We start from the raw sequence: 115,343 nt of genomic DNA on the forward strand, positions 1-115,343 counted from the left end.
AATCATTGTCCAGGCTTTTTTCAATGTATGTAGCAATTTCAGAATGGTCGCCACGGTCTAAAATTCCATGTTGCCTTGTTTTTGTTAACTGGTCTGCAACAAATACACAGCGATAACAAAGAATGCAGCGCGTCATGTGCAGTTGAATATGCGGGCCTAAAGTATGTTTATCAAAAACCCTTTTCTCAAAATCAAAACGGGAGCCCTCTTTACCATGGTTGAAGCTCAGGTCCTGGAGGTCGCATTCACCCGCCTGGTCGCATATAGGACAATCCAACGGATGATTGATTAATAACATTTCCACCACGCCGTTCCTTGCATCAATCACACGCTGTGAAGTAATATTTTTTACTTCCATGCCATCCATTACCGTTGTTCTGCAACTGGCCACAAGTTTCGGCATTGGCCGCGGGTCTTTTTCTGAACCTTTGCTTACTTCAACCAAACAGGTTCTGCATTTACCGCCGCTATTTTGCAGTTTGGAATAATAGCACATTGCCGGTGGCGCCACATCGCCCCCTATCTGGCGGGCAGCATTTAATATGGTTGTACCTGCAGGAACTTCTACAGTTATGTTATCTATTGTTACTTTAAATAATTGTTGTTCTGCCATAAGTAAAAAGTCAAAATTAAAAATTCAAAAACCAAAACATCAGCCTTGTTTAACAGAAATAATTATCGATGCAATGATCTTTGACAATTCATCTGCTTCCTGTAACAGATAGGCAACTTTATTTTTATCTTATTGAATTGAATCCCTGATTAAACACAACCAATACTTTGTTTCATTCGCGGATTTCAAAGCAATAACATAAAAATTCAAAAATCTTTTTTTGAAGCGCCCGCTTTTGCTTCAACAAGATTAACTCCAATTGAAGTTGCGCTTCGTATTAACTGATCAAAAATCGAATAAAATATTTTTTCAAATTTTGTTTCGGAAACGAATGATAGAATATCCTTTGAAAACTGAAAAGCACGATGCTTTATATTATAAGTTTTCTGAGGGTCTTCTATTAAATAATCGTTCTCCAATTTTTTGATTTTTGACTTTTTATTTTTGAATTGATTATGCTGTTACTGCCAATTCATCTGCATAATGTGCCAAACCATAATTGTGCTGCTGGGCCTCATCGGGGTTTAACACATGCCATTCAAATTCATCCCTGAAATGTCTTATGGCTGCTGCAACCGGCCATGCGGCTGCATCACCCAGCGGGCAAATGGTATTGCCTTCTATCTTGCTCTGGATATCCCATAACAAATCAATATCGCTCATTTTACCCTTGCCGTATTCTATATTCTTTAATATCTTTTCCATCCAGCCGGTGCCTTCACGACAGGGTGAACATTGCCCGCAACTTTCATGGCGGTAAAATCTTGCCAGTGTTAATGTGTGGCGCACTACGCACTGGTCTTCGTCAAGCACAATAAAACCACCGCTGCCCATCATAGTGCCCGTTGCAAAACCACCGTCAGATAAACTTTCATAGTTCATCATGCGGGTTTCACCTTTGGCGGTTTTCAGTAAAAGATTGGCAGGGAGAATTGGCACAGACGACCCGCCCGGGATACATGCTTTTAATCTTTTTCCGTTGGGGATACCGCCACAATATTCATCACTATAAATAAATTCTTCAACAGAAATAGTCATGTCAATTTCATACACGCCGGGCTTATTAATGTTACCGCATGCTGAAATTAATTTAGTACCTGTTGAACGGCCAACGCCAATCTTTGCATATTCTTCGCCGCCCACATTAATGATAGGTACGACGGCTGCCAATGTTTCAACATTATTAACAACAGTCGGTCTTTCCCAAACACCTTTAATGGCAGGAAATGGCGGCTTAATTCTTGGATTGCCGCGTTTGCCCTCAAGGCTTTCTATTAATGCCGTTTCTTCGCCGCAGATATAGGCGCCGGCGCCACGCTGTACATATATTTCACAATCAAAACCGCTGCCCAAAATATTTTTACCGAGCCAGCCATTGTTTTTTGCTTCTGCAATGGCTTGTTCAAGAATATCAACGATCCAAGCATATTCGCCGCGGATATAAATATAGGTGGTGTTTGAGCCGAGTGCGTAAGAAGAAACAATCAGTCCTTCAATCAACAAATGCGGAATAAACTCCATCAGGTACCTGTCTTTAAAAGTGCCCGGCTCGCTTTCATCTGCATTGCAAACAAGGTGGCGCGGCACACCTTCGGGTTTTGCAATAAAACTCCATTTCAAACCCGTTGGAAAGCCTGCGCCGCCACGACCGCGCAGACCGCTTTTTTTCACTTCTTCCACAATGTCGGCAGGCGACATTTTAAACGCTTTCTCCACACTTCTGTAACCGCCTTCCCTCCGGTATGTTTCATAATACCGGATGCCTTCAACGTGATCTTTTTCTAATAAAACTTTTTTTATAGCCATTCCTTTTTTGGAATTTTTTTATGTTATCAGCTTCAGTACTTCGTGGCGTCACGGTTGTGTCACTCACTTGTACGCTATCAATTTATTCAGCTTTTTTTCCTTCGTAATTAAACATCCAATTCACACCGAATTTGTCCTGCAACATTCCAAAAGTTGCTCCCCAGAATTGTTTTGCCAGCGGCATGGTAACTTTTCCGCCTTCAGCCATTTTATTAAATACTTCCTCTATTTTTTTATCGTCATCCACTTCAACAGACAACTGGATATTTCCATCTGTGTTGACAAGCTGCCCGTTAAAAGAATCGGAAATCATAATAATATTATTGCCAAACTTTAAACGTGAGTGAATGATTTTATCATTTAAACTTTCATCACCTTTCATCGGGCTGTCACCGTAACGGTTAATGACTAATATTTCACCGTCAAAAACATCTTTATAAAAATTCAGCACTTCTTCAGCATTGCCGTTAAAATGCAAGTATGGAACCAGATGATACATAATTTATTTTTTATGTAGAATAAACTTGCTGGCCAATGGCCCGCTTATCCTGTTACCATTGCCATCCAGCTGAATCAAAGCTGTATCTGTTTTTATATATTTAACGGAGTTGCTGCCGTGCAATAAATACAACGTGTCAACACCATGTATATTCCATGTTCCCGTGTCTTTAAACGTATTATTACTGCTGTCAACCCTGCTGCCTTTATATACTGAAGTCATTATATAACTGCTGTCATGTTTATTAAGCTGAAGCGATACATCAATGCCTTCACAGTCTGCACAGGGTAACGAACCTGTATATTCTTCCGCATTTATTACAAACGCTTTAGGTACTTCGGTTTTAAAAGCGCTGTCGTTTGCAGCAATCTGGTCTGAACCGGGGCCACAGGCTGCCAGCATGCTTACTGATAATATGAAATAAAGTTTTTTCACTAATTAAGACTGGTTGCATTTGTTCTGCACTCTTCAATTAACTGGTCAATTTTCTCTTTGGTTAAATGTTCACGATAATGTTTTCCTAACTGCATCATGGGGGCATAACCACAGGCGCCCAAACATTCAACCGTTTTTAAAGTAAACATACCATCCGCTGTAGTTTCGCCTGGCTTAATGCCAAGTTTCTCCCCAATGTAGGCAATAATATCATCGCTGCCCCTCAGCATACATGGCCCTGTCTGGCAAACCTCAAACATATATTTACCAACAGGTTTTAAATTATACATGCTGTAAAAGGTTGCCACTTCATACACTTCAATCGGTTCAATACTTAAAAGCTCAGCAACATAATCCATTACAGGCACATCCAGCCAGTTGCCAAATTCCTCCTGTGCAATATGCAGTAAAGGCAGCAAGGCGCTTTTCTGTTTGCCTTCAGGATAATGACTGATCAGCTCATTAACTTCTTTTATTTTTTCTTCTGAAAATTTGACCATTTATGTTCAATTCAAAATATTAACTATCCATTTCGCCTGCAATTAAATTGAGGCTGCTCATTGTTATAACTGCATCGCTCAGCATGGCCCCTTTCACCAATTCTTCATAGGCCTGGTAATAAATAAAGCAGGGCCTGCGGAAATGCAAACGGTAAGGCGTTCTGCCGCCATCGCTTATTAAATAAAAACCAAGTTCGCCATTGCCGCCTTCCACACAATGATATACTTCGCCAACCGGCATATCAATCTCACCCATAATAATTTTAAAATGCCATATCAACTGCTCCATCTTCGTATATACATCTTCTTTTTTGGGAAGATAATATTCAGGAACATCTGCATGATATACCTCTGCTTCTTCTCCTTTAAAATCCTGTATTTTCTGATAAGCCTGTTCTATGATCTTCATCGACTGCCACATCTCCTGGTCGCGTACCAAAAAACGGTCATAACAATCACCGGTGCTGCCAACCGGAACTTTAAAATCAAAATCCTGGTAACTGCAGTAAGGTGAATGTACACGCACATCATAATCAACGCCGGCAGCACGCAAATTAGGGCCTGTAAAGCCATAATTCAACGCACGTTCTGCGCTTATGGGGCCTGCGCCAATCGTGCGTTCCATGAAGATGCGGTTACGCAGTAAAAGGTCGTCAAGTTCTTTTAATGCTCTTGGGTATTCTTTTAAAAACCTTTCCAGTTTTTCCCAGGTTACATTATTAAAATTTCTTTCGAAACCGCCAATGCGGCCAATATTGGTAGTTAGGCGGGAACCACAAACAGATTCATAGATTTCATAAATCAGCTCACGGTATTGCATTACATACAAGAAACCGGTAAAAGCGCCGGCATCCACGCCCACCACTGAATTACAGATAAGATGATCTGAAATTCTTGCCAGTTCCATTATGATTACGCGGAGATAATCAACACGCTTAGGCGTCTGAATCTTTAACAGTTTTTCGCAGGTTGTATGCCAGCCTATGTTATTGATGGGGCTGCTGCAATAATTCATGCGGTCGGTAAGCGGCGTGATTTGATAAAGCGGCCTGCGTTCTGCAATTTTTTCAAATGCGCGGTGAATATAACCGATGGTTTGTTTGGCAGAAACAATACGCTCGCCATCCATTTCCAGTATATTCTGAAAAACGCCATGCGTGGCCGGATGTGTTGGCCCGAGATTAAGCGTGGTAGTTTGTTTTTCTATGGAACCATCCGGAAGAACAATATGATTATCTTTTATTGATACTACGTCTTGCATTTATGTAGAATAAATCTTATCGTTTAAATCAGTTTATCGCCAACATTACCTTTTTCAGATTCTGCTATGGTTGTATCCGCATCTGTTTTTACAGTTCCATAACCCACAGAACCACCGCGGCCAAACATTTCATCGTCTTTATCTTTTCTTGTCTGGTCTTCGAGAGGATATTCTTTGCGCATAGGGAAATAATCCATTTCATCCACATTTAATATGCGCACAAGGTTTGGATGCCCAATGAAATTTACACCGTAAAAATCATATGTTTCGCGTTCAAGCCAGTTGGCTGCTTCAAACAATCTTGTCGCCGTAAATACATCGGGCTTTGTTATATCAACATAAATTTTAAAGCGCAAACGCACATTGTCAACCATATTGTGCAAATGATATACAATGGCTAACTCACGGCCTTTATTATCCGGATAATGAATGGCATTTAATGTGGTAAGAAACCTGAAACGAAGTTCATCATCATCATACAGAAACTGCATTACTTTCAGGTTCATATCTTTTGGCACTTCAAAGCAAAGCATGCCGTAAGGCTCTTCAAAATTGCTAACCTCGCCGCCAAATTTTTCAGTAAGCTTTTCTTTAATTCTATCGTAAGTTAAACCCATTGCCCGGTCCGCCGCGGCGGATGTTATTTAAAGTTTATAATTTATTCTGTTAAGCACCTGATTAATTCCCCTTTAGGGGATCGGGGCTTATTGTATGCCATAACTGTTAAGCAACGCTTTATAATGTTCACTGTTTCTTCTGCGCAAACTTTCGTTATGCACCAGGTCCTGTATTTTCAAAACACCATCAATCACGGCTTCCGGCCTTGGCGGGCAACCGGGAATATACACATCAACCGGGATAATCTGGTCAATGCCCTGTAAAACAGAATACGTATCAAATACGCCGCCCGATGCAGCGCAGGCGCCCATTGCCAAAACCCAGCGTGGCTCTGCCATCTGAAGGTAAACCTGTTTTAAAACAGGGCCCATTTTTTTGGCTATAGTACCCATTACCATCAGTAAATCGCACTGGCGCGGTGTAAAACCCAAACGTTCGGAACCAAAGCGTGCAAGGTCGTACGTTGCCGCCATGGTAGCCATAAATTCAATGCCGCAACAACTTGTGGCAAAAGGTAAAGGCCATATAGAATTTTTTCTTGCCAGGCCAATCACCTTTTCAAGGTTTGTTGCAAAATAGCCTTCGCCCATTGAGCCTTCCGGCATATCGGCCAATGCTATATTATCGTGAATAGATGTTCCTTTTGGGTGTATATTAAATCTAACCGGTCTTGCCATTATCTTAATTTTGAAAATTTAAAAATTTGAAAATTCAGCCTCAGTTCATTAGCACGTACTTCCTATCTGCCAAAGGCAGGAAATCTTCAAATTAAATATTTAATCTTCCCACTTTAAAGCGCCTTTCTTTATTATATAGATAAATCCTGTTAAAAAGAAACCCACAAACAACAACACTTCAATAAACCCATTCCAGCCCAGCGATTTAAAATTTACTGCATAAGGATAAAAGAATATCACTTCCACATCAAACAGTACAAATAAAATAGCCACCAGGAAATACTTGATGGCTAAGGGCTGTCGTGCATTTCCATGACTTTCTATACCGCTTGCAAAGTTTTCGAGTTTTTCCGCTGTTTTCCTTTTTGGGCCCAGCAGGTGTGTTGCAATCATCACAGTGGCAACAAAGCCTGCGGCAAAAATTATTTGTATGCCGATCGGCACATAGTCTGCTGAATTTCCTGTAACAACTGTATCAAGTAAATAAACTAATGAGTTCATGAATGAAGGGCGCTTTGAATACGGCAAAAGTAAGTGTGATTTATTACAATAAAAAACAAGTTATTAACTGAAATAATATTTTATCGCTATTAAAACAAAAGCCTGCTTTAGCGCAGGCTTTATGTAATTTTTTATCAAATACTAAGTTGTTGCTTCTTCAGGTGCATTAAGATTATACTTTTTTGCAAAATCATCGCGGTGCACCTGCAAATCTTCTATGAGTTTGGAAACTGTTTCAAGCGTATCATCTGCGTGGCCATGCACATCGGGCAGTGATTTATCAAGAAGGCTCACACCTGCATTAATATTTTCCGCCTCTAATTGCGCAATCTTTTTTAATAAAGATGTTTGCGAATTTTTAACGTCATCCAATTCACGAAGCATTTTGTCAATTGCCTCAAGTTTAGCACGTTTTTCCATAGTTATTTATTTTGTTATGGAAATAGTGCAAACATCATGCAGGTATGCACAGGCTGGAAACATTTGCAAAACATAAACAACCGGGCGGCTATTTCAATTTAGCTACCTGCTCATCAAAATACTGCTTTGTAAATATTACATCGGGCAGGTTATGTTCCCAGTTTGATTCATGTTCAATAGACATCATTCCATTAAAATTCTGTCTTTTTAATTCAGTGAATATGGCCGGGAAATCAAGCACTCCTTTTGAAACTACGGTGTCTGCGGCCTCTGTATCATCAAATTTCACAATGTCTTTTAAATGCACACCAATAATGTGGCCATCCAGTTTCTTCAATGCTTCAACGGGGTCAATGCCATTGCGTGCCCAGTGGCCAATATCAGCGCAAGAACCAATGTTGGAATGATTAGCTATGGCAGCTAAAACAGAATCCGGGCTCCAGTATGCATTTGGTTTTGGATGATCGTGAATAGCGATTTTTATACCATAAACGCCGGCAAGGCTGTCAATCATGTCCCACTGTGTTTTTATTGGCTCGGACGTAATATAGCTCAGGCCAAATTCTTTTGCCAGCTCAAAAGCCTTTATCCATTCCTCTTTATCTTTTGGTGTGATAACGCCCATGGCAACGATTTGTATGCCCTTATCCTGCAAATGTTTTTTAAGCTTTGTGCGTGTATCAGCATCCATGCCTGCACCAAATTCGCCTTTCATATCGCCGCCAAGTTTTTGACCCCAGAAAGCTTCAATGTTTTTTATACCGGCGCTGTCAACCTTATCAAGCGCTTCGGTGAATGTAAACAGCCTGAATGTCCACATTTGCACACCAAGTTTAAACCCATCTGTGCTGCCCGCAGCTACAGTAGAATCTGCAGCAGTAGAATCGGTATTGGAAGAGGCAGAACCGCCGCTATTGCAAGCTGCGAGGCCAATCATGCAGCCAAGTAAAGCTATTGCAAGCAATTTCATAAGTAAATAAATTTTAGGTGATAGATTTTAAAAACGGCAAAATAGTTATAGCGCTTTAACATATCTCAATAAATAAAATAAAACGATAGTATTTAAGACTTCTTTCACAAAAGGTCTTAAATAAATAATCATTCTTTTTGTTTCGTATCAAACCATATTGTTACAGGCCCGTCGTTCAGTAATCTCACTTTCATATCGGCGCCAAAAACACCGGTTCCAATTTTTTTGCCGAGGTCTTTTTCAAGTTGCACAATCATGTTTTCATACAACGGGATGGCAATTTCAGGTTTACTTGCCTTTATATAAGAAGGGCGGTTTCCTTTTTTGGTGGAGGCCTGCAAGGTAAACTGGCTAACCAGCAAAATACCGCCATCAATATCTTTAATATTAATATTCATTACACCATTATTATCATTAAAAATCCTGAGGTTAACTATTTTACCACTCAGCCATTCAATATCTTCCATGGTATCAGCATCTTCAATTCCTATAAAAACAAGCAGGCCATTTTTAATACTGCCTGTAATATTTCCATCAACTGTTACAGAAGCTTCTGAAACACGTTGTATAACTGCACGCATGTTATGTAATTTTGTTTAAGCGTTTAAAATTAAGATCATGAAGATTGATATAAGCAGCGAAATTATTTTTAAAACCGCCCGCAGCGGTGGTAAAGGCGGGCAAAATGTAAATAAAGTGGAAACAATGGTGGAAGGCCGCTGGCTTGTTGATGCTTCGGATCTGGTAACGGAACAACAAAAGCAATTGCTTGCAGAAAAGCTTTCCAACCGCATAACAACTGATGGCTTTTTCCTGGTGAAATCCCAAACCGAAAGAACGCAGATGGGCAATAAAGAATCTGTAATTGAAAAGATGAATGCGCTTGTGAACCATGCATTGCAGCCAAAGAAAATAAGGATCGCTACTAAAATTCCAAAAGGCGTAAAAGAAAGAAGGCTTGAAAATAAAAAGCTGCAATCATCGCTTAAAGAAGGAAGAAAAAAATTAAAACGGGAAGATTATTAAATACCTGGTCAGACGCATTAAAGCGTCAGACCAATAGTCTGGATTGAATAAGGTTATCAAAATAATCTGCTGCATATATTAACCTGCTGCCATACCAGCTAAACATTTCTCCATCAACCAACATAATTTTTACTGAAGGAAAAAGGGATTGTATTTCATCTGCCTGTTTTTGTTTGAAAGGAAAAGGTTCTGAAGAAAGCAGCAATACTTCACAGTTCAGCGATTGCAGTTCTTTAATTGTTGTTTCGGGATAGCGCAATTTATCTGCAAACACATTTTGAAGGCCGCAATACTGCATCATGTCATGTATAAATGTATCACTGCCGGCAGCCATGAATGGATTTTGCCAGATAAGATAAGCAGCCCTTCTCTCCTGCTTAATCATTTTTAGTGACGAAAATTTATTTCTGATCAATGCTGTTATGTTATCGGCAGCTTCATCTTTATGCAAAAGTTTGCCCACCTGCAAAATCATATCCAGTGCATCATTAAGATTGAAAATATCACTTACATAAACGTTCGTAAAATCTTGCAAAGCTTCAACCTGCTCTTTTACATTTTCTTCTTTATTGGCAATTATAAGATCGGGGTTTAATGATTTTATTTTTTCAATATTTATATTTTTCGTGCCGCCAATCCTTGTTTTTGTTTTGAACCATTCATCTGGATGCACACAAAATTTTGTAATGCCAATTACTTCTGCGTTTAACCCCAGATCATATAAAAGTTCTGTTTGGGAAGGAACAAGTGAAATAATTCTTTGCGGTTTTTGCTTCATACCTGCCGAAGATAAAAATTCAATGCAAGGATGTATTGTTATTATGATTTTTCTTTGCAGCTACAATATTTTACCATGCAGATAAACAGGTATATCGATCACACAATATTAAAGCCAACAACTTTAATTACAGATATAGAACGCGTATGCAGCGAAGCAAAACAATACAATTTTGCCGCCGTGTGTGTGCCGCCACCTTTTATTAAAACGGCAAAACAACAACTGGCAAATACTGCTGTAAAAACAGCTACGGTTATTGGCTTTCCGTTTGGTTATTCGGCTATTGAAGCCAAACTGGCTGAAACTTTGCTCGCAATTGTTGATGGCGCCGACGAGCTGGATATGGTGATCAATCTTATTGCGCTAAAAAATAACGACTGGCAATATCTTGCCAATGAAATCAATCATATTATTCCTGCGGTTAAACAAAACAGTAAAGTAATTAAACTGATTATAGAATCAGGTGTTTTAACCGATGAAGAAATTATCCGTTGCTGCGAATTATATGCACCTGCTGAAATTGATTTCTTAAAAACTTCAACCGGCTATGCAGAAAAAGGCGCTAGCGTTCATGCCGTTGAATTAATGCGTAAACATTTACCGGAACATATTCAGATAAAAGCCTCAGGCGGCATTAAAACGTATGCGTTCGCCCAAGAATTAATTGATGCCGGCGCAACACGTATCGGCTGCAGCAGCAGTGTACAGATAGTATCGGAGCAGAATGAACCTGGGGCGTAATTCCTAAGTTTCACTTTATATAAAACTTATTTTGCCTTACTTTGCCAGCAGAGTGTTTGATTTATGAAAATAGCAATGAAACATTTATTTTTTTTCCTGGTTGCATGTTTTGTATTTGCTGCCGCAAAAGCAAATGATACCATTATTGTGCATAAAGACGCAAGGATTGACCTGCTGGCTGAAAAGCAGGCTGCCATTAATAAAGTAACATCTAAAATGACCGCCGATGGTTTGTTCAGGGGTTACCGGCTGCAGGTTTTAAACACACGAAGCCGCGATGATGCTTTTAAATTAAAAGCTACCTTACTTGAAAATTTTCCAGATCAGAAAGTATATGTTTTATACCAGTCGCCTTATTTTAAAGTGCGTATAGGTAATTTTGTGCAACGAACAGATGCTGAAGATTTCCGCAAACAATTAAGCACCTATATATCCAACCCTGCTTATGTTGTTAACGATGTAATTGAATACATTCCACAGGCCGGCCAGTTTCAATAAAGCTGATTTATGCTTCCTCAAAAAATAAAAGATTTAACCAAACAATATGCGCCGCAGATGCTCGACATAAGGCGCCACCTGCATGCGCATCCGGAACTGAGTTTCCAGGAATTTAAAACCAGTGAATATATCGGTGAGCAGTTAAAACAATGGAATATTCCTTTTGAAAAAATAGCAGGCACTGGTATTGTTGCGTTGCTTGAAGGTAAAAATCCTTCTTCAAGAATAATTGCATTAAGGGCTGATATTGATGCATTGCCGATTACAGAAGAAAATGATGTGCCTTATAAATCGAAGAACAATGGCGTAATGCATGCCTGCGGTCATGATGTGCACACCACCTGTTTGCTTGGCGCCACAAAAATTCTGAATGATTTGCGCGATGAATGGCAGGGCACCGTTAAACTTATTTTTCAGCCGGGCGAAGAAAAAAATCCCGGCGGCGCCAGCATTATGATTAAAGAAGGCGTACTGGAAAATCCGAAGCCACAGGCCATTCTTGCCATGCATGTGCATCCGGGTTTGCCTATTGGCAAACTAAGTTTCCGGGGTGGTTTAATTATGGCAAGCGCCGATGAAATTTATATAACCATCAAAGGAAAAGGAGGGCACGCCGCATCACCGCATTTAACTGCCGATACTATTTTAATTGCATCACAGGTGGTGGTGAGTTTGCAGCAGATCGTAAGCCGTAATGCCAATCCGTTCACGCCATCCGTTTTATCAATCTGCAGTTTTAACGGTGGTTTTACCACCAATGTTATTCCTTCGGAAGTAAAGCTGATGGGCACTTTCAGAACTATGGATGAAACATGGCGTTATAAAGCGCATGAACTTATAAAAAAGCAGGTAAAAGAAATTGCAGCAGCTATGGGCGCTGAAGCAGATGTGTTGGTTGATGTAGGCTACCCCGCTGTTTACAGCAATGAGGTTATTACAGAAAAAGCAAGCAATCTTGCCAGAGAATATTTTGGTGCTGATAATATTGAAGAAACAGAAATACGCATGGGCGCTGAGGATTTTGGCTTTTATGCGCAAAAAATCCCTGCCTGTTTTTACAGGGTTGGCGTGCGCAATGAAGCCGAAGGCATTGTGCACAATGTGCACACACCAAAGTTTAATGTAGATGAAGAAGCATTGCAAAACGGCGCCGGTATAATGGCGTGGTTTGGCATGAATTTGCAGCCTTAATTCAATTAGCTTTGTTTTAGGGTACAATTTTTATATGAATTATCTTAACTGGTAATATATGATAGGACGTCTTCTCAGCCACGTAGGGAAATATCTTTTAATGTTACGGGGCATGTTTACCCGGCCCGAAAACTTTAAAATGTACTGGAAGGAATTCATGCACCAGTCTGCTGAAATAGGCATAGGTTCTTTACCCATCGTGGCCATTATTTCGGTATTTCTTGGTGCTGTAACCACGGTGCAAACAGCCTACCAGCTGGTAAGCCCGTTAATTCCAAAAGCCACTATTTCCCAGATTACCCGCGATACAATTATACTTGAACTTTCACCCACATTGGTTTGTATTGTATTAGCCGGTGTTGTGGGTAGCAAGATTGCAAGCGAACTGGGTAACATGCGCGTAAGCGAGCAAATAGATGCACTGGAAATTATGGGTATTAATACACGCAATTACCTGGTTTTTCCAAAAGTGCTGGGAGCATTATTGGTTATCCCGGCATTAATTATTATTTCTATGACGCTGGCTATTTGGGGTGGCCGTGTTGGCGGCAGCCTCTCCGGTATTCTTTCGCCGGAAACCTATGATATAGGATTAAGGCAAAGCCTTAATCTTAAAAATATTCCTTTCGCTATGGCTAAGGCTTACACATTTGCCTTCATTATAAGTACCATTGGCGCTTATTATGGTTACTATGTAAAAGGCGGTTCTTTTGAAATTGGCCGGGCCAGTACCACCGCAGTAATTGTAAGCTGTATTTTAATTTTGCTTGCAGATTACCTGCTGGCTGCCCTGCTTCTTTAAGGCAGCATTATTTTTCTGGTAAAAAGAATTATGTGGTAATCAATAACCTGTTTACAGTGTTTCAATTGCCCTCATCAAAAAAATTAATTTTGGAATTTTAATAATCAATCGTTTTATATTTGCAGCCAATGAAAAATCTTTCTTCAATGTGTTGTTGTATGTGTAACATATCTTTTCGGAGAAGGATTATGCTATTGTAATAACAAACAAACAGATTGATAATATAAAAGCCTTCTCTCAACAGGGAAGGCTTTTTCTTTTTGCAACAATTAATCAAAATGGAAAAACATAGTTATGACAGAAGAACAAATAGCCGACAGAATTAAGATTTATAAACAGCTTGGCCTAAAGCTGTTTACCACTTCCTCTTTCCAAACACACAGCACCGTATTGCTGCATATATTAAGTAAAATTGATAATACCATACCGGTTTACTTTATTCATACGGGCTATCATTTCCCGGAAACTTTAAGTTATCGCGACGAGATTGCAAAGTTGTTTGGATTAAACCTCATTAATGTTTATTCTGCCACCGCCAAGATCAACCAGCGCGATGCCAATAACAGGCTTTTATTTGCCAGTGATCCTGATTTATGCTGCCACTTAAATAAAGTGGTTCCGCTTGAACCCGTTTTGGCGCAATACGATATTTGGATAAACGGCGTGCGTGCAGACCAGGGAGAAGTACGCAAGAATTTTAAAGTGGAGGAAAAAGCTAAACTTGGAACTATACGTTTTCATCCTATGCTCGACTGGACAAGCAAGATGATTTACGATTATTTGCGTGAACATAAAATACCCCATCACCCGCTTGAAGATAAAGGTTACTTCAGTATTGGCTGTGAACCGTGCACACGCAAGTGGGACCTTGACAGTATGGACGGAAGAAACGGCCGGTGGTTTGGACTTAAGAAAACCGAATGCGGCCTGAACACCGAACTCGTTGAAAAATAACTATCCTTAATTTTTTAAAGCCATCAACAACTATATTAAATGAATGTACTTATTACAGGCGGCGCCGGATATATAGGCACCGAACTGGTTTATACACTTGGAGAATTGCCTGAAGTTGACAGCATAACTGTATATGATAATTTAAGCCGCGGCAATTATAATCTGTTCATCGGCCACAGGGCCACATCTCCGAAAGTCAAATTTATACATGGTGAAATACTTGATTCGCGCAAGCTGCGCAGCACACTAAAAGGTATTGACGTTGTATTTCATCTTGCTGCAAAAGTAACAACGCCGTTTGCCAATACTGATGGTCATATTTATGAACAAACCAATCATTGGGGCACCGCAGAACTTACTTATGCATTGGAAGAAAGTAATGTAAAAAAATTAATATTTTTAAGCAGCACCGGCGTTTATGGCAATACCACAGATCCTGTTTCAGAAGATTCTTTGCCACAGCCTGATAATTTTTATTCTATCTCAAAGCTTCGCGCAGAACGGCATATAAAACGTTTGGAAGGTAAAATAAAAACTATCATCATACGGCTTGGTAATGTTTACGGATACAGCAAGAGCATGCGCTTTGATGCTGTTATAAACCGGTTTATGTTTGACGCCCATTTTATAAAACGCATTACCATAAACGGTGTGGGCAGCCAGCACCGTTCCTTTATTCATATCAATAAAACAACCGATGTACTTGCCAAGTTGTTAAACACCGATATTCCGGCGGGCACTTATAATCTTTCAGATAAAACTTTAAGCATTCTTGATATTGTTGATGTGATGAGGAATGTGTATGAAGAGCTGGAATCTTTCTTTATTAACCAGAATTACACCGGTCCTAATCTCGAAGTGGAAAGACAATCGAAACTGCTTGAATATATTCCTTTGCCGGAGACGAACCTTGAAGATGAGCTGAAAGAATTCAGGACAAAATTTACGTTTTATCCCGGATAGATTTAGTTAGCTGAAGCAATAAATAATTTATTGTAAGGCGTGCGCTAAAAAGTGTAAAAACTTTAAGCTGTTATAATTTGATTGATAAATAACCAATATTCAAACAGCTTACCGTATTTTTCAATCGTCAAAAAATTCTGCAACGGGAAAATAGGGTTTTTAAGCTTGCTTATGACGGTGTGCCGGTAATGCATATTGATGTGACTGGAGCAGAGTACAAAAGAGCCCGTTATAAATTGATGGATAAAGATATAAGGCAATAATGCTGGCCTTATAACAGTTAACAGCCGCTGTTACTCCGCCATTATTTTAACTGTTTTCAGGTTATCGCTTTCAATATTGCCATCGCGCAAACGCACAACACGTTTTGCATATTCAGCAATATCTTCTTCATGTGTAACCAATACAACCGTATTGCCCGCAGCCTGTATCTGGCCAAAGATTTCCATTACTTCTTTTGAAGTCTTGGAATCCAGGTTACCGGTGGGTTCATCAGCCAGTAATAATGAAGGATTGTTTACCAGCGCTCTTGCAATGGCAACACGCTGAATCTGGCCGCCGCTCATTTCATTAGGTTTGTGATGGCTCCTGTCTGCCAGGCCAACTTTTTGTAAGGCCACCATAGCGCGTTCGGTTCTGTCTTTTTTACTTATGCCTGCGTATATTAAAGGCAATGCAACATTCTCCGCAGCAGTTAAACGCGGCAATAAATTAAACTGCTGAAACACGAAGCCTATTTCGGTATTGCGTACTTCGGCCAAATCATCATCCGGCATTTTGCTTACATCTTTTCCATTGAGGATATACTGGCCTCCACTTGGCGTATCAAGACAGCCGAGAATATTCATCAGCGTACTTTTGCCGCTGCCGCTCGGGCCCATCAGTGCAACATATTCATTGCGCTGAATGGAAAGCGTAATGCCTTTAAGCACTTCAAGCGAGTTATGGCCCATAAAATAAGTTTTCCTGATGTCGTTTAACTCAATAACCGGCTGCATAATTTTTATTGTATAAGGATGAATTTATTCGGTTTCTTTCTTAATTACTTTAGGAACTTTAATAAAGCTTCCGTCGGTTAACGGTGCATTCAGCAAAGCTTCCTGCCTGGTGATTGTTTGCTTCACTTCATCTTCGCGTAACACATTTACGGCATCTGTTATGTGCAGTAATGGCTCTATGCCGGTTGTATCTACTTCTTTAAGCTTCTCCACAAATTCAATCATCCGTTCAAGATCGGCGTTCAATTCCTTTTTTTCTTCTTCAGAAAATTTTAGCTTTGCCAGTACCGCAAGACGGTCAATCATTTCAGACGTAACTTCCATTCAACAAAAATATAGTTTGTGCTTGAGCTAAATAGTAAAAAGGTAGAAACGGTTAAAATTAGGTTTGGATTAAATTGTAAAAAGAAGGGCAAATATTTATATTGCAAACTTAAAATCCTTTTATGCTAAGGGAAGCCGTTCGCATATTTGTGGTTGACGATGATGAGATTTATGCTGCCAAATTAGCTTATTATTTATCACTTAATCCTGAGTTCGAGGTTAAGAAATTTTACTCTGCTAAATCATTAAACGCGTCACTTCACGAAAAACCCGATATTATCACGCTGGATTATTTTATGCCTGATATAAAGGGCGATTCTTTGCTTACCCAAATTAAAGATGTATCGCCGGAAACAGAGGTCATCATTATTTCGGGACAGGAAGATATACAGGTGGCCATTGATCTTTTTAAAAAAGGTGTTCACGATTATATAGTAAAAGATGCAGGCACAGAGCAAAGGCTCTGGATGGCCATTCAAAACCTGAAACAAAATTTTGCCCTTAAAAAAGAAGTGGAAAATTTAAAGCAGCAGGTTGAACGCAAATACAATTTTCAAAACGCCATTATTGGTAACAGCAGCGCCATTAAAAAGGTTTTTGGCCTTATGGAAAAAGCTGCTGCTACGAATATTACCGTTTCCATTACCGGCGAAACAGGAACGGGTAAGGAACTGGTGGCAAAAGCCATTCATTTTAATTCTGAAAGAAAAAAATACCCGTTTGTTCCTGTAAATGTTGCAGCCATTCCGAAAGATTTGTTGGAAAGCGAATTGTTTGGTCATGAGAAAGGATCGTTTACCGGCGCAGCTAACCGGCGCATCGGTAAATTTGAGGAAGCGCACAACGGCACTTTATTTCTTGATGAAATTGGAGAAATGGACATAAATTTGCAGGCGAAACTATTACGTGCCCTGCAGGAAAAAGAAATTACCCGTATAGGCAGTAATGAAATTGTGAAAACTAATGTCCGTATCATAGTGGCCACACACCGTAACTTAAAAGAAGAAATAACCAGAGGAAACTTCAGGGAAGATCTATATTATCGCCTGCTGGGTTTGCCTATTGTGTTGCCGCCGTTACGGGAACGTGATAATGATATTTTACTGATAGCAAAATATTTTATTGACCAGTTTTGTAAGGAGAACGGCCTCGGCAAAAAACATTTGTCGCTCGATGCCAAGCAAAAGCTCTTAACCTATACCTTTCCCGGGAACATAAGAGAAATAAAATCCATTATAGAACTGGCCTGCGTTATGGCCGATGGAGAGCAAATTGAAGAAAACGATTTGCAGATACATTTCACGCCTCTTAAAGTAAATCATACAAAGAATGGTAACTATACTTTAAAAGAATATACTATTAAATTAATTCAACAGTACCTTGATGAATACGATTATGATGTATTAAAAGTTGCCGGCAAATTAGACGTTGGCAAATCAACCATATACAGAATGATCAACAATTACGGGCTGAAAACTGAAAAACGCAAAACCAATGCCTGAAGTAGCAAAACTATACGACACGGCGCTTTTAATTCGTACCCACAATGCCGACCAGGAGTTTGTAAAATTTATGGCCTCACTTTTTGTGCAGCACATGCCTGAAAGCAATGCCGGTCTCGAAAAAGCATGTGCAGAAAGCAATTGGGAAAAAGTTTACTTTTTCGCGCATAAAATGAAGGCCAGTATCGACCTCTTTAACCTGGAGCCAATTAAAGATATTATCCGGAAGGTGGAGCAGCGGGCGCTGAAGTTTACGCAAACAGATCTTATACCCAAAGATGTTATGTTTATAACAGACTATATACAGCAATGTATATCGGCCATGAAAATGGAATTTGAACTGAAGTAAATTCAGGCAATAGTTCTCTCGGTTTTACGCAGCTCTCTTTTAATGCCCTCTGTTATACTTTTTTGCCTTATATAATCATCGTTTGCGGCAATTGTTTTAAGCATTGCATAGTGCATTACATTTAATATGCCTGCACCGGTAAGTTCATATTTATTCGCAAGATCAGCCAGTTCTACCTGCGGGTCAATTTTCAAATTACCGGGCATTGACTTTTCCCAAAGCAAAAGCCTTTCCCTGTTATCAGGCATAGGAAAATAAACGGTTGTATGAAAGCGGCGCACAAAAGCGCTGTCAATATTATTTTTAAAATTACTGGCCAGTATGAGTAAGCCTGAATAATCTTCAATGCGCTGTAACAAATAACTTACTTCCTGGTTAGCATAACGGTCGTGGGAATTTTGCACACTCGTTCTTTTGCCAAACAAAGCATCCGCTTCATCAAAGAATAATATCCAGTTTTTATACTCTGCCTTTGAAAAAACCTTTTCAAGGTTCTTTTCCGTTTCACCAATATATTTCGACACTACCTGCGAAAGATCGATCCGGTAAACATCCCTGTTAAAATGATTGCCCAATAAAGTGGCTGTAAGTGTTTTGCCGGTACCGGACGGGCCATAAAATAAAACGCGGTAACCCGGCTTTATCTTTCTTTTCATCACCTCATCTTCCAGCAGCTTTGCGTTATGCTGCATCCAGATCATTATATCATTAATCTGGCTGGAAGTTGTATTGTTTAATACAGCATCTTCCCATTGCATTTGCGTGGTAATTTTTTTTGCCGGGAAATCGGGGCCGAATTTTATTTCCGCATCACCGCCATTAATGAATGCAGTGATGTATTCTTCACTCAGTATAATTTTACCACTCATTAAAGGATCTCCGTCTTTTACTTTTTCCAATTGAATGATTCCCTCTTTTATAAGATAGCTTTTATGCAAAAGCAATTGTTGAATCTCCAGTCTTTTCTCTATGCTGTTTCCCGCTAAAATAAATTGCGCTGTTTCTCCTGTGGGCAGCATACTGCGTTGTGATGTGCCCTTCACCCCTCCTATCTCGGCAAAATCGCCACCCTGTGGTAAATATTGCTGAATAATATTGTCATAAAAATTGGGCTGGATATGCGGCACCAGCGTAATTAAAAAAATTACTTTCTCCTCAGCCGTAACGTCTTTGCGTTCAAACAATTGACACAATAAAGAATTATCATTATTCAAGGATAGTGATGGAAAATTTATCGCTGCCGATTCTGTTTTGCCAAAGAAAATATCCAGCCGCTGCTGCAGCAGGTTTGCAAGAAAATTTACAGAAGCAATGATATTGGAGTAATTCGTTTTCAAAATTTTATCTGTTTAAAACAAAAATTAAAACTTATAAACTGCCTGATGTAAACGGAGAAGCTGTTGCCGGGCTCATCTTTCCCCACAACTGTACATATTCAAACAATTCAAAACTGGGCTGGTCAAAAAACAGCATGCGGTCAATAACAGAAGTATCTGCCGTTAAATCAAATAAATGATTACCGCTAACCGTAAGTTCCGGCTCATACAGTTTGATGTGACTATCTGCTGCATCTTTAAATATCAGCATTTGGTGGCCATGCTTCCTGTCCCTGTTCAAATCAATAGCAGAAGCATTTGGCTTTCCGGTGGTGGTATCAATTCTGCGGATGGAAACAGTTCGCAACGGACGATCCCGTTCATCAGTTTGCGTATATCTTAAACGCTGCTGTGTTGTTGGCACACCGGCTTCATCAAATACAGAATTAAATGATACATTCCATGAGTTAAGCATAAACTGTTCTCCGGGTTGTAAGGAAGCGGCCTGGCTTAGCAACTCTGCGCCGGTAGCGCACCACACATCCATATTTGTCATAGTTTGTGCAGTGTCGAGCATGGGTGTGATCTGTTCACGGACTGTGCCTGCGTTTGTTGCAGGCGTGCCTTTATCATCGGCATAAAACAAATCGTGCACGGCTTCCATAGCCCAATACATATCGCCGTAGGTTGCGTGCCGCGTTTCAATCTGTCTTTTCACATAATCAATCACACGCAGGGCTGTACGTACTCTTGCGGTCATGCCGCCTGCACTTAACATTCCCTGCAGTGAAATAGAATTTAGATAACCAATAGCAGCAGCAGGCCCCATTAATATATGGCTCATTAAAGCCACCGCCTGCACACATCTTACAGCATCGCTGTCTGTGCCGGGAATACGGTCGTATTGACCTAATTTATTGGCAATATCATTGCCGTTCCAGCCGCCGGTTGTAAAAGGTAAAACAGTAGTTGGTAACTGGCTGTTGAGTTCAATATGTGCCGTGTCAACAGCCATTGTCATACTGCCGGGTGGCGGCGGTGTGCTGAGTGAACTGAGGTCTGAAGGCATGCCGGAATGTATGGTTGTTGCAGGCATCTCAATCACTTCCTGCCGCTGCACCATAGCGTTTCCTTTTTGCTGTACTACATGCGTTAATTCGTGCGCCAGCAATTTTTTACCAGCATCTGTATCGGGTTGATATTGCCCTTCGCCAAACACAATATTACTGCCATGCGTGTAAGCAAGTGCATTAATGTTTTTTGCTGATTGACGGGCCTCGCTGTTGGTATGAATTTTTACATCAGAAAAATCATATCCTATACCGGATTCGAAAAAACTTTTTTGCTCTGTACTTAATGAAGCGCCGCCCGAAAGATTGCTGATATAATTTTCAGCTTGTTCATTTACGGCCGTTGGCTGGCCACTGTTGCTTTCTTTACGTTGTGCCTTCTCTTCTTCTTCACACTGGGCGCATTTGCGCTGAATATTAACCGGCGGCCTGAAAAAAGATTGTTGTGGAAAAGCGCTATCGTTCATCCGCATTACTTTATCTGCCACAGCATCGGCTTCCTGCTCATACACATCATCCGGCTGGTTGATTGAAAGTTTTGGCTGGAAGAATATCCCGTTGTTAGTTCTTGCGTTCTCAGTTCCGGTTTCGTGTTTCTGTTTTGTGGTTAGCATAATTATTTACTAAAATTAATTGTAACGGTTAATGAATTTAAGCAGTTTATTGAAACCGTTAATCAAAGCTGTGATTATATTGTGTCGCAATTTTCATCTTAGTTTTCCATTAGCCATATTTATAAGTTTATCTGTTAAGCCTGAAAGTGTGTCATCGGCATCAGCATCCCGTTCATTCCTGTCGAACTTTTCAGAAAAATCACGAATGGCATCTTCAAACAAATCTCCCGGAAGCCATATTGTTCCTGAATTTTCAACGGCAACCTTCGCATACCACAAATTAGCAAAGCTTATCGATTCACTATAGATGTAAGACTTTAAATCTTTGGATGGCTTTGCAACTTTTTCAAGATATGATTCGTACGTCGTTTTCACAGACGACTTATCAACAAGATACATATCCCTTATAATATTCGAAGCCTTTATTTCTGAACCGGTGGGGCTGTTACCGGCTGCCCTTATATCTGCAGCAACCTGCGCTGCAATATATCCATGAATATCACCCAACAGTTCTTCTGGTTTTGCATATTCATTTACATATTGCCACAGGCGGGCGTCTTTATCATTTTTATCATACCGGTCATATAAATACAAAGCAAAAGCCTGCCCTAAATCTCCGGCGAACGTTGCAAATGCGGTGGGGTCGCCATTATCAAATTCTTTCAGCTTTTCATATTTAAATTCAGCGCCCATGCCGGCTTTGCTTAAATGATCTTTTGGAAATTTAGCGGGTGCACCACTTAAACGTGCATCAATTCCGGCCAGTACATGCCCGATATTTACATCGCCCATCGGTGTGGAGAGTATTCTTCCTTCGGCAGCGGGCGCAAGATCTTTCATATCAAACATCAAAGCAATTGGATTGGGCGCAGTTTCAATGTCAATCTGTACATTGTTATCCCTTATACCTTCACTGTCAACCAGCACCGACCAGTTTTCATCGGAAAACCATAGCTGCCTTATTTCGCTGATAACTTCTTTAGGCGATGCTGCCGGGTATTGTTTTTCAACAGCTTCAACAAACAATACAAAATCCTGGATAGTTGTTACTTTGATTTTATTGCCACCTGCCGCAGCAAATGCAATTTCGTAAGTCGTTTCATTCACCTGGTATTTTGGTTCGCCCTTTACCGTAGCAATGGCTGCATCAATTTTTTCTTTTTCCTTATCGTCAGGTTTATAGGCTTTATCAGTTTTCCTTTTTGTTTCAGCTCTTTTTAAAACCACAAACGCCTCCCGCATGGTAAGTCCTGTTTTTATTGCTTCGGGCTCCATATCCCAGCGGTTAAAATCAACCAGTTCCCTTGAAACATAACCTGTAACTTCTTTTTCATTTACAGTGGCCTGAACTTTAAGCCATCCATGTTCGTAACCCGTAACATCTACAAAATCTTCATAAGGCAAATCGGCAATGGTGTTTTTATGCGGGTCATCTGCATCTTTAGCCGGCGAACTTCTTAAAGCCGCTGAATACTTTGCATTGATACGCCCAATCCACGGAAAACGCTCATACTTTATATCCTTTGCCGGTTTTCTCTGAATTGAATTGTTTTGTTGCTGCACCACATGCGTTAATTCGTGTGCAAGCAATCTTTTGCCACCTTCACTGCCTGGTTTATATTGATCTGCACCAAACACAATATTATTACCATGCGTATAAGCTAATGCGTTTATGCTTTTTGCAGAGCGGTTGGCAGCGTCATCTGTATGCAATCGCACCCCTGAAAAATCGTAGCCGATCCTTGGCTCAAAGAAACTTTTTTCCTCTTTATTTAACGGCCTGCCTGGTGAAAGCGACCTTAAGTAATTTTCTGTCTGTAACGTTGCTTCAGCCGGTGCATTATTACTTTCTTTACGCTGTACTTTCTTTTCTTCTTCCTCACAATGAGCGCATTTACGCTGAACGTTTGTTACAGGCGGCCTGAAAAAAGCTGGCTGAAAAGCATCATTATCGGTCATCCGCATTACATGATCTGCCATAGCATCTGCTTCCTGCTCATACATATCATCAGGCTGGTTAATCTCGAGCTTGGGTTGAATAATTGGAGTAGATGATGATGCAGGCGGTTTGGCATCTTTATCTAAAATTTTATCTTTATCAGTATAGCCTGAAAGGTCTCTTGCTTCTTCAGGATGATAACCCACAAACAAGTTACTTTCACTTATCATGCTGCTTAAAGAACGTTCTCTTAACGTTAAGCCTTTAATGGCTGTTCCGCCAAAGCTTCCCGATGTATCGAATGTCACCACTTTATTTTCATCGGGTATTACAAAGGCAACGGTTGCCTGGTGCCTCCAGGTAAGCCATTGTTTTATCAGTTTTGGATCTGGCTTATCATCAAAATTTAAAGGGCAGCTTTTTTCGCCATCAGGGCAAACACCCGCATTTGGGTTTGGCTTTACGCGCATCACGCTTCCAAACGACAGTTGCTTAGCCTTGTCTCCTTTACCAACAGTGCGTGTAATTCTTGTATCATTAATTGAATAAGTCCAGCCATTGCGTTTTAACCCGTCTGTTATTTCAAATGAATTCTCTTTGTAAGTGGCAATATCCTGGCCGCCTGCATTCGTTTCATCATAAACTATTTCGCTGTCAAACAACTGCAATTCTTTTTCAGGAAAAGCGGAAACGATGTTTGATAAATCCGGGATAAAACCTTTTGTTGTTTGTTCCTGAAATACTGCCATGCCCGCTCTTTCAGCAAGCATTTTTTTTCTTTCTGTATTGATATCTGCAAGTTCTTTTTCAATCTTTGGCAGTTCTTTTTTAGCATCACCTTTATCAAGCAGTTTTTTTCTTTCATCTGCAAGCCTTCTTATCTTATCAAGCACAGGCTTTTCTTTTTCCTTATAAAATTTTCCGTAATCTTTTGTGATGCCAACGTCAGACCATGTTGTCCAGAATATACTAGCGCCGCACGGAAAGTCTTCTATTTTTTTAGGCCTTTTAAAGAAAGGCTGGCCGGGGTCTGTGGGGCAAAGCGATTTCTTATCTGCCGGCATTGAGGTGGCAGGCGCATCTTTTCCTTTTGATATTTCATAATAAAACATGGCATTATTGCGCAAACCACCAGGGCCGCCATAAGGGTTTACTTTGCCGAAATCTATACCCCGGCTATGTTGTGCAACACTGCCTATCTGGTCGCACACCAGTGATGTCATTACAGCTTCTGAAAGTGTTTCCTGGTTTTGTGCCCGCCATGCCGTGCCTGAACTGTGCCATGCTTTTAAAATACGTTTCCATTTGGATAGCGTTGCAATGGCCTCAGCATCCGCATCCACCGTAACATTCTTTAATCCACGCTGGTCTTTTTCCACCAGGTCAGCCGGGTCTTTTATTTCAAATTTCAACTCTGTAAAACTGGTTATTTCTTTCCAGGCATAATCAGGAATTTGTCCATCGCTATGCATTTTTTTCAACATGGCAAGCGCTTTAGGGTTGCTTATTTCCATAAGCTTTGCTTTTGCATTTTTCCTGTAAATCTCTATCAGCATTGCTGTCTCGTCTTTCTGTTTAGATACAAGCAATGACCAGCCTTTTGAAGAAAATTCTGTTTGCAAAGCCGCTATACTATTTTCTGTTGAGCCAATGCTTTTTATTATATCCTCATAAACATCTGTACCTTTTTCTGCGCCTGCAAGTTTTATATAGTCCTGTATTAATAATTCATGCAGCGGCTCAAATTTTTCAAATACAGGTATATCTGCTTTTGATAATCTTTTCTTGACGCCCGGCCACAGGCCTTTCACAGCTTTGGTTTCTTTAGCAGAAAGCTCCTGCATTGCTTCACCCTGGAAGGCTTTGCGGGTATCATCATCAGCTGTATTTATTTCTTCATCTTTCAATTCGGCAAGCAGGCTTTGCGGGCTTTTATCCCATGTGCCATGCGCGCTTGCATAACGCATTCCTGAGAACTGCACCACTACATACAATAACCATGAAGGAAAATAACCGCTGGAAGCATGCCGCTCAAATGCAGCTACCACATCTGTCAAAAGCTGGTCATGATCCATCGAACTTATCGTTTCCCGGTATTTTTTTAACCGCCAGTCTGTTAATGATTGCTTATCGCCGGGTTTTACTTTACCTGATTGCACTTTTGAAATCATTTGCGCTATCTTCTTACTATCATCTGAAGCATCACTTATTAATTTTGTAAGCGCTTTTATACGGGCTTTTGCTTCCTTTATTTCTTTTTCCTTTTCCGGGATGTCTTTTTTAAAGGCTTCTACGTGCTGTTCCTGGGGTGCAATTAATTGTTCATATTGTTCATTCACCGGCGCCAGTTCAGTTTCAATATTTTGTCTTGCTGTTATAGCCGCGTCGCGTTTGTCTTCATAATATTTTTTCTTCTTTTCATAATCTGACTGGCTTAATTTATTCTTTTTAAGTTCAAGGTAATCGAGGTTCTCCTGCGCAGAATCTGCGTTTTTAATCTGCTGCTGAATATCTTTTTGTTTTTTTGTTCTTGCAGCATATAGATCACCAGTTTCGGTTCCTTTTTTTATTAATGATGAGAAATCTTTTTGGGCCTGCGTTCTTTGCTTCTTCAGATCAGCCAGCTCTATTTCGTCAACCGGCACGGATGCCTGTAAATTGCTTTTTTCATCTGCATACTGTTTTGAACTTTCTTCAAGCGCTTTCTTATCCGCTTCAAGCATTGCAATCATATCATCGTTTGAAGTGGTGTCGGGGTTCGTTAAGTAACCTTTCAGTTCAAACTTCTTTACAAGCTCCAGGAAGACCCGCAGGCTTTGCTCCCTTTCAGGATAAATTATTTTACGCAGGGCTTCATTCTTCCACTGAAATTCAACATCTGCAGGAGGCTTCCAGTCCTCTACAGTTTCGGGAACAGGCACCTGAATGCTGGCGGGTTTTCGCTGTATTGTTTTAGGTTGAATTGAATTGTTTTTTTGCTGCACCACATGTGTTAATTCATGCGCCATTAATCTTTTGCCTTCACCTGTTGCAGGCTGGTACCGGCCCGAACCGAAAACAATATTATTGCCATGTGTATAGGCGAGTGCATTAATATTTTTTGCAGATTGATGAGCGCTGTTGTCGTTATGAATGCGCACGTCTGAAAAATCATAACCCATTCTTGATTCAAAAAAATCTTTTTGTTCTCCATTTAAAGGCGTTCCTCCCTTTAAATTATGGATGTATGCTTCGGCATGCGCATGTGCGCCTAAAGAGTCGCTGCTGTCTTCTTTCCGCTGCAGCTTTTTTCTTTCCTCTTCTTCACAATGTGCACATTTACGCTGAAAAAGTGGTGGTGAAAAGAATTTTTTTTCAGGAGAAGCATCTTGCATGCGCATTACTTTATCGGCTACTTCATCTGCTTCCTGTTCATACACATCGTTGGGTTGGTTAATAGAAAGTTTTGGCTGAAAGAAAGCAGGATTATTCTTCTGAGAATGCAATGATATATTACCAGCCTGCAGGATATTCTTTTGCATCATTATTTACATTTTGTTTTAAGCGGATCGAGCGCCTAAATCACTTTAATATTTTTGTCTTCTGCAAAGAGCAGTTTTACCACTGATTTGCGTATAGCTTCATAATGCCTGGGCGAAGGATTTTCAGCAGGATTATTCATAACACCGCCGCCTTTTGCACGCCACCCCTGCTTTTTTCCGCCTTCAGTATAATCCACGTTATTCGTAGTAAAATATTCCTCGGTGTTGCCAAGCATGTGCCCGAATTCATGCGTTATATCAACCGTATCTTTTTCGCCCCAGTCGGTCATGGAAGAAGTGCCACCAAGACCCGCTCTGCCATCTGTGGTATTGCCTGCTTTGGCAGGAGTAATAGTATAATGTGCGTCTTCCGGTTTAGCAACCCACTGCACATCTATTATAATATCTTTCTTACTTATTTCTTTGCCCTCTGCATTCAACTCCTGTATCTTATATTTTTTACTCCACTTGTCTTCAATTGCTTTTTCCCAGGCTGCTTTTGTCGCAGCGTTTGCAGTAGTATATAACTTAACATTTGCTGTTACTGTATTTGTATTCAAGTCGTACGACACGCTGAATTTGGAATACCACCAGGTAGTAAGATTCCATTCCTTGTGTTCATCAGGGGCATTGGAAATAGTTTCATCCACCCTTTCATTAGTATATCCTGTAATTGGATCGCCGTAAGGCTTGCCAGAAGCGCTTCTCGCCCATCCTACATCTCTTTGAACAGTTGCAGTTGAATTATGTGCGCCCTGCTGCACCACGTGGGTTAACTCATGTGCCAACAATCGTTTACCGGCATCTGTATCAGGTTGATATTGCCCCTCACCAAATACAATATTATTGCCATGCGTGTAAGCGAGTGCATTTATATTTTTTGCAGACTGATTGGCTTCGGTGTTCGTGTGCAGTTTAACACCGGAAAAATCGTATCCTATTTTCGATTCAAAAAAACTTCTTTCTTTATTGCTTAAAACTTCCCCGCCTGAAAGTGTATTAATATAATTTTCTGTTTTGCCTGTTTCTTTTCGCTGCACTTTTTTCTCTTCCTCTTCGCAATGGGTGCATTTGCGCTGAACGTTTGTTATAGATGGCTTGAAAAAAGATTGTTGAACAGCATTATCAGGTATTACATGATCCGCTATGGCATTAGCTTCCTGTTCGTAGATATCATTTGGCTGATTGATCGTAAGTTTTGGCTGAAAGAAAAACTGTTCATTCCGTTTATGCGGATGGCCAATGGTATTTTCCGGTGTTTTTATGATAGCCTGTTGTTTCAATAGTTATTGCATTAATATTTTGCACCGCTGGGCGGATGCTTAAATGTTTTTTCATATTCAGCCCTGTCTTTTGCCGCCTGTTCTTCCGCCTTCATTTTTGGTTCTATTTCAGCAATGGATTCATCAAAAGGAACTTCCATTTCTACCACGGTGATAAATGGTTTATAACCCCTGTCGTGCTGTAATATAAACCATGCCCTGAAGCCCTGGAGATAACCATATTTCTTTTCCACATCCGGTTTATCCAGCCCAAAATCATCATACAACGTTACTTTTAATTTACCCTTGAAATCTTTGTCATTCTTATAATCCAGATAAGTTATTTCAGATTGATAGGCCCATGTATCATTAATCGCAAAGGTTAAACCGCCTGCAAACGTATCGCCGGTAGAATTAAATACAGGGCGGTATTTTTCCAATGCACCTTTTGTAACTGCAGTTTGTTTTATACCTTCTTTTTCGGCCAATACCTTTTTACTCAGCTCCATCTTTACATACATAATAAATCTTTTCGTGGCTTCGTGTTCTTCCACTGCTTTGGTAAGTGCAGGGCTGGAGTAATCAGCGCCCGTATTGTCTTTAAAATGATCTATCATAGCCAATGCATTAGTTTCAAGTTCGCCAACAGAAAAGAGCGTTGAAGCCATATCTTTTAAAAACGTAAACAATTGATCATCGCTATAAGAAACCAGGTAATCAAGCTTAAATGACAGGCCGATGTCCTTGACCTGGTCAGGCGTAAAATCTCCATGTTTCATATCATCGGCAACAGTGCCATCTGCGTTTTTACCTTTATCTTTTTCAGATTCAACAACCGATACAGGCTTTAAAATACTTTCTTTGGATGCGCCATTTTCAGGAGATGTTGCATAGGCAAAAATGGTAATCTTCTCTGCTTTTTTCCCAGCCGGAATAAAAACATTTAATGTTGCCATGTTATCATCAACTGACAATCCTTTGCTGGTATCAAAATTATTAACGGCTTCATTGTTGTATTGAAATGCCCATTTAACGCCTGAAAAATTTACAGGCGTTTGCAACGGCGCCATAGCATGCGCTGTATATTCAAACTGGCCGCCGGGATAAATGATTTCAGGGCCCTCGATAAAAGAAATGGTTTCCGATACTGGTTTTGCAGGCTCAGGCAGAGAGGGTTCAGGAGCTGTTTTATTCTTTAAATATTTGGTTTCAATAAAACCATGCAGTACAGGATAATTTTTATCGGTTGAGTGTTTACCCGGCACTTCAACCCAGGCCCAGGTACAGTTTTTTATGTTGTTGTAAGTAAGTGCCCCGCCTTCATTTTTTACAGTTACAATATCTCCGTCAATTATAGCTTCGCCGGGAAAATTACTGGCTTCTGCATCCGGCGTTGCCTTCAGATATTTTAACGCTGCACCAACACCCGTTATTTCATGTTCAAATTTTTCATAGCTGCAATCGGTCTTTCTTTGAATTGTACCTGTTTGCTGCAGCGTATGTGTAAGTTCATGCGCCAATAAATGCCTGCCTTTATTTGAAGCAGGATCATACTCATTTTTATTAAAATAAATATCGTTGCCTGTAGTAAATGCTTTTGCGTTAATACTGCGGCTTATTTCAGCGGCAGTATTATTGGCATGAATACGCACCCCGCTAAAATCAGCGTTGAAACGGGTTTCCATAAATTGGCGGGTTTGACGGTCTAATGCCATGCCGCCGCCTTTAGTTTCCTGCAACTGGCTGCTTGCTTTTTCCGGAACTGTATTTAGTGTATCCGTCTCTTTTCGCTGCACTTTTTTCTCTTCCTCTTCGCAATGCGCACATTTACGCTGAACGTTTGTTATAGATGGCCTGAAAAAAGATGGTTGCTCAACAGGATTATCATGTATTACACGATCCGCCATGGCATCAGCTTCCTGTTCATAGATATCATTTGGCTGGTTGATCGTAAGTTTTGGCTGAAAGAAAAACTGTTTATTATTGTTAACAGACGGTGTATCTCGTTTATTATTGATCAGGCTGGTAAGCATAAATTTATTCAGCTAAACAAAGACCAATTGAAAAAAGGTTAGCACAATAAATGTAAATGTTTTATTGAAAATAGCTGATGTGTTTTTATTAAATTGTCGCACATATTAGACGAAATATAACATGCTGCATGAGCTTTTTTAATCACACAAATAAAAATCAATACAAATATTTGCTTATAAAAACTTAAGTACTAACTTAGATAGTGAAAAGCATCGCCTCTCAATTCCCCATAAAATGTTTTTATTTTTTTGATCATCATTTAAAATGACAGGTCATGCATGCTGACTTATTGAAAAACACAAACACACTGCCGCTGGTTTCCTGTATAATGCCCACTTATAACAGGCGAAAGTTTATACCTCATGCTATTGAATATTTTTTAAGGCAGGATTACTCTAATAAGGAATTAATCATTATCGATGATGGCAGCGATATTGTTGAAGACCTGGTTCCCGCAGATACTTCAATCAGGTATTTTAAACTGAGCAAGAAATTAACATTGGGTGCTAAACTAAACATGGCCTGCACTTATGCCAAAGGCGATGTAATTGCTAATTGGGATGACGACGACTGGTATGCCTCATCGCGCCTGCAATACCAGGTTGAAGCATTGAATAATCCAAAGGTTGATGTATGCGGTATTAACAACCTGCTTTATTATGATATGCATAATAATCTTGGCTATCGTTATATCTATCCTGCCAGTCAGCGTATGTGGTTATTGGGAAGCTCTTTATGCTATAAAAAAAAGTTATGGTGCAATAATCGCTTTGCGGATATTAATGTGGGCATGGATGGCTTGTTCGTGTGGGGTGCAGCCCCGGGCCGGGTTAAAGCTTTGAGTAATCCGGGCATGGCCGTGCATATAATTCATGAAAATAATGTAAGTCCTAAAAAAACAACAGGCGCATGGTGGCATAATTATCCTGTTGAAGAACTGCAAAAAATAATGAAGCATGACTGGATGTTATATACAAACGGCAGCAATAAGGAGAAGCATATTTTTGTTCAAAAGAATAATGATGAGAACCCTCCTCTTCAAACCGGCACTTTTAAAAATATATTTGCCTGCCTTGTACATAACAGCAAAGAATGCATAGTTGATCTTGTAAAAAACCTGCACTATAACGATCCTTCATCAACCATAATTTTATACAATGGCGGCAGCGATAGAAACCTTTTTGAGGGGAGCGTTAATTTTGAAAAATATAATGCCGTTATTCACCCTGAGCCAGCTTTAACGCAGCATGGCTACCTGCACAATTTTGCGCTGCATTGCATGGAATATGCTTTAAATAATTTTAGGTTTGATTCGATTACCATGGTTGATTCTGATCAACTGATGCTGAAGAAAAATTATTCAAACTATCTTAAAACATCATCTGTATTTGAGGAAAATGTTGGAATGCTTTCAAACAAGCCTCAACGTATAACGAGCAATGAGCTGAACACGGAAGTTTGGCCGGCCATACAAGCGTTTAAAGAACAGGACTTATGGAAGCCGCTTCTAAAAAAATTTAAAGATGGTGAAAACAAATTTGTTCACTGGACATTCTGGCCATCATGCGTTTTTTCAACTTCAGCTTCCCGCGATCTTATTCAGTTATTTAAAAAAGATAAAACGCTGCAATCTGTCATGCGTCAAACAAAATTATGGGCGACTGAAGAAGTCGTATTGCCAACATTAACAGCGCTTTTGGGATATAAGATTGCACGTAATCCCTGCAACTATGAATATGTTAAATACCAGAAAGCTTTCTCAATAAAAGATGTTGACTGTGCTTTAAATAAAAAAGATACTTTCTGGATGCACCCTGTTAAAAGAGAATACAATGACATACTGCGCAAAAGAATAAGACATTATTTAAATGATTATGCAATTGAAGCAAAAGGTGAACAACCTGCAACAAAAGAAATGCTGCCCGTATTACCCTTATTAAATAAAATAAGAAAGATAGAAGGATGGCTTACAGATGAGGAGGCAGATTTATTAATTGCCACAACTATTAAAGCCTGCACGCAATTTAAACAGCCGGTAACTATTACAGAAGTTGGTTGTTTTCATGGAAAATCAACAGTGCTTTTTGGAAGTGTGCTGAAACATTATTCACCTGCAGGAAAGATATTTTCTATTGATCCGCATGATGGAAAGCAAGGAGCAGAAGACTATACAATTTTCACATACCCATCTTCTTATAACAGCTTTAAGAAAAATATTAAGGATGCGGGCATAATGGACTTAGTTGAGATAATCAGGGATTGCTCATTAAATATAAATTGGGGTAAGCCTGTTTCATTATTATTCATTGACGGTTTGCACGATTACAAAAATGTATCAAACGATTTTAACCGGTTTGCCGCCTGCTTAGTGAAAGAAGCATATATAATTTTTCATGATTACGCGGATTATTTCCCCGGTGTAAAATTGTTTGTAAATGAATTGATGCAAAGTGATAAATATGTAAAGGTGGATTGTGTAAACAGTTTGATCGTTATAAAAAAAATTAAAGATTAAAGTATAAACCGCCAGAGGGTTTCAAACTTTCAGGGTTTTGGCTGCCATGAAAAACAAGAGCACAAGGGAGTGACACAACCGTGATGCCATATATTCATTTGCTGATAACAAAAACAATTAAAGAATTTTAATTCATCATTTAAATCAAAATCTATGCATGCAGGCGCTTATTATTTTATTGAGTGGGCGGTGAAAAGATTACCACCCAGGAAAAAAGTTTGTGAACTGGGGAGCAGAACAGTTATCTGGGATAACAATGCCCATGCACACAATGGACTTGTAAGGCCTTTGTTTAAAAATGCTGACAGGTATATTGGCGTTGATGTGCGGGAAGGCATTAATGTGGATGTTGTTGGAAATGCAGCAACATGGCGGCCAAAACCTAAAGAGCAATTTGATACGGTTGTTTGCTGCGAAACGCTGGAACATACTAATGAAGGACAGGATATTTGCAAAACGGCATTTGATATATTGGATCGTGGCGGTATATTTCTAATTACTGCGGCCGGAAAAGGCAGGGCAACGCATTCCTGTGTGGATGGCGGGCCGAATTTATATGAGGGCGAATATTATCATAATGTTCATTACGATATGCTGGCTGACTGGCTTTCCATATTTGAATTTTTTATGATTGACACCATTACAAACCCCACCGACATTTATGCAATCGCCGTTAAAAGAAAATGAGTTGGGTGTTAGTATTATCCTGATTCCACACAACAATGCTGAAAGGTTTAACACACGCATGCAACGTGATGTGCTGCCTACCTTAAAAGCACATCCATCATGGCAGTTCCAACTAATATTGATTGATAACAGTGATGAAGATAAAAAGCAGCAACACGATTTTTTAAAAGAACACAATATTGAATACAGTTATGCATGGCCCGGCAATAATATTATGTATGGGCCTGCTATGAATGTTGCCGTTTCAATGTGCAAGCATCCTTATTTTATTTACATCTGTTCCAATCATGGGCGTATGTATGATGCTACATGGATAGACGATCTTATCAATCCCATCATTCAAAATAATAAAATTGCGATGACAGGTTCTTTATATCCAAGTTGTAATCCAGCAGACATGGGCTTTGCACATCATTTGCCACGCGTTCATATCCAGGGTGGTGTTTTTGGCGCAAGAACTGAAGCCATTGCTGTTCATCCTTACACGCATGATGAACGCTGGAAACACTGGGGCTCCGATATTTTTCAATCATATAAATTAATGACGGCCGGTTATACACTTCATCCTGTAAAAACAATTAACTCCGTCTGGCGTGAATGTTTGCCTTCGCCTGAAAGATGGAAATATGTGCATGATTATTCGGAGTGAGTTTGAATGATAAAAAACGATGCGGCTATAACAATTTTAAAGAATGTAAAACCGCTTCCATTTCATCAGGACGGTGTGTGCCTATCAGAACTTTTGTACCATCGTTTAAAATAAGCTGCAACCCCGTATCTCCGGAATGTATGTAAGCCCAGCCCATTGGCCCAAGCTTTATTCCCCAGCCTAAATATTCACGCGCCGCATCATATTTACGCATGTATAAAGTTTGCACATCATTCCATAAATAACCGGTAAACCAGGGCTGAAGGGGCAAATAATTTATATAAATGCCGTCGGTGCGTATTTGCGTTACCATTTTAAAGGAAGTAAAAAAAGCAATGATGATACAAACAATCAATGCCCAGAAAAATATGGTAGCCAATAAACCGGGCTCGCCTTTATCAATGAGCAAAATAATACCAAGCGCAACAACCAACACGCCTATTGAAATTTTACAAAATAACTGAACAGGTTTTTTGTTGAAACTTTGAATTTCTTCAAATAGAACTTCCGCTTTCATTATTGGAAATTTACGGAAATAATATAAAAACCAATTCTGATTTGGTGGAGTTTTGTTATTAGCCACATATTTATTCGTGCTCTGTGCTATTCTAACTTTCACGAGCCTTCTGATGAAAATCTTATCCAGGATTCTTCACAAGTTCAGCCTTCCATTTTTCATAGCTTTTCCCGTAAAGCTTTTTGCCGTTGGGCTCAACAAGCTTTACACATTTCATATTGCTAAAAGCATCTTTAGGGCTTTCAAATATTTTAGCGCCTATGCCTGCGCCTAAAGCAGCGCCCACACTGCCATCGTTATTATACAATTCAACGGGCACATTTGTAATGTTTACAAAAGCATCTACAAACACATCACTTAAAAACATATTGGCTTTACCGGCGCGTATTACTTTCGGTTCAATATTATTTTCACGCATTATATCAAGCCCGTAACGGAATGCATAGGCAATGCCTTCCTGCGCGGCGCGGTAAACATGCGCCGGTGTATGTTTATTCAAATCAATATTTAATATGGAAGAACCGGGCAGTTTATTATTAAGCATCCGCTCGGCGCCGTTGCCAAAAGGAAAAACCAGCAGGCCTTCGCTGCCTTCAGGAATGGCTGCAGCTTCTTCATTTAATTGAGCATAAGTTTTATTATTGCCCATAAATTTCTTTATCCAGCTATTCATAATACCGGTGCCATTTATGCAAAGCAACACGCCGATCCGCTTACTATCTTTTGTATAATTAAGATGCGCAAAACTGTTTACGCGGCTTTGTTTATCATACACCAGGTCTCCGGCAACAGCATAAATAACGCCCGAAGTGCCTGCAGTAGCTGCCACTTCGCCGGGTTCCATCACATTCAATGAAAGCGCATTGTTGAGCTGGTCGCCGGCCTTATAACTTACAGGAATGCCATGTTTTAAGCCAAGCTTATCTGCAACGTCTTCTTTTAAAAAACCATGCGTGCTGAAAACAGCCTTAAGATCAGGGATGATATCATTATTAAAATCAAAAAACTGCATTACATCCTTTGATATTTCCTCATGTTTAAAATCCCAGAATATACCTTCGGAAAGCGCAGAGGGTGTGGTGGTAATATCGCCTGTTAAGCGCATCGCAATAAAATCGCCGGGCAACATTATTTTATATACCTGCTTAAATATTTCAGGTTCGTTTTCTTTTAACCAGGCCAGTTTTGCGGCAGTAAAATTGCCCGGTGAATTCAACAGGCAGCTTAAGCATTTTTCTTCGCCAATATTTTCAAACGCTTTTTCGCCGTAAGGCACAGCCCGGCTATCGCACCATATTATACTGTCGCGCAAAGGAAGCTGCGCTTCATTCACTACAACAAGCCCGTGCATCTGGTAGCCAATGCCAATGGCCGCAATATCTTTCGGATCATATTTTCCGGAAACATTCGCCTGTATTAAAGCCTGCTGAAAATAGGCCCACCATGAATCCGGGTTTTGTTCGGCCCAGCCATTTTGGAGGCTTATGATCGGCGCCTCCGTTTCGGGATATTGCGCAGATACAATGGCCTGCTGCGTTGCCGCATCTACCACAGAAATTTTAACCGACGATGTTCCGATATCTATACCAAGCAAGAGCATTTTTAAAATTTTAGCAGGCGAAAATAATGATAGATAATGATTAATGCAACCGATTTAAATTACCATTCTTCAGAGATATTGTAAGTTTGGGAACCCGCTGCAATTGAAACAGTTAATAATATAAAGCTATTACACCGCATAATAAGATATCATGAACCAGCAGCAGCAGCACATGATTATGCAATGTAAATAATCAATATAAAATAGTTTAGTTATGCCTATTAAAAGAAACGAAAACCTTGTTCAGCTTTCAAGAGACCATCATGCCACTTTATTGTTTTGCTGGAAGATAAGAACAGGTTTAAAGCTGAATATTGACACGGAGCGTATAAAAACTTATGTGCAATATTTCTGGCAGGTTCATATGCAACCGCATTTTGTTGAAGAAGAAACAATTTTATTTGCGCCGGTACAAGATGCGGCTGTACAAAAAGCATTGGATGAACATGCTGATATAAATAAACAGGTTGAATCAATTATGGCCTCGTCAATTGTTCAGCCGCAGCAGTTGGCAACGCTTGCAGACGTGGTTGATAACCATGTTCGCTATGAAGAACGCGAACTGTTTCCCCATCTTGAAAATATATTAACCGGGGAACAATTAAAAGAGATAGGTAGCCGGCTGCAGGCAGCAGCCGGCACTGTTTGTAATGATGATTTTACAGATGAATTCTGGAAAGCCGGCCACAGCAATAATTAATGCTGCCGGCCTGTTACATTCCTTATTTTATTTCTTTAATCTTAATATTTTTAAAAGACACTTTCATAATGTGCCCTGCATGCATTTGCAGCCCTATTAACCCGGATGCTTTGCGGTTGGTAGTATCATCGTCAGTAATATCGCACATTAATACATCATTAATATAATGCTGCAAATGATTGCCTTTGGCTACAATGCGGCAGGTATTCCAGCCAGCATTTATTTTAGCTTTTAAAGAATCGCGGTTGCCCAAAGAATTGTTGATTACCGCAACAGACCATACATTATTTTTTGCCAGTTTACTGATTGAATCGGTTACCGGCGGCAACGTTACTTTCTGGCCACGGAAAGCCACAATACAGCGTGCCCTTTCTTCATAGTTTTGACCAGTGTAGGTATTGGCGCCATCAATATCCATTTGATAACCTCTTAACCCAAACGGAACGCCTTCCACTTTTTCACTCCTGTATTGAATACCGCTGTTGCCTTCAGCAGAAATTTCATATTCGGCCGTAAGTTCAAAATCTGCCGGCGTGCCGTCTTTCCATATTAAAAACGTGTTAGTTTTTAAAGGTGTGGATTCAGGCGTTACCTGTCCTACAATAGCTCCGTCTTCCACATGCCATACAGCCGTATCACTCTCCCAGCCGTTTAAAGTGGTGCCATCAAATATGCTTACAAAACCTGCGGAATCAGATGAAATTTGTTCTGTAGTTGCTGTATTGCCATCAGCAGAATTGCAACTGCTAAAAACAAAAGCCCCCGTTAAAATCGCAAAACCAAAAAGGCCTGCGAGCTGTTTTATTTTTTTAATCATGATAAAAATTATTGTTTAGATATTATGTATTATTTCAACCAATGAATGCATTTTTTATTAGTTCAAAAGCTCACGGGATCACTTGTTTACAAGCTTTCCTAATTCCAAATTCCCTTTCCTCCCTTTCAACTTATCAACCTAATGAACCAATCAACTACCCACCAATCTCTTTCCAGTTGCCCGAAGCTGCAGATTCAAGCACCGCTTCACAAACCTGCTGCGTTTCGAACGCGTCGCGGAAAGTAGGAGAACAAGGTTCGCCTGTTTCCAAACTTTTAAGAAAATCTGCCGCCTGGTGTATAAACGAATGTTCATAGCCGATGCCAAGACCGGGCACCCACCAGTGGTCCATATAGGGCTGATCGCCATCGGTAACATGAACAGAACGCCAGCCACGAACGGTTGATTCGTCTGAGTGATCAAAATATTCGAGGCGGTTCAAATCGTGCAAATCCCATTTGATGGATGCATGTTCTCCGTTAATTTCAAATGTGTAAAGCGCTTTATGCCCGCGTGCATAACGGGTGGACTCAAACAATCCCAAAGAACCATTTGTAAAATGGCAATGAAAAATACAGGCATCATCAATACCTACTTTCTCCACTTTGCCCGTAAGCTGGTGCATGCGTTCTTTTACGAAGGTTTCTGTAACAGCATTCACATCTTTAATACTGCCGTTAAGCCATATTGCGGTATCAATACAATGCGCCAGCAAATCACCTGTAACGCCTGAGCCGGCTACATTCGCATCCATGCGCCACAGGCCTTCACCACCCTGCGGCAAATCGGCGCTAATGGTCCAATCCTGCAGGAAATTAGCACGGTAATGAAATATCTTTCCGAGCTTCCCTGAATCTATAATTTGTTTGGCCAGGCTAACTGCCGGAATACGGCGGTAATTATACCATACCGTATTGGCTACCTTTGCTTTCTCAACGGCTTCAACCATTCTGCGGGCTTCCTCTACGTTTCGGGCAAGCGGCTTTTCGGTAAGCACCATTTTGCCTGCCTTCGCTGCGGCAATGGCTATTTCGGCATGTGTATCGTTTGGCGTGCATATATCTACCGCATCAATATCATCCCGTTCAATAAGTTTTTTCCAATCGGTTTCATACGATTCGTAATTCCATTGTGCAGCAAAGGCCTTTACTTTGTCTTCATTGCGGGCGCACGCTGCTTTTAAAACCGGCACATAAGCCAGTTCAGGAAAAAAGTTACGGATGCGGTTGTAAGCATTGGAATGGGTGCGGCCCATAAAGCCGCAGCCAATTAAACCAATACGTAATTCTTTTTTTTCTGCCATATTTTATTAAGATTAAAATGTCAAGAAATCAGTTTATAGTGATCAATAATTTTCTATTCAGATAACAGTTTTATCATAAAATTTTTATACTCCACTTTCATCGGCGGGCCTACGTGCACCTGTACGCCCAACAACCCGCTGAAGGAACGGTTAGCCGTATCATTATCGATTACTTCACTCATTAATACCCCATTTATATAATGCCGGAGATGATTTCCTTTGGCTATGATATGGCATTCATTCCATCCATCATGAATATACCGGGTGAGCGAATCTTTATTGCCCAAAGATGATGTTTGCGAAGCTGTCCAGATATTGTTCACGGCCAAAGAAGAGATAGGTTTGTTAACAACAGGTAAGGTTGCTTTCTGACCTCTGAAAGCAATAATGCACCGGCCGCGCTCTTCATAGTTTTGACCGGTATATTGATTAGCGCCATCTATATCTTCCTGATAACCTCTTAAAGCGTAAGCCAGGCCAGCCACTGCTGCACTGCGGTAATTAATACCGCTGTTACCACCTTTGGTGATGCGGTAATCTACTTTTAATTCAAAGTTCTTAGTTATGCCGCCGCGCCATATTAGAAATGTGTTCCGCTTTAAAATAGTTGATGGAGTAACTTCGCCTGTTATACAACCATTTTCAACTTTCCAGTAAACGGAATCGCCATCCCAGCCATTTAATGTTTTGCCATTGAATATGGATACAAAACCATCATCACTTTTTATGTTGCTGTTGTGTGCCGTAAAGCCAGTCAATAAAAACAAACCTATGGCAACAACGGCAGCTATTTTCACAACTGAAATGAAGCGATTTTTGTTCATCTGGCTGAATATTCTTTCTTTAAAAACTATTCACGCCATCCATGTGCTTTTTGTACAGATACCATAGCTGCCAGTATATCATTCCAGGTTTGCTGCTGCATCATTTTTTCATTAGGGAACATACAGCCATCCCAGCAAATATGCTTGAAAGCTTTGGTAAGGTTTCCTGCATCATCGCGCAACCAGTAACCGGCATATTTTGCAATATCCAATTTACCGTTGGGATCATTGGGCAAACAATGTTTCCCGGTTTTATCATGTGAGCCTGTGCCATGTACAGTGCCATCATTTTGGGCAACGTGAAAATCAATCGTCCATGGACGTAAAGCGTCGGTTAATTTTTTCAAACCAGCTTCAATCGCTGCTTTATCGTCCCAGTTAAAGTCTTCGGGAAGTATGCGGTCTTCAGGCGCATTGTATCCTAAAAGATACAAAAAGGTATGTGACATATCTGCCTGGAAACCGATATTCGGGCGATCAACCTGTTCCAGCGTATCAACCATTTTTTTCCAGCTATGCATGCCGCCCCAGCATATTTCGCCTTCAGCAGCTAATTTCTCACCATAATCGGCGGCCACATCGCAGGCTTCACGAAAAGTTTGTGCAATAAGCGCTGTATTATTTACCGGGTCTTTTAACCAGGAATCAGGATTTACAGCCGAGTCAATACGTACCACGCCATAAGGACGGATGCCAATATCCCGCAGCACTTTACCTACATGACAGGACTTGCGCACCTGTTCAACAAAACGTTTTCTTTCATCAGCGCTGCCCATGGCAGAACCACCATCCGGCGGCCATATTGGCGCCACAAGGCTTCCAATTTTTAAACCATAAGAAGCTACTTTATCGGCCAGTTTTTTAATATCGTCATCGCTTTGGTTGATACCAAAATGCACATCAAATAAGCCAATATCAATGCCATCGAACTTAACGCCGTCAACTTCGGCATCGGCCGTAAATTTTAATAAAGTATCAAAAGGAATTATTGGTTCTGATCCATCGCCTTTTCCTACAACGCCAGGCCAGGTGGCATTGTGCAACTTGGGGTAATTATTTTCCTGCATCGTTAGTATTTTTAAGTGAATAATGTAGTGTATTTTAAGTGAGTGGTGAGTAGCCAGTTGTGTGTAAAGATTGCGTTAACTAAAACTCACTCGCCGCTGACAACTCAGGTTTATTATTGGTCAGACGCTTTTAAGCCATTCTATTTATTATCCTGAATTAAAGCGTCAGACCGGTAAGAACTATTTTAAATTTTTAGATCCGGATTGCCCGGCCCGAAATGTTTAAGCATAACAATCGGATCGGTTGAAGACTGGTTTACAATCTTCACGCCTTCTTGTGCGGCGGCTTCGCTCACAAAAAATTCATCGTTGGTTAATTGTCCGTAACGTATGAGTGCCGGTGTTTCTATATTCCACACACCCATGGTGCCATGTCCCTGCATCATAATTAAACCATAAGCGGCACTATCTTTAATGGTTACGGTTGCACCCGGCAACACCGTTAATTCTTTTGCACTGAAAGCATCTGAACGGTAGCACACCCATTTTTCACTATAGCCTTCTGCTTCCATTTCTTCCACTCCTTTTACCGGCTTCGGCGCCATAAATCTTGTTTCAAGAATATTGGGATTGGTATTTAAATCCCAGTCAATTATATCCATCAAAGCATCATAATTGCCTTTATCTTTTTCCGGTACGCCCTGCCACAATAGCTCTTCCGGAATAATGGCTTCGTTTACCAGCGACTGGTACATAGCAAATACATCGGATGCTTTTTGAGGCTCATACGTGCACATGCTTCCCGGCGCATGCAGCATGCCCGGCGGAACATCCCAGCCTGTTCCCGGTTCCAGGCGGAAAGCCTGCGAATAATTGGTGATCTTATTATCGCCTTTTGAAAAATTTTGCAGGCATTCTTTTATTTGCTCTTTGGTGGTACCGGGAGCAATTCCAAAAAATGTGTAAGGGAAATCGCCGCCGTGATTGTTAACCTGCGGAGGAAAATAATACGCTTCCGGCTTGCCCTTCTGCCCTATTAATGCAGCCTTTTCATCGTTATGATGAATATGATGCGGTAAAGGCCCCATGTTATCAAAGAATTTAGAATACATGGGCCAGCTTTGATATTCGTTCCAGATGCGGTTGCCAATAAGCGCACCTTTTAATTCATCAACCGCCTCTTTTAATAACAGCAATTCTTCTTTATCGCCATTCTTAAAAACAATAAAACTTAATCCTTCATGTTCACCCGTTAAAGGGCCGTTCTTTGCAGGCGTAGTGGAAGAAAACCAGCGTTCATCAATGCCTCCTCTTACGCCACCCAAAACATAATAATCGTCGGGATGAAGTTTTATTCTCCTGCCGGGTACGCAAAACGATCTCGGCACCCAGTTAGGCGCCAGTCTTAATATCCCTTTTCCCTGATCCAATGCTTGCTGAAATAAATTTGCTTTTTCCATGGCTGAATTTTAGAATCGTTTTAATTTTTATAATTAGAGCGCTAACTTAATAATGTTATTGATGTAAAGAATTATTGTTTAAGTTAATAATAAAATATCACCGTCATCTACCTGCCTGAGGCTTTTCAAACCGTAAAAATGAATTAAGTGGCTGGCTAAAGCGTCCTGACCGTTATTCATAATCTACCTTAACTAAATAATTCAAACGGCTTCCAATTCTTTTAAAAAATTTTCAATTTTTTCCGTTGTATGCAAAACTTCAAACTCCAGTTCGTAGTGTTTTGTTTCACCGGGCTGAAGCATAATTAATGTGCCTTCTTCCCTTGCCTTCTTTTGACCTGCAACCTTATTGGTACCAGGCTCTAAGCCGGTAACATATTCCCTTTCACCCCAATGCTGCCAGTTGGTAAGCCAGGGCAATTGTTCTTTTTGAAAACGCAATGCCGCCGCAAATCCTAAACCAGCATTATATAAACCGCAGGCGCACCATCCTTCAACGGCTGTGCAATCAATAAATGCAGCAGCTTCTCCTGCGCCATTATGCTCCTGCATTACCGGCGGGCATTTACGAAAATTATTTTTTTCATTGAAGATGAGCTTGCTGTTTTCATCACGCGCCTGCCATTTTCCATTCCATAAAATATCGACGCCTTCATCAGCCAGTGGCCAACCAAAATTGAAGTGATATAGAAGCATGTGCGGCACGCTTTGATTACCGTTATTGGTAACTTCATCTTTTATGCGGATAACAGGCTGGCCCAGGCGGCTTGAAATAGTACGTTTCAATTCAAGCCGCGGACCAAAAATGGATGTTTCCCGTATGCGTCCTGTAATGCTCATTTCCATTTCATTCTGAAAAGGATCAGGTTGCAGGATAGATATGATTTCTGCAGGTGTATTACTGATGCGTCCATGCGCCCCTCTTTCACCATTTTCATCTGATTCCGGGCCGCCGATATGCGAAAGGCCGCAGGTAACAAATAAACCACCGCCAAAAGTGCGCAGCCAGTCAGCGCCTTTATCAGAAAAAGGTTGAGGCTGCATTATGCCGGTTTCGTTTATCCAGGAAAGGCAATGGCAGTTAAAAAAGGTGTCCGCAATATCCATGGCACGGTCAAGCACCACTTTATAACGTAAGCCACTGCCGGTATTAATCCAGGCAATTCTTGTTCCTTTGCCTGCGCCGTTATCAAGCACGGATGTTTCTATACCACCAATCTGCGAAATATTGGATATTTTATTTTTCCATCCTTCCTGCATCACTTTAAACAGAATGCTTTTATAGTGAGTAGTGAATGATGAGTTGTGAGTGGCAGAAGCAAAAACGTTGTATTGCCCACCACCCACTATTCACCACTGATTATTAAATCTTTTATTTTTTCTTGAACACAGGATTATTCTCATCGCCACCAGACTTGAGGTAGGCCATCAGGTCTTTCAATTCATCCGGGTTCAAATTATTAATCAATCCCCCTAACATGATAGACTGATCAGATAGTTGTGTTCTCAACACATCTTTTTTAGGCACTTCCCTTATTTGCTGCGGCGCAAAAGGATTTTGAGAAACGTAGTAATTATTGTCATCCTGGCGAACAAGCCTGCCCAATATGGTGCTGCCATCTTTTAAAATAAGATTGGTAGCTGCATATTGATCAGATACTGTCTTGTTTGGATCAATAATGGCTTCCAGGATGTCTTTGTTGGAAAAGCGCGTGCCCAGTTGCGTTAAGTCAGGGCCGATAGATCCGCCATTGCCGCGAATGCTATGACAAGCCCCGCACAAGGAAGCAGCAAACATCGTTTTGCCACGGTTAAAATCCCGTGCGCCTGTAGAATCGCTCTGCACAACTTCCAATGCTTCGTCTAATTGCCACCTGCGGCCCGGGCCTTTGGGGCCGCCACCCGGCGGTACTACGCTCCTGCCATTATTGGCCAGTAAAGAATCACCTGAAATCGCATTAAAATGTGCCAGTTCATTTTTAGGAGCATTTGCCAGGCCGTTCTTGCGGGCTTCATCAATATATCCTATATAACTGTTGCCACCTTTCTTTTCAAAGAAACCATAAAACAGCGTGAAATATTTCTCTCTCAGTTCCGGCGTCCAGCCGTTCTTTACCTTGCTTAAAACCGTTGCCAGGTAAATTTGTTGGGCCGGCGGCCTTTTAGCCAGCATATTGGCTACATCCATTCCATATTGAGGATTGCGGAGAATAAGGTCTGAAGAAGCGGTAGCTGTTGCTGTTGTATCATCTACAGAATTAGCTATCAAAGTCATTGTTTTAGAAACGATCTGCGGATCATCCACATTAGCAAGCACTTTACAGAGCTGCTGATTAAGAATATTGTCTGATGCCGGATATTTCGGATCAAGGTAAGCAATGATCTTTTCTTTATATGCAGCGCCAGGATCGCCCATTCTTGAAAGTGTTAACTCAAAAGCACGCAGCAGGTCTATTTGCTGATTGGTGTTTAAGCGGGCGTAATCAACTGTCAGCATTGCATCCAGCATTTGCGTTTCTGCGCTTTTATCACCGGTGCGTGCCAGGGCAACCATAGCCTGTGTTAAGGCAACCGGGTCTTTCTCAGCCAAAGCTTTTGCCTGCCATTGCTGAACAGGTACATGTTCAACCGCAATACGTGCAGCGTAGCGAATACCGCGATCACTGTTGTTAAGATAAGGCCAGGCCACATCAAGCGTTGAAGCATCTGTTTTTTCCTGGAAAGCTTCAAGCTTTCTTCTTGTTTCCCGAGCCTTGGCAGCATCAGAAGATTCGTCAACTTTTAAAGGTTCTGTTTTTAAATCATTTTTACCATAATAAACACGGTAAACATCAGAGTTTATCCTGCGGCCGCCGGTAAGAAAATAGAGCGCGCCATCCGGGCCAATCTCACCATCGGTGAGCGGCAACGGAGAGCCTGAAATAAACTCTTCGGCCTTTCCTTTATAAGTTGAACCTTCGGGCTCCAGGGCTATATGATAAATAATGCCATAGCTCCAGTCGAAAGCAAATAATCCCCTGCGGTATTTTTCGGGGAAACGCGTATTCATCCCGCTCATAACATTGGTGGGCGAACCGGGGCCAATATTCAAAACAGCGGGAACATTATCAGGATAGGCCGGCGACCATTTACCATTGTTTTCGCGGTAGCCAAATTCAGAACCGCTGGTTACATGGCAAATACGTGTGGGCCTGTACCAGGGAAGCCCCATATCCCATTCCATATCGGAATCATAGGTGAACAATTCACCGTCTTCATTAAAAGCTATATCAAAAGGATTGCGGAAGCCGGAACTGAAAAGCTCCCAGCGCGACCCTACTGAATCTGTTTTGGCAATCCAGCCACCAGGCGGCTGGCGGTCGTTACCAAACCCGTTTGGATCAAGCAAAAGAGGTAATAAGTTATCATTCTTCCAGGTTTTGGGAAGATAGTAGTTATCCATTTCAGGCAGATCGGTAAAGTTGCCTGCTATTACATACAAAGATTTTTTATCAGGTGATAAGATTATACTATGCGGGCCATGTTCGCCATTACCGTATAACCGCTTCATCATAGAAATCTTGTCAAACTCATCATCGCCGTTGGTATCCTGCAGGCGATATAAACCACTTGGTCTTGTAACGCTGTCCTTTTGCCCTTCATCATTTACCACCACATACAAGCTGTTGTATGCCCATAACAGGCCATGCGCCAACCCCATTTTTATGCGGGCATGAGAAGTATCGCCCGGCACATTAATTTCCAGCCTGTCAACCTTCATTTTATGAGTATTAGTATCTGCACCAACAGGCGGCACTGTAATGCGATAGAGATAGCCGTATTGATCACAGGCAATAATGCGCCCTTTGTCATCAAATGTCATAGCCACCCAAGAACCTTCATTATTATCTGAAGGATTATACAGGCGCTCTGCATGAAAGCCTTCGGGAATTTTCAACTTGGCTAATTTGGGATCTGAACTTTCCTGGTGCGATTCTGTTTGGTTACAGCCCGTTGTTGCCAAAAAAATTAATCCAAAAACTGCGGGAAAAAGTCGTACGAAAAAATTGTTCTTTTTGTTCATGTAATAAAATTTCTACATCAATGAAAAAAAATTTAAAGCCGGTAACTATTATCGTTAGATGATATGTTAGCGGCTTTAAAACTATTTATTTATGCTTTATCTATTGATAAAATTTAAAAATAAGGAGTTAAGGCCGCTTCTTCAGCAGGCAACGGATAAACTGTATCCAATACAGTAAATGCATTGCTTGGTGGTTTAGCACCTGAAGGATAATAATAATCCAGTGGGTTGCCCACAACCCTTTGCCCGTATGCTGTTATTACATCTTTCATCCGGCCTGTTCTTACCAGGTCGAACCAGCGTTTATTTTCAAATGCCAGCTCAACCCTTCTTTCATTGAATATAGCATCACGCATATCGGATTGTGATACTGCTGTTGTTGCTTTTAAACCGGCACGGGCACGCACCATGTTGAGGTAAGTTGCCGCTTCTGATGGCTTGTTTCCTTCATTTAATGCTTCGGCTAAAAATAATAATACTTCTGCATAACGGTAAACCGGCCAGTCAGTTCCTGTATTGCCCTGCAGCGCATGCGTTTTTGCATATTTTTTTATGTAAGGATAAACTTTATTGTCGCGTAATGATGTACTCAGTGTTATGTACGCTATAGAAGCGTCCTCTCTTTTATCGCCATCTTCGTAGGCAGCAATAATATCCGGCGTAGGAATATTATTACCTTCTTCTGAAAGCGGCTGCGGGTTAGAAACATGCGTAATAGTTTCTACTTCTTCTGCCAGCATAGGACGTGGTAAAAATGCATACATAAAGTTTCCGTTATATCCGTCCGAGCCTTCTTTAAACTGCACTTCAAATACTGACTCAATATTATTTTTATTGGAAGATGAATTTGAAAATGCATCATTATAATCATCCATCAATTTATACTCACCACTTTGTACAATCGTTTTTAATAAGCCTTCTGCGGAAGCCCAGTCTTTAAGCTCGATATAAACATTTGCGAGTAAAGTTGCGGCAGCGCCTGAAGTGGCCCGGCCTGCTTCCTGCTTGGATTTAACGGGCAGCAGTGTTACTGCTTCGCTGGCATCTTTTTTAATCTGATCGTAAATAGAATCAACGGAAGATAAGGGCAAGGCTGCTTCTTCCCTGTTAGTAACCGGCGTTAAATGAAGCGGCACTTTACCAAATAAACGTACCAGTTCAAAATAAGCGTAAGCCCTTAAATATAAAGCCTGCCCCTTAAGGTTACTTTTGGAAGCGGCATCAAAATCAACTTCATCTATTGAAGCAAGGATCTGGTTTGTACGGGAAATTATCTGGTATTCCTGGCGGTACAAATCACGCACTCTTGTATTGGTGGTTATACCATCTGAAGTAGGCACTGCAAAATCTGCCACATTCTCTGTATTATCTACTGCACCGAATAAAGTGTTGCGGGCATAGTAAGTGTTATCAGAGTGCAATTCTTCCAATACCCAGGCGTTATTGTTTGCAATAGAGCGCAATGGCGCATAAGCAGCATTTACAGCCTGTGCAAAATCTGATTCTGTTTTGAAAAAAGTAGCCGAACTTAATGAAGTTTCAGGTACTATATCCAGGAATTTTTTACAACTGCCAAACATTATTACTGTACCGAGCAATAATATTATATACATTTTATTTTTCATCTTGATAAGCATTAAAATTGAAAAGATTGTTCTGTAAAAGCTGTTAGAAATTTACATTAACACCTAACGTATAAGTACGTGGGATAGGGAAACTTGACAAGTCTATACCCTGGCTTAAGTTATCGTTGGTGAAACTTGTTTCAGGATTGGGACCTCCCCAATAATTTGTAAATACATACACCTGCTGAACAGAAGCATATAGCCTTGCCGATCTAATAGATTTACTTTTAAAACCAACTGTATATCCCAGCGTAATATTTTTAATGGTGAAGAAAGATGCATTGCCCACGAACTGACTGTTTGCCCAGTCTCTTTCCACGCCTGTAACATTACCGCCACCAACTGTAGTTCCAAAAAATCCATCGCCCGGATTTTCTTCGGAACGCCAGCGGTCTTTTACCCTTTCAACCATATTGAATACACCATCAAGATTAGCAAGGCTATACAAATGGCGCATATATAACTGGTTGCCATAAGAGCCTGATGCTACAACCGAGAAATCAAAATTGCGGTAATTGATCGTGTTGGTAATACCATAAATAAATTTGGGGAAGGGCGAACCAATGATAGTGCGGTCATCCTTGTCGCCGCCATAAGTGATCACACCGTCACCATTCACGTCTTTTAATTTAATGCTTCCAACCGTAGAGCGGCCCGGAATAACAGGAGAGCTTTCAAGATCTTTCTGATTTTCATAATGCCCTAACTTTTGCATACCATAAAACACACCAAAAGGCTGCCCAACCTGAGTTATATTAAATGAGCCATATACGCGGTCAATACCATCAGCTAATTCCAGTACCTTATTCCTGTTGAAAGAAATATTGGCATTGGTAGTCCATTGAAATTTACCAACGGTATTTCTGGTTGTAACAGAAAACTCATGGCCCCAGAATTTTATCTCACCTATATTATCATTGAAATTGCCAAAGCCTGATTCCTGCGGTACCTGCACGCTATACAAAAGATTGGCTGTATGCTTTAAATAATAATCATACGTAAACTGTATCCTGTCATGAAATAGGCCCAGGTCAATACCGGCATCATATGCTTTGGTAGTTTCCCATCCAAGATTACTGTTAGCAAGCGATGTAACTGCTGCGCCTGTGGCCACATTATCATTAAAAACAGCATTAACTGTATTGTTCACCAAAGCATACTGTGTATAATTACCAATATTATTGTTGCCGATTACACCATAGCTGGCGCGGATTTTTGCAAAAGAGATTGGTCGTATACTGCTAAAGAAATTTTCATCAGACATAATCCAGCCGGCAGATACAGAAGGAAATGTACCCCAGCGGTTGTTGGCACCAAAACGGGAAGAACCATCACTGCGTATGGCAGCGGTAAACAGGTATTTGCCTCTATAGTTATATGTTAACCTTGAAAGAAATGAAGATAATGTCCAATCCTGCAGGTCATTATAAGTACTACCGCCTCTCGAAATATTTACAGCGCTTTGAATGGTATTAATCCTGTCGTCGGGGTAAGTATCAGCCCGGATAACAGTTGTACTGTAATTATATTCTTGATTGGTAAACCCTGCGAGCAATTCAAAATGATGATCATGAATATCCCTTGTATAAGTGGCTAAATTTTCATTCAGCCAGGTAACTTCATCCTGACTAAACCTTCTTGATACTGCTGTTGTGGGAATGGGTACATTAATAGCATACGTTGCAGTTGACGGATTAAAGTAGAAGTATTTGGTTCCGATATACTGAACGTTCATGCTTGACTTTAATACCAGTCCTTTTATGGGTTCATACTGCGCGTATGCATTACTGAGCAGGTTGATAAATCTTGTTTCATCCGTAATTTCAGTGGATGCACGCACCCAGTTTGGATATGCATAAATATTACCTGTGCTTGCCGGGAATTGATTATATTTTGTTAGCTCGCCGTTTTCATCATAGATAGGCATAACCGGCCATGTATGCAAGGCATCAAAAAGCAGCCCGGTTCCGCGGTCTCCATCTGTTTGCGGCTGGTTATCATAAATATAAGATGGGGCAAGATCAAACCCTATTTTAACCTTCCTGGAAATGTTATAATCCAAATTCATTCTTAAAGAATAGCGCTGATATTTTGTATTCAGCACAACGCCTTCCTGGTTAAACACACCAGCTACTACGGCCGCATTCAGTTTATCATTCCTGGTAGCGATGGTAACATTATAACTTTGGATAGGCGCCTTTTGAAGCAAAGCTCCATACCAGTCGTTGTTCTTACCCTGGTAGATAGAAGGGTTTTGAAATTCTTCGGGTACCGGCTGGCCTTCATCTTCATAGTATTCTTTTTTAAATTGTGCAAACTCCACAGCATCCATCATTTTTATGCGGCCATGTTTTGGCACTTCCTGCATACCCACATAAGCATTAACATTAATGCTTGTTTGCCCCATCTTTGCCGATTTTGTTGTAATAAGCACAACACCATTGGCAGCGCGGGAGCCATACAAAGAAGTAGAGGCCGCATCTTTTAAAATGGAGATACTTTCTATTTCATCAGGGTTAAGTGAACCTATATTACCTACAATAGGAAAACCATCTACCACATACAAAGGCTCACTGCCTGCAGAAACAGATAACTGTCCCCGTATTCTTACAGACATGCCTTTACCCGGCTGGCCTGTATTCTGGTTGATCTGCACACCTGCAAGCTTGCCCTGCAGTTTTTGCGCAATCTGCGATACAGGAAGGTCCTGCAGCTTTCCCATATCAACCGTTTGCACAGCGCCGGTTACATCTTTCTTTCTTTGCGTACCATAACCAACTACTATTACCTGGTCCAGCTGGTTATTGTTGAGTGCTAACTGAAGATTAATAGCATTCTGATTACCCACAGCAATTGTTTGAGGTAAATAACCAAGAGAAGAGATAATAAGAGAATCTGCATTATTAACCTGTAAACTAAAATTACCCTGCACATCACTTACTGTGCCATGCGTGCTTCCTTTTATAGTTATAGAAGCATTAGGAACAGGTTGCCCGGTGGATGCATCCGTTAATTTACCACTGATTGATCTTTGTTGTGCAAAACATGGTATCGTTGCCATCAGAGCCATTAGTGTAACAACACCAGGCAATATGCGACGAAGCAGTCTTTTAAAATAAAAAAAGTGCATAGCAGCAATCATGATTTAATGTTTAAAAAATATTTGAAAATTGGTTTGTTATGGCAACATAATCCCAGCCCGGTTAACAGGCTTAGAATAAGCACCAGTTAAAGTATTCGCAGACAGACAAGACAACCTTATTCTCAAAAACAGATACCTTCTTCCATTTTTGTAATTTGATAAAACGAAACTATAAATTGTAAAATGTATAACTATCCTGCACTGTACTGATTCAAAAGAGTTGAATGCATGATACACTTAATGTATCAGGAAAAAAGTATCCTAACACACAGCATGTTTTATACAGATAAAAAGCAGCAGTATAGCAACATGAATTATTAATTAAAACATGCTGAACTTTTCCATAGCCGTATATGTAAACGGAACGGTAATAAAAATGCCACTTTTACCAACCCTTGTTGAACCTTTTATTTCAACCAGCGCTTCTCTTGAAAGAAAAGTGCCCAAGGCATTTTTAAAAACATTTTTCATATCAACATTCATGGATGATGGAATAATAAATTCGCTGCGTTTGGCTATATGCATGAGCGTATCCAGGATATATCTTCCCATGTAATTATGATTGATATAAATATCACAGTTCACATTGCGCAGCTCAACGCCAAAATTGTTCGGATTGAAGTAAACAAGCTCAAGGCTTATCTTACTATTGACAAGCCCAATGCTGTCAACCTTTAAATTTTGCATGCCACGGTATTCAAAAGACTGAGGTTTATTACATGCAGTAATTAAAATGATAAGTACGCAGGAAAAAAGGAAAAATCGCATAATCAAAAATGCGATGCGGCTAACTAAGCAGCAAATTCTGTTTGAGAAAATATTGTAAAAAAGAAAAGCTTGTGTTTTTATTATTATACGGCTATTGCAAATAACTTATTTTTACATGGCTTAATATTGTATATATGCGTTTAATTCTGTTATTGGCTGCAATAGTTTTCTCAACTGCATCAATGGCGCAGGTGCCGGTATTCAGTTCTAATAATTTTATGCAACGGCCATTGTTCAACCGTACAATTAATATTAACGACAGTGGCTTTAATAATAAAAAATGGTTTTTCACAAAATACAGTGGCATTTCAACAAGCTTTAGTTTTTTCAAAGGTGGAAATGCAACTGTTATTGCTGCGCCGGTTGGCATACAATTAAACCGCAGGTTAAATGATAATTTATTTGCCTTTGCAGGCGTAAATGCTGCACCGGCGTATATTAATTTTCACCAGGCATTTTTTAACAGCAACATCAAAGGCATACAAAACAAATATTCATTCAATCAACATAACCTTGGATTATATTCAAGAGCTGAAGTAGGATTGATGTATGTAAACGATGCAAAAACCTTTTCCATTTCCGGCAGCTTTGGTATTGAAACCAATAATTACCCATATCCTTATTATCAATCAAACAATACAAGGCCACAGGGCCAGATAGTTCATCCAAACAGGTAGTTGTTATTGTATAATTTTTGTATAATCACAAATAGGCACCGTTTTATAAATCTAAAAGCGCTAAAAATAATTTGTAAAAAAAATTGTGCGCATCAAAAGTAAATAGCCAATACCTGGAATAATTAAAGCCTGTTGCGTTGAATACTTTCACTCATCATTGCATAAATATTTTTTAATGCAGGATATACTTCAAGCAAGGCAAGATGCTTTTGAATAGTGGCATTATCGCCGCGTGCAGCCGGGCCTGTTTGCATAGCAGCAGGATCATAATAATGCAAACGTTTTACTGTTTCTTCAATTAAGGGAAGCAGCAGTTGAAAACCGATGTTATTTTTATCACAATAACCCTTTGTAAGCGCAAATAAATGATTGGTAAAGTTGGAAGAAATGATTGCCGAAAGATGATGGCGCAACCGCACTTCATCATCTGCCTGTATTACTGTTTTCGCAAAAGATGAAGCAAAGACTTGAATAGCATTTTTTGTGTGCTCATTATTCCCGTCAATTAAAAAAGGGATTTCAGGTTCGTAGTTTAATTCCTTTCGTAAAGATTGCAAAGGATATAATACACCATAATTTTCTGAAGTATTTTTCAACACATTCACAGAAACGCTGCCGCATGTATGCACGACTATTTTTTGCGCCGCACTTAGTTGCGCGCTTACTTCAGCTACAGCCTCATCTTTTACCGCAATAACAAACAAGTCGCTCTCTTTATTAATATTTTCCAGGCTGAAACAAGGCTTCGCATTTAATGAGGATGCAAGATTATTTACAGCATCCATATTACGTCCGGCCACTTCATTTATTAAATGATTATTTTCTTTAAAAATTTTACTTAATACTGTGGCAACATTGCCGGACCCTATAATACTTACTATCATATTATTGATGAATTAATGTTTTGTCATGACCTCTTCTAAAAAAACAAATATCAAAATTCAGTTGTTAAAAATTATCGAAGTAATTTAGCGCAACCAATATCGTATGAAACGCCCATGTAAAATTTTTGGCACATAGGAAATTTTTTTTGGCGTTACATCTGATTAAAAAATAAAAACTAAACAGATGAAACCTGTAAAAATCGCCCTGCTTTTTTTCAGCATATTCTTTTTTCATTTTAAATCCTCTGCACAAAGGCCGCATCTCAATATTTACGGGCATGTATTATATGCTTCCCCGCTTGATAAAAGCAGCAAAGATTTATATACCGGCGGCGCCGGAGTTGAAGCTGGTATTTTAATCGGGCGTGGCAAAACCATGTTCAATGCTATGATTGGCACTACCCGTTTTTTTGCTGATGATGGCAATCAATATGGTTATCTTACTTATGTGCCGGTTAAAGTGGGCATAAGGCAATACCTTCCGCTTACCATGCATTTTCTTTTTGTGCAAGGCGATGCAGGCGTTGGTTTTACCAACAGCCGTTATCTCGCAAATGACGGAACCCGCTTTGCCGCTGACATTGGCGCAGGTGTAAAATTCGGTTTGTTTGATGCCGCTGTAATGTGGGATAATATTCACGAAGAAAACCCTAAAGGCTGGGCATCGTGGTTTACTGTAAAAGCAGGTTTAAATCTTGGATTTTAATTACAACCCCAATACATCCTTCATGGTGAATATACCTTTTTTGCCTGCAATAAATTTTGCAGCAAGCAAGGCGCCGCCTGCAAAACCTTTACGGTTATAAGCAGAATGCGTTATTTCAATATAATCAATGGGCGAATTGTATTTTATGGTGTGAATACCTGGCACATCATCAATGCGTTTGCTGATAATTTCCAGTTCACTTTCGTTATTGGTTTTATCGTTCACCCAGCTTTTTTTGGTTTTAATCTTTTCAAGTAACTGCCCGGCCAGCGTAATAGCCGTACCACTTGGCGCATCTTTTTTTTGTGTGTGATGCACTTCTTCAATGCTTACCTGATATTCTTTATGGCTGCTCATTAACGAAGCCAGGTATTCATTCAATGCAAAGAACAGGTTAACACCAACACTAAAATTGCTGGCGAATAAAAAGGTTCCGGTTTTTTGTTCTATATAGCTTTTTATTTCAGGTAAATCTTTCAGCCAGCCTGTAGTACCGCACACAACTGGTATGTTGGCATCAAGGCATTTCTTTATGTTTTCAACAGCGCTGTGTGGATTGGTAAATTCAATGGCTGCATCAGCCTGTTTTAAATTATCTGCAGTAAACTCGTTTTGATTGGATGATGAAATTTTTAAAACAATTTCATCGCCATTTTCTTTTGCTATTTCTTCAATGGCCTTGCCCATTTTACCGTAACCTATCAATGCTATTTTCATGCTGCAATAATATTAAATTATCAGTTTTAACCTTGCAGGTTTGCCCGTTAGAATTTCCTTTCCTAAAGAAATTTAAAGAACATATTTCTTTAATCAATTCCTTCCCACCATTTAGAGAAGTCCTGGTTTTCATTATCCAGATTAACCACCTCTCCTATCATTGGCGTGATAATATTAAGATGATAGGCTTCCTTATTTTCGGTTATTAATTTAAGCGGTTCATCCCAGGCATGCAATGCCAGGGCAAACTTGCCGGAATGAACGGGAATTACGCGTTTTGCATTTAATTCTTTAGCAGCCTTTACTACTTCATCCGGCAGCATATGAATATATTTCCAGCTTTGATTATACTGGCCATTTTCAATTATAGCGAGATCGAATGGGCCGAACCTTTTGCCGGTTTCTGCAAAATGTTTATCATACCCGCTATCGCCGCCAATAAAAATCTTCTTTGTTGGTGATTCCAAAATAAACGAAAGCCAGAGCGTTTTATTCCTGATTAATCCCCGGCCCGAGAAGTGCCTCGCCGGTATAGAAGATATTTTAAATCCTGGCAAAGGCGAAACATCTTCATTCCAATCCATCTCCGTAATAATATTATTATTATAACCCCAGCGTTCAAGATGGCTTCCTGTGCCCAGCCCGGTTATTACGTGTTTTACTTTTGGCTGAATTTGTTTTGCAGTTGCATGATCCAGGTGGTCCCAGTGATCATGTGTTATAATCAGCAAATCAATTTCAGGCACATCAACAGCCGCGCAAACCTCGGTGCCTGCAAAAGCTTTTACGCTAAAGAAAAAAGGTGAAGCATGCCCGCAAAAAACAGGATCAACCAATATGCGTTTGCCATCAAGCTGCATGTAATAAGATGAATGCCCAAACCAAACCAGCACGTTCTTATTAATATCAATAGCATGCAGGTTAGTTTTTACCGAAGGGATTTCCGTTGAAGGTTTTCTTCTTTCTTTTTTTTCAAAAAAAAATTCCTTTAATACCTTAAGCATGCTCGTGCCTTCTACAATACTTGGTGTATAACTTTCATTCTGAAATGAACCGTTTTTATAATTGGGTGAGGCTTTCATTCGTTCCAGCCGTTTTCCTGAAGGAAGCCTGCCAAAGCCGGGCAGGCGAAAAACCAGGATTGTAGCGACTATAAAGATTAAAATAAGGATTGACAAAAAAATCATGCATTAATTTGGAGCAAAAATAAACAGCCGGCCATTACAGTTCATTAATCTTTTTTAGCATCTCTTACAGCTTTTTTTATAACCTTTAAATCAATTTCGTTTCTTAGCTTTTGTAAAAAAAGCAGCATTATTTAAAACCATATGCATGAAAAATATCTTATTCATTATAGCAGCATTGTTTTGTTGGGGCACAGTTAATGCACAGGAAACCTATGATTCCGTTTATATGAAAAACGGCGACATAAACGTGGGGAAGGTTACCGCCATTAATGATAGCGCCATCAGCTTTACCTATAAAGGAGAAACGCTTGGATATAATTTCAAAAAAACTGATATAGGAAAAATTGTTTTTGCAAGCGGGCGTGTACAAAGTTTTGAAGGTCTTAAGCCGATAGCCAATACAATCGCTACTACCAATACAAAAACAAGCGAAGCAAATGCGGATCATCGCAATAAAGTGGCCATACTGCCTTTTGGCTTTTTAAGCCTTAACCAGCAAAACAGTATTGAGTGGGGATATAAGGCGCAGGAAGAATGTTATACTTATTTAAGCAAGTCAACAACCTTTAGTTTGCAAGACCCCTCTAATACTAATGCCTTACTTGGAACTGCAGGAATTTCATTTGAAAACATACGAAATTTTACCAATCAGCAGTTATGTAATTTGCTCGGCGTGGAATATATAATACGGGGCACTGTTACTACAAACGCAGTAAGCCTTACTTCATCCGGCAGCGCAACATATGACGAGAAAACAAAAAACGGAAGTGATAAAAAAGGGAACAATTCAAAAACTTCTGGCAATGTTTACAGCTCCACATCAACGCAGCAAAACTATAAAACATCTGTGCTGATGGAGATTTATAAAGATACCGGTGACAAGATTTTTGGCCGCGACCGTGATTCCTTCTGGAGCACATTAGATGCATATAAAAGCACTATCCAGTATTTATTGAAGAAATCGCCATTATATAGCGATAAATAATTTATTGGTGCAGATGTTCATCTAAGGGGTTTTGGAAATTATTTATCACGTTATAATTAATTCATGCCGCCCTGCAAACAAATGATTAACGATTTTATTTTTGCTACTGTTAAGTTGAAATATAGATTTGTTTATGCTTAAAATTGAATTGAGCAAAATGCAGTTTCATGCATATCATGGCGTGCATGAAGAAGAAAGCAAGGCTGGTGGTAATTTTGAAGTAAATCTTATTGTATATTTTGAACCGGCTGCAATACCGGTTCGTCATTTGGCTGAAACAATAGATTACACTCAATTATACACGCTGGTAAAGCAACGCATGGAAAAACCTACCCGCCTGCTTGAAACTATTGCTACAGAAGTAGCGAATGAAATTTTTAGAAAATTTTTAAGCGTGCAGGAACTGGAAGTGAGCATTAGAAAATTAAATCCGCCTATCCCGTTTTTCAACGGCAGCGTTGTTGCAGCCTATACCGCAAAGCGCAATGATCTTAAACAAAATCCGTAGTTTTCACCATGAATTTTAAATTGAAAAGATTACCTGTTTTTATTACCTGCATGGTTTTATCACTACAGATTTTTGCACAGGATAATGCAGCGTTGCTCCGTGAAGCCAAACAGCTCGAATTAAAGTTTGATGAAGCCGGCGCCCTGGAAAAATATAAACAACTTGCCATAGCAGACGCTTCAAATATAAACGCATTGGTAAAATGTGCTGAACTCAATTGCAGCATAGGCAACCGTGAGAAAGATATAAATTCCAAAACAAATTATTTTAAGCAGGCATTAGTTTATGCACAGCAGGCTTACGCAAAAGATTCAACCAATTCAGATGTATGTTATGCAATGGCTTTGGTAAATTATAAAATGAATGTGCTGGATCCTGACAATAAACAATTAATTGAAAATATAAAACAGGTGAAAATTTACAGCGACAGATCGCTTACAGCTAATCCCAACAATGCCAAAGCAAATTATTTATTGGGCATGTGGCATTTTGAACTGATACATTCAGGCTGGTTAAAAAAGAAAGGCGTGAAAGATTTCTATGATAAAATTCCGGATACGCAAATTGATTCTGCTGTTTATTATATGGAAAAAGCCCGGCGCATAGAACCCTATTTTGCACAGGATTATCTCGATCTTGCCAAAGTGTATATATACGACCATCAGCCGGCAAAGGCGCTGGAAGTTTTAAATAAACTTATAAAGCTGCCTAACCGCACTTATGATGATACTGCATATAAGGAAGAAGGAAAACAATTACTTGAAAAAATGCGATGAGCAGTTGAATAGCTGGATGGTTGAAATGTTTAGAAATTACAACTTGTCAACAAATCAACATTTCAACTTATCGACTAATACAAACACTATGATAAAAAAAGTTTCCGTAATAGGCGCCGGCACTATGGGTAATGGCATTGCCCATGTTTTTGCACAAAATAATTTTGATGTAAACCTTATTGACATAAGCCCTGAAAAACTTGAATCAGCGCTGCGAAATATTTCCAAAAATCTCGACCGGCAAATTGCAAAGGGTATAATCACGGAGGAAACAAAAAAAACTTCACTTACTAACATTTCAACATTTACATCAATAAAGGAAGGCGTTGTAGATGCAGATATGGTTGTGGAAGCTGTAACAGAAAACCCCGGGCTTAAATTGAAAATTTTTAAAGAGATAGATGAATATGCGCCGGCTTCAGCCATACTGGCTACCAATACTTCCTCTATATCTATAACAAAAATTGCATCGGCAACTAAACGGCCTGAAAAAGTTATCGGCATGCATTTTATGAACCCGGTGCCCGTAATGAAGCTGGTTGAAATAATCAATGGCTTTCTTACTGAGCCTGCCGTTACGCAAATGGTAACTGAACTTTCCAAACAGTTAGGCAAAGTTCCCTGCGTGGTAAGCGATTATCCCGGTTTCATAGCCAATAAAATTTTAATGCCTATGATCAATGAAGCTATCAGCAGTTTATATGAAGGCATTGCAGGTGTTGAAGAAATTGATACAATTATGAAGCTTGGAATGGCGCATCCCATGGGCCCTTTGCAACTGGCAGATTTTATTGGCCTTGATGTTTGCCTCTCCATACTAAAAGTTTTGTTCGAAGGTTTTGGAAATCCAAAATATGCACCCTGCCCGTTACTGATAAATATGGTAACTGCCGGCAAGCTTGGTGTAAAAACCGGAGAAGGTTTTTATGTTTATAAGCCCGGCGATAAAAACCTGATTGTAAGCAAACAATTTGCAAAATGAATTTGAATTCATGGCATAAATAAAAAGCCGGATATCGCTATCCGGCTGAGGTTTAGTTGTACGAAACCATTTATAATTAAGCTTCTTTATGCGCCATTCTTTCCTGGTCGCGCCATGCTTTTACTGTATCATGGGATTTTTTTAAATCATCTTTTTGTTTTGTAATCAATGTGAAAATGTACGCAGGCAAGCCTTCTGTTTCGAGTGCAGATTTATACGCTTTTTGTGCAGCATCTTCCCCATATTCACAATTGTTCAAAATAGTTTGCCTGTCCTTACCGGTAAACATGGCTTTCACATCCATCCATGCCCGGTAAATTTTGCCGCTTGCAGTTGTGCCATCTTCCATTTCCGCACCAAGCACTTCTACTTCTGTACCAAGGGCATTCCTCAGGTTACGGCTTTGGTCTATATAACCAAGAAAAGCATTTTTCAGATCATTATCTTCAGCTTTTAATTCTTTTATCGCTTTTTCATAGCCGTCTATGCGGTCATTATTAATTTGTATAAGGTCATTGAGCACTTCAGCCACCATTTTATTGTTTTCCATAAATAATGTTTTTATATACTAAAAGAAATTTCGTGCCATTAATTAGACCATTTTTATTGTTAACAATTAATCTAATAATACAACAATGTTTGCCGCATCGATTTTAAAATCATCAGAGTTCTAATCCTAATACTCCGGTGGTATTTTTTCTCACCCGGGCAAGCAATGCGCTGTCATTTTTTAAAGATTTGCCGTAAGAAGGGATCATTTCCTTCAGCTTTTGCTGCCAGCTATCCTGCTTTAATTTTTCAGGAAAGCAACGCGCCAGTAAATCAAGCATAATAGAAACGGCTGTTGACGCACCCGGCGAAGCGCCCAGCAATGCGGCAATACTTCTATCAGCAGCACTTACTACTTCCGTTCCAAACTCCAGTATGCCGCCTTCTTTTTCATCTTTCTTAATTACCTGCACGCGATAGCCCGCCACCACCAGTTCCCATTCGTCAAGCTTTGCATCAGGATAATATTCTTTCAGCGCTTCCAGCCTGTCTTCTGGCGATTGCATCAGCTGTTCAATTAAATATTTTGTGAGCGGAATATTATGCAGCCCGGCAATAACCATTGGCTTTATATTATCTGTTTTAACCGATTTAAAAAGATCGAATGCAGAACCATGCCTCAGGAATTTTGTGGTGAAACCTGCAAAAGGGCCAAACAGTAATTCCTGTTTGCCTTTTATCCAGCGGGTATCAAGATGCGGAACTGACATTGGCGGCGAACCCACTTTTGCAAGGCCATATACTTTTGCATGATGCTGTTGAATAACTGCTTCATCAGTGCAACGCAGCCATTGGCCACTCACAGGAAAACCGCCATAACCCTCTGCTTCTGGAATACCGGATTTTAATAATAATGGCAATGAGCCACCGCCTGCGCCTATAAAAACAAAGCGTGCAACAATAAAACTGTTATTGCCTGTTTCTTCATCTTTTACTTTTACATGCCAATAGTCATCATGCTTTTCAATATCTTCCACTTCCTGGCCGTAATGCACCTGCACATCATCAAACTTTAATAAACGGTTGAACATGCAGCGGGTAAGCGAACCGAAGTTTACATCTGTACCAAGGTTCATTTTTGTGGCAGCAACTGCTTCATTATTCGTATCCCTGTCTTTCATTACCAACGGAACCCACCTGGCAATTTCAGCATCATCTTCCGAAAATTGCATGCCTTCAAACAAACTGTTTTGCTGCAAAGCCATGTAACGCTTTCTTAAATAATTAACGTTGTTATCGCCCCATACAAAACTTACATGAGGAATAGAGCGTATAAAATCCTGTGGCTTTTCCACAATATTATTTGTCACGAGGTATGACCAGAATTGTTTGCTTGTTTCAAAAGACTCTGCTATTTTAATAGCTTTGGAAATATCAATTGAGCCATCAGCTTTTTCGGGCGTATAATTTAATTCGCAAAATGCCGAATGGCCTGTGCCTGCGTTATTCCACGCATCTGAACTTTCAGCAGCAGCGCTGTCGAGGCGTTCAACAATCCTTATCTGCAGGGAATTATCCAGTAACTTAAGCAGCATGCCGAGTGTTGCACTCATAATGCCTGCGCCTATCAATAATACATCTGCTTTTGAAACTTTTTGCATACACTCAATTTATAATTATAATCGTTAACTAATTCTTCAATTCATATCCTCTTTCTGCCGGAATAAAAAAGCCTTGCTCAATAAGGCAAGGCTTTAAATATTACAACACTAAACAATCAATGTGCAAGGCTCAATTTTCCATATTTAATGCGGTTATAAACTGCAATAAACACCGGGAGGAATATAAAAGTTGATATTAAACTGTTGCGATAAAACGGCAAGCCAAAAGCGTAAGATTGCCAAAGACCGCTAATATCCTGGTTGTAACCCATAATATTAGCCTGCGTTTTCCATACAATAAAATTAGAAAACAGGAAGAAAACTGTAGGGCCCATAATTGCCGATGCCACAACGCCTGCGGTTTTATAATTCCTGAATGCAATGCCTATAAACGCAACGGCAACAAACAAAGCATAATTCATTATTTGCCCGCTGTAAAAACCGGCAAAAGGAAAAATATTTAAGGCATATAATGCCTGTAACAAAACATCGCTGAGAAAGAGCGCCAGCAAAGGCAAAAGAAACACAAGCTTCTTATCGCGTATGGTTAAGCCCGCAAACAATGAAATGGCAATTACGGCCGTAAAGCCGCTAAAATTTATTTGCGGCGCACAAATAAATTTTACAAGCGTTGCTACAATAACTAAAACAATAAAGAAAAAAAGGGTTTGTCTTGATAATTTCATACCGATAGATTTAAAACACAAAAGTACCTTAAATCAATTAACGTACAAAACAGCTTGTTAATACTGCAGGTATTTGGCCGCTATTAATCAATCTCAAAAAAAATTCAAAAAAAATTGCGTAGTTAAATAGCTACACATATATTTGTAGTCAAATAGCTACACAATGAATTTACGGCGCGATGTATTTCAGGCAATAGCAGATCCTACAAGAAGAGCAATATTGCTGCTGCTGGCAGCATCTCAATCTATGACAGCGGGGGCAATAGCCGCCAACTTTGATACTGCCAGGCCAACGGTATCAAAACATTTACAAATACTCACCGAATGCGAACTGCTTGCACAGCAGCAAACCGGCAGGGAAATTTATTATTATATCAATGCAAAAAAAATGAAAGAAGTAGATGACTTTATCGAACCCTTCCGGCAGATGTGGGACGACAGGTTTAATAAACTGGAAACAATTATGAAGAAATACAAAACCAAAAAATAATTATTTTATGGAAAGAAAAACAAAAGTTAATGCTGAAAACGGCAAACAGGAGATCATAATAACAAGAGAGTTTGATTTGCCTGTGGAATTACTTTTTAAAGCGTATGAAGATCCTGAAATTGTAGAACAATGGATGGGTACAAAAGTGCTGAAGCTGGAGAATAAGCAGCACGGCAGTTACCAGTTTGAAACATCGCATGAAGGCAAGGTGGTGTTTAGAGCAAATGGGTCTATACATGAATTTGTACCTAACCAAAAAATCACAAGAACATTTAAAATGGAAAACACGCCGTTTCCCGTTCAGCTTGAATACCTGGAATTTGAAAAACTCACAGATGATACGAGCAGGCTTATCATGCAAATATTATTTAAGTCGGAAGAATTCAAAAAGCAACTGCTTCAAATGCCTTTTGCCCAGGGCATCAATATGGCCCATAACCGCCTGCAGGAAATTGTAAACAGATTAAAAGCTGCATTATGAGTAAAAGGAATAAAATCATTTATTGGATCGCCACTGTTTGGTTAGCCCTGGGCATGACTTCAACTGCCATTGTTCAGCTACTCAAAACCAAAGAAGAAGTTGAGAAAACATCTGCAGGGCTGGGATATCCCATTTATTTTCTAACGATAATCGGCACCTGGAAAATCCTTGGGGTTATTGCTGTGCTTATTCCAAAATTTCCTTTACTGAAAGAATGGGCATATGCAGGATTTTTCTTCCTCATGTCGGGGGCAATTATTTCGCATTTAACAGTGGGTAACGAAGCAAAGGAATTATTTGGACCAACACTTTTATTAATTCTCACTATTTTGTCATGGTATTTCAGGCCTGTGGATAGAAAAATCGTTTTAAAAATAACCAATAAACAAAACGCATGAAAAAACAATTACCACAAACGGAACAGGCAGAGTTGCTTAAAATTCTAAGAAACCGTTTTGAAAAAAATATGCACCGCCACAAGGGCCTTGAATGGAATAAAGTGCAGGCCAAACTTGAAGCGAATCCTGAAAAGTTGTGGTCGCTCCGTGAAATGGAAGAAACAGGTGGCGAACCTGACGTTGTTGAATTTGATAAAAACACGGGCGAATATGTTTTTTATGATTGTTCAGCAGAAAGCCCTAAAGACCGCAGAAGCCTTTGTTATGATCACGAAGCGCTTGAATCAAGAAAAGAGCACAAACCAAAAAATAGTGCCCTGCAAATGGCAACTGAAATGGGCATACAACTATTAACGGAAAACGAATACAGGCAACTGCAAAAAACAGGAAAGTTCGATACAAAAACTTCAAGCTGGATAACTACCCCTGCTGAAATAAGGGAACTTGGCGGCGCCCTTTTTTGTGACCGCCGCTACAACCATGTTTTCACTTATCATAATGGTGCTGAATCTTATTATGCAGCAAGAGGGTTTCGCGGTTTGCTGAGAGTTTAATTTATTGATTGTAAAACATGCATAAAATAATTGATTATGCCGGATGGAAGCATGAATCCAAAAGTTGATTTCTTTTTTAACAAGGCCTCAAAATGGCAGAAAGAATATGAGCAATTAAGAGCAATCATTCTTGATTGCGGCCTGACCGAAGAACTGAAATGGGGCTGCCCCTGTTACACGTTTGAGGAAAGAAATATTGTTCTGATACATGGCTTTAAAGAATATTGTGCGCTTCTTTTTTTCAAGGGTGCTCTGCTGAATGATGCGGATAACATCCTTATCCAGCAAACAAAAAATGTACAGTCGGCACGCCAGGTACGGTTTATAAATGTTCAGCAGATAATAAAACTAAACCCTGTTTTAAAAGCCTATATTTATGAAGCGATTGAAGTTGAAAAGGCAGGCCTGAAAGTAAAGCTTAAAAAGACTGCGGAATTTACTGTTCCTGAAGAATTGCAAAATAAATTAGATAGATCGCCTGCTTTAAAAAAAGCGTTTAATGCATTAACTCCGGGGCGGCAAAGAGCCTATATTTTTTATTTTTCTCAACCCAAACTATCCAAAACGCGTGCAGCACGAGTTGAAAAACATATGCAGCATATACTTAAAGGAAAGGGTTTAAACGATTTATAATTTGCGCTACCCTCCTGCCAACAGTAACTCCAGGTTATAGGCATCAACATCATAGCTTTAATCTATCAAATTATAAAATTAATTGATTATGCTTATTGGCTGAATGTTATAAGTTTGTCACCCGAAGTATTCAATAAATTTCATTCAATAAAAAACGCATAAAATGGGAGACAATTCTAACGACATCAGTAAATGTCCTTTTCATAATGGCAATATGAAACATAATGTTGGCGGTGGTGGCACCAAAAGCCGCGACTGGTGGCCAAACCGGCTTAACCTGAATATACTACGCCTGCATTCTCCTTTATCAAACCCGCTGGATAAAGATTTTAACTATGCCGAAGCATTTAAAAGCCTTGACCTGGAAGCGGTAAAAAAAGACCTGCATGCGCTTATGACCGATTCACAGGATTGGTGGCCGGCAGACTTTGGCCACTATGGCGGTTTGTTTATACGTATGGCATGGCACAGCGCCGGCACTTACCGCATACACGATGGCCGTGGCGGTGCGGGTCAGGGCCAACAGCGTTTTGCGCCTTTAAACAGTTGGCCTGATAATGTGAGCCTTGATAAAGCGCGCAGGCTGCTCTGGCCTGTCAAACAAAAATATGGCAACAAAATATCATGGGCCGATTTGTTGATATTAACAGGCAACGTGGCGCTGGAATCCATGGGCTTTAAAACTTTTGGGTTTGCCGGCGGCCGCGAAGATGCCTGGGAAGCCGCAGAAGAAGTTTATTGGGGCGCTGAAACCACATGGCTGGGCAATGACGACCGCTACGCGCGGGGCTCGGAGGGCGTGGTTGAAAGCCACGGCGTGGTTCCGACAGATGAAGACCCTGGCCGTAAAATTCATTCCCCTAACCTGGAAGAACCACTTGCTGCCGCCCACATGGGTTTGATTTATGTGAACCCCGAAGGCCCGGATGGTAATCCTGACCCGGTAGCCGCCGCCGTTGATATAAAAGAAACTTTCAGGCGCATGGCAATGGATGATGAAGAAACAGTTGCGCTTATTGCCGGCGGGCACAGCTTTGGTAAAACACATGGCGCAGCACCCGCCACACACCTGGATAAAGAGCCTGAAGGTGCCGACCTGGAAATGCAGGGTCTTGGATGGCGCAATAGTTACGGCTCGGGGAAAGGGCCTGATACTATTACCAGCGGGCTGGAAGTTACCTGGTCTAAAACGCCAACACAATGGGGCAACAGCTTTTTTGAAAACCTGTTTGGATATGACTATGAGCTTACCAAAAGCCCGGCAGGTGCACACCAATGGGTGGCTAAAGATGCGCCTGATATTATACCGGATGCTTTCGACGCCTCAAAAAAACATAAGCCAACCATGCTTACAACAGATTTGTCATTAAAACTTGATCCGGCTTATGAAAAAATATCAAGGCGCTTTCTGGAAAACCCTGATGCCTTTGCAGATGCGTTTGCCCGTGCCTGGTTTAAATTAACGCATCGCGATATGGGCCCCCGCTCCCGTTATCTCGGCCCTGATGTGCCGGAAGAAATATTGATATGGCAGGACCCTATACCGGAAGTTGACCATGTATTGATAGATGATAATGATATCGCTGCCTTAAAAGCAAAAGTGCTGGCAACAGGTTTAAGCGTGGCTGAACTGGTTTCAACAGCCTGGGCCTCCGCCTCTTCTTTCCGTGGATCAGATAAGCGTGGCGGCGCTAACGGTGCCCGCATTCGCCTGGCGCCTCAAAAAGACTGGATTGTGAATAACCCTGTGCAGTTGAAAAAAGTATTGGACACACTGGGAAACATTCAGCAGGAATTCAATGCTGCAAAAACAGGTGGTAAAAAAGTTTCACTCGCCGACCTGATCGTATTGGCAGGCGCTGCGGCTATTGAAAAGGCAGCAAAAGACGCCGGCCATGATATAACTGTTCCTTTCATTCCCGGCCGCATGGATGCTTCGCAGGAACAAACTGATGTAGAATCCTTCAGCTACCTGGAGCCGGCTGGCGATGGTTTCCGTAATTATCGTAAAACCACCATTCCTGTATCAACAGAAGAGTTGCTGATAGATAAAGCGCAATTGCTTAATCTTACCGTGCCTGAATTAACAGCATTGGTGGGCGGCATGCGCGTATTGGATACTAATTATGACAGATCCAAGCATGGTGTATTTACGCAAACGCCCGGCAGGCTTACCAACGATTTCTTTGTAAACCTGCTTGACATGAATACAGCATGGAAAGCTACAGACGATAGCAAAGAGTTATATCTTGGCAGTGATCGTGCTACCGGCCAGCCTAAATGGACCGCTACCCGCGCCGACCTGGTATTTGGCTCCAATGCAGAATTGCGTGCCGTTGCAGAAGTGTATGGCAGCGTTGACGGGCAGGAAAAACTTGTACAGGATTTCATAGCCGCCTGGAATAAAGTAATGAACGCAGACAGGTTTGATTTAGCATAAAATTAAAAGCCCTGGTGTTTGAAAAGGTTGCCTGGATAACGGCAGCCTTTTTTTGGGCAAAGGCAGCAGGCTTTAGTTTTTTTATTTTGAGGTTATTAGCAATGTATTTTAGATAGTACCATTAATAATAAAGCCTTCCTGCAACTTTTCTTCAATATATTTTTCTTTGGCAAAATTGACTGCTTCTTTCTTTTCAAAATTTTTATTTGCACTTGTCCTTTTGAACCTGATTTACAAAAACCAACATTCCGATTTTAAAATGTTGTGTGGCAACAATACAATATGAATAAATAAGCTATAAAGATTTCTAATCATCTTCATCATTTTTACCACTTTGGTTTACAAACGCTGCCCGTTTTGGTGCCGGCACAATAGCATTAATACCTTTTACCGCCTTCCAGATCACTTCTGTAAATGCACGATCAGGAATACGGTCTTCTTTGGTAAAATCAAATGTTTCGCTTTTACGTTGCCATGCATTTTCTGCTGTATTTTTTTGATTGATATCAACCTGTAAGGGCTTTATATTATACGGCTTTAAATCAGGTGTTGATTGAAAACATCTCCACATGGATGGCGCTGATGCATCGTACTGGCTCATTGGCGGAATGCCTAATATCAATTCAATTGTGCGCAAAACGGATGTGGTTGAATACATTGAATGATCAACAAAGCCGCGTTTTACAAACCCGCCTGCCATGTATGCGGTGCTCCGGTGCGCATCAACATGGTCCGGGCCATCCTGCGCATCATCTTCCAAAATGAAAACAACACTCTGCTGCCATACAGGGCTTTTGCTTAAATAGTCAATAAACATTCCTACAGCCAGATCATTTTCCGCCACATACGCATACGGGGTTGGTTTGCCTTTTGATAACCCCGATGTATGATCGTTACCAAACCGCATTGTATTCAAATGCGGCAGTGCATTAACAGCAACCAGTGAATCAAAATCCCTTCTCCATTGATTGAAGCGAACGGTATCTGTTACGTCTAAATCCCAGCCTGTATAGTACGGGCAAATATGATCTTTCAAAACAGGAATATTTGGCTTATAATCGTCGGCAAATTCGCCATACGTTCTGTAGCTAACGCCGGCTCTTGCTGCATGATCCCATATAAATCCACCTTTGTTATTCGCTATTTCCCTTGTGCCCTCACCACCATAATCGCCGCCACGGCCGCCATAATAAGTGGGCCATGTTTTTTCAAGATAATCGTCTGCATAAGCACCCACGCTCCAGTTGTGCCCGTCGGCACTTACTTCAGAATTTACATAAAAGTTATCCAGCAAAACAAATTCTCTTGAAATAGCATGTTCATTCGGCGTTATTTTTTCTCCGAATAAACATAAAGATGTATCGCCATTACCTTCCGGCATATCACCTAAAACCTGGTCGTAAGTCCTGTTTTCCTTAATGATATAGAAAACATATTTTATTGGCGAACTGTCGCCAATCTTTTGCGGAATGGGATTATTGGTTGCCCCCGCTGACTCAAGTTCTTTATTTTTATTGTATGGTGTATTCTTATATACCTGCTGCGAAAACATACTTAACTGTTGTGCATCTGGTGTATTAATAATGCTCAATGTCCCTCTGAATAAACCGCCGATATAATACCGGTCATTATCACCTTTCTGATAACCCATAGTTGAATTGGTATGAAAAGGGTCGAACAAAACATTAGCCATTGAAGTAAACCCTTTGCCATTGGCTACATAAATTTTATTGCCGGCTGTTCTTACAGATGTCGGATACCAGCCAACGGGAATAAAGCCTTTTGATACGCTGCTGCCAGGTTTGCTTACATCAAATACGGCAACACAATTATTATCTGCATTGGCAATGTATAATGTTTTTTCATCAGCGCTTAAAGCCACACTGTTTGTCGTTGAACCCGGAACGGAGTTGGGATATAATGCTGCGTTTAAAGTTTCCATTACTTTTCGCTGTCGAATGTTGATAACGGAAACACTGTTATCGTTTGCATTGGCAACAAAAAGATATTTACCGTTTTTGGTAATGCATATATCATTGGGATTATCGCCTACAGCAATACTGTCAGTTATTTTTCTTTTTACAGTATTGAAAATTTTTATTTTATCGCCACCCCATACAGAAATGTACAATTTCCTTTTGTCGGGCGATAATAAGCAGGTGTAAGCTTCATTATACAATGGCTCTTTATGAAGAATAGCTTTTGACGTAAGACTGATAATATACAGGCTATTGTTTTCTTTGGTTACAACATACATCAGCCGTTTCGCATCATCAATATCAATCCCTGCAGGTGAAATTTTTTCAGGCCATTTTTTGCCGAGCTTGATACTATCTTTCAAAACGAGTTTATTATGAATGATGGCATATTTCAAAATCCAGTTATCGTTACCACCGCTTGCGTATAAATTTTTCTCATCAGCACTGAACTTTAATCCGAACCATGATTTGGGAATATCGATACTGTCCAGGATTTTTTCTTGCAATACATCAATCAACTGAATGCTCTGTGTACTTTGACCGTTATTGGTAACAGCCATATATTTTTTTGATGATGACACTGCAATATTCAGCGGAAGATCGCCAAGCGGCAGGCTTTTGCCTGTGGGCGTTAAGCCCCAGCCGTTGGGCAATTGTACCGGTTCAGGTAATTTGTCAGGTTGGGATAAGCATTTGAATGAACAGCAAACAAACAGAAGGATTAAAAAATGATAAGGCAGTTTCATTGTATAAAAATAACAAGTATCGAGGTATTTAGAGGAGCATAATAATCTTTTAATATTTCACTGCAAGTGAACTTCTTTTTGTGAGGATTAATATCATTCACAAACGAGAGGGCCAGGTTAGGGCAATATCTGCTGCTTCTATACTGATACGGTTTTTGATTGCAGCGCAAAAAACTTATTAGCTTAGCAAAAGTCGATGATATTAGTGGCGGCAGTAATTTTAAATACAACCTCTAAACTGCTTAACTTCACTGAAGCCTTAGCAATGAAAATACTTTATTCAGCTATAGTTATTAGTGTTTTTTAAAGAAGATAAGATATGAACAAGCTAACGAAAACCTTATTTATAATTTACCTCATTGCATTGTGCTGGATTTTGCTGTTTAAGTTAGGCGTGCAATTTTCTTATATGAATAACAGGAGCTTAAATTTAATCCCATTCAGAAATCTTTTAACATCAAATGGTAAAGTTGATGTTGGTGAAACCGTTATGAACGTGATAATTTTTATACCGCTTGGTATTTATACAGGTGTTCTATTTAAAAGATGGCCTTTTAAAAACAACGTTTTTTTCTTCTTTCTTGTAAGTTTAATATTTGAAGCGCTACAGTTTATTTTCAGGATTGGGGCTTTTGACATTACAGATATAATTACGAATACTACAGGCGGAATAATTGGATTAATGATATTTAAAGTAATTGAAAAATTATTCAACAATAATATGAAGACGCAAAAATTCATCAACATAATTGCAGCATCCGGAACTGCATTAATGGTTACACTATTATTGTTATTGAAACTAAACATGCTGCCGGTAAGGTATCAATAATATTTCCGCCACAAGAAAGCTTCACTATTCTGTAACTGATATAACAGCGCCTCTTTAAAAATTACTTCTTCTTTAAACCTTCAAGATATTCCAGCAAATTAGCCAGGTCTTCATTGCTCAAGTTTTGATACAATCCTTCAGGCATTAAAGATGTTTTCATTTCTTTCTTTGAGGCTACTTCATTCGTTTTTATCTGCTGCGTTGTGCCGCCGGGAAATTTAACTTCCATTGCTGTTTCGGTGTTACTTGCAATAATGCCGCTCATAACAGAGCCGTCTTTCATTTTTATTTCCCATCCTTCATATCCAAAACTGATTCCGTCAGAAGGATGAACAATGGCATCGAGCAAACCATCTTTTGCATACTTGGAACCAATCTCCGTAAGCTTCGGGCCAAAATCTTTTCCTTCGTTTCCGGCTACATGGCATACAGAACATGTATTCATGAAAATAACTTTTCCTTTCGCCGCATCGGCTTTTATAGCAGCAAGCTCATTCATCGTTGGCGCTTTCTTTAAAGCAGTTGTTGTGTGACCAGGCAAATAACTTTCTGCCTTGCTTTTTACAGAACCACGCCATGCGCCGCTAACACTTGAAACAACATCAGGTACCAATTCGGCAGGAACTTTTTTTGCTTTTAAAATTTCAAGCACCCTGTCTTCACCACCCCAGCTTTTGCCAATTTTACCTGCGGCATCCTTGCGTATGTTTATTGGATATCCAGGAGATAACGCAACTTTTTGAATGATGTCAATTGATTCTTTGCTGCCCACGCCACTCAATGCTGCCAGCAATGCTTTTGTTTGCAAGGTGTCTTTTCCATTTAATACTTTCTGAACAAGTGCAGCACCTTTTAACGTTAACAATAATCTTGCGGCATCTCTTCCCAAACCGGCGTTTGCACTGTCAATGGCAAGCTGCAAAAGGTTTTTGTTTTCAGCTTTTACTTCATACTGTTTTACAAATTCTATGTATTCGGGTGTTCTTTGCACAGACTCAATTACATCCGCTAATGCTTTTTGCGCAGCAGCAGAATGCTGTACCGTTTTTACATCAAGGGCATGCAACACCAGTTTGTTTAATGATACATCATTCGATGTATTATCTGTAATCATTTTTACGAGATAAGAAGATTTTGCAGAGCCTGTATTAAAGTCAAATGCGCGGAAATATCTTAAACGGTTTTGAACAGGAATATCTTTATCTGAAGCAAGCCGGGCAAGGCAAGGAACGGCTTCATCCGTTCTTGCACGCCACACAATATCCCTGGATGCTGCAGATTGCAACGGATCTTTTACCTGGTTAAGGTAGGCTTTAAAAAATGCGTTCCATTGTTTATCGGCGCCAATGCCTAAAGCTTCCAGGTACCACCGGTCTTTGCCATCATGCTGCATGGCAAGCGTTGCCCACAATTCCGGCGCTTCAGCAGATTTGTTATGATGCAAAGCGATAGCACATTCTCTGCGCACCTGTGCATCGCTATCATTCACCAATTGCTTAACAACATTTAACACATCAGCATTTAATTCTCTTGCCGCCCTTAAACCTGTAATGCGCAAATCGGGATTATTACTTTTTATTGCCTGTTGAATATATTGCTGTGCATTTGCATTTTTCATTTTTATCAAAACCCAAAATGCCCTTGCACGCATGCGGGGATTTGCATTTTCATCATTCCATAATTTTTCCAATGCCGGCACCGCTTCCGTTCCCATTGATTGTAATGTGGTGAATGCATGGTAACGAACAGAAAGATTGGCATTTTGCAAAGCTGTAATGGCGCCTTCGGGGGTTGAATAATTTTCTTTGGGAATAGTATAATCTGATTTAGGAGGGGCAATACGATAAATCCTTCCCCGTGTTTGATCACCAGCCTGGTGCCCGCCCACACCCGGATCATACCAATCCGCAACAATCAATGAACCATCAGGGGCAACACAAATATCGGCGGGACGAAACCATTTATCTTTTTCGCCTTCAAGTATATTAATAATTTTCGCAGCATATCCTGCACCGTTTTTTGTGACGGAATAAGAACGTACAATGTTTGTACCTGCATCACAATGTATCAACTGGCCCTGAAATTCTTTGGGCAATAATGAGCCTTCATAAACAACTATTCCTGTTGGCGAGCCTGCGCCTGTTTGTAATAAATTAGGCACTTCACCGGGATCGTTCAAATGCCAGTGCCGAAAAGGGATTGAATCTTCAATGTTCGTCCTGTTTGCCTGCCAGCCCGCGCCGGTCATTTCATCTGTATAACCATAATTTCCATAGTCCATAACATAGTTAATGCGAACGCCGCGGTTACCATCATCATCGTTATCACTTTGCCACAGGGTACCATAACTATCTACAGCCACTTCGTATGGGTTGCGGAAGTTCTGGCCCAAACATTCCACATGCGAGCCATCGGGATTGCAGCGAAATACCATTCCCTGTTTATATTTTTTTGAATCGATAGGATCGCCGTCCTGGTCGAGAACAGGCTTGCCGTTCTTATCTTTTAATTGCCTGCCTTCATTCCCAAAATTGAAATACAGTTTTCCATCAGCGCCAAAGGTGAATGTATGCATGCCATGATCATGCTGTTCGCCTCCAATGCCTGAAAACATTACCTCTTTTCTGTCGGCTTTATCATCACCATCATCATCGTAAAATGCCCATACATAAGGGCTTTGAGATATCAAAACCTGTTTGCCTAACACACATATACCAAGCGGCGCATTTAGTTCAGGCCCCTGATAAAAAACCTTTGCAGTGTCAGCCCTGCCATCGCCATTGTTATCTTCTAAAATCATTATCCTGTCACCTGCTGCATTTGTTGGGTTCCCGTTAATTGCAGGGCGATAATTATAAGCTTCAGTTACCCAAACGCGCCCTCTTTCATCCACATCAATATTGGTTGGGTTTTTTAACATGGGTTCTGTTGCAAAAGTGCGCACAGCAAGGCCATCGAACGCCTCCAACCCTTTCAATGCATTTTCTGCAAGATGCTGCTGCGCTTCAGTAAGGGTATCAACTTTTGTTTCAGAAGTTTTATTTGTGTTGTTTTTGCAGGAAATCAGAAAAGATATAGCCAGGCAGATAAATGGAAGCGAACGGTTCATTGTGCAAACAAGTTTTAACTAATGATGAAAATGCTTTTTATTACTCTTTAAGAAGCAAGCTCTATAAGCTTAGGAAAACGCAAAATAAAATATGCATCGCAAAATCTTTAGAATATTTATAAAAGGATGTTCTGCTTTAAAATAAATAATCCAGAAAAAGTAAATAATAAACTTGATCTTTTCATTGTTCATTTAATTTCTTTGCACGCATGAAGGGCGCTTTGATCCGTTTGCACATCGCTGTTTTTCTCTGGGGTTTTACCGGGGTGCTGGGCCGTGCCATTAAGTTGAATGAAGCCTGGCTGGTTTGGTGGCGCATGTTTATAACCGTAGTTACCCTGTGGGTACTGTTTTATTTTCTTAATCGCATTCGTGCAGTTGCATTTAAAGACTTTCTTAAAATTGCCGCCATCGGCACTGTGCTTTCGCTGCACTGGCTTGCGTTTTATGGAAGCATTAAATATTCAAACGTATCAATTGCATTAACCTGTCTCAGCACTACCGGCTTAATGAGCGCCGTTATTGAACCACTATTTTTCAGGAGAAGAATAAATATATTTGAGTTGGTGCTGGGCCTTTTTGCTTTGGGCGGTATTATAATAATTTATGCCACGAACCTTCATTTTTCTGTGGGTATTTATATAGGGTTAGTGGCTGCACTGTTAACGGTAATTGTATCCGTAATGAATAAGAAATTAATCAGCGGTTACACGCATGATGCCATCACTTTATACCAGTTAACAGGCGGCTTTGTTGGCCTGAGCATTTTATTGCCTTTTTATAATATGCTGTTTCCTTCAGCACAACATATACCCCAGCAGCTCGACTGGCTGTGGCTGATTATTTTAAGCTGGTTCTGCACCATACTAACGTTCATTTTATACATCAATGCACTAAAACAGGTGAGCGCTTTTACGGTAAACCTTACGCTTACACTGGAACCTGTTTATGGAATTATTCTTGCCTTTATTCTTTATAAAGAAAATGAAAGTTTAAGCAGGTATTTTTATTTTGGTTTTGCTCTGATATTTATTGCGGTGGTATTACAAATGCTGCGGTTATTGAAAGATAAAAGAAAGCTCCCGGTAAGCACATTGTAAAAAAGTACGGGTATAAAAAAAGCTCCGTTGCCGGAACTTTTTTATATACGAATGTTTCAATGATTATCTTCTGCCGCCATTACCGCCGCGCCTGTTTTGTCTCCATTCCATTTGTTTTTGATCAAGTTTCTGCAACTGGTCTGCGGTAAGGTATTTTTTCATTTCTTCCTTGGCTGCATCACGAATGGGTTTTGCTTTTTCTCTTTTGTCATCCCGGCTTAGTGACTGGTCCTGCATAATGCTGCGCATTTGCTGCATTGAGCGCTGGGAGATTGCCATTACAGAATCTGCATTAACAGCAGATACGCCTAATGAATCGGTTAAATATTGTTTAACCCTGTCGCCTCTGCTGCCAGGCTGTGCAGATGCGGAAACTGTGAAAAACACAGTCGCGATAAACATTGTAACTAATAATTTCTTCATGATAATTTATTTTAGGAGTGTATAGGATGTATGCAAAAACCCAAGGTTTAAAACACCTATAAATAACCTAATATCTTTAACATACTTTGTGCCGTTTGCTGTTTAGCGTGCAGCCAGTCTGTTAATTTCCCATTTTTATCATATCCAACAATTACATGTTTTGGAGAAGGAATAAGACAATGCTTTATTCCGCCATAACCGCTTATCTGGTCCTGGTAGGCGCCGGTGTGAAAGAACCCAACATACAGCGGTTCTTTATTTGCCGGATCATTACCGTTGCCTTCACTTTCCAGCTTTGGTAAAAACACTTCATTAATATGTTCTTCGGAGTCGTAATAATCGTGGCTGTCACACGTCATGCCGCCAAGCACCACGCGCTGGTATTCGTTTTCCCACTTGTTTACCGGCAGCATTAAAAACTTTTCACCAATACCCCATGTGTCTGGTAGAGTTGTTATGAATGATGAATCAATCATGTACCAGCGTTCACGGTCATTCTGCACCTTCTCCCCCACCACGCTGTAAATATGCGCCATGCTTTCGCCAACCGTAAAGCTGCCGAATTCCGTGAAAATATTAGGCATGGGCACTTTTGCTTTTTTGCAGGCTTTTTTTATGTTACCTACAATTTCATGTATCATGAACTGGTAATCGTATTCAAACCCAAGGGAATGTTTTATAGGGAAACCACCGCCGATATTAATGGAATCAAGCTCAGGGCAAATTTTCCTTAACTGGCAATACAGGTTAATAATCTTATTTAATTCACTCCAATAATAAATATCATCTTTAACACCTTTGTTTAAAAATATGTGCAGCATCTTAAGCTGAAACTTATCTTCATAACCTTCAATCTCATCCACATAAAATTCAAGAATGTCTTTTGCCCTTATACCAAGCCTCGATGTATAAAAAGGAAACGTTGGCTCTTCTTCTGCCGCCACGCGAATGCCTAATTTAAACGGTTTTCTTACACTGCGCTTATATAGCTGCAATTCAGCTTTATTGTCAAGAACGGGTATTACATTATTAAAGCCAGTGTTAATAAGCCTTGCTATTCTTGACGTATAGCCTTTTTGTTTAAAGCCATTGCAGATAATAAAGATATCTTTCGTTATTTTCTTGCGCTTATAAAGCTGGTTAATGATTTCTATATCGTAGGCATACGAGGTTTCCAAATGTATATTATGCTTTAAAGCCTCTTCCACCACAAAAGAAAAATGAGAACTTTTGGTGCAATAGCAATAATTGTAAGCGCCTTCATATTTATGTCTTTTGAAAGCCGCTTCAAACATTTTTTTAGCCTTGTTAATCTGCATACCTATTTTAGGAAGGTAACTGAGTTTCAGGGGCGTGCCATATTTGTCAATCAGTGCTTTAATATCCAGCCCGTTAAATTCAAGGTATCCGTTATCGTTTAAATCGAAATCTTCCTGTGGAAAATGGAAAGTTTGCTTAACAAGCGAGGTGTAAGTATTTGTCATTTCCTGTTCGAGTTCATAATTTTTTTTGACAAGAGCCAACAAAAGTAATTGATTGCAATAATCAAAATAAAAAATCCCGCAAGCGCGGGATTAAATTTTTGTTTTTTTCTAATGTTATTTAACTGAAGCAATCAATGCTTTAAAACTTTCAGGCTCATTCATAGCAAGATCTGCAAGAATTTTCCTGTTCAGCTCAATGCCTTTTTCGTTAAGCTTATGAATAAATTCGCTATACGTTAAACCTTCTTCCCTTACGGCTGCGTTAATACGAACTATCCAAAGCTGGCGGTAATCACGCTTCTTCACCTTGCGGCCTACATAAGCGTAGGTTTGACCTTTTTCAACAATATTTTTGGCAACAGTATATACATTCTTACGCTTACCGTAAAAACCTTTGGCCTGTTTTAAAATTCTTTTTCTTCTTGCCCTTGATGCAACTGCATTTACTGAACGTGGCATATCTAATTATTTAAGATTTTAGATTTCAGATTTACGGTTTATCTTCTTCTAAAATTGGTGAATTAATTTTTTACTTGATTTTTGAGGAGAAGGAATTATCCTTTCAAACGCAATAAGCGCATTACAAAATCTTTGTTAGGCGCTGCTACCACACCTTTCATGCGAAGGTTTCTTTTGCGCTTGGTAGATTTCTTGGTAAGAATGTGTCGTTTGAAAGATTTCTGAAAAGTAATTTCACCTGTGCCGGTTACTTTAAAGCGTTTCTTTGCGCTGGAGTTTGTTTTAACTTTAGGCATTATAATCTTATTAAGATTACTCCCTGCTGGCGTTTCCGCACTGGCGGAACTCTTGTTGAGCCTTACGGGAATTAAAATTTTGGAGCGCGAAGGTATGGAATTATTGAATATGGGCAAAGCCTTTGCTTGCACTTCTCCCTTTGCCAGTTTGGGTTCTGTTTAAATAACTCCTTTGCAGCCCTGCTGCAGCTTACGATTTCATATTTGTAAACTGCAATGGAATTGAGAGGTTCGCCTGTTTGCAGGCCGCGATTACTGACTGTAAGTCATCTATTTTTTTTCCGGTTACCCGCACTATGTCATCCATAATCTGCGCCTGAACTTTAAGACCGCTGTCTTTAATAATCTTAACAATCTTTTTGGCATCATCCTGCTTTAAGCCGTTGGTAACCGGCACTTCTTTTTTCAGCACTTTACCGCTTTGATGTGCATCTTTTGAGAAATCAAAGGCATTAGCATCAATGCCCTGCTTCATGCTGCGGCTTATGAGCACATCAATTACCTGTTTCATCTTCATATCGCTTTCCACTTCAAACGTAACCAGAAAATCCTTTTTATCCAGGTTTATTTCAACCGGCGAATTTTTAAAATCAAAACGGTTGCTTATCTCTTTTTTTACTGTGTTTACAGCGTTATCCAAAGTTTGAAGGTCTACCTTGCTGGCAATGTCAAAAGATGGCATAATCTTAATATTTTTAATTAATATTTAAAGCATACTTAAAACTGTAAAGGTACCGTTATCAATTAAACTTTATTATTCCCCAACCGTCCTAATAACATTAACAAACAAGTGTTTGTTTTTGGTATAAAACTGGAATAATTTACGCAACAATTCAACACAACAAAATGACATTAATTAAAAAACTTTTTCCTACCCTGTTAATGCTGCTTGTCGTTGCAGCCTCGGGCAGCATTCCCAATGCTGTATCGGCGCAGGACGACGATTATTACGACGATAACGGAAGTTACAGCGACAACGATAATAATTATAATAATGAAGATTATAATAGTAATTATGATGATAATCCGTCTGATTACGATTACCAGCCTTCAGATGTAAATATTAATGTTTTTAATGAAGCTTTATCTCCTTACGGAAGCTGGGTTGTATCTGCATCGTATGGGCGATGCTGGGTACCCCGTTACCGTGGGTTTGTGCCATATTCAACCGGCGGGCACTGGATTTATTCTTCTTATGGCTGGACGTGGGCTTCAGACTACGGCTGGGGCTGGGCGCCATTTCATTACGGCCGTTGGGCATATGATCCCTTTTACGGGTGGATGTGGGTTCCCGGTTATGAATGGGGGCCGGCATGGGTTTCATGGCGCTCCGGTGGTGGTTATTATGGCTGGACTCCTTTAGGACCGGGCATGCATATAGGTATCAACATTGGCATTGGTGTTCCTTATAACAGGTGGGTGTTTGCGCCGAGCCGGTACATGGGTTACAATAACATACACAGGTATTATGTACGCCCTTCGCGCAACACAACAATTATTAATAATACCACTATTATTAATAATACAACGGTTTATAATAACAGGCGTTTTGTTGCAGGACCAAACCGCACAGAAGTAGAAAGATATACCGGCAGGCGTGTAAACCAGGTTAGAGTGGTGAACTCAAACAGGCCAGGGCGTGCAACAGTGAATAATAACACTATCCAGATGTACAGGCCAGGTGTGAAGCAAAGAGCGCCCCAAAGCAACACAGGTGCAAATAACAGGCCTAACATCAATAACCAGAGGCCTAATCAGCAGCCTGACAGGAACCAGGCAAATAATCAGCAGAACAATAATAACAGGCCGGATGTACGTGACAGGATAAATAATCACAGGCCTCAACGCAATATGCAGCAGGCACAGCCGAATTCAGGAAATCAACAACGGCCCAATAATGTGCAGCCGCAGAATCAACAGAACAGGCCTGATCAAAATTCTAACCGCATGAGGCAACAGCAACAGCGGATGCAACGCCAGCAACAACAACAGCAGCGGATGAATCAGCAGCGCCAGCAAAGAAATAATGACCAGATGAGACCTGGCAGGCAGCAGCGAACAGAAGGACAGCAGCAATTTAATCAGCAAAGACAACAAATGCAAAGACAACAACAGTCTAACCAGCCACGGCAACAGTCTCCTTCCAGGGAGCGGAGTGAAAGGCCAGGGCACAGAGGATAACTTTTTACAGTAAAGCCGGTTATTAACCAACCGGCTTTTTTATTTATTGAGATTACTTACTTTGCACAAAAACATAAACTTTGGATAGCAACCTGATTATTATTCTGGTAATTGTAATTGTTGTGATGACTGCCCTGGCGTATATTTTCACAACACGTGCCAAAAACGGGAATGGGGAAAGCTCCATAAACAGGGAAACTGCAACTACCATGCAATTGCAGGCTTATGAAAGATTGCTTATACTGGTTGACAGGATTGCGCTTCCAAACGTAATAACCAGGGTTAACCAGCCCACATCATCGGCCAGGGAAATGCAGATGCTGCTTACACAAAACATCCGTTCAGAATATGATTATAATATCACGCAGCAGATATATGTAACAGCCGAAGCATGGAATGCGGTAAAAAACCTTAAGGAGCAAAATTTACTTATCATAAACCAGATGGCCAATGTATTGCCCCCGCATGCCACCGGACTGGACCTGAATAAATTATTACTGGAATTTTTGATGAATGATAAAAAAGGTTCCCTGCACGAAGTGGTAAGTGAAGTGCTAAGTTATGAAGCAAAAAAACTGATGAGCTAAAGGCAGAGCTTTATTTAAATTGCATTTATGCCAGGTGAAAAATGTTTTACAGATAGCGGGATTGAAATAAAAAAAATATATCAGTCAACTGACAAAGGTCAGTCTTCAACCGAAATACCCGGACAATTTCCTTTTACGCGGGGCATACAGCCGGATATGTACCGCGGCAGGCTTTGGACCATGCGCCAGTATGCAGGCTTTTCCACCGCTGAAGAAAGCAATAAACGTTATCATTATTTATTATCGCAGGGCGTAAATGGTTTGAGCGTTGCTTTCGATCTGCCTACACAAATTGGTTACGACAGTGATCATGAGCTTGCTGATGGTGAAGTAGGAAAAGTTGGCGTTGCCATTGACAGCATCGAAGACATACGAACTTTATTCGATGGTATTCAACTGCAGGATATTACTACTTCAATGACCATTAATGCCACGGGTTTTATTTTATTGAGTTTATATGTGGCGCTTGCAAAACAGCAGGGCGCCGATCTCAAAAAAATATCAGGCACTATACAAAATGATATCCTGAAAGAATATGCAGCACGCGGTACTTATATCTATCCGCCCAAGCCTTCCATGCATATCATCACCGATATTTTTGAATGGTGCAGCAGTGAACTGCCCAAATGGAATACCATATCCATTTCAGGTTATCACATCCGCGAAGCAGGCAGCACTGCGGTGCAGGAAATTGCATTTACATTAAGCAATGGAAAAGCTTATGTGCAGGCAGCTATTGAAAAAGGGCTAGATATAAATGTATTTGGCAAGCGCCTCTCCTTCTTTTTTAATGCGCATAATAATTTGTTTGAAGAAGTAGCCAAATTTCGTGCGGCAAGAAGAATGTGGGCAAAGATGATGCGGTCACTCGGCGCAACAGATCCAAAAGCCATGATGCTGCGTTTTCACACACAAACCGGCGGCAGTACATTAACGGCCCAGCAACCACTGAATAATATTTCGAGGGTAACCATACAAACAATCGCGGCAGTTTTAGGCGGCACACAAAGCCTGCATACAAACGGGTACGATGAAGCTTTAAGTTTACCAACTGAAGAAGCGGCCCGCATTGCTTTGCGCACGCAGCAAATTGCAGCTTATGAAAGTGGTATTGCTGATACTGCGGACCCCTTAGGTGGCAGTTATTTTATTGAATCGCTTACCGCTGAAATTGAAAAAAAAGCATGGGAATTGATAGAACAGGTTGATGTTTTGGGCGGAAGCGTTGCTGCTATAGAAGAAGGTTTTATGCAGCAGGAAATTGCCCGCAGCGCTTATGAATACCAGCGTAAAGTGGAATCAGGAGAAAAGATTATTGTTGGTGTAAATAAATTCATGGTTGATGACGAAGAAAAAATTCCTTTGCTGAAAATAGATGACAGCATCCGGAAAGTACAGGTTGAAAAATTAAAACAATTAAAAGAATCCCGCAATAAAGCATCTGCAATGGCATGTCTTGAAAACCTGCATAGCAAAGCAGTTTCAGGAGAAAATATAATGCCTTCCGTTATTGATGCGGTTGAGAATTTTTGTACGCTTGGCGAAATAGCCGATACTTTACGAAAAGTATTTGGCGAATACAGGTAGGTTTCTGTGATTTGCAGTATCTATAAATTTATAGTATAACATTGCATGATAAAAGGCATAGGATTTTTTGAAATCCCATGCCTTTCATTTTTAAATAGTAATCCTGCTTTATCCTTTTCCTTTTACACGGCTTTGTTCTTCGTCAGAACTGCTATTGTTGCGCTGTTCTGCTTTCTGGCCTTTGCTAAAGCGGTAAGTAAACGTGAGGTTTACCACACGGCTCTCCCATGTGTTATGAATCTTCACATCCACGTTCTGGTAACGGCTGTAACCCCTCCATTGCTGAATACCTAAAATATCGCGTACATTTAATTTTACAGAGCCCTTATCTTTCAAAACTTTTTTAGCGACGGCAAAGTTCACGGCACCCTGCGGCAGGCCGACAACAGTACCATAAATGGCTTTGCTGTTAAAGTAACCGCTTAATTCAGTGCTCCATCCTTTGGGTAAAGTAAACTGGTTTTGCATATTGGCATTAAATGCCGGCCCTTCCACATTAATTATACCAGTGTTTACAAATCCCTTATACTTGTTATATGCACCCTGAACATATAGATTGGCCCTCCACCATTTTGTAACAGGTACTGCTGCATTTACGCTTAACGTAAAACTGTTTTGCCTGGCAAGATTTGTTTTGGTTACAAATGTTGTGTGCGTGCTGTCTATCTGCATCAACTGTTCATTTATAATGTCGTTTACCAAAGCATAACTTAATGTGGAAGTAATCATGTTTTTATATACATGCGTCAGCTCAATATTATGGCTGAACTGCGGCTTCAGGTAAGGGTTACCCACTTCATACGTATATTTATCAAGAAAATAATAGAAGGGATTCATGTCGCCGTAATCAGGCCTTTGAATTCTTCTTCCGTAATTTAAATTCAACTGGTTTTTATCATTCAAAGCATAATTGATATAGGCTGTGGGGAACAACTGCGTGTAATTGCGTTTAAATGTTTCGCCGGTAGTTAACTGCCTGCCTTTTGCGTTAGTATTTTCAAGACGCAGGCCCAACTGGGCGCTCCATTTCTTATTCAATTGTTTGCTTGCATTTACATAAGCTGCATTGATGTTTTCTTCATATACAAAATGGTTAGAACGGCCTGAATCTGTAATCCATTCATCATTAATAAAATTGGTATAAAGGGCATTATTATCTGTTTTTACATAACTGCTTTTTAAACCGGCTTCAATTTTCATGTTGTGTTTTAAAGGATGCACGTAATCAATCTTACCACTGTAAATATTTATTTTACCGGGCAGTTCGCCACGCAGCAATTCATCAGCAGAAATCTTATTACTCTTCTCATCATAAAAACTATTTACAAAAAGCTGGTCAGATGAAGATTGATATTGCAGGTAATCTATATTGGCAGACAACTCTCTTCCCGCAGAATCAAATTTTGTTTCCATATTAAGATTAGCGCCATAATTTTTCCAGTTGTTTTTTGAAATACTGTTTGTATAAGTTTCGTTTTGCAGCGCGTTAGCTGCGTTATATATATCTGTAACATTATTGTTAGTGTTAGTGCCGGGGTTGAAATTGCCGTTTAATGAAAAGCCAAGCGTTGTTTTTTTAGTGGCATAGAAATCAAGCCCGGTTTTGAAATAATGCGATTGATATTCAGATTGCATGTCACTGGTCTGCAAAAACTTTGAATCTATTTCTCCATCTGCATTTCTGAAATTTCTTTCCAGGTCAAGTGTATGATAACGTTTACTATAATTATAACTATAATTGCCAAACACATTTACTTTACCCGAACGATAATTAAAGTTGATGCTCTCATTTGTTTTTGGAAATTTACCAATGCCGTAACCGGCGGTTATACCTGCACTGAATCCTTTAACTTTTGTTTTCTTGGTTTTGAAGTTAATAATGCCTGAATTACCGGCCGCATCATATTTGGCAGACGGGTTTGTCATCAATTCAATCTGGTCGAGGCTTGTTGATGGCAGATTCTTTAAATAATTGGCCAGGTCCTGTGCGCTTAAGTAAGTAGGTTTGCCGTCAATCATCACCACTACACCGCCTTTTCCTTTCAGGCTTATATTGCCATCTTTATCCACCACAACACCCGGCGTTTTTTCCAGAATTTCGTAAGCCGATAAACCGGCATTGGTGGGCGACGCATCTATATTCACAACAGTTTTATCAATTTTTTGCTCGATGAATTGTCTCTGCGATGTAACCACCACGTCAGAAAGTTTGGCCGTAGATTGAAGGCTGATGGTCTTCAGATCAACCGTTGGATGCTCCTTATCGAGTGTTATAAGCGGCGAATACCAGGTTTCATTACCCACAAACTGAACAGAAACCAGGTAATTACCTTTACTGATTTTATCTATCAGAAAATGTCCGTTTTTATCGGAGAATTGCTGTTTCAGCATTGATGAGTCTGGCTTTAGCAGCATAATTGTGGCAGCTTCCAATGGTTTTTCAGCAATGGCTACTTTGCCATTAATAGAGAAGTCTTGTGCATTAACTATTGAAAAGCAACAATTTAAAATAATGGTAAGCGTAAAAAAAGTTTTCATTTTGCAGTATATTAAAGTTCCTTGTTATAATAATTACATAACAAATGTAAGTACCATGCATTGCATAGTTCAGGATTATACATAAACGGCAATGTGATTATTTGGCCGGTTTTATTTCTGAAAAAATGTGCTGGAAGAAACTTCAAAATTTAGAAAGCGTATAAACCATTAATCTTTAAGGGTTTGGTTTAATGTAAGCCGGAATAAGACGTTTGTAAACCCTGATATAAATTAAAGATGACTAAGTAAACCTTTTCGAACGTCATTTCGACGATAGGAGAAATCTCCTGGGTTTAGAGCAATTAATAATCATTTAAGTTTACGAAGAATGGTTTTTAACTCATTTGTCATAATAACTGCTTCGCAATCTTCAGTGGCATGTATGCTCGGGTAAAAGACAAGGCTTCTTCTGAATGCATTATTATTTCACCTGCAATTCAGCAACCACCGGCATGTGGTCTGATGCTGTTTTATTCCGGACTACGTTATGTGATAATATGAAGAAAGCCTCTTTTGGTTTAAATGCAATAAAATCTATGGCGCCTGTTTCGCTATCTTCACCAAAAGTTGGCGGACAGTTATTGCAAGTGCGTGTAAAATGTTCATCAAGCGTATTAATTACTTCGTTCCCTTCGTTTGAATTAAAATCGCCGGCTACAATGAACGGCAAAGAAGTTTCTTCAGCAATGCGGCAGATCTCTTTAATCTGCAAATACCTGCTCGTTTTGTTATATGCCTCCAAATGTGTGCAGCCAAAACGAAAAGTTTTACCGCCCGGAAGCGTAACTGCCCCTGTTGCCAGCATACGCTGTTCGCCGCCATTAACGGAATCCATCGGCAGGCGGTATGCTTTGGTGTCACTTAAAGAATATTTAGACAATATAAGAGTACCGTATTCCCCATCATCAAAATCCATTGCTTTTGCAAAGAAAAAAGATGGATAGCCTGCCTTAACCGCCAGTTGTGCAGCCTCATTAATTTTGCCTGACCGGTTTGTGTTTATATCCACTTCCTGCACAGCCACTATATCTGCATTTTGCTTTTTTATTACAGCAGCAATAGCATTCACATCAATCACATCCTGCTTGCCGGGAGGGTTGCAATGATGAACATTATAGGTGATTACTTTAATAGTATTGCCGGCAAAATCACCGGCCCGCATATTTTTATGGGAACTGGCAGTAATAAAGATCACCGCAATAATCAATATAAATTTCAGGCGTTTGTATTGCATATATTAATGATGATCGCTGTTGTTTGTTTGATAGCCAATCTTTACATCGTTCACCTTTGCCGGCAGCCACACCTGCATATCGTTGGAACCTCGATTGCACCAGGCATAATAAGGAATGGCTGTAACTTTACGCTGCTGCATAATAACAGACTGGCCATCTGCAGAAGGCACAGCAGCAAGGCCTTTTCCTTCCAATGCAATAACCGGTTCTGTAAGCACCTGCATATTTTCCGGTATAAATGTGGCTGATGGCGGCACAATGATATCCCATACGCCTTCTTTATTGTCTGCACCTTCCACACAATACAACACAGGGCCACGTTGTATGGCAACACGCCCGTCATCATACTTTATTTGCTTACCTGCCACAATATAATTTACAGGCATGGAAATATCATATCCGATCACGTCACCTTTCTTCCATTCTCTTTTTATAACGGCATAACCATTTTCAACCGTGTAAGCAACATCTTTTCCGTTTACCTGGATTGTTATCGGAGAATTAATAGTATTGGAAAATTTATACAGATCGCCGGGCACCGGCTCTCCTTTTGCCCAGCCCGGTAAGCGCAGGTTCAGGTTGAACGTTGCAGGTTTCTTTGTATCGATTGTCATCTTTACATTGCCATTCCAGGGGTATTCGGTTTGCATGCTGAACGCCACATCATTTTTGCCAAACCTGAAACTGGTATTGCTGCCAACAAATAAATTTACCCATATACCATCATCACTCTTTCCATAAATGTAATTGCCAACTGAAGAAACAAGGCGGGCTATATTTGAAGGGCAACAGGCTGTACCAAACCATTCTTTGCGTTTATGCTGGCCGCTGGAAGCAAGCGGGTTATCATAAAAGAAATGATCGCCGCTGATGCTTAGGCCGGCCAATGCACCATTATATAAACTTCTTTCCAATACATCGATGTATTTACTTTCACCCGTTAATTCACACATACGCTGGTTCCAGAAAATCATACCTACAGAAGCACAGGTTTCACAATAAGCATTTTCATTCGGTAAATCATAATCTGTTGAAAAAGCTTCTGCGGTGCCGCCGGTGCCTATACCGCCTGTTATATACATATTACGATACACCACATCTTCCCACACTTTCTTCATTACATTCATATAATCTTTATCGTTTGTTACTGCAGCTACATCGGCAGCACCCGTATATAAATACATTGCCCGCACTGCATGACCGGTTATTTCTGTTTGTTTTTTTACCGGCACCGCATCCTGCCAGTAGTCCGGCGTTATCCAGTTTGTACCATAAGCATAATAACGCTTGCCCCTTTGTTCAAGATACCAGTCAGCCAGTTTAAGATAACGGTCATCGTTGGTAACCTTGTATAATTTTACCAGCGCCAGCTCAATTTCCTCATGCCCGCTAAACCAGTTTTTATTGGCAAGCCGCATGGTGGAATCAATATGATTGGCAAAACGTATGGCAACATCAAGTAATTTTCTTTTCCCCGTAGTATTGTAATAAGCTATTCCCGCTTCAATTAAATGGCCGGCGCAATAATCCTCATGTTTTTCAACATCTGTCCATCGTTTGCTTATGTCGCCTAAAGTATAATAAGTATTCAGATATCCATCTGGTTGCTGGGCGGCTGCAATAATATCAATCCACCTGTCAGCTGTGTTTTCCAAAGCCGTATCAGGATGTGTTTTTAAAGAATAAGCTATCGCTTCCAATGCCTTGTATACATCGCTGTCATCAAAATAAATGCCTTCATGCTTCTCCAATTTTTTATGCGCTACTTTTTCAAAATTACGGATGCGGGCTGTAGCAATTTCTGTCTGATAAATACAGGCAGGTAAGGTTTTGGTAGCCACTTTATCAATCTTCGGTTTCCAGAAATCATCGTTGATAGTAACCTTTGAAAAATTTACAAACTCAAATTTTTCTGACTTGTTTTGACTCCATACTGAAGTACATAACAAGCAGGCGAGCAACAGGCAAACATAGTTTTTCATCATAGTATTTCTCCTGGTAAAATAATTGTATGAAAGCAATTATACTGATAAATTTTTTAAGGATGGATGAGTTAAAACAGATAACATGTTACTGTGCTAACGGTAAATAATTCAACGGCAATTATTGTGTGTCGCAAATAACCCCAAAACAGCCTCATTCACACCGCATCAATTCTGTACATGATCTTCAACTTTGTGTTACAAACAAATTACAAAAACATAAAAAACAAAATCATGAAAACATCAAAAACCACTAAGATCGTTTACTGGGTAACCACTATTATCATCTTCTTATTTGAAGGTGTAATGCCGGCGTTAACTTCTCAAACAGAACTTGCCAAACAAGGCATTCAGCATTTAGGCTATCCTCAATATTTTGGAGATGCCTTTGTTTTTTTCAAAGTGCTTGGAACGCTGGCCTTGCTTATTCCCCAGGTGCCTGGCCGCGTTAAAGAATGGGCCTATGCCGGTTTTGCTTTCGATTTTATTTTCGCTTCCATAAGCATTACCGCTGTTGATGGTTTTAGCTTTATGTCTGCCTTTCCTTTAATCTTTCTTGGTATTCTTGCGGTATCGTATATCACCCGTGAAAAAATGCTGCGGAATAAAAATGCATCAGTAACAGAAACCCGCAACACTTATGCTGTTGCAGGATAATTGGAAGGATTATGAGAATGATGTACGAACAAGTAATGGCTGTTAAGAAATCAGCCGCAGATGCACAGATTTTTATCTGTGCATCTGCGGCTAAATATTAATAAGGAATTATTTTATAATTGAATAATCAATGCTTCGTATTAAGCATTATCAACTAACCACTTTACCGCAAGTTCATAACCCTTTAAGCCCAGGCCAAAAATGCTGCCCACACTTTTGCCTGAAATATGAGAAAGCTTCCTGAAATCTTCACGTGCATGCACATTACTTATATGCACTTCAATAACCTTGGTTTTTATGGCGGCGATAGCATCGCCTAAAGCAACAGATGTATGTGTATAACCACCTGGATTTAAAACTATACCGTTGTAATCAAAACCAAGTTTTTGAATTTCGTTTATCAGTTCGCCTTCCACATTGCTTTGATAATAATGAAACTCCACTGAAGGGAAAAGACTTTTTAATGTTTCAAAATAATCTTCAAACGATTGGCTGCCGTAAACATCCGGCTCACGCTTGCCAAGGAGGTTAAGATTTGGCCCGTTGATGATAGCAATTTTCATATCAAAGTCTTCAAGCTTTTAAATTAGTTGTAATAAGGATTCACTTCCAGTTCATGCACATCATCTTCAGTATAATTCTTTATCTCCTTATACAAAGTATCCCGTTCCACAGGTTCGCGCTTTACCTGTTTAATAAGCGCCACAAGCTGTGCTGTTGACAAAGCAGGCGTTTGCTCTTCGCTGCCTGCCATTGAATAAATTTTCGTGGTATCATCAATCGTTCCGTCAAGGTCATTCACTCCAAAAGATAAACTCAATTGCGCATTCTGCCTGCCAAGCATTGGCCAGTATGCTTTGAGATGAGGGAAATTATCAAGGTATAATCTTGCAATGGAATACACTTTCATATCCTCAATCAGTGAGCTTTCGGGCACATGGCTCATATCATTATCCTTATTACGAAACTTAAGCGGAATAAATGTATTGAAACCATGTGTTTCATCCTGCAACTGACGCAAGCGTTCCATGTGATCAACACGGTGCCAATAATTTTCAATATGGCCAAACAGCATGGTTGCATTGGTATGCATGCCGAGGTTATGTGCAGCCCTATGAATATGCAGCCAGCCCTCAGCATCCACTTTATCGGCGCAAATTTGTTCGCGTATTTCGGAATGAAAAATTTCTGCGCCGCCACCGGGCAATGAATCAAGACCGGCTTCATGCAATAATTTCATACCATCTTCCACACTCAGCTTTGCCTTGCGAAACATGTAATCAAGCTCAACAGCGGTGAAACCTTTTATATGCAATTCAGGACGATGGGCCTTGATGGATTTCAGCAGATCTTCAAAAAAATATAAATTCATTTTGGGATGAACGCCACCAACAATATGCACTTCCGTTACAGGCTTGCCATCATATTTCTGAATAATGTGCATCATCTGTTCCTTGCTTAACTCCCACCCTTCTTCGCGGTGCGCATATATTCTCGAGTAAGAACAAAAATTGCAGGAGAAAACACAAACATTCGTTGGCTCTATATGAAAATTACGGTTGAAATAAGTTTTGTTACCATGCAATTTTTCCCGCACATAATTAGCAAGTGCGCCAACATAAGGCAAAGTTGCTTTTTCAAAAAGTGCCACGCCTTCATCAAACTGCAGGCGCTGGTTATTTAAAACTTTTTCACCGATGGATCTTAGTTCAGCATCTTTTTCATTCTCTACTAAAGTTTCTATTGAATTGCTCATGCGGCAAATTTAAACACGAAATATTAATTGCACCGTTAAAGCCTGTTCCGGCTTAATGTATAACCTCCAGCAAAAACAAAATTGTCATAAAGAAAATACTGAAGAGGCCTGCCAGGAAAGCGTATTCGGCAACTGTTTCATACATATCGGCGCGCTTTGTTTTGCTGCGGATAGACAGGAACGCACACAAACAGCTCGTCATAAATAGTACAAACGAAATGGCGGTAACTTCATCTATTATTGTTACAGAACTAAACTTAAAAAGTTTGATAGATGTTAATACAACAAAACAAAACCCGAGGAAATTGGAAGAGGCGTTTAATATTTGCGGCGCTTTATTATTGCTGTTTCCGTCTTTATTTGTTTGCATAGCCTTATAAATGCACAGCAGGTTTTAACTATTGTATAGTTAGTGTTTTTATTTGCTTCACGTTCATAAACTGTTTAAACTTTGGCTGATAAACTTCTGTGTTTATGTAGGAAAGCGAAACATTTTTGTTTTTCAGTTTGGCAACAGGGTCTTTTAACCAGTCATCCGAGCCCGGAACATAGGTGTAATAAATAAAATTAAGCTCACGGCCGGCTGCTGTTTTGAGGGTTATATATAAAAAATCTTTTTCTTCTACATTCACTATAGTACCTGCTGCGCTTTCAGCATTTTCGGTTTTTACCTGCGGTGATGACGGCAGGCCGAAACTCAGTTCATTATCACCGCTGGCTGCCATTGATATTGCCATTTTCATAAAAGAAGGGCAATTAATTTTCATAAGTTCCATAGCAAGGTCTGTTGCAATTTTTTCCGCCCCATCCATATCGCCGCCTGCCATCACTTTTGTAAGAAAATCGGGGGAAGCTGTGATGCAGTTTAAAAACGCCTGCTGCATTTCCTGTGCGGAACTTGAATCTGTGAGGTTGGATTTACCAAGACAATCGCACACGGCCACCGCGGTGGCATGCATGGAAGTATCTCCGGCAGACTGAGCCTTAACGCTTATAAAACATACTATTGCCAATAAAGAAACGAGTATTTTTTTCATGCAGATCCTGTTAAAACCGTTTGCATCTTCAGCTATATTATAACGGCTGATGCAAACATATTGATACTAATTTTTGTATCGGTAAATTTATACTTTCATTTACGGTTTCTGCAGCTTTTGTTTACAAAATATTTTCGCCGATTTTTGCCGCATAACTTTAAATATGATAAGCAAGCTTTGCAATGAAATATTTGAGCGGTCTGTAAAAGACTATCATATTCATGATAATGTGGATGCAGTTGAAAATAATCCTTACAAGTCATCTTCACTCGAACATTTACTCTATAAAAAAAACTGGATCGATACCGTACAATGGCATTTGGAAGATATTATACGGGAGCCAAATATTGACCCGGTGATGGCTTTAAAAATTAAAAGAAGCATTGACGAATCCAACCAGGAAAGAACCAATCTTGTTGAATATATTGACAGCTATTTTCTTGATAAATATAAAAATATTACAGTGCAGGCTGATGCAAAATTTAATACAGAAAGCCCGGCATGGGCTATCGACAGGCTTTCTATTTTAATGCTTAAAATTTATCACATGCAGCAGGAAGCTGAGAGAACTGATGCCACGGAAGCACACCGGCTTGCCTGCAGCAATAAACTGCATATTCTTTTACAGCAGCAGCTTGATCTTTCCACAGCTATTGATGAACTTTTGCAGGAAATAGAAGAAGGCAGGAAATATATGAAAGTATATAAGCAGATGAAGATGTATAACGACCCTTCTCTAAATCCTGTTTTATATACAAACAAAAATTAAGCAGTGAATACACCTGCGCATTTATTGGTTATGCGGTTTTCGGCAATGGGTGATGTGGCAATGACGGTGCCGGTTATAAAACAGTTGCTTCAGCAACATCCGCAACTTACTATCACTTTTGTTTCTGACGTAAAGTTCAGTGCGTTGTTTGATGATATTCCCCGCCTTACATTTTTTGGTGCAGATATTCATGGTAAATACAATGGTTTTGCAGGCCTCATCAAACTTTTTAATCAATTAAAACAAATAGAAAACATTACGGCTGTTGCAGACCTGCATGATGTGCTGCGCAGCAAGGTTCTTTCTTTTTTGTTTAAGGCTTCCGGTAAAAAAGTAAAGGTTATAGATAAAGGCAGGGAAGAAAAAAAAGAACTGACAAGAAAACACGATAAAATATTGAAACCCTTGCGCACAAGCTTTCAGCGGTATGCAGATGTATTTAATGCGCTTGGTTACCCGGTAAACCTTTCAAACAAACAGGAAAGGATAAAGCTTGGTGTTAATAATAGTATTGAAGCATTATTAACCAACAGGCATCAAACAAAAATTGGCGTAGCGCCTTTTGGCAAGCACAAAGAAAAAACTTATCCCATTGAAGAAATGGAGAAAGTTATTGCAGCTTTATCAGCCTGTAACCATACAATATTTCTTTTTGGCGGCAGCAATGAGCGTCTGCAATTCGAAGCCTGGCAAAAAGTATATCCTAACGTTATTAATATGGCCGGCAGGCTGTCTTTTAAAGAAGAGCTTATACTCATCAGCCATCTTGATTTAATGATAAGCATGGATTCCGGCAATATGCACCTTGCGTCTTTATATGGCGTTCCGGTTGTAAGTATCTGGGGCGCCACACATCCTTTCGCTGGCTTTTATGGTTTTGGGCAAAACCCATCCAACGCTGTTCAGGCAGATTTATATTGCAGGCCTTGCTCCGTGTTTGGTAACAAGACCTGTTATCGTGGCGATTGGGCCTGCATGAACTTGATAGCGCCACAACGGATAATTAATAAAGTGGATGATATAATAAAATAACCGATCATTTTCCAGCGCAACGTGTACCCTAAACTCACAAACGTATTAATTATTCCACTCAATCAACTTATCACTTACCTCCCGATATCAAATGATAAGTTTACGCCAATAATATGACTATAGGAGCCACGGTCCAGTACATCAAACATGGCCGTATAATTTACGCCGGCCTGGAAACCATTTCCACGTAAACCCACGGTGAGTGAAGCCGGGATATTTAATTGCGGCGGGTGGCCGGGATTACCCGGATCAAATAAAACGCCGGTATTAATATCGAGGAATAACGGGTGCGCTATACGGTTTAAACTTAAACCAACAGTTGGCCCCGAAAGCACATTGCCCGTTTCTGTGTTCCAGTAAGCATCAAAACCGAGGCGTGGATAAAACAAGCCGAGAAAAGCATCGTTGCCCAAGCGCCTGTCAACATGCAAACCGATAACAAAAGCCGGGTCGTTTAATAACGCACCGGTTGTTAAGCCAAACCGGGCAACCGGGTTAGCCAATGAAGCTGTAGAAAACCCTTCGGGGCTGTAATTGCATTCCGGTATTTCAAGATTGATGATATCGGCAAACTGCTGGTAATGCCTGGGCCGCACTTCATCACCCGAATGCATAATAGATTCGCGATCTGATGCGCCAAAACTATTCCACAGCCTCGTCCACCAATGATATTCATCCGTTATGCCTAATGTGTGCCCAAACTCATGTGCAATTCTCTGCTGTGTTAATCCGCTGCCCATATCCACCGGCGTTTCATGCGTAGTATCCAGCGTCATTTGCCGCGAAGGCTGGTTGGTAAACCCGGTGGTGCCTGCATCGTTTACATCAACACTGTAGCCGTGCCTTCCTCCTCTTGCTTCTGCATGCGTATTTAAATCTACGGCCACATCAAAACCATCAGTATGACAAGGGCAGGAATCATTACCAGGTTTTATGCGATGCTTATGCGACCATACTGTTTCCACCTGCCGTTCTGCTGAAGCCATGTAGGAATTCCTGCTTGTATCCACAACATCGGCACCAAAATTAAAATACCAATCCTGGTTATAATTGAAGGTGCAAGCGCTTGTATCAATATCATAATTGCCGGCATGATCAGTGCCATGATAAACACGCCGTTGTATCCTATTTTTTCGCTGCAAACCCTGCACATTCTTTTGCTGAACTACATGCGTTAATTCATGCCCTAATAGTCTTTTGCCATTGTCAGTTTCAGGATTAAACCTGCCTTCATTAAAAACAATATTGTTACCTGTTGTATAAGCCAGGGCATTTACAGCATGTGCAGATTTTGCAGCGGCAGTGTCTGTATGAATTTTTACATTAGTGAAATCACAGCCCATTCTTGGTTCAAAAAAACTTCTTGTTTTTTCATCCAGTTGTTTTCCTCCTGAAAGTGTGTTGACATAGTTTTCGGTTTCAGCAGAAACATTTATATCGCCATTTATTTCTTTCCGTTGCATTTTCTTTTCTTCTTCGCAGTGGGCACATTTGCGTTGTATGGAGGTAATGGCTGGTTTAAAAAAGGAATTATTATTGATTGATGGATCAGGCATGCGCATTACTTTATCTGCAACCGCATCTGCTTCCTGTTCATATACATCGTTGGGTTGATTAATAGAAAGCTTTGGCTGAAAGAATGATCGCTTTGATAATGGCTGAACACCTGTTGCTGCATTATTATTGTTATGCAAATTTTCGGTCTGTACCATCGTTAGCTATTAAAAATTAAAAAATGGCTTTGGTTTAAAGAATATGTCGCCGGTATTTTTTTCAACCGGCTTGCCAAGTGATGGGCATAAAGAATTAAATTCAATTTCTACTCTCCTGTTTGCTGCCGAATAACGCTCTCCTGCTTTTACATCAACCGGGTTATTTTCCCCTTCAGATCGTGTAAATATTAATGGAGCCATACCACCGGGATTTACGCTTACCAGGTCTAACTGAATCAACATTTTTATATAGTCGGCACGACGTTGTCCTATATCCTGGTTGTAGTCTTCGGTGCCCGGTTTATCTGCAAACCCTGTAATGGAAACAGCGCTTGCAGGACATGCTTCCATAAACTGATGTATTTGTTTTTTTATCTCATCAAAATGTGGCTGTTGCCGGCTGTTGAGGGTTGATTCATTAATGTTATAATCGTCAATAACACCCAGCCTGAAATTTAAGCTGAATGAAGACTGAGATTCCGGCTCCTTTTGCGGAGGCGAAGAACAGGCTCCATTAATCACTTCAAATGGCGGCATGCAACATTTGCCCAATGAATCCTTTTTGCCCGGCGAAATACAAATAGTGTTTATATCTACAGAAGGTTGTTTTTCGCATTTACCTTCTCCATTCACAAATTCATCAGCCTTGCAGCAATTATAATTTAAATTATTAGGTGCAAACTTTTCTTTCGGGCAACAACTTTGAGCGCTTTCAATGGTGCCGGAACAACATTGGCCTTTAAAGTCTGTAGACCCACCTTCATGATAACCGGGAATAGCATCGCATTTGCTTGTTGAAACGGTTTTCTTTCCTGTAATGGTTTTAATAATTGCCTCAGTGGCTTTTTTCAGGCCTTCTTTATATTGAGGATCTGTAACTGTTGTATCAATGATCTTTTCAAGTATAGCCTGCGTTATTTTTTCAGGCGCCGTTTTAATGGCATCTTTTATTTCATCCTTTATTTTCTTTTCCAGCTTTTTGAATAAAGTATCATTCTCTAATTTTTCAACTACTTCATTCTTTGGTACTTCATTTGTTTCATCGGGCTGACGTTGAATATGCGGAAGGGTATTTTGAGATTGCTGCACTACATGTGTGAGCTCATGCGCCAGCAAATGTTTACCTTTTTCTGTACCCGGCAAATACTGGCCACTGCCAAAAACAACGTTATTGCCTGAAGTATAAGCAAGAGCATTCAGGCTTTGTGCAGATTTTACTGCGTTTGAATCTGTATGGATCCTTACATTCGAAAAATCGTATCCAATCCTCGCTCCAAAAAAGCTTTTATCTTCATTACTTAAAGCATTTCCGCCCGAAAGTGAATTTATATAATCCGCGTTTTCATCAGGCGCCATTACCGAATTAGTATCTGCTTTTCGCTGTACATGCTTTTCTTCTTCTTCGCAATGTGCGCATTTACGTTGTATGGATGTAATGGCCGGCTTAAAGAATGCATTGCTATTGATGGATGGATCAGGCATGCGCATTACTTTATCGGCAACCGCATCGGCTTCCTGTTCGTAAACATCGTTGGGCTGATTAATAGTAAGCCCGCCTGAAGCATTAGCCTGTTTCGGCTGAAAAAAAATAGCTGACCGCCGGGTATTATCCAGGTTTGCTTTTAATGATATAGTATCTTTTGTTTTCAAAAAAGCTTATTCATTTATAGTTATTGCAGGGCTATTTAAATTTATAAGCTGCCATTTTATAAATCCACAGGCATTTTATTATCACCAGGTAAAATTTACCCTCAGCCTGAACACTTCATTAAACTGCTGTGCATTGCTGATGGCAACACGGCAATTCACTGTTGCAGTAGTAATACCACGTTCCCTCAATAATGCTCTTGTACCCGAACCTATGTAGGCATTATTCGCACTGCTATATTGATGAACGCCACCGCTATCGCTCCACATAGCATAGGCATTATTATTATCATCCAGTATATTCCAGCGGAATACATAATTATGCGATGCAGACAGACCTGCAATCTCAAAATGATTCCCTGCTGCTGAAGATGATTCTGTGCTACTGATATCAATAGTATTATTGCCGGAAACAGAAACTACCGACAAAGCGCCACTTAATAACGCATTATACTCTGCAAGGTTTATATCTCTTGATGCGCCGCCAAACGTGTTTAATGTGCCGGTAGGTGAATCCATTAAAGGGCCATCAATATCTGCCGGGCTAATTGAAGATAAATCACCGGGCCAGCCTGTAGTTTGCGATGATGCAAGTGGCCTGAAAGTTCTGTTTCTTTCCGTAGGCTCATTGGTTTCAAATTCTGCCAGTGAACTGTCGGCATCCATAACATCGCAGATGGTTGTTATATCATCCCGGCTAAAATTTCTTGCAGCTCTATAAAAAGAAATGATGTTTGACGGCAGGTCTTCTGCTGAAAAAGATGATTGACCAATCGCATCTGTCCATTGCTGCAAATTTTCAAAAGCCAGCGATTGCAGCATAAACACACGCAGTGCAACACTTAAAACTTCATCGGCAGACAGTGGCCGCTTGATATGAAATGATGGTGTTACACTGCTTAATAAAAAAGGGCCGCCGTGAGATTCCATTGCAGGTGTGGTTACCGGCTGTGGCGTTGTATCGCCTGAGGCCCTCATGGCATCGGAAGCATTTTGAATGGTTTGAATTAACTGTGAGGTCATGCCCGTACCAGCGTGCGACCAGTCAATCCAGCCGCATCGCGTAGAGAAAGAATAACGCGGCGGTGTATCAGTAATTCCTTCTTCATCTATCGACCGCTGAATAGTAGCAGTATTTTGTTTTTGCTGCACCACATGCGTTAATTCATGCGCCATCAACTTCTTTCCTTCAATAGTGCCAGGTTGATATTTACCCGGCCCGAAAATAATATTGTAGCCATGCGTATAAGCCAGGGCATGAATGTTTTTTGCTGATTGATTGGCATTACTATCTGTGTGCAACCGCACATCAGCAAAATCATAACCCAGCCTTGGTTCAAAAAAACTTCTCTCCTCACGCGACAGTGATTTCCCTTTTCCATTTATTGAGTTGATATAATGTTCTGCAGGCACATTAAAGGGCATTACATCATTATTTACTTTTTTGTCGCTATTAATATCATTGTACTGGTTCATTGCCATTTTCGGTTGAAAGAAAAGCTTACCTTTTTGAATACCGTTCAGGCCATTTGTTGTATGTACTTTATGCGAATGCATTAAATAGATTAATTTATTAATCCGGTAAATTATATTGGTGATTGCAGGTTATTATTTGCATGGCCTTTTATTGAATATCATTGAAAGCTATGGTTCTTGACTGCACCCGTAAAATCAAATTTGCCGGTAATTCTTCTTGTTCCACGAATACGCCCCAATCCTTTCGGTTCACTTGTTGAAGATGGCAAACCATGTGCTTCGGGTGCAGCATTTGCTATCATGCCCTGCGGGAGTTGATCTGCCAGATAAAGACTGGCATTCATTTCCCAGGTGCCGACCGTATTATCCGGTATCTCAAATTGCCAGTAATCAATATCTGTTTGCTGGTTTTTTAATTCAAATGCTTCCCAATACAAGGTTGATAAACTATAAGTGGCAGGTGGCGGCACAGAAAAATTAAATACCTTATTAATTTTTTGAATTACATAAGCCTTCTTTTCAATGTTCCCTTCTCCCAACGTTAAAAATTTAACCTGCCAGGAAAACTGAACGGGGCCGGTAGCCACCGGCGGAATGATCTTATCTGCAAGTTTGGGACAAGCATTTGGCAGGCTGTTCGGGCAGGCATAACAAGGTTTTGTTACATCAGAAATTACAAACATATCTCCTCCCGTAGATTCAAATGCTGCTGAAGCAGGTGTTTGACAAGATGCCTGAACGTTTGTATTATTATTTGGCGCCGGGCTTTGCCGCTGGATCAACCGAGTTGGCGCTTCGCTTACTCCCGCTTCAATAGTGTTATTTTCTTTACGTTGAATTTTATTTTCTTCTTCGCAATCGCCGCATTTACGCTGTATGGATGAAATGCCCGGTTTGAAGAATGAATTATTATTGATGGATGGACCAGGCATGCGCATTACTTTTTCCGCAACGGCATCTGCTTCCTGTTCATACATATCATTGGACTGGTTGATAGAAAGTTTGGCCTGAAAAAAAGATTCATTCGCTTTTTGCTGCTTCTGTTCATTCTTAATATTATGCGATAAACAATTCATTCTTCATAAATAAAATTGCATGTACTTGTTGAACAAAACACAAACCCGTCAAACTTATTCCTGACAACCCGGTATAATTCATTCTTCCGCTTCTGTTGGTTGCTGCAGCAACATTTCTTCTGCAATCACTGCAGGATCCCTGATATATTGAATTATATTATAATCGTGTAAGATTTGTATTAACGACAGCAAACTTCCGCGGCCTATAAAATCGGGTGTAAATGCTACAGCCTGGAAAAAGCCGCCACGGCTATGCAGCGCAGTATTTATATCCTGTGAAAGCTCATTCAATATAGAAGCGTCAACGCCTACAGATTGCAGCGGCCTTGCCACATAGCGCAGAAATTCATCGCCGCTTGAACTGAGCCGGGTAATTAAACTTATAACATTCAAATGCCTTCTTGAACGGGCGGGTAAGTCTGTATAACGCCAGTTTGTTGGATCTAATGTTGCCTGCGTGGTAAAAAATATTCTTGATATGCCGCGTGTAATTGCGCTGCCAATGCCTTCACCAATAGATTGCAGGTAAGAAAGCGTTTGCGCAACGCCCTCTGAAAATTCAATGATGGCATTAGCGGCCTGTACGGCGCCGCAATACGTTGCGCAACCGAGCGCATAAGCAACCTCAAGAAATATTGCAACCTTCCTGATGATCTGGCTGGCGGCCACTACAGCCGTTTCCCTTATACCCAGGGCAACAATTCTTTCCATTAACCTTGCCCGGATAGCCGCCGCACCGGCCGTGCGAATGGGAATGAGCCCTATTTTTCCTTCAGCAATAAATACCAATACGAGTTTTAATTTATTAAAAGTGCTCCAGGTTGCAAACTCAGCGCTCCATTGCCTGAAGGTTGGGGAACGATGCGCAAACCAGCGCCTGTCGAGGCTGTTGCCATATTCAACAGAAACAGCCTGCATTACTTCATCCATAATATCTCTCCAGATGCCCGGCGGCATGCCTAATTCGCAAAGCGCAAGGCATAATAGAAAGTTAGGATCGTTTGTCCTGTCATCTATTTCCCGCTGAATAACCGGTTTTGTGCGGATTGCTGTATTGCTGTTTTGCTGCACTACATGCGTTAACTCGTGCCCGAGTAACCTCTTCCCACTGTCGGTTTCGGGATTAAACTGATCTTTATTAAAAACGATATTGTTACCTGTTGTATAAGCCAGGGCATTTACAGCCTGCGCAGATTTGGCAGCAGCAGTATCTGTATGAATTTTTACATTACTGAAATCATAACCCATTCTTGGCTCAAAAAAATTCCTTGTTTTTTCATCTAATTGTTTTCCGCCCGAAAGCGAAGTGATATAGCTTTCTGTGGCAGCAGGAGCACTCATATCCCCATTCATTTCTTTGCGTTGCATCTTTTTTTCTTCCTCTTCGCAATGTGCACATTTGCGTTGTATGGATGTAATAGCCGGTTTGAAGAATGAATTACTACTGATGGAAGGATCAGGCATGCGCATTACTTTATCGGCAACCGCATCTGCTTCCTGTTCATACACATCATTAGGTTGATTAATGGAAAGTTTAGGCTGAAAGAAAGGCATGCCGGGGTGTGCCGGGTTTTTTAAAGAAGCATCATTTGTTCTGTTTTTAAGTTGCAAATTCCTTTATTTTAAAAATAAATATTTTTCATTCAACCGGCAGCGTCTGTATGCAGGCGTTAGCGTTGAAGAATTAGTGATAACATCAGTGCGTTCCAGTGTTAATTAAATATTTTTGAATACTCATTTGCTATTTTTCATTATTACTTTCTTTCCGCTGTATCTTTTTTTTTCTTCTTCATAACGTATTCTTACGCTGCATGAATGAAACAAAGATTTGAATAGATTATTCTTTTTTGCGGCATCAGATCGCAGCTGATAATTCAAATCCTTACCCCTAAACGGCTCTTGCAAATCCCGAGTAGCAGTAAACATTCGTTAAACATGCCGGCGCGGCAGGCGGGTATCCGGCATCCGTCGGCATAACATCAGGAGGGCAACAGCCAGCCGCCCGGCCTGCTTCGTGCAACAGGATGCTACCCAGATCGGGCTCAGCACAATTTACGCCAAAGCCATTCGGACATATATAAGAAATTCCCGTGGTTGTAGGACATGGCGTGCCGGCACACCAGTTGTCAGGTGGCCCGCAATAAGCCTGGGCCGGAGCCGATCCGCAGGCAAAAAGCGATGGAGTACGCAACCTGTTGCTAATTGTATCGTATCGGTTTTTACCGTATCAAATTCTGCCGCGCTGAGTGCGGTGAAATGTGCCGCAAGCGCAGCTTGCTGGCCTGCAGTTCCGGTTCCCGCCTTGAGGGCAGTTATAGCTGCAGCGGCCGCGGTGGATCTGGCAAGTCCTGTAGTTCGTGCTGTTTCAACCGTTGCATCCTGCGCCGTTGTGCATCCTGGGTAAGTAACAGACCCTGCTGCATCATATACATAGCCCGGAGGCGTATCTCCTGAGGTACTTCCTTCCTGCGTAGGTGAGGTTGCACTGGCCGCTGCTCTGGTTGGCGTCCAGCGGCGCGGCGCAAAAGTTGCATCGTCATGACGCGGGGTTGAACAGTTGCCCGTTTGCCCGTTGTCTAAACGGTAGAATCCACCACCACAGGTCATGCCATCAGCATCTTCCAGTGTGCCGGTACAGTTTCCCTGTGCCAGGCTTTTCCAGACACCTGTTCCTACCAAAGCCCACTCAGTACCCGAAGCCTGCATGCAGCCCTTCCCGCCAAATAATCCGGCGCTGCCTCGCTGCACAGATTTAGTACCGGAAGATTGTTGCAGTGTGTGGGTTAACTCGTGGGCTATTAAACTACGCCCGGCAGTGGAGCTGATATTATATTCACCATTGGCAAAGGCAATATTGTTTCCCAGTGTATATGCCCTGGCGTTAATTGATTTCGCTGCCTGGTTCGCGTCTGCTCCGGTATGAACCCGAACATCGCTAAAAGACTGCCCGAAGCGAGGCTCAAAAAATGAACGGGCCGATTCGGGCAAGGGTTGGCCTCCACCCAGATTGCTAAGCCTGCTTTCTAACCTGGAATCGATTACGCTTGTGCCGGATGGCTTTCGCTGAACCAATTCTTCCTGTTTCTCTTCCACTGCCGTCATCCGGTGTATTTTCTCTTCGGTACAACTATAGCACTTTCTATGAACTTGTGGTGCCACATTATGCTCCTGCTCTTCCTCTTCGCAATCGGTGCACATTCGCTGGATTAGCGAAGCAGGCTGCTGTGATACTACCTGTTTTTCAACTTTTGCTGACCTACCTGGTTTCTGTCCATGGGCCTCATTGAGTTGATTGACAATTAACTTGGTTTGAATGCGGGGATTAAAAAATGACACTGTCTCGTTTTGCGCAAAGTTTTTTTGTCTGGCATCCGTTATTTCACCATTCTCTTCTTTTCGCTGTATTTTCTTTTCCTCCTCTTCACAATGGGCACATTTACGCTGCACTGATGTTATAGCAGGTTTGAAAAAAGAATTATTACCAGCAGATGGATCTGGCATACGCATAACGTGGTCTGCCATGGCATCTGCTTCCTGTTCATATATATCATTAGGCTGGTTAATTGTAAGTTTAGGCTGAATGAGCGGTTTAAAAAAATTACCGTTAACCTTAGCGGTATCAGAAGGCGACTTGCCAGCTATTGCTTTCTCGCACATAGGAAATAATTTAAAATAAATAAATTTATTTCAACACCATTCAACATTTAAGAAGCCCGTCATCCAGGGCAATTTTACAGTTGAAAACCCCCAGGGTAATTTGTTTAATAAAACATCAACCGTTTTTTGCTCAACTGTTAACTGCCAGCCGGTATCTTTTATCAGGAGTTTACCTTTTCGCTGTAAGAAAGTTTGCTGTAAACCTTCAATGGAAGTGTTTTTTAAAGATGGCCAATAATTAATGACCGATTGAAGTAATGCTGTTGATTCATCCATTTCCTGCTTTGATAATATTATTTCAGAGGGCAATGTTTCTTCCATATCAAAGCCGCATAAAATTTTTTGCAGTATAAGATTGAACTCCGCAACTTCCGTTAAACCTGTACATAAATAATATAACAGGATTATTGCCCTTTTCCGAGTTTCATCCGAAACAAATTTTTTCTTTTCTATTAACTGCAGGGATTCAAAATAAGACAGCAGAAATGGATGCAGTAAAATAACACCGCAGTTATCAACAAACAGTGCATCTTCCATTATATTATCCTTGTCTTTCTTTATTTTTTTAGATGCCTTTCCTGCTGCTTTTTCTTCTTTTGCCTGCGGATATTCTTTATTATCAGTAAAGCTTTCTCCTTCATTGATTTTTAATCCAGGCTTCAAAGAAGGCAAATCCGAAAGCCAGTTTTTATCTGTTCTTAAAAGTTCTTTTGGACTAATGTGAAGAAGTGTAACCTGTTTTTCATACAATACAGCAATATTTTTAATAATAGTAATTACAGGTTTCGTGTGTACTGAATTTACCAATATGGATAGTTGGTTTAATACTATCGCATCATTAGCTTTCAGAAATAGTTTGTGTAACTGAACTGCAATTAATTCATCAAGCGTAAAAGATTTATCCTGTTCAAACAGCAGTTCCAATATTTCAATAATGTAGTTTATTGGTTTTGCAGAAGTGATAGCCGAAGCTCCTGGTACGTCCAGTTTGCTATAAATAATTTTTAAATCGTTCAGCAATAACTGCCATTGATTTTCTTCTATGTTCTTATATGTTGCCGCGGCAACGATTTGCCGTATTAATTCCTGAGAACATTGCAATGCAATCCGCTCTGTTATTACCGGGTTATTTTTTGCATTTTCACGCAGCCGGTCAATCAAAAGCAGCCAGTCCTTTTCAGTCCATTCATTAAATATTGCTGCTTCAAAAGCGGCCATGTCTTTCGCTTCAATATACCAGGGCAACACTCCTTTTTCAATAAAATAAATAAACCCTTCCCTTACCGATTGCGCCTGTTTTGTAACAGAAACATCAGGCGTATTTTCCTTATGAAGAGAACCGAGTGATGTTTTTAGTTCCTGTATCAATTTATGCTTAAACCCATTGGCAAAATCTGTGGCGCTTACCTCTCCCAAATCAAGGTTAAGCTTTTCAATCCTGGTGACAATACCCGGCGTATCAATTTCATTTAGTGTTTCTTCCATTGCAGCCGTTAATCCATTGGCAAAAAGCTTGCTTACAGTATGCTGGTAATTGAATGCATTATCTATACTTTCAACATTTAAAATAACTTCCTGTTTATGTATGATGTGGTTAGACATCTTTAATTATCAATTAATGCCGGTATTTTAATTTTTTGAATAATCAACCATACAAATCGTCAATTATCAATCCATACTTCGCAAACTGCCCGCACATGATATTTGTTCGCCTTATCACTTTGTATCTCCCTGCCATTAAGAAAATCAACCAGCCACGCAGTATGCCTTTTAGGCGCTTCAACGGAAGTCCAGTAACCTTCTTTTGCAAAGCCGCCGGTGTTTTTTGCGGCAAGCGTTTTATAGATTAAACTCAGTTCAGCTTTAGAAGGCAAATACCACCCTTTACAACTATCAGTGCTGAATTTTGAGCATGTATTTGCAGCCAGCGAAAATGAATCTATCTTAACTGCATTGCTCCTGTCAAAAATAATATCATTGGTAGCGCCGGTTACGGTATAAGTGAACCGTGTATTATACCATGTAACGCTATTACTTTGGTCAGCGAAAGAACATATAAGATAGCGTGTGGCGCAGGGATGTTTATCGTCGCGGGTGGTATCGACAAACACTACATAACCGCAGGACATAGAATCGCCAACTTTATATTTAGGTATTGATGAGCCGCCCTGTGGCTTCAAAATAACACTGCAGGTATCAAAACATTGGTTGGCATCAAAAACGGTTGCAATATATGTACCTGCCGGCAAACCGGTTTGAACAGAATCAGATCGCTGCGGCCCCGCATTCCATGAATAGGAATAAGGAGGCGTTCCGCCTGAAACTGTAACGGAAACAGCTCCTGAATTGCTACCGCATTGCATACTGCCGGCACACGACACAATTAATCTTGAAGGCTCTGTAAGCGTAACACGCTGTGAGTCGCTTAATGTATTGAAAGTGTCACGAATCCTGATGGTATAAGCACCTGCTTTTAAATTCACAAACAAGTTGGAAGGCTGGAAGGTGCGCCCTCCATCGATTGAATAATTATAAGGCGGCCTGCCATTGGAAGCGGTAATAGTAATTGTACCGTTTGCCTGGCCATTGCAACGCACGTTTGTTACAGCCACATTTTTTATGGAGGGACGGGTTTGCGCATAGCCACCGGCTGCGTAAACCATACAAAGGAAAAATAGCAGGTGTTTCATCTTTTTAATTTTTATAGGTCAGGAGGCCCGCTGATCAGCTCAGCCGGGCAAAAAACGCCCGATAAGGTTTTCTCTATGTGTTTAAATACCGCATAGGCGTTTTTTTATGGTCTTTTATTTCGTTTTGGAGGTGTAGCAGGCTTGTCTTTTGTTTTATCAGTTGAAGATTTATCAGCCGGTGCTTTTATATCCTTGCTCACATTTTTCAATGCGTCTGTTTTTATTGTTTTATCAGTAATGTCAGGCGTCGTATTCTTTGTTCTTCCCGGCGTTTCAGTTTTTGTATCTTCTTTTACTGCATCTTTCGAAGGGGTTGCTACTCCGGTCGTATTTTTTGTTGTTGTACTTTTTGTTTCTTCCGGCGTTTTAGCTTTAATGTCTTCCTTTACTGTATCTTTTACGGGAGTTATTGTACCTGTCGATTTTTTTGTTGTTGTGCCTTTTGTTTCTTCCGGCGTTTTGGTTTTCACATCCTCCTTTAAAGCATCTTTTGCAGGCGTTGTAATACCGGTATCAGATTTTCCGGGCGGTATGGTTTTAGTGTCTGTAGATTTGGGCGTTGTGCCTCTTCCAATCTTTGTATCGTCTTTTTTATATTCCGGTTCAAACGGGCCTTTGTCAACATTCTTTTTTATTATATCTAATGTAAGTAAGCCTGTTTTTGAATCACTTGAAGTGGTGTCATTCAAAACATAGGTTACGGTAAGCTCAATGTTAAATTCATTTGCATCTGTTGCACGCTGTAAAACGGATAATGAAACTGGTGCCGGAATAGCCTTGCTTTCAAATATGCCTTCCTTGCCGTTTACCAGCCATTCATAGCTTGTAGCATCAATGTTTTTAGCGGCCAATGCAATCATCACTTCGCCGGAAGGAATACTTTGAACATTTACAGTAAATGAGGCGTCAGGCTTTATAATAGTTATGTCCAGTTTTATATCTTCATAAGTAAGCGTGGTTTTTAATGTAGCACTTATGTCCATTGCAGGATGCAGCAATAATTTATCATCTTCAGCCAAAAGGTTCAGCTTGCCGGGGTTGGTAGTACTGTCAAAATCAGCAGGTGTTACCGTTTCGCTTGTTGTGAACGGATAATTATGTGCATCATCATACAAGAATGTTCTCGGTTGTATATCAAAAACCGTTTTATCTTCCGGAGGTAAAACATAAGTCACGGGCGCACAATCCGAACAGCATAAATAAGGCACATAAAAGTCTGCTATTACAGCATAATCAGGAATTGCCGGCAATGCCACTGCTGCAGCAAGCGCCGGCGACAAAGTAGCTATGGCACGATCAATAAAGGTGGGATCTTTTGCAATAATATCACTGAATGAACTCTGCAGGCGCAGCTTAAGATCGTCATTGGTAACGTTTTGCTGAGCCTGTACATTGACAGTGCTTGCTTTAGAAGTAACATTTGTTGCCGCGGCTACATTGCGGCTTGCGGACGCTGTAAAGGATGTTGATGCTGCCGAAGAAAGTCCGGTGGTAGGCGTTCTTACCGTTGGTGCATTATACACAATTATAAAAGTTCCGCCTTTAGGCACACCGGCTTTATGTTCCATACCACGGTGCTGATTGTAATAATTAGAAAACATCATCTGCTGCTTCAGCCGCGTAACCCTTGCCGTGTATTCATTCTTCAGCGAAGTAAATTTATCTGTATAGCAGCTATGTATTACATCATTAAATAAGCCCATGTTCTCTTCATAGTTGGCAAAATAATTCGGATCTTTTGTATTGGCCTGGTATTGCAGGTACACATCATTTAACTGCATTAAATAATTCTGCAATGCAGTCATCTTAGCATTAAAATTATCAACATTGAAAGTTGAGAGGCTTGTAAAATAAAGCGTGCTTATAATCTCTTCAATCAAATCAACTATCGTTAAAAAATTATTGGAAAGATTGGCCGGATCAAAGCTTGAGAAGAAGTATGAACCTGATGGTATATGATTGATATAATAAACACCCACACTGTTTGCAGGAAGCTTGCTGTAACAGGTTTGCTGTTTCAGGAAAGTACCTTTCTGATACAGGAATAAATTAATGAACAATGAATCCTGCAGGGTAAGATTAGCTGTTAACTGACCGGTGGCTGCGCTTACCTGGCCGGTATTTGCAGCGGCTTCAGCTTTTATTGAACCGGTAGCGGCTGCACTCGCCGCTGCGCTGATCTTTGATGTATCATTGCTTATCTTTTCGGCTTTCAGCGATTCATCGGCGGCTTTGATTGTTTCTCTTTTACTGTCTGTTTCGGCGGCAGCAGTTCCAGAAGCAGCTTTAATATTACTTGCCCCGGCTACATTAACATCTGCATTTATAACATCGCCAAATATTATTGGCGGTATGAAAATTATAAATATATAAGGCTGGCTGGCAGCATAACACATCAGTTTACCGAGCATACAATACAAATCGCTTCGAACTACATTGAACACGGAATTTAAATCCTGGAAACTGCATTGCGGATCGTTTTCAGAAATGGTTGTTGTAGCACCGCCGGCCTGTATGGCCACCACATCAACCGGAAGATTAAAGTTTTGGATTTTTGAAACAATGTCATTTAATACAGTTGTATAATTCTTGCCAATGTGCCCTTCAATCCTTAAAAAATTATAGTATTCAATATCATATAATAACGGATTAAGCACAGCATCATTTGAGCTATATAAATTTCCATTATAGCTTAAATTATAAGCAGCATTGCCATGCGTGGTTTTATAATAGCTCCATGCTTTATACAATTCACTTCCATTTTCATTTACACGGTAATAATATGGAATAGCACGTTGTGATAGCCACAGATGTTCGTATTGACTGGGCGTAATTTTTATAGCAGCATTGGCAAAGGTTTGTGATGACAGGATGGTAAAATCACGCACCAGCAATTTCATTTTCTGGAAAAGAAAAACAGCTTCTGAAATTTCGCCGTAATTTTTTTCGAATATGGGTGAATAAATAAAATATTGCCGGTAAGCATCCGTAATATAAAAATCTGTATTGCGGGAAGCTTCACCCAAAACAAGGTGCAAAGGAAAGAGGTTTTCATCGGGACAGCAGGCTGAAATAATCTCAGAAACTTTCACCACAAATTCATAATAAGCTTTTACAAGGTCATCAACAAAATCATAGAAATATTGAATGAACAACCTGTTGCTTTTCAGGATAGCATCGCGTTGCGCCTGCAGTTGTTTCAATAAATCTGTAAATGGATTATCCTCTTCACCTAAGATGAGCTTATACTTTTCATACGTGTACATATAAGCGTTGGCAACCCGTGTTAAAGTAAAATCATCCACCAGCTTTGCAAAGGCATTGATAATATCATTTGCCGTTTGCAGGTTAGAATAAGGTACATTAAAGCGCTTGAAATATATCTGGTGCGGAAGATTTAATACAGGTGATTGGTTGCGGGAAATTACAGACGGTAAATCTTTTTTTGCCACCAGTAAAGCCCTTATAATAAAAGAAACCCTTTCACCATTATTATTGCAATCAAACATATCGCAATTCTTGAGATCGTTTTCTGATGCTTCAAGAAATAATACCACTACATAGTCATTAAAAAAGTTTGATTGAAGATTGCTGATAGCTTGTGCAGCAGCCTGGTCATCTTCATCAAGCACATCATACTCCTCATCAGTGAGCATTAAATAAATCTTCTTATTCTTATTATAATTTTTATAGAAAGGCATGTTGTTGTCGGGATAATCGAACAACGGCGGGTTCAGCGGCTGATCGGGCGCTGTATAGGGCATATAATGAGTGTACTGCTTATTGCCCTGCGTAATTAAATATCCCTGCGAGGTAACGCCGCAACCTTTTGTAATTTCAATTACGCCGTCATCATTTATAACCTCAAACCCGCATACTATTCCAATGCCTATCAGTTTATTGCGTGTCCAGCGGTTTTGCTGGTCGAGATAACTAAAAGTCTTATTCAGGTCATTATCAGTTAATACCTGGTCTGACTCAAAAAAAATGTACTCGTAAGGACTTGCCATAAAATTAGTTTTTAAAAGATCCCAATATGGTTTTACCCAAAACAACCGGGTTTTCATTAGTGCTTTCATTGCAATCATGCAATGTTGCTACAGGATATTCACTATGTAAATGGAACACAAGATTTACCAAAGCATCATTTGCTTTTTGTAAATCTTCTCTTATTGTTATATCTGTTTGATTGATTGAATAATTGGCGATTGCCGTTATCCAGTTTTTATAAGCCGTTTCAAAATCGTACATTGATGTATTACTTAACCAACACACTTTCACCGCTGTGTGGGCGGGCGATTCGCGGCGCACAATATCTTCAAAATATTCGCGGAAAGCCATACTGCGCACATGGGCCGGCCAGTAAGGCAACACAATCGTCATCCTGAATGAATAGGGATCCTGCTCACCGCAAAAATCACAATTCTTATCAAGGCATACCGGCGCCAGCAAATATGGAGTTGAACTGTCAACAGCAACCCTTGGCCTTAATAAGATATGTTCAAGCAGATGAAGGCCGTTATTGTCGCAGGCTTCATCAATTTCCTTAATGAATTGCTGCAGGGCAATATTTGCTGCTGCTTCTGAAGAAAAATTATTACTTGTCGCCATTACATTTCCATCATCATCAGCCACAATAATTTGCCAATTGCCACTTGTTTCTTTAGCCGCAAAATTTGTTTGGCGCAGCATAAAATCTACCAATAATAATACGGCTGCATTGGCAGCATCTTCTGTATCGTATAAAGCGGCAGCAGTAAGTGTATCGCCGTTTTCATTCGAAAAACTGAAACTGTATTTTGGCGGCGTATCGCCTGTTGTTATAATGGTGGCATTGCCTGTACAATATAAAAAACGGCGCAGGAAATTTTCAATACCGGCAAGCCTGCATAATTTTTTCTCAAGGCCTGAAACATTATCCGTATCCCAAAGCTTTGAAGCATCAATGGTGAAGTCATCGTTTTGAGGTGAGTAATTGAATGCCCTGTCGCGTTCATAACTTATTTGCGGATAATCTTTAAGGAATTGTGTTTTGTTTTTGATGAGTTGCGAAGGCTCTATCTTCGATTCCTGCTGCGTTTCATAATCCAGGGAATACATAAGCATAACATAATCATTAAACGATTCTGCAAAACGCGCCATCAGGTGATCCAGAAAACGGTTGCGCCTGTCGAGAAAAGTTTCATTGCTTTCATACAATTTTTGCCAGCTATTGGCAGGCACTGCCGAAGAATCCTGCTGTTGCAATAATTCATCGAGCAAAATATCAATACCTGCTTTTTTATATACAGGTTCTATATCGGGAATAGCATTTAAATATTGTGCATAATAGGTTTGAACGATATCATCAGTTGAAAACAATGAACCTGCACTCTTTAATTGTGAGAAAAAGTCAGCAAGCAACTGGTCGTAAAACATGAGGTATGCTTTCATTTGTTTTGCCTGCGCCCTTCGTTCATCTGTGGCAGATGGCGGCAAACCTGCAGCACTAATGCCATAGGTTAATGGAAAAACCTGCTGTATAGACGTGTATGAATCCAAAGGCATATATATACCTTGCGGCAATGGGATATCCAATGCATGGCCATTTAATTTATTACGCACACCTAATGCATGCAGCCACTTCAATATATCCCTTACTTCATTTAAAGATGGTATATAAGTAAACTGGTTTTTATAAAAAACAATTTTTGATTTTGTTTCGGAAAACACAGGTTTATGCCATAACGAAACAGGCATGCACCAGGGTTTGCCTGTAAGATTAGGAACGGGTTCGCCATTGTTATCATACTTGGTGAGTCTGAAATTGCGAACAGCATTCACGCCTTCAATATCCATTAAAAGGTTAATGATGTCTGATGTATAAATCTGTTGCCTTAACTGCGTTTTTTCCAATTCATCTGTATCAATAAAACCATGCTTTAATTTAGGGCCTTCGAAAATGGCATCTGTTGTTTTGCCTTTATTTACAAGTTCATCCAGCGTGTAAAATTTTACGGTTGGATTCAGGTATTCTTCAATGGCATAAAACACTTTTGCCTGTACGGCTTCAATATCTGCGGAAGGTTGCACATCAATATCGCAGCAAACAGCCACTTCTTCGTCTTCAACCGTATCAACACTTATAAAATCTTCACATAAATTCCGGTTGGCATTCAATACACGTTTTGTTGTTTGAATAATTTTTTTCGCTTTTTGAATTTTCAGTGCATATAAATAAATTACCTGGCGGGTAAAAGCAGTTGTAAAGAAAGATATAATATCTTCCTTGGTAAGTTTCCCGTTGGCAGGTTGCAGGTCAACAGTAATAAAACCTTCAACACTTGCAGCGGCATTTGTATTGCAAGCAAAAGAAGCTTTAATGGTCCAGCCGCTGTGTTCGTCATCAATCTCAGGCAAAGCCGAAACCGCTATAGTTGTGGCATCGCAGGTTAAAGCATCCATGCTTACATCATCCGCATCCCAAACAGGAAAAGAAATGGTAAGGCTTGCAGCACCGGCCTTGAATGAGTGTGCAGGTGCAACAGCAGTAACAGCCGGCGTTAAAATAATGATATCGCCGTTGTTTAAATCGCCAAACTGCAAATCATCATCAAGATCAACCAGCACTTTATACAGGCCCGATAAATAAACAGGCTGCGATGTAGGTTCATAAGTTAATGTATCATTTTTACAATCAGCATATATGGCTACTTCACCTGCCGGAACAGTTGTTTTGCCTTCCGTATAAAAATCATCTGTAAAAAACCAGGCGTTATGTATGCCATCCACATCAATTAATAATTTCCTGTAATCATTAATGGTTAATGGCGATTGTGTGAGGATATTATTCGCTGTGTAAAAAGCCTGTGATGCCGGCATTTTTCCATCGGTACCTGCGAGTAGGTTTTCCATGGGCATAGCGGAGCGATAACCAAGTTCTGTTATGGCATAGCATAAAGCTTCAAGTATGGTAATGCCGGGATCATGCTCATTATAATCCGTCCATAATTTACTGCCGAGTTCTTCAATATACTTCAAACCTTCTGCACGCAGAAAATTATAATCCTGGCTGTTATCGAGTTGCGGCGTTCTTAATATGGTTAGTTCATCAGCCATCAGCAATTACAATTTGCAGGTGAAGTAATTATATGTCGTGTAACACCGTCATTATAGGAAACAAGAATGGAACGTGCGGTGCTGGCAACGGCGGTTTCAATATCAGGTAACATTTCGAGTATGGTTGTGCCATCCCTTCTTATGATATGGTTCATCTTAAAGCAGGTTATATAATCCACATAATCCCTTTCTTCAATAAAATTCAGTACAACCGATTTTTCAATGGTGCCGCCAAACTCAATATCGCTGTTGTTATCAAAAGCCCAGGGTGTAAGAAATTGTTCTATATCCATGCTTAACTGGTTGCTGTAAACTGTTGCATCGTGATTGGGCATAAAGTTTACCGTAAACTCAAACTGCACTTCTTCAAACTGCGGGTTTATAACATGCAGCCGCACAAATTTTGAATTAAGTTTTTCAAGGTATTGCTGTATTTCAGTAAGCAATCCAACGCTTGTATAAGGGCGTAAAGTATTAGCAGAAGTATTGTTATGCAGATCGGGAATGGTTACTACCGTTACATGGCCGGGCAGTGTTTCACTGTAAGTTGTGTTGTTGGATTTATCTGTAATTAAACCTGTATGGTTGATGCATTTTACTTTATGCACCTGCGGATAATTTTGTAACACCAGCCGTTCATAATCCCAACCGGTAACAGCCCTTTGTTTATGCCTCAACCTTTCGCTTACGCGGATATAAAACTGGTCATTTGTTTCAGCAGTTTTGCCATCAAATGAAGTATATGGCTGATTTGTTTTTTTAAGCGCTGCATCTGCCACTGCAGGTTTGCTGATGATATTTGGTGCTAATGCTTTTGTAAAGAAAATACTTCTGGAGGCATCCTGCAAAAAAGTTGCCCTGGCAGCGTTGGTGGTAACCGTTATTAATTTACAAACAGCATCGGTATCGTGATCCACTACGGCTTTTATCCATAACAAGCTATTATCTGCGCGTGTATTTGCCGGAATAATATTGTGCGGAATATTAACGATAACAATTCCCGAACGGGTCAGGTTGTTTGTTTGATCTGTAACGTTAAGCTTTTCAAACTTAATCCAGTTGTTAGCAGATAAATAATACCAGCTAACGGTTGTCATCGGTTTTAATGGGTTAGATGTACCATCGGCCACCTGGAATAAAATGGAGTAAGTTTGCGATGCACCAGCTTTACTCAATCCCATCCATAATTCACCGCCATCATCTTTGGCTATACCATCTTCCAGGTTAAAAACGGGCAGAAAGCTTAATGTATCGGTTATAAGAAAAGGATGCATTTCCCTGAAACCAAACGGCTCAAGATGATAGAAGAAGTTAGAGCGGTTAGTAAAAGAGGCTGTTGTATTTTCATTAAAGGCAATTGTTTCCTGTGCCGTATAATCCATGTATAACGATCTAATAACCGGAGACGGCGGCAAAGGAACATTGGCAGGTGGGTTCACCGTATAAGTAGTGGTTTTTGAACCATCACCATTATCTGTTTCCGTAATTTTTGTGCTTGTATTTTTTATGGAATTCTGAACATTTGATAAAAAAGTGGAGAGACTGTAATCGGAAGAATCCAGCACGATTTTTATAAATCCATCAATTGAAGTAATGGCGTAATCTGCATTGGGTGTAAAATCTGTTGACGAAACAGGCACTTTCTCTAAACCATTTATAGATATAGCGGGCGCATAATCAAAAAAGTAAAACTCATCTACAAAATCAAAAAACATCTCTTGTGCAAACGGGTTTGAATCAAAAAACTCAAACTCCGGAGTATCTGACATTAGTGATAATGAAGAAGACTGCGCAGCAGATGAAGCAGAAAAAGAGGGCGAAGAAGATGAGGCGGTAAATGATTGCAGCCCCAGGACCGGTGCAAAATTCAATACACTTCTGTTGATGGTTATCTGCCTGGTTCTTAAACCAAAATCATCATCAATGGCATCTGTCCATTTGCCTTGTTTTAAGGCACTGATATTTGCATTAATAGTGAACCCCGGCAAATCCTGCCAGTCAATATGCAACACCAATTCCGTAAGCGGTTTTTGAAAAACTTCCTTATTGCCGATTATAAGTGAAGCGCCTTTTTCAGGGAATTCTCCAAAAGCTTTAAAAGGTTTGGCTGTATTTACTTTACCATCATTATTCTGCAGGATTAAATCTTTTACGGTTGCTGTTACTTTTAACTGCACAGCATTTATAATGAGTGATTTTATTTTTTGATAAGACTTATAATTAGTAACTGTTACCTGTACCATTGGTAAGGCCTGCGTAAAATTGCCGCCATGTATTTTTTGTGAATAGGGAATAATTGGCGGCGCATCGCCATCCAAACTAACCTGTAATGTAAAGCTGTTGCCGCTTATGGTTGGCGTATAAGATGCAGCCGTGTACCAGTTCTTCTTTCCGGTAAACTCAATTTTAAATATACCCGACAGATCGGCAACAGCAATGCCGCTCATGCTTTGGCAAACAAATGTGATATTAATGGTTCTGGCGCCTTCATTAAGATATAAAGTATTGGAGGCAATAGCGAAGCCTGTATTAGCCTTGCTTATTTTGCCCGTATCGCCAAACGCAGGCCAGGAGTTATCGGCGCTTAATAATTTGGCACCATTACCATCATCAGAATTGGCAACGGGAGAAGCGTATAAACCGCCGGAGGTATTCTTGTTTAGATACAGCGATTTTAATGATTGCACACTTGCCTGGTGCAATACAACATCGTCGGTTAAAGTATAAAAGAGATCATTGTTCTTATCATCTTTGCCGGCTTTAAATGCTGTGCCTTTTTTAAGAATATGATCCGGCGTATTTTTTTGCAGGTCAAACAAAAAATGCACAAAATCGGGAACAGAAGGCGCATTGCTTAACTGCAACACGGTTTTATAATAGAAATCAAGATGCTGCTGTGTATAATTGTTTGCTTTGTTTTGGGCAAACTGGAACAGCCTTAAAAAAGCCAGGTACAAAGCATAATGCGGCTGATGCTGGTTGTAATGCTGCAATACGTCATTGAGATATGCCGGCGCATCTGCAACAATTTTAATGATCCCATTAAGAAAAGACTGCAGTGCTCCGGTAAATAAATTATGCGTAACAA

Annotated in this window: 96 protein-coding genes and 1 pseudogene (1 of these 97 running past the window's edge); 33 read left to right on the forward strand and 64 right to left on the reverse strand. The window is 40.3% G+C overall.

The window, feature by feature from the left end:
• From ACTHN6_RS07255 to dtd, 13 genes and pseudogenes are all read right to left on the reverse strand, one after another.
• Nucleotides 1–613, reverse strand: a 613-nt coding sequence (locus ACTHN6_RS07255; protein WP_440435074.1) for a 2Fe-2S iron-sulfur cluster-binding protein, incomplete at its 3' end; no start/stop codon positions are given.
• A gap of 129 nt (nt 614–742) precedes the next feature.
• Nucleotides 743–1,032 (reverse strand): annotated as a pseudogene (locus ACTHN6_RS07260) (four helix bundle protein).
• Nucleotides 1,033–1,066: 34 nt separating this feature from the next.
• Nucleotides 1,067–2,419, reverse strand: a complete 1,353-nt coding sequence (gene nuoF / locus ACTHN6_RS07265) for an NADH-quinone oxidoreductase subunit NuoF (protein WP_440435075.1) — start codon at nt 2,417–2,419, stop codon at nt 1,067–1,069.
• Between the two features lie 82 nt (nt 2,420–2,501).
• Nucleotides 2,502–2,918 carry a VOC family protein gene (locus ACTHN6_RS07270; protein WP_440435076.1) on the reverse strand — a complete coding sequence of 139 codons (417 nt, stop codon included), beginning with the start codon at nt 2,916–2,918 and terminating at the stop codon, nt 2,502–2,504.
• A gap of 3 nt (nt 2,919–2,921) precedes the next feature.
• On the reverse strand, nt 2,922–3,353 hold the full coding sequence (locus ACTHN6_RS07275; RefSeq protein ID WP_440435077.1) for a copper resistance protein NlpE: 432 nt from the start codon (nt 3,351–3,353) through the stop codon (nt 2,922–2,924).
• A complete protein-coding gene (locus ACTHN6_RS07280; protein WP_440435078.1) occupies nt 3,353–3,853 on the reverse strand; it encodes an NADH-quinone oxidoreductase subunit NuoE family protein in 501 nt (166 codons plus the stop codon). The genes ACTHN6_RS07275 and ACTHN6_RS07280 overlap by 1 nt, the downstream gene beginning before the upstream one ends.
• Nucleotides 3,854–3,872: 19 nt before the next feature.
• Nucleotides 3,873–5,114, reverse strand: a complete 1,242-nt coding sequence (locus ACTHN6_RS07285; RefSeq protein WP_440435079.1) for an NADH-quinone oxidoreductase subunit D — start codon at nt 5,112–5,114, stop codon at nt 3,873–3,875.
• A gap of 23 nt (nt 5,115–5,137) precedes the next feature.
• Entirely contained in the window at nt 5,138–5,731 is a 594-nt protein-coding gene (locus ACTHN6_RS07290; RefSeq protein ID WP_440435080.1) for an NADH-quinone oxidoreductase subunit C, read from the reverse strand.
• Between the two features lie 87 nt (nt 5,732–5,818).
• Nucleotides 5,819–6,409 (reverse strand): NADH-quinone oxidoreductase subunit B, encoded by a 591-nt coding sequence (locus tag ACTHN6_RS07295; RefSeq protein ID WP_440435081.1) that lies wholly within the window; start codon nt 6,407–6,409, stop codon nt 5,819–5,821.
• Between the two features lie 99 nt (nt 6,410–6,508).
• Complete coding sequence (locus ACTHN6_RS07300) at nt 6,509–6,910, reverse strand: NADH-quinone oxidoreductase subunit A (RefSeq protein ID WP_440435082.1); 402 nt, start codon at nt 6,908–6,910, stop codon at nt 6,509–6,511.
• A gap of 141 nt (nt 6,911–7,051) precedes the next feature.
• Complete coding sequence (locus tag ACTHN6_RS07305) at nt 7,052–7,330, reverse strand: hypothetical protein (protein WP_090658246.1); 279 nt, start codon at nt 7,328–7,330, stop codon at nt 7,052–7,054.
• 88 nt (nt 7,331–7,418) lie between these two features.
• A complete protein-coding gene (locus tag ACTHN6_RS07310; protein WP_440435083.1) occupies nt 7,419–8,300 on the reverse strand; it encodes a sugar phosphate isomerase/epimerase family protein in 882 nt (293 codons plus the stop codon).
• 128 nt (nt 8,301–8,428) lie between these two features.
• Nucleotides 8,429–8,881: a D-aminoacyl-tRNA deacylase gene (gene dtd / locus ACTHN6_RS07315; protein ID WP_440435084.1), complete on the reverse strand. Its 453-nt coding sequence runs from the start codon at nt 8,879–8,881 to the stop codon at nt 8,429–8,431.
• A gap of 37 nt (nt 8,882–8,918) precedes the next feature.
• Between dtd and arfB the strand changes: the two genes are divergently transcribed.
• A complete protein-coding gene (arfB, locus tag ACTHN6_RS07320) occupies nt 8,919–9,326 on the forward strand; it encodes an alternative ribosome rescue aminoacyl-tRNA hydrolase ArfB (protein WP_440435085.1) in 408 nt (135 codons plus the stop codon).
• Between the two features lie 25 nt (nt 9,327–9,351).
• Here arfB and ACTHN6_RS07325 read toward each other — a convergent pair whose 3' ends face one another.
• Nucleotides 9,352–10,104 carry an ABC transporter substrate-binding protein gene (locus tag ACTHN6_RS07325; RefSeq protein WP_440435086.1) on the reverse strand — a complete coding sequence of 251 codons (753 nt, stop codon included), beginning with the start codon at nt 10,102–10,104 and terminating at the stop codon, nt 9,352–9,354.
• Nucleotides 10,105–10,134: 30 nt separating this feature from the next.
• Here ACTHN6_RS07325 and deoC point away from each other — a divergent pair, with 30 nt between their 5' ends.
• The 6 genes from deoC to ACTHN6_RS07355 all read left to right on the forward strand — a co-directional run bounded on the left by deoC (nt 10,135) and on the right by ACTHN6_RS07355 (nt 15,253).
• Nucleotides 10,135–10,845 (forward strand): deoxyribose-phosphate aldolase, encoded by a 711-nt coding sequence (gene deoC / locus ACTHN6_RS07330; protein WP_440435087.1) that lies wholly within the window; start codon nt 10,135–10,137, stop codon nt 10,843–10,845.
• A gap of 75 nt (nt 10,846–10,920) precedes the next feature.
• Nucleotides 10,921–11,343 (forward strand): SPOR domain-containing protein, encoded by a 423-nt coding sequence (locus ACTHN6_RS07335; RefSeq protein WP_440435088.1) that lies wholly within the window; start codon nt 10,921–10,923, stop codon nt 11,341–11,343.
• Between the two features lie 9 nt (nt 11,344–11,352).
• Nucleotides 11,353–12,534 (forward strand): M20 metallopeptidase family protein, encoded by a 1,182-nt coding sequence (locus tag ACTHN6_RS07340; protein ID WP_440435089.1) that lies wholly within the window; start codon nt 11,353–11,355, stop codon nt 12,532–12,534.
• 58 nt (nt 12,535–12,592) lie between these two features.
• Entirely contained in the window at nt 12,593–13,336 is a 744-nt protein-coding gene (locus ACTHN6_RS07345) for an MlaE family ABC transporter permease (protein WP_440435090.1), read from the forward strand.
• A 294-nt stretch (nt 13,337–13,630) separates the two neighbouring features.
• Nucleotides 13,631–14,290: a phosphoadenylyl-sulfate reductase gene (locus tag ACTHN6_RS07350; RefSeq protein WP_440435091.1), complete on the forward strand. Its 660-nt coding sequence runs from the start codon at nt 13,631–13,633 to the stop codon at nt 14,288–14,290.
• 39 nt (nt 14,291–14,329) lie between these two features.
• The gene (locus ACTHN6_RS07355; RefSeq protein ID WP_440435092.1) at nt 14,330–15,253 is read left to right on the forward strand and encodes an NAD-dependent epimerase/dehydratase family protein; all 924 of its coding nucleotides are present in this window, start codon (nt 14,330–14,332) and stop codon (nt 15,251–15,253) included.
• A 293-nt stretch (nt 15,254–15,546) separates the two neighbouring features.
• Here the strand turns inward: ACTHN6_RS07355 and ACTHN6_RS07360 are convergent, their stop codons facing one another.
• Entirely contained in the window at nt 15,547–16,251 is a 705-nt protein-coding gene (locus ACTHN6_RS07360; protein WP_440435093.1) for an ABC transporter ATP-binding protein, read from the reverse strand.
• A gap of 24 nt (nt 16,252–16,275) precedes the next feature.
• Nucleotides 16,276–16,575 carry an Asp-tRNA(Asn)/Glu-tRNA(Gln) amidotransferase subunit GatC gene (gene gatC / locus ACTHN6_RS07365; protein ID WP_440435094.1) on the reverse strand — a complete coding sequence of 100 codons (300 nt, stop codon included), beginning with the start codon at nt 16,573–16,575 and terminating at the stop codon, nt 16,276–16,278.
• 122 nt (nt 16,576–16,697) lie between these two features.
• Between gatC and ACTHN6_RS07370 the strand changes: the two genes are divergently transcribed.
• Both ACTHN6_RS07370 and ACTHN6_RS07375 read left to right on the forward strand, forming a co-directional pair.
• Nucleotides 16,698–18,077, forward strand: a complete 1,380-nt coding sequence (locus ACTHN6_RS07370) for a sigma-54-dependent transcriptional regulator (protein WP_440435095.1) — start codon at nt 16,698–16,700, stop codon at nt 18,075–18,077.
• Nucleotides 18,070–18,426, forward strand: a complete 357-nt coding sequence (locus ACTHN6_RS07375; protein ID WP_440435096.1) for an Hpt domain-containing protein — start codon at nt 18,070–18,072, stop codon at nt 18,424–18,426. The genes ACTHN6_RS07370 and ACTHN6_RS07375 overlap by 8 nt, the downstream gene beginning before the upstream one ends.
• A gap of 2 nt (nt 18,427–18,428) precedes the next feature.
• Here ACTHN6_RS07375 and ACTHN6_RS07380 read toward each other — a convergent pair whose 3' ends face one another.
• From ACTHN6_RS07380 to ACTHN6_RS07400, 5 genes are all read right to left on the reverse strand, one after another.
• On the reverse strand, nt 18,429–19,763 hold the full coding sequence (locus tag ACTHN6_RS07380) for an ATP-binding protein (RefSeq protein WP_440435097.1): 1,335 nt from the start codon (nt 19,761–19,763) through the stop codon (nt 18,429–18,431).
• 31 nt (nt 19,764–19,794) lie between these two features.
• Complete coding sequence (locus tag ACTHN6_RS07385; protein WP_440435098.1) at nt 19,795–21,426, reverse strand: eCIS core domain-containing protein; 1,632 nt, start codon at nt 21,424–21,426, stop codon at nt 19,795–19,797.
• A 93-nt stretch (nt 21,427–21,519) separates the two neighbouring features.
• Nucleotides 21,520–26,889 (reverse strand): eCIS core domain-containing protein, encoded by a 5,370-nt coding sequence (locus tag ACTHN6_RS07390; RefSeq protein WP_440435099.1) that lies wholly within the window; start codon nt 26,887–26,889, stop codon nt 21,520–21,522.
• Nucleotides 26,890–26,921: 32 nt separating this feature from the next.
• Nucleotides 26,922–28,169, reverse strand: coding sequence for an eCIS core domain-containing protein (locus tag ACTHN6_RS07395; RefSeq protein ID WP_440435100.1), 1,248 nt, complete (start codon nt 28,167–28,169; stop codon nt 26,922–26,924).
• 11 nt (nt 28,170–28,180) lie between these two features.
• Nucleotides 28,181–30,181, reverse strand: a complete 2,001-nt coding sequence (locus tag ACTHN6_RS07400) for a DUF3289 family protein (RefSeq protein WP_440435101.1) — start codon at nt 30,179–30,181, stop codon at nt 28,181–28,183.
• A gap of 275 nt (nt 30,182–30,456) precedes the next feature.
• Here ACTHN6_RS07400 and ACTHN6_RS07405 point away from each other — a divergent pair, with 275 nt between their 5' ends.
• From ACTHN6_RS07405 to ACTHN6_RS07415, 3 genes are all read left to right on the forward strand, one after another.
• Complete coding sequence (locus tag ACTHN6_RS07405; protein ID WP_440435102.1) at nt 30,457–32,697, forward strand: glycosyltransferase; 2,241 nt, start codon at nt 30,457–30,459, stop codon at nt 32,695–32,697.
• 153 nt (nt 32,698–32,850) lie between these two features.
• Nucleotides 32,851–33,384, forward strand: a complete 534-nt coding sequence (locus ACTHN6_RS07410; protein ID WP_440435103.1) for a methyltransferase domain-containing protein — start codon at nt 32,851–32,853, stop codon at nt 33,382–33,384.
• Nucleotides 33,359–34,033: a hypothetical protein gene (locus ACTHN6_RS07415; RefSeq protein ID WP_440435104.1), complete on the forward strand. Its 675-nt coding sequence runs from the start codon at nt 33,359–33,361 to the stop codon at nt 34,031–34,033. The genes ACTHN6_RS07410 and ACTHN6_RS07415 overlap by 26 nt, the downstream gene beginning before the upstream one ends.
• A 25-nt stretch (nt 34,034–34,058) precedes the next feature.
• On the opposite strand, the gene ACTHN6_RS07420 is transcribed toward ACTHN6_RS07415, so the two are convergent.
• Both ACTHN6_RS07420 and ACTHN6_RS07425 read right to left on the reverse strand, forming a co-directional pair.
• A complete protein-coding gene (locus tag ACTHN6_RS07420) occupies nt 34,059–34,550 on the reverse strand; it encodes a hypothetical protein (protein ID WP_440435105.1) in 492 nt (163 codons plus the stop codon).
• Nucleotides 34,551–34,671: 121 nt separating this feature from the next.
• On the reverse strand, nt 34,672–36,150 hold the full coding sequence (locus ACTHN6_RS07425) for a xylulokinase (RefSeq protein ID WP_440435106.1): 1,479 nt from the start codon (nt 36,148–36,150) through the stop codon (nt 34,672–34,674).
• A gap of 214 nt (nt 36,151–36,364) precedes the next feature.
• Here ACTHN6_RS07425 and ACTHN6_RS07430 point away from each other — a divergent pair, with 214 nt between their 5' ends.
• Complete coding sequence (locus tag ACTHN6_RS07430; protein ID WP_440435107.1) at nt 36,365–36,850, forward strand: hemerythrin domain-containing protein; 486 nt, start codon at nt 36,365–36,367, stop codon at nt 36,848–36,850.
• Between the two features lie 22 nt (nt 36,851–36,872).
• Here the strand turns inward: ACTHN6_RS07430 and ACTHN6_RS07435 are convergent, their stop codons facing one another.
• The 10 genes from ACTHN6_RS07435 to ACTHN6_RS07480 form a co-directional block, all read right to left on the reverse strand.
• Nucleotides 36,873–37,667, reverse strand: a complete 795-nt coding sequence (locus ACTHN6_RS07435; RefSeq protein WP_440435108.1) for a 3-keto-disaccharide hydrolase — start codon at nt 37,665–37,667, stop codon at nt 36,873–36,875.
• A gap of 154 nt (nt 37,668–37,821) precedes the next feature.
• Nucleotides 37,822–38,970, reverse strand: a complete 1,149-nt coding sequence (locus tag ACTHN6_RS07440) for a Gfo/Idh/MocA family protein (RefSeq protein WP_440435109.1) — start codon at nt 38,968–38,970, stop codon at nt 37,822–37,824.
• A 53-nt stretch (nt 38,971–39,023) separates the two neighbouring features.
• Nucleotides 39,024–39,794 (reverse strand): 3-keto-disaccharide hydrolase, encoded by a 771-nt coding sequence (locus ACTHN6_RS07445; RefSeq protein ID WP_440435110.1) that lies wholly within the window; start codon nt 39,792–39,794, stop codon nt 39,024–39,026.
• 26 nt (nt 39,795–39,820) lie between these two features.
• Nucleotides 39,821–40,861, reverse strand: a complete 1,041-nt coding sequence (locus ACTHN6_RS07450; RefSeq protein ID WP_440435111.1) for a sugar phosphate isomerase/epimerase family protein — start codon at nt 40,859–40,861, stop codon at nt 39,821–39,823.
• A gap of 185 nt (nt 40,862–41,046) precedes the next feature.
• Nucleotides 41,047–42,261 (reverse strand): hypothetical protein, encoded by a 1,215-nt coding sequence (locus ACTHN6_RS07455; protein WP_440435112.1) that lies wholly within the window; start codon nt 42,259–42,261, stop codon nt 41,047–41,049.
• A 201-nt stretch (nt 42,262–42,462) separates the two neighbouring features.
• On the reverse strand, nt 42,463–43,608 hold the full coding sequence (locus tag ACTHN6_RS07460; RefSeq protein WP_440435113.1) for an aldose 1-epimerase family protein: 1,146 nt from the start codon (nt 43,606–43,608) through the stop codon (nt 42,463–42,465).
• Between the two features lie 25 nt (nt 43,609–43,633).
• Nucleotides 43,634–46,324: a c-type cytochrome gene (locus ACTHN6_RS07465; RefSeq protein WP_440435114.1), complete on the reverse strand. Its 2,691-nt coding sequence runs from the start codon at nt 46,322–46,324 to the stop codon at nt 43,634–43,636.
• Between the two features lie 113 nt (nt 46,325–46,437).
• Nucleotides 46,438–47,937 (reverse strand): RagB/SusD family nutrient uptake outer membrane protein, encoded by a 1,500-nt coding sequence (locus ACTHN6_RS07470; RefSeq protein WP_440435115.1) that lies wholly within the window; start codon nt 47,935–47,937, stop codon nt 46,438–46,440.
• Nucleotides 47,938–47,992: 55 nt separating this feature from the next.
• Nucleotides 47,993–51,010, reverse strand: a complete 3,018-nt coding sequence (locus tag ACTHN6_RS07475) for a SusC/RagA family TonB-linked outer membrane protein (protein WP_440435116.1) — start codon at nt 51,008–51,010, stop codon at nt 47,993–47,995.
• A 402-nt stretch (nt 51,011–51,412) separates the two neighbouring features.
• A complete protein-coding gene (locus ACTHN6_RS07480) occupies nt 51,413–51,778 on the reverse strand; it encodes a hypothetical protein (RefSeq protein WP_440435117.1) in 366 nt (121 codons plus the stop codon).
• A gap of 215 nt (nt 51,779–51,993) precedes the next feature.
• Here ACTHN6_RS07480 and ACTHN6_RS07485 point away from each other — a divergent pair, with 215 nt between their 5' ends.
• Entirely contained in the window at nt 51,994–52,536 is a 543-nt protein-coding gene (locus ACTHN6_RS07485) for a hypothetical protein (RefSeq protein ID WP_440435118.1), read from the forward strand.
• 122 nt (nt 52,537–52,658) lie between these two features.
• Here ACTHN6_RS07485 and ACTHN6_RS07490 read toward each other — a convergent pair whose 3' ends face one another.
• On the reverse strand, nt 52,659–53,420 hold the full coding sequence (locus tag ACTHN6_RS07490; RefSeq protein ID WP_440435119.1) for a Rossmann-like and DUF2520 domain-containing protein: 762 nt from the start codon (nt 53,418–53,420) through the stop codon (nt 52,659–52,661).
• Nucleotides 53,421–53,604: 184 nt separating this feature from the next.
• Between ACTHN6_RS07490 and ACTHN6_RS07495 the strand changes: the two genes are divergently transcribed.
• Nucleotides 53,605–54,126: a hypothetical protein gene (locus ACTHN6_RS07495; protein WP_440435120.1), complete on the forward strand. Its 522-nt coding sequence runs from the start codon at nt 53,605–53,607 to the stop codon at nt 54,124–54,126.
• Here the strand turns inward: ACTHN6_RS07495 and dapB are convergent, their stop codons facing one another.
• Both dapB and ACTHN6_RS07505 read right to left on the reverse strand, forming a co-directional pair.
• Nucleotides 54,127–54,843: a 4-hydroxy-tetrahydrodipicolinate reductase gene (gene dapB, locus ACTHN6_RS07500; protein WP_440435121.1), complete on the reverse strand. Its 717-nt coding sequence runs from the start codon at nt 54,841–54,843 to the stop codon at nt 54,127–54,129.
• Between the two features lie 89 nt (nt 54,844–54,932).
• Nucleotides 54,933–56,030 (reverse strand): MBL fold metallo-hydrolase, encoded by a 1,098-nt coding sequence (locus ACTHN6_RS07505; protein ID WP_440435122.1) that lies wholly within the window; start codon nt 56,028–56,030, stop codon nt 54,933–54,935.
• A gap of 145 nt (nt 56,031–56,175) precedes the next feature.
• On the opposite strand from ACTHN6_RS07505, the gene ACTHN6_RS07510 reads away from it, so the two are divergent.
• From ACTHN6_RS07510 to ACTHN6_RS07525, 4 genes are all read left to right on the forward strand, one after another.
• Entirely contained in the window at nt 56,176–57,015 is an 840-nt protein-coding gene (locus ACTHN6_RS07510) for a hypothetical protein (protein ID WP_440435123.1), read from the forward strand.
• Nucleotides 57,016–57,148: 133 nt separating this feature from the next.
• Complete coding sequence (folB, locus tag ACTHN6_RS07515; RefSeq protein WP_440435124.1) at nt 57,149–57,523, forward strand: dihydroneopterin aldolase; 375 nt, start codon at nt 57,149–57,151, stop codon at nt 57,521–57,523.
• Between the two features lie 8 nt (nt 57,524–57,531).
• Nucleotides 57,532–58,299, forward strand: coding sequence for a tetratricopeptide repeat protein (locus ACTHN6_RS07520; protein ID WP_440435125.1), 768 nt, complete (start codon nt 57,532–57,534; stop codon nt 58,297–58,299).
• Between the two features lie 88 nt (nt 58,300–58,387).
• Nucleotides 58,388–59,281, forward strand: a complete 894-nt coding sequence (locus ACTHN6_RS07525) for a 3-hydroxyacyl-CoA dehydrogenase family protein (RefSeq protein WP_440435126.1) — start codon at nt 58,388–58,390, stop codon at nt 59,279–59,281.
• A gap of 76 nt (nt 59,282–59,357) precedes the next feature.
• Here the strand turns inward: ACTHN6_RS07525 and ACTHN6_RS07530 are convergent, their stop codons facing one another.
• From ACTHN6_RS07530 to ACTHN6_RS07540, 3 genes are all read right to left on the reverse strand, one after another.
• Entirely contained in the window at nt 59,358–59,831 is a 474-nt protein-coding gene (locus ACTHN6_RS07530; RefSeq protein ID WP_440435127.1) for a ferritin-like domain-containing protein, read from the reverse strand.
• Between the two features lie 112 nt (nt 59,832–59,943).
• Nucleotides 59,944–61,431: a malate:quinone oxidoreductase gene (locus tag ACTHN6_RS07535; protein WP_440435128.1), complete on the reverse strand. Its 1,488-nt coding sequence runs from the start codon at nt 61,429–61,431 to the stop codon at nt 59,944–59,946.
• Nucleotides 61,432–61,547: 116 nt separating this feature from the next.
• Entirely contained in the window at nt 61,548–62,117 is a 570-nt protein-coding gene (locus tag ACTHN6_RS07540) for a DUF6580 family putative transport protein (RefSeq protein ID WP_440435129.1), read from the reverse strand.
• 163 nt (nt 62,118–62,280) lie between these two features.
• Here ACTHN6_RS07540 and ACTHN6_RS07545 point away from each other — a divergent pair, with 163 nt between their 5' ends.
• The 6 genes from ACTHN6_RS07545 to katG all read left to right on the forward strand — a co-directional run bounded on the left by ACTHN6_RS07545 (nt 62,281) and on the right by katG (nt 67,113).
• Nucleotides 62,281–62,607 carry an ArsR/SmtB family transcription factor gene (locus ACTHN6_RS07545; protein ID WP_440435130.1) on the forward strand — a complete coding sequence of 109 codons (327 nt, stop codon included), beginning with the start codon at nt 62,281–62,283 and terminating at the stop codon, nt 62,605–62,607.
• A gap of 7 nt (nt 62,608–62,614) precedes the next feature.
• A complete protein-coding gene (locus tag ACTHN6_RS07550) occupies nt 62,615–63,088 on the forward strand; it encodes an SRPBCC family protein (RefSeq protein WP_440435131.1) in 474 nt (157 codons plus the stop codon).
• Nucleotides 63,085–63,486, forward strand: coding sequence for a DoxX family protein (locus ACTHN6_RS07555; RefSeq protein WP_440435132.1), 402 nt, complete (start codon nt 63,085–63,087; stop codon nt 63,484–63,486). The genes ACTHN6_RS07550 and ACTHN6_RS07555 overlap by 4 nt, the downstream gene beginning before the upstream one ends.
• Nucleotides 63,483–64,040, forward strand: a complete 558-nt coding sequence (locus ACTHN6_RS07560) for a DUF4256 domain-containing protein (protein WP_440435133.1) — start codon at nt 63,483–63,485, stop codon at nt 64,038–64,040. The genes ACTHN6_RS07555 and ACTHN6_RS07560 overlap by 4 nt, the downstream gene beginning before the upstream one ends.
• 36 nt (nt 64,041–64,076) lie before the next feature.
• Nucleotides 64,077–64,673, forward strand: coding sequence for a YdeI/OmpD-associated family protein (locus ACTHN6_RS07565; protein ID WP_440435134.1), 597 nt, complete (start codon nt 64,077–64,079; stop codon nt 64,671–64,673).
• Nucleotides 64,674–64,836: 163 nt separating this feature from the next.
• Nucleotides 64,837–67,113: a catalase/peroxidase HPI gene (katG, locus tag ACTHN6_RS07570; protein WP_440435135.1), complete on the forward strand. Its 2,277-nt coding sequence runs from the start codon at nt 64,837–64,839 to the stop codon at nt 67,111–67,113.
• 307 nt (nt 67,114–67,420) lie between these two features.
• Here the strand turns inward: katG and ACTHN6_RS07575 are convergent, their stop codons facing one another.
• Nucleotides 67,421–69,838, reverse strand: coding sequence for a bifunctional YncE family protein/alkaline phosphatase family protein (locus ACTHN6_RS07575; protein ID WP_440435136.1), 2,418 nt, complete (start codon nt 69,836–69,838; stop codon nt 67,421–67,423).
• A 319-nt stretch (nt 69,839–70,157) separates the two neighbouring features.
• Between ACTHN6_RS07575 and ACTHN6_RS07580 the strand changes: the two genes are divergently transcribed.
• Nucleotides 70,158–70,667, forward strand: a complete 510-nt coding sequence (locus tag ACTHN6_RS07580) for a VanZ family protein (RefSeq protein ID WP_440435137.1) — start codon at nt 70,158–70,160, stop codon at nt 70,665–70,667.
• A 61-nt stretch (nt 70,668–70,728) separates the two neighbouring features.
• Here the strand turns inward: ACTHN6_RS07580 and ACTHN6_RS07585 are convergent, their stop codons facing one another.
• Complete coding sequence (locus tag ACTHN6_RS07585) at nt 70,729–73,776, reverse strand: PVC-type heme-binding CxxCH protein (protein ID WP_440435138.1); 3,048 nt, start codon at nt 73,774–73,776, stop codon at nt 70,729–70,731.
• Between the two features lie 209 nt (nt 73,777–73,985).
• Here ACTHN6_RS07585 and ACTHN6_RS07590 point away from each other — a divergent pair, with 209 nt between their 5' ends.
• The gene (locus ACTHN6_RS07590; protein ID WP_440435139.1) at nt 73,986–74,876 is read left to right on the forward strand and encodes a DMT family transporter; all 891 of its coding nucleotides are present in this window, start codon (nt 73,986–73,988) and stop codon (nt 74,874–74,876) included.
• 63 nt (nt 74,877–74,939) lie between these two features.
• Here ACTHN6_RS07590 and ACTHN6_RS07595 read toward each other — a convergent pair whose 3' ends face one another.
• The 5 genes from ACTHN6_RS07595 to ACTHN6_RS07615 form a co-directional block, all read right to left on the reverse strand.
• On the reverse strand, nt 74,940–75,299 hold the full coding sequence (locus tag ACTHN6_RS07595; RefSeq protein ID WP_440435140.1) for a hypothetical protein: 360 nt from the start codon (nt 75,297–75,299) through the stop codon (nt 74,940–74,942).
• Between the two features lie 56 nt (nt 75,300–75,355).
• On the reverse strand, nt 75,356–76,783 hold the full coding sequence (locus ACTHN6_RS07600) for an arginine decarboxylase (RefSeq protein WP_440435202.1): 1,428 nt from the start codon (nt 76,781–76,783) through the stop codon (nt 75,356–75,358).
• Between the two features lie 114 nt (nt 76,784–76,897).
• Nucleotides 76,898–77,242: a 50S ribosomal protein L20 gene (rplT, locus tag ACTHN6_RS07605; RefSeq protein WP_440435141.1), complete on the reverse strand. Its 345-nt coding sequence runs from the start codon at nt 77,240–77,242 to the stop codon at nt 76,898–76,900.
• 95 nt (nt 77,243–77,337) lie between these two features.
• Nucleotides 77,338–77,538 (reverse strand): 50S ribosomal protein L35, encoded by a 201-nt coding sequence (gene rpmI / locus ACTHN6_RS07610; RefSeq protein WP_440435142.1) that lies wholly within the window; start codon nt 77,536–77,538, stop codon nt 77,338–77,340.
• A gap of 190 nt (nt 77,539–77,728) precedes the next feature.
• Nucleotides 77,729–78,220 (reverse strand): YajQ family cyclic di-GMP-binding protein, encoded by a 492-nt coding sequence (locus ACTHN6_RS07615; RefSeq protein WP_440435143.1) that lies wholly within the window; start codon nt 78,218–78,220, stop codon nt 77,729–77,731.
• Nucleotides 78,221–78,384: 164 nt separating this feature from the next.
• Here ACTHN6_RS07615 and ACTHN6_RS07620 point away from each other — a divergent pair, with 164 nt between their 5' ends.
• The 3 genes from ACTHN6_RS07620 (at nt 78,385) to ACTHN6_RS07630 (ending at nt 81,893) form a co-directional block, all read left to right on the forward strand.
• Nucleotides 78,385–79,719, forward strand: a complete 1,335-nt coding sequence (locus ACTHN6_RS07620; RefSeq protein ID WP_440435144.1) for a DUF6600 domain-containing protein — start codon at nt 78,385–78,387, stop codon at nt 79,717–79,719.
• Nucleotides 79,720–79,799: 80 nt separating this feature from the next.
• Nucleotides 79,800–80,306 carry a DUF7935 family protein gene (locus ACTHN6_RS07625; RefSeq protein ID WP_440435145.1) on the forward strand — a complete coding sequence of 169 codons (507 nt, stop codon included), beginning with the start codon at nt 79,800–79,802 and terminating at the stop codon, nt 80,304–80,306.
• A 27-nt stretch (nt 80,307–80,333) separates the two neighbouring features.
• A complete protein-coding gene (locus ACTHN6_RS07630) occupies nt 80,334–81,893 on the forward strand; it encodes an acyl-CoA mutase large subunit family protein (RefSeq protein WP_440435146.1) in 1,560 nt (519 codons plus the stop codon).
• 108 nt (nt 81,894–82,001) lie between these two features.
• Here the strand turns inward: ACTHN6_RS07630 and ACTHN6_RS07635 are convergent, their stop codons facing one another.
• The 3 genes from ACTHN6_RS07635 to ACTHN6_RS07645 form a co-directional block, all read right to left on the reverse strand.
• Nucleotides 82,002–84,431 carry a TonB-dependent receptor domain-containing protein gene (locus tag ACTHN6_RS07635; RefSeq protein ID WP_440435147.1) on the reverse strand — a complete coding sequence of 810 codons (2,430 nt, stop codon included), beginning with the start codon at nt 84,429–84,431 and terminating at the stop codon, nt 82,002–82,004.
• A 421-nt stretch (nt 84,432–84,852) separates the two neighbouring features.
• Nucleotides 84,853–85,665 (reverse strand): endonuclease/exonuclease/phosphatase family protein, encoded by an 813-nt coding sequence (locus tag ACTHN6_RS07640; protein WP_440435148.1) that lies wholly within the window; start codon nt 85,663–85,665, stop codon nt 84,853–84,855.
• Between the two features lie 3 nt (nt 85,666–85,668).
• Complete coding sequence (locus ACTHN6_RS07645; protein WP_440435149.1) at nt 85,669–87,651, reverse strand: glycoside hydrolase family 127 protein; 1,983 nt, start codon at nt 87,649–87,651, stop codon at nt 85,669–85,671.
• A 231-nt stretch (nt 87,652–87,882) separates the two neighbouring features.
• Between ACTHN6_RS07645 and ACTHN6_RS07650 the strand changes: the two genes are divergently transcribed.
• Complete coding sequence (locus tag ACTHN6_RS07650) at nt 87,883–88,305, forward strand: DoxX family protein (RefSeq protein ID WP_440435150.1); 423 nt, start codon at nt 87,883–87,885, stop codon at nt 88,303–88,305.
• Nucleotides 88,306–88,445: 140 nt separating this feature from the next.
• On the opposite strand, the gene aroQ is transcribed toward ACTHN6_RS07650, so the two are convergent.
• The 4 genes from aroQ to ACTHN6_RS07670 are packed head-to-tail and all read right to left on the reverse strand — an operon-like array spanning nt 88,446 to nt 91,098.
• A complete protein-coding gene (aroQ, locus tag ACTHN6_RS07655) occupies nt 88,446–88,868 on the reverse strand; it encodes a type II 3-dehydroquinate dehydratase (protein WP_440435151.1) in 423 nt (140 codons plus the stop codon).
• A gap of 23 nt (nt 88,869–88,891) precedes the next feature.
• Nucleotides 88,892–90,061, reverse strand: coding sequence for an aminofutalosine synthase MqnE (gene mqnE / locus ACTHN6_RS07660; RefSeq protein ID WP_440435152.1), 1,170 nt, complete (start codon nt 90,059–90,061; stop codon nt 88,892–88,894).
• Nucleotides 90,062–90,113: 52 nt separating this feature from the next.
• A complete protein-coding gene (locus tag ACTHN6_RS07665; RefSeq protein ID WP_440435153.1) occupies nt 90,114–90,431 on the reverse strand; it encodes a hypothetical protein in 318 nt (105 codons plus the stop codon).
• A 28-nt stretch (nt 90,432–90,459) separates the two neighbouring features.
• Nucleotides 90,460–91,098, reverse strand: a complete 639-nt coding sequence (locus ACTHN6_RS07670) for a hypothetical protein (RefSeq protein WP_440435154.1) — start codon at nt 91,096–91,098, stop codon at nt 90,460–90,462.
• Between the two features lie 163 nt (nt 91,099–91,261).
• Between ACTHN6_RS07670 and ACTHN6_RS07675 the strand changes: the two genes are divergently transcribed.
• Both ACTHN6_RS07675 and ACTHN6_RS07680 read left to right on the forward strand, forming a co-directional pair.
• The gene (locus ACTHN6_RS07675) at nt 91,262–91,867 is read left to right on the forward strand and encodes a DUF4254 domain-containing protein (protein WP_440435155.1); all 606 of its coding nucleotides are present in this window, start codon (nt 91,262–91,264) and stop codon (nt 91,865–91,867) included.
• A gap of 3 nt (nt 91,868–91,870) precedes the next feature.
• Nucleotides 91,871–92,899 (forward strand): glycosyltransferase family 9 protein, encoded by a 1,029-nt coding sequence (locus ACTHN6_RS07680; protein ID WP_440435156.1) that lies wholly within the window; start codon nt 91,871–91,873, stop codon nt 92,897–92,899.
• A gap of 74 nt (nt 92,900–92,973) precedes the next feature.
• Here ACTHN6_RS07680 and ACTHN6_RS07685 read toward each other — a convergent pair whose 3' ends face one another.
• The 11 genes from ACTHN6_RS07685 to ACTHN6_RS07735 all read right to left on the reverse strand — a co-directional run.
• Complete coding sequence (locus ACTHN6_RS07685) at nt 92,974–94,611, reverse strand: eCIS core domain-containing protein (RefSeq protein ID WP_440435157.1); 1,638 nt, start codon at nt 94,609–94,611, stop codon at nt 92,974–92,976.
• Nucleotides 94,612–94,620: 9 nt separating this feature from the next.
• Complete coding sequence (locus tag ACTHN6_RS07690) at nt 94,621–96,261, reverse strand: eCIS core domain-containing protein (protein ID WP_440435158.1); 1,641 nt, start codon at nt 96,259–96,261, stop codon at nt 94,621–94,623.
• A gap of 81 nt (nt 96,262–96,342) precedes the next feature.
• Entirely contained in the window at nt 96,343–97,815 is a 1,473-nt protein-coding gene (locus ACTHN6_RS07695) for an eCIS core domain-containing protein (RefSeq protein ID WP_440435159.1), read from the reverse strand.
• 77 nt (nt 97,816–97,892) lie between these two features.
• Complete coding sequence (locus tag ACTHN6_RS07700) at nt 97,893–98,810, reverse strand: hypothetical protein (RefSeq protein WP_440435160.1); 918 nt, start codon at nt 98,808–98,810, stop codon at nt 97,893–97,895.
• A 78-nt stretch (nt 98,811–98,888) separates the two neighbouring features.
• The gene (locus ACTHN6_RS07705; protein ID WP_440435161.1) at nt 98,889–100,421 is read right to left on the reverse strand and encodes an eCIS core domain-containing protein; all 1,533 of its coding nucleotides are present in this window, start codon (nt 100,419–100,421) and stop codon (nt 98,889–98,891) included.
• A 441-nt stretch (nt 100,422–100,862) separates the two neighbouring features.
• Complete coding sequence (locus ACTHN6_RS07710; RefSeq protein ID WP_440435162.1) at nt 100,863–102,467, reverse strand: eCIS core domain-containing protein; 1,605 nt, start codon at nt 102,465–102,467, stop codon at nt 100,863–100,865.
• Nucleotides 102,468–102,497: 30 nt separating this feature from the next.
• Nucleotides 102,498–104,069 (reverse strand): contractile injection system tape measure protein, encoded by a 1,572-nt coding sequence (locus ACTHN6_RS07715; RefSeq protein WP_440435163.1) that lies wholly within the window; start codon nt 104,067–104,069, stop codon nt 102,498–102,500.
• A 59-nt stretch (nt 104,070–104,128) separates the two neighbouring features.
• Entirely contained in the window at nt 104,129–105,157 is a 1,029-nt protein-coding gene (locus ACTHN6_RS07720; protein ID WP_440435164.1) for an Lcl domain-containing protein, read from the reverse strand.
• A 104-nt stretch (nt 105,158–105,261) separates the two neighbouring features.
• Nucleotides 105,262–109,167, reverse strand: coding sequence for a hypothetical protein (locus ACTHN6_RS07725; RefSeq protein ID WP_440435165.1), 3,906 nt, complete (start codon nt 109,165–109,167; stop codon nt 105,262–105,264).
• Nucleotides 109,168–109,171: 4 nt separating this feature from the next.
• The gene (locus ACTHN6_RS07730) at nt 109,172–112,255 is read right to left on the reverse strand and encodes a hypothetical protein (RefSeq protein ID WP_440435166.1); all 3,084 of its coding nucleotides are present in this window, start codon (nt 112,253–112,255) and stop codon (nt 109,172–109,174) included.
• Nucleotides 112,255–115,343, reverse strand: the 3' portion of a protein-coding gene (locus ACTHN6_RS07735) for a hypothetical protein (RefSeq protein WP_440435167.1). It continues 688 nt past the right edge of the window; 3,089 of the gene's 3,777 nt are visible here — the last part of the coding sequence; the start codon falls outside the window, past its right edge; the stop codon is at nt 112,255–112,257. Before ACTHN6_RS07735 ends, ACTHN6_RS07730 begins: the two co-directional genes overlap by 1 nt.

The sequence above is a fragment of the Parafilimonas sp. genome (genome assembly GCF_051953455.1).
Taxonomy (GTDB): Bacteria; Bacteroidota; Bacteroidia; order Chitinophagales; family Chitinophagaceae; genus Parafilimonas.

What these genes read in the sequence shown, in the direction of transcription:
- ACTHN6_RS07695 (WP_440435159.1), bottom strand. Translation starts at nt 97,815, where the DNA reads ATGCATTCGCATAAAGTACATACAACAAATGGCCTGAACGGTATTCAA.
- ACTHN6_RS07685 (WP_440435157.1), bottom strand. Translation starts at nt 94,611, where the DNA reads ATGGTACAGACCGAAAATTTGCATAACAATAATAATGCAGCAACAGGT.
- ACTHN6_RS07715 (WP_440435163.1), bottom strand. Translation starts at nt 104,069, where the DNA reads ATGTCTAACCACATCATACATAAACAGGAAGTTATTTTAAATGTTGAA.
- ACTHN6_RS07700 (WP_440435160.1), bottom strand. Translation starts at nt 98,810, where the DNA reads ATGAATTGTTTATCGCATAATATTAAGAATGAACAGAAGCAGCAAAAA.
- ACTHN6_RS07490 (WP_440435119.1), bottom strand. Translation starts at nt 53,420, where the DNA reads ATGATAGTAAGTATTATAGGGTCCGGCAATGTTGCCACAGTATTAAGT.
- ACTHN6_RS07730 (WP_440435166.1), bottom strand. Translation starts at nt 112,255, where the DNA reads ATGGCTGATGAACTAACCATATTAAGAACGCCGCAACTCGATAACAGC.
- ACTHN6_RS07720 (WP_440435164.1), bottom strand. Translation starts at nt 105,157, where the DNA reads ATGAAACACCTGCTATTTTTCCTTTGTATGGTTTACGCAGCCGGTGGC.
- ACTHN6_RS07390 (WP_440435099.1), bottom strand. Translation starts at nt 26,889, where the DNA reads ATGATGCAAAAGAATATCCTGCAGGCTGGTAATATATCATTGCATTCT.
- ACTHN6_RS07485 (WP_440435118.1), top strand. Translation starts at nt 51,994, where the DNA reads ATGCGTTTAATTCTGTTATTGGCTGCAATAGTTTTCTCAACTGCATCA.
- ACTHN6_RS07410 (WP_440435103.1), top strand. Translation starts at nt 32,851, where the DNA reads ATGCATGCAGGCGCTTATTATTTTATTGAGTGGGCGGTGAAAAGATTA.
- dapB (WP_440435121.1), bottom strand. Translation starts at nt 54,843, where the DNA reads ATGAAAATAGCATTGATAGGTTACGGTAAAATGGGCAAGGCCATTGAA.
- ACTHN6_RS07675 (WP_440435155.1), top strand. Translation starts at nt 91,262, where the DNA reads ATGATAAGCAAGCTTTGCAATGAAATATTTGAGCGGTCTGTAAAAGAC.
- ACTHN6_RS07555 (WP_440435132.1), top strand. Translation starts at nt 63,085, where the DNA reads ATGAGTAAAAGGAATAAAATCATTTATTGGATCGCCACTGTTTGGTTA.
- ACTHN6_RS07600 (WP_440435202.1), bottom strand. Translation starts at nt 76,783, where the DNA reads ATGACAAATACTTACACCTCGCTTGTTAAGCAAACTTTCCATTTTCCA.
- ACTHN6_RS07455 (WP_440435112.1), bottom strand. Translation starts at nt 42,261, where the DNA reads ATGGAAAAAGCAAATTTATTTCAGCAAGCATTGGATCAGGGAAAAGGG.
- ACTHN6_RS07340 (WP_440435089.1), top strand. Translation starts at nt 11,353, where the DNA reads ATGCTTCCTCAAAAAATAAAAGATTTAACCAAACAATATGCGCCGCAG.
- ACTHN6_RS07385 (WP_440435098.1), bottom strand. Translation starts at nt 21,426, where the DNA reads ATGCTAACCACAAAACAGAAACACGAAACCGGAACTGAGAACGCAAGA.
- ACTHN6_RS07530 (WP_440435127.1), bottom strand. Translation starts at nt 59,831, where the DNA reads ATGGAAAACAATAAAATGGTGGCTGAAGTGCTCAATGACCTTATACAA.
- ACTHN6_RS07565 (WP_440435134.1), top strand. Translation starts at nt 64,077, where the DNA reads ATGCCGGATGGAAGCATGAATCCAAAAGTTGATTTCTTTTTTAACAAG.
- ACTHN6_RS07310 (WP_440435083.1), bottom strand. Translation starts at nt 8,300, where the DNA reads ATGAAATTGCTTGCAATAGCTTTACTTGGCTGCATGATTGGCCTCGCA.
- ACTHN6_RS07280 (WP_440435078.1), bottom strand. Translation starts at nt 3,853, where the DNA reads ATGGTCAAATTTTCAGAAGAAAAAATAAAAGAAGTTAATGAGCTGATC.
- ACTHN6_RS07270 (WP_440435076.1), bottom strand. Translation starts at nt 2,918, where the DNA reads ATGTATCATCTGGTTCCATACTTGCATTTTAACGGCAATGCTGAAGAA.
- ACTHN6_RS07370 (WP_440435095.1), top strand. Translation starts at nt 16,698, where the DNA reads ATGCTAAGGGAAGCCGTTCGCATATTTGTGGTTGACGATGATGAGATT.
- ACTHN6_RS07560 (WP_440435133.1), top strand. Translation starts at nt 63,483, where the DNA reads ATGAAAAAACAATTACCACAAACGGAACAGGCAGAGTTGCTTAAAATT.
- ACTHN6_RS07465 (WP_440435114.1), bottom strand. Translation starts at nt 46,324, where the DNA reads ATGAACAAAAAGAACAATTTTTTCGTACGACTTTTTCCCGCAGTTTTT.
- ACTHN6_RS07595 (WP_440435140.1), bottom strand. Translation starts at nt 75,299, where the DNA reads ATGAAGAAATTATTAGTTACAATGTTTATCGCGACTGTGTTTTTCACA.
- ACTHN6_RS07325 (WP_440435086.1), bottom strand. Translation starts at nt 10,104, where the DNA reads ATGAAGCAAAAACCGCAAAGAATTATTTCACTTGTTCCTTCCCAAACA.
- ACTHN6_RS07335 (WP_440435088.1), top strand. Translation starts at nt 10,921, where the DNA reads ATGAAACATTTATTTTTTTTCCTGGTTGCATGTTTTGTATTTGCTGCC.
- ACTHN6_RS07440 (WP_440435109.1), bottom strand. Translation starts at nt 38,970, where the DNA reads ATGGCAGAAAAAAAAGAATTACGTATTGGTTTAATTGGCTGCGGCTTT.
- ACTHN6_RS07495 (WP_440435120.1), top strand. Translation starts at nt 53,605, where the DNA reads ATGAAACCTGTAAAAATCGCCCTGCTTTTTTTCAGCATATTCTTTTTT.
- ACTHN6_RS07645 (WP_440435149.1), bottom strand. Translation starts at nt 87,651, where the DNA reads ATGATGAAAAACTATGTTTGCCTGTTGCTCGCCTGCTTGTTATGTACT.
- ACTHN6_RS07630 (WP_440435146.1), top strand. Translation starts at nt 80,334, where the DNA reads ATGCCAGGTGAAAAATGTTTTACAGATAGCGGGATTGAAATAAAAAAA.
- ACTHN6_RS07285 (WP_440435079.1), bottom strand. Translation starts at nt 5,114, where the DNA reads ATGCAAGACGTAGTATCAATAAAAGATAATCATATTGTTCTTCCGGAT.
- ACTHN6_RS07520 (WP_440435125.1), top strand. Translation starts at nt 57,532, where the DNA reads ATGAATTTTAAATTGAAAAGATTACCTGTTTTTATTACCTGCATGGTT.
- ACTHN6_RS07535 (WP_440435128.1), bottom strand. Translation starts at nt 61,431, where the DNA reads ATGCAAAAAGTTTCAAAAGCAGATGTATTATTGATAGGCGCAGGCATT.
- gatC (WP_440435094.1), bottom strand. Translation starts at nt 16,575, where the DNA reads ATGGAAGTTACGTCTGAAATGATTGACCGTCTTGCGGTACTGGCAAAG.
- mqnE (WP_440435152.1), bottom strand. Translation starts at nt 90,061, where the DNA reads ATGAGCAATTCAATAGAAACTTTAGTAGAGAATGAAAAAGATGCTGAA.
- rplT (WP_440435141.1), bottom strand. Translation starts at nt 77,242, where the DNA reads ATGCCACGTTCAGTAAATGCAGTTGCATCAAGGGCAAGAAGAAAAAGA.
- ACTHN6_RS07290 (WP_440435080.1), bottom strand. Translation starts at nt 5,731, where the DNA reads ATGGGTTTAACTTACGATAGAATTAAAGAAAAGCTTACTGAAAAATTT.
- ACTHN6_RS07725 (WP_440435165.1), bottom strand. Translation starts at nt 109,167, where the DNA reads ATGGCAAGTCCTTACGAGTACATTTTTTTTGAGTCAGACCAGGTATTA.
- ACTHN6_RS07540 (WP_440435129.1), bottom strand. Translation starts at nt 62,117, where the DNA reads ATGAAATTATCAAGACAAACCCTTTTTTTCTTTATTGTTTTAGTTATT.
- folB (WP_440435124.1), top strand. Translation starts at nt 57,149, where the DNA reads ATGCTTAAAATTGAATTGAGCAAAATGCAGTTTCATGCATATCATGGC.
- ACTHN6_RS07640 (WP_440435148.1), bottom strand. Translation starts at nt 85,665, where the DNA reads ATGCAATACAAACGCCTGAAATTTATATTGATTATTGCGGTGATCTTT.
- ACTHN6_RS07665 (WP_440435153.1), bottom strand. Translation starts at nt 90,431, where the DNA reads ATGCAAACAAATAAAGACGGAAACAGCAATAATAAAGCGCCGCAAATA.
- ACTHN6_RS07510 (WP_440435123.1), top strand. Translation starts at nt 56,176, where the DNA reads ATGAAAAATATCTTATTCATTATAGCAGCATTGTTTTGTTGGGGCACA.
- ACTHN6_RS07405 (WP_440435102.1), top strand. Translation starts at nt 30,457, where the DNA reads ATGCATGCTGACTTATTGAAAAACACAAACACACTGCCGCTGGTTTCC.
- ACTHN6_RS07585 (WP_440435138.1), bottom strand. Translation starts at nt 73,776, where the DNA reads ATGAACCGTTCGCTTCCATTTATCTGCCTGGCTATATCTTTTCTGATT.
- arfB (WP_440435085.1), top strand. Translation starts at nt 8,919, where the DNA reads ATGAAGATTGATATAAGCAGCGAAATTATTTTTAAAACCGCCCGCAGC.
- ACTHN6_RS07590 (WP_440435139.1), top strand. Translation starts at nt 73,986, where the DNA reads ATGAAGGGCGCTTTGATCCGTTTGCACATCGCTGTTTTTCTCTGGGGT.
- ACTHN6_RS07525 (WP_440435126.1), top strand. Translation starts at nt 58,388, where the DNA reads ATGATAAAAAAAGTTTCCGTAATAGGCGCCGGCACTATGGGTAATGGC.
- ACTHN6_RS07615 (WP_440435143.1), bottom strand. Translation starts at nt 78,220, where the DNA reads ATGCCATCTTTTGACATTGCCAGCAAGGTAGACCTTCAAACTTTGGAT.
- ACTHN6_RS07470 (WP_440435115.1), bottom strand. Translation starts at nt 47,937, where the DNA reads ATGTATATAATATTATTGCTCGGTACAGTAATAATGTTTGGCAGTTGT.
- aroQ (WP_440435151.1), bottom strand. Translation starts at nt 88,868, where the DNA reads ATGAAAATTGCTATCATCAACGGGCCAAATCTTAACCTCCTTGGCAAG.
- ACTHN6_RS07400 (WP_440435101.1), bottom strand. Translation starts at nt 30,181, where the DNA reads ATGCTTACCAGCCTGATCAATAATAAACGAGATACACCGTCTGTTAAC.
- ACTHN6_RS07360 (WP_440435093.1), bottom strand. Translation starts at nt 16,251, where the DNA reads ATGCAGCCGGTTATTGAGTTAAACGACATCAGGAAAACTTATTTTATG.
- ACTHN6_RS07580 (WP_440435137.1), top strand. Translation starts at nt 70,158, where the DNA reads ATGAACAAGCTAACGAAAACCTTATTTATAATTTACCTCATTGCATTG.
- ACTHN6_RS07550 (WP_440435131.1), top strand. Translation starts at nt 62,615, where the DNA reads ATGGAAAGAAAAACAAAAGTTAATGCTGAAAACGGCAAACAGGAGATC.
- ACTHN6_RS07450 (WP_440435111.1), bottom strand. Translation starts at nt 40,861, where the DNA reads ATGCAGGAAAATAATTACCCCAAGTTGCACAATGCCACCTGGCCTGGC.
- ACTHN6_RS07355 (WP_440435092.1), top strand. Translation starts at nt 14,330, where the DNA reads ATGAATGTACTTATTACAGGCGGCGCCGGATATATAGGCACCGAACTG.
- katG (WP_440435135.1), top strand. Translation starts at nt 64,837, where the DNA reads ATGGGAGACAATTCTAACGACATCAGTAAATGTCCTTTTCATAATGGC.
- ACTHN6_RS07415 (WP_440435104.1), top strand. Translation starts at nt 33,359, where the DNA reads ATGCAATCGCCGTTAAAAGAAAATGAGTTGGGTGTTAGTATTATCCTG.
- ACTHN6_RS07710 (WP_440435162.1), bottom strand. Translation starts at nt 102,467, where the DNA reads ATGTGCGAGAAAGCAATAGCTGGCAAGTCGCCTTCTGATACCGCTAAG.
- ACTHN6_RS07430 (WP_440435107.1), top strand. Translation starts at nt 36,365, where the DNA reads ATGCCTATTAAAAGAAACGAAAACCTTGTTCAGCTTTCAAGAGACCAT.
- ACTHN6_RS07620 (WP_440435144.1), top strand. Translation starts at nt 78,385, where the DNA reads ATGACATTAATTAAAAAACTTTTTCCTACCCTGTTAATGCTGCTTGTC.
- ACTHN6_RS07475 (WP_440435116.1), bottom strand. Translation starts at nt 51,010, where the DNA reads ATGGCAACGATACCATGTTTTGCACAACAAAGATCAATCAGTGGTAAA.
- ACTHN6_RS07295 (WP_440435081.1), bottom strand. Translation starts at nt 6,409, where the DNA reads ATGGCAAGACCGGTTAGATTTAATATACACCCAAAAGGAACATCTATT.
- ACTHN6_RS07345 (WP_440435090.1), top strand. Translation starts at nt 12,593, where the DNA reads ATGATAGGACGTCTTCTCAGCCACGTAGGGAAATATCTTTTAATGTTA.
- ACTHN6_RS07305 (WP_090658246.1), bottom strand. Translation starts at nt 7,330, where the DNA reads ATGGAAAAACGTGCTAAACTTGAGGCAATTGACAAAATGCTTCGTGAA.
- dtd (WP_440435084.1), bottom strand. Translation starts at nt 8,881, where the DNA reads ATGCGTGCAGTTATACAACGTGTTTCAGAAGCTTCTGTAACAGTTGAT.
- ACTHN6_RS07545 (WP_440435130.1), top strand. Translation starts at nt 62,281, where the DNA reads ATGAATTTACGGCGCGATGTATTTCAGGCAATAGCAGATCCTACAAGA.
- ACTHN6_RS07300 (WP_440435082.1), bottom strand. Translation starts at nt 6,910, where the DNA reads ATGAACTCATTAGTTTATTTACTTGATACAGTTGTTACAGGAAATTCA.
- ACTHN6_RS07575 (WP_440435136.1), bottom strand. Translation starts at nt 69,838, where the DNA reads ATGAAACTGCCTTATCATTTTTTAATCCTTCTGTTTGTTTGCTGTTCA.
- ACTHN6_RS07375 (WP_440435096.1), top strand. Translation starts at nt 18,070, where the DNA reads ATGCCTGAAGTAGCAAAACTATACGACACGGCGCTTTTAATTCGTACC.
- ACTHN6_RS07420 (WP_440435105.1), bottom strand. Translation starts at nt 34,550, where the DNA reads ATGAAAGCGGAAGTTCTATTTGAAGAAATTCAAAGTTTCAACAAAAAA.
- deoC (WP_440435087.1), top strand. Translation starts at nt 10,135, where the DNA reads ATGTATTGTTATTATGATTTTTCTTTGCAGCTACAATATTTTACCATG.
- ACTHN6_RS07650 (WP_440435150.1), top strand. Translation starts at nt 87,883, where the DNA reads ATGAAAACATCAAAAACCACTAAGATCGTTTACTGGGTAACCACTATT.
- ACTHN6_RS07435 (WP_440435108.1), bottom strand. Translation starts at nt 37,667, where the DNA reads ATGATTAAAAAAATAAAACAGCTCGCAGGCCTTTTTGGTTTTGCGATT.
- nuoF (WP_440435075.1), bottom strand. Translation starts at nt 2,419, where the DNA reads ATGGCTATAAAAAAAGTTTTATTAGAAAAAGATCACGTTGAAGGCATC.
- ACTHN6_RS07425 (WP_440435106.1), bottom strand. Translation starts at nt 36,150, where the DNA reads ATGCTCTTGCTTGGTATAGATATCGGAACATCGTCGGTTAAAATTTCT.
- ACTHN6_RS07445 (WP_440435110.1), bottom strand. Translation starts at nt 39,794, where the DNA reads ATGAACAAAAATCGCTTCATTTCAGTTGTGAAAATAGCTGCCGTTGTT.
- ACTHN6_RS07505 (WP_440435122.1), bottom strand. Translation starts at nt 56,030, where the DNA reads ATGATTTTTTTGTCAATCCTTATTTTAATCTTTATAGTCGCTACAATC.
- rpmI (WP_440435142.1), bottom strand. Translation starts at nt 77,538, where the DNA reads ATGCCTAAAGTTAAAACAAACTCCAGCGCAAAGAAACGCTTTAAAGTA.
- ACTHN6_RS07480 (WP_440435117.1), bottom strand. Translation starts at nt 51,778, where the DNA reads ATGCAAAATTTAAAGGTTGACAGCATTGGGCTTGTCAATAGTAAGATA.
- ACTHN6_RS07350 (WP_440435091.1), top strand. Translation starts at nt 13,631, where the DNA reads ATGACAGAAGAACAAATAGCCGACAGAATTAAGATTTATAAACAGCTT.
- ACTHN6_RS07670 (WP_440435154.1), bottom strand. Translation starts at nt 91,098, where the DNA reads ATGAAAAAAATACTCGTTTCTTTATTGGCAATAGTATGTTTTATAAGC.
- ACTHN6_RS07635 (WP_440435147.1), bottom strand. Translation starts at nt 84,431, where the DNA reads ATGAAAACTTTTTTTACGCTTACCATTATTTTAAATTGTTGCTTTTCA.